General features: G+C 49.4%; 109 protein-coding genes and 1 other RNA gene (2 of these 110 cut by a window edge). 37 read left to right on the forward strand and 73 right to left on the reverse strand.

The window, feature by feature from the left end; genetic code table 11:
- The 4 genes in view from EQP46_RS14925 to EQP46_RS14940 are tightly spaced (at most 26 nt apart) and all read right to left on the reverse strand, a layout consistent with a single transcriptional unit that may run on beyond the window.
- Positions 1 to 43, reverse strand: the 5' portion of a protein-coding gene (locus tag EQP46_RS14925; RefSeq protein ID WP_129494415.1) for a LysR family transcriptional regulator. It extends 839 nt beyond the left edge of the window; 43 of the gene's 882 nt are visible here — the first part of the coding sequence; it begins with the start codon at positions 41 to 43; its stop codon lies off the left edge, out of view.
- 26 nt (positions 44 to 69) lie between these two features.
- Positions 70 to 669: a 3-isopropylmalate dehydratase small subunit gene (gene leuD / locus EQP46_RS14930; protein WP_129494416.1), complete on the reverse strand. Its 600-nt coding sequence runs from the start codon at positions 667 to 669 to the stop codon at positions 70 to 72.
- A gap of 1 nt (position 670) precedes the next feature.
- On the reverse strand, positions 671 to 2062 hold the full coding sequence (gene leuC / locus EQP46_RS14935) for a 3-isopropylmalate dehydratase large subunit (protein ID WP_129494417.1): 1392 nt from the start codon (positions 2060 to 2062) through the stop codon (positions 671 to 673).
- Positions 2059 to 2967 carry an alpha/beta fold hydrolase gene (locus EQP46_RS14940; protein WP_129494418.1) on the reverse strand — a complete coding sequence of 303 codons (909 nt, stop codon included), beginning with the start codon at positions 2965 to 2967 and terminating at the stop codon, positions 2059 to 2061. The genes leuC and EQP46_RS14940 overlap by 4 nt, the downstream gene beginning before the upstream one ends.
- A 197-nt stretch (positions 2968 to 3164) precedes the next feature.
- Between EQP46_RS14940 and EQP46_RS14945 the strand changes: the two genes are divergently transcribed.
- The 3 genes from EQP46_RS14945 to EQP46_RS14955 are packed head-to-tail and all read left to right on the forward strand — an operon-like array spanning position 3165 to position 6255.
- Positions 3165 to 4169, forward strand: coding sequence for a DctP family TRAP transporter solute-binding subunit (locus EQP46_RS14945; protein WP_129494419.1), 1005 nt, complete (start codon positions 3165 to 3167; stop codon positions 4167 to 4169).
- A gap of 56 nt (positions 4170 to 4225) precedes the next feature.
- On the forward strand, positions 4226 to 4891 hold the full coding sequence (locus EQP46_RS14950; protein ID WP_129494420.1) for a TRAP transporter small permease: 666 nt from the start codon (positions 4226 to 4228) through the stop codon (positions 4889 to 4891).
- A complete protein-coding gene (locus EQP46_RS14955; RefSeq protein ID WP_102396143.1) occupies positions 4891 to 6255 on the forward strand; it encodes a TRAP transporter large permease in 1365 nt (454 codons plus the stop codon). The genes EQP46_RS14950 and EQP46_RS14955 overlap by 1 nt, the downstream gene beginning before the upstream one ends.
- Before the next feature lie 127 nt (positions 6256 to 6382).
- On the opposite strand, the gene EQP46_RS14960 is transcribed toward EQP46_RS14955, so the two are convergent.
- The 3 genes from EQP46_RS14960 to EQP46_RS14970 all read right to left on the reverse strand — a co-directional run bounded on the left by EQP46_RS14960 (position 6383) and on the right by EQP46_RS14970 (position 8636).
- Entirely contained in the window at positions 6383 to 7612 is a 1230-nt protein-coding gene (locus EQP46_RS14960) for an ammonium transporter (protein WP_129494421.1), read from the reverse strand.
- A 22-nt stretch (positions 7613 to 7634) separates the two neighbouring features.
- Positions 7635 to 7973 (reverse strand): P-II family nitrogen regulator, encoded by a 339-nt coding sequence (gene glnK / locus EQP46_RS14965; RefSeq protein ID WP_017008077.1) that lies wholly within the window; start codon positions 7971 to 7973, stop codon positions 7635 to 7637.
- Positions 7974 to 8258: 285 nt separating this feature from the next.
- Positions 8259 to 8636: a YacL family protein gene (locus tag EQP46_RS14970; RefSeq protein WP_129494422.1), complete on the reverse strand. Its 378-nt coding sequence runs from the start codon at positions 8634 to 8636 to the stop codon at positions 8259 to 8261.
- Positions 8637 to 8738: 102 nt separating this feature from the next.
- On the opposite strand from EQP46_RS14970, the gene EQP46_RS14975 reads away from it, so the two are divergent.
- The 3 genes from EQP46_RS14975 to EQP46_RS14985 all read left to right on the forward strand — a co-directional run bounded on the left by EQP46_RS14975 (position 8739) and on the right by EQP46_RS14985 (position 12424).
- Positions 8739 to 9890: a sugar diacid recognition domain-containing protein gene (locus EQP46_RS14975; protein ID WP_129494423.1), complete on the forward strand. Its 1152-nt coding sequence runs from the start codon at positions 8739 to 8741 to the stop codon at positions 9888 to 9890.
- Between the two features lie 123 nt (positions 9891 to 10013).
- Positions 10014 to 11279: a GntP family permease gene (locus tag EQP46_RS14980; protein WP_129494424.1), complete on the forward strand. Its 1266-nt coding sequence runs from the start codon at positions 10014 to 10016 to the stop codon at positions 11277 to 11279.
- A gap of 11 nt (positions 11280 to 11290) precedes the next feature.
- Positions 11291 to 12424, forward strand: coding sequence for a glycerate kinase (locus EQP46_RS14985; protein WP_129494425.1), 1134 nt, complete (start codon positions 11291 to 11293; stop codon positions 12422 to 12424).
- A gap of 195 nt (positions 12425 to 12619) precedes the next feature.
- Here the strand turns inward: EQP46_RS14985 and acnB are convergent, their stop codons facing one another.
- Both acnB and EQP46_RS14995 read right to left on the reverse strand, forming a co-directional pair.
- Positions 12620 to 15217 carry a bifunctional aconitate hydratase 2/2-methylisocitrate dehydratase gene (gene acnB / locus EQP46_RS14990; protein WP_129494535.1) on the reverse strand — a complete coding sequence of 866 codons (2598 nt, stop codon included), beginning with the start codon at positions 15215 to 15217 and terminating at the stop codon, positions 12620 to 12622.
- A 227-nt stretch (positions 15218 to 15444) separates the two neighbouring features.
- Positions 15445 to 17724, reverse strand: coding sequence for a patatin-like phospholipase family protein (locus EQP46_RS14995; RefSeq protein ID WP_129494426.1), 2280 nt, complete (start codon positions 17722 to 17724; stop codon positions 15445 to 15447).
- An 85-nt stretch (positions 17725 to 17809) separates the two neighbouring features.
- On the opposite strand from EQP46_RS14995, the gene EQP46_RS15000 reads away from it, so the two are divergent.
- The gene (locus EQP46_RS15000) at positions 17810 to 19714 is read left to right on the forward strand and encodes a methyl-accepting chemotaxis protein (protein ID WP_129494427.1); all 1905 of its coding nucleotides are present in this window, start codon (positions 17810 to 17812) and stop codon (positions 19712 to 19714) included.
- Positions 19715 to 19805: 91 nt separating this feature from the next.
- Here the strand turns inward: EQP46_RS15000 and EQP46_RS15005 are convergent, their stop codons facing one another.
- The 6 genes from EQP46_RS15005 to ampD form a co-directional block, all read right to left on the reverse strand.
- Complete coding sequence (locus EQP46_RS15005) at positions 19806 to 21362, reverse strand: methyl-accepting chemotaxis protein (protein ID WP_240671743.1); 1557 nt, start codon at positions 21360 to 21362, stop codon at positions 19806 to 19808.
- Between the two features lie 417 nt (positions 21363 to 21779).
- On the reverse strand, positions 21780 to 23210 hold the full coding sequence (gene lpdA / locus EQP46_RS15010) for a dihydrolipoyl dehydrogenase (protein WP_129494429.1): 1431 nt from the start codon (positions 23208 to 23210) through the stop codon (positions 21780 to 21782).
- Positions 23211 to 23429: 219 nt separating this feature from the next.
- A complete protein-coding gene (gene aceF / locus EQP46_RS15015) occupies positions 23430 to 25325 on the reverse strand; it encodes a pyruvate dehydrogenase complex dihydrolipoyllysine-residue acetyltransferase (protein WP_129494430.1) in 1896 nt (631 codons plus the stop codon).
- 13 nt (positions 25326 to 25338) lie between these two features.
- Positions 25339 to 28002 carry a pyruvate dehydrogenase (acetyl-transferring), homodimeric type gene (aceE, locus tag EQP46_RS15020; protein ID WP_129494431.1) on the reverse strand — a complete coding sequence of 888 codons (2664 nt, stop codon included), beginning with the start codon at positions 28000 to 28002 and terminating at the stop codon, positions 25339 to 25341.
- Between the two features lie 105 nt (positions 28003 to 28107).
- A complete protein-coding gene (gene pdhR, locus EQP46_RS15025; RefSeq protein WP_017008201.1) occupies positions 28108 to 28881 on the reverse strand; it encodes a pyruvate dehydrogenase complex transcriptional repressor PdhR in 774 nt (257 codons plus the stop codon).
- A gap of 309 nt (positions 28882 to 29190) precedes the next feature.
- Complete coding sequence (ampD, locus tag EQP46_RS15030; RefSeq protein ID WP_129494432.1) at positions 29191 to 29751, reverse strand: 1,6-anhydro-N-acetylmuramyl-L-alanine amidase AmpD; 561 nt, start codon at positions 29749 to 29751, stop codon at positions 29191 to 29193.
- 35 nt (positions 29752 to 29786) lie between these two features.
- Between ampD and EQP46_RS15035 the strand changes: the two genes are divergently transcribed.
- The 9 genes from EQP46_RS15035 (at position 29787) to yacG (ending at position 37141) form a co-directional block, all read left to right on the forward strand.
- On the forward strand, positions 29787 to 29960 hold the full coding sequence (locus EQP46_RS15035) for a hypothetical protein (protein ID WP_240671744.1): 174 nt from the start codon (positions 29787 to 29789) through the stop codon (positions 29958 to 29960).
- A gap of 65 nt (positions 29961 to 30025) precedes the next feature.
- Positions 30026 to 30931, forward strand: a complete 906-nt coding sequence (gene nadC, locus EQP46_RS15040; protein WP_129494433.1) for a carboxylating nicotinate-nucleotide diphosphorylase — start codon at positions 30026 to 30028, stop codon at positions 30929 to 30931.
- A gap of 216 nt (positions 30932 to 31147) precedes the next feature.
- Entirely contained in the window at positions 31148 to 31615 is a 468-nt protein-coding gene (locus EQP46_RS15045) for a prepilin-type N-terminal cleavage/methylation domain-containing protein (protein WP_129494434.1), read from the forward strand.
- Positions 31616 to 31621: 6 nt separating this feature from the next.
- On the forward strand, positions 31622 to 33319 hold the full coding sequence (gene pilB / locus EQP46_RS15050) for a type IV-A pilus assembly ATPase PilB (RefSeq protein WP_192545516.1): 1698 nt from the start codon (positions 31622 to 31624) through the stop codon (positions 33317 to 33319).
- Positions 33320 to 33331: 12 nt separating this feature from the next.
- Positions 33332 to 34555 (forward strand): type II secretion system F family protein, encoded by a 1224-nt coding sequence (locus EQP46_RS15055; RefSeq protein ID WP_129494435.1) that lies wholly within the window; start codon positions 33332 to 33334, stop codon positions 34553 to 34555.
- A gap of 137 nt (positions 34556 to 34692) precedes the next feature.
- On the forward strand, positions 34693 to 35562 hold the full coding sequence (locus EQP46_RS15060; RefSeq protein ID WP_129494436.1) for a prepilin peptidase: 870 nt from the start codon (positions 34693 to 34695) through the stop codon (positions 35560 to 35562).
- Positions 35563 to 36177, forward strand: coding sequence for a dephospho-CoA kinase (coaE, locus tag EQP46_RS15065; RefSeq protein WP_129494437.1), 615 nt, complete (start codon positions 35563 to 35565; stop codon positions 36175 to 36177).
- Positions 36174 to 36914 (forward strand): cell division protein ZapD, encoded by a 741-nt coding sequence (gene zapD, locus EQP46_RS15070; protein WP_129494438.1) that lies wholly within the window; start codon positions 36174 to 36176, stop codon positions 36912 to 36914. Before coaE ends, zapD begins: the two co-directional genes overlap by 4 nt.
- Before the next feature lie 29 nt (positions 36915 to 36943).
- Positions 36944 to 37141 carry a DNA gyrase inhibitor YacG gene (yacG, locus tag EQP46_RS15075; protein WP_017008191.1) on the forward strand — a complete coding sequence of 66 codons (198 nt, stop codon included), beginning with the start codon at positions 36944 to 36946 and terminating at the stop codon, positions 37139 to 37141.
- A 118-nt stretch (positions 37142 to 37259) separates the two neighbouring features.
- Here the strand turns inward: yacG and mutT are convergent, their stop codons facing one another.
- Both mutT and secA read right to left on the reverse strand, forming a co-directional pair.
- Positions 37260 to 37664, reverse strand: coding sequence for an 8-oxo-dGTP diphosphatase MutT (gene mutT, locus EQP46_RS15080; protein ID WP_129494439.1), 405 nt, complete (start codon positions 37662 to 37664; stop codon positions 37260 to 37262).
- Between the two features lie 88 nt (positions 37665 to 37752).
- A complete protein-coding gene (gene secA, locus EQP46_RS15085; RefSeq protein ID WP_129494440.1) occupies positions 37753 to 40473 on the reverse strand; it encodes a preprotein translocase subunit SecA in 2721 nt (906 codons plus the stop codon).
- Positions 40474 to 40942: 469 nt separating this feature from the next.
- Between secA and EQP46_RS15090 the strand changes: the two genes are divergently transcribed.
- Complete coding sequence (locus EQP46_RS15090; RefSeq protein WP_129494441.1) at positions 40943 to 41413, forward strand: DUF721 domain-containing protein; 471 nt, start codon at positions 40943 to 40945, stop codon at positions 41411 to 41413.
- Positions 41414 to 41584: 171 nt separating this feature from the next.
- Here the strand turns inward: EQP46_RS15090 and lpxC are convergent, their stop codons facing one another.
- From lpxC to rsmI, 17 genes are all read right to left on the reverse strand, one after another.
- Positions 41585 to 42502 carry a UDP-3-O-acyl-N-acetylglucosamine deacetylase gene (gene lpxC / locus EQP46_RS15100; RefSeq protein ID WP_129494443.1) on the reverse strand — a complete coding sequence of 306 codons (918 nt, stop codon included), beginning with the start codon at positions 42500 to 42502 and terminating at the stop codon, positions 41585 to 41587.
- A 117-nt stretch (positions 42503 to 42619) separates the two neighbouring features.
- Positions 42620 to 43795 carry a cell division protein FtsZ gene (gene ftsZ, locus EQP46_RS15105; RefSeq protein WP_129494444.1) on the reverse strand — a complete coding sequence of 392 codons (1176 nt, stop codon included), beginning with the start codon at positions 43793 to 43795 and terminating at the stop codon, positions 42620 to 42622.
- Between the two features lie 33 nt (positions 43796 to 43828).
- Positions 43829 to 45085, reverse strand: coding sequence for a cell division protein FtsA (gene ftsA, locus EQP46_RS15110; RefSeq protein WP_017008185.1), 1257 nt, complete (start codon positions 45083 to 45085; stop codon positions 43829 to 43831).
- Between the two features lie 17 nt (positions 45086 to 45102).
- Positions 45103 to 45870 (reverse strand): cell division protein FtsQ/DivIB, encoded by a 768-nt coding sequence (locus EQP46_RS15115; RefSeq protein ID WP_129494445.1) that lies wholly within the window; start codon positions 45868 to 45870, stop codon positions 45103 to 45105.
- A 219-nt stretch (positions 45871 to 46089) separates the two neighbouring features.
- Positions 46090 to 47553, reverse strand: coding sequence for a UDP-N-acetylmuramate--L-alanine ligase (murC, locus tag EQP46_RS15120; protein ID WP_129494446.1), 1464 nt, complete (start codon positions 47551 to 47553; stop codon positions 46090 to 46092).
- Between the two features lie 12 nt (positions 47554 to 47565).
- Positions 47566 to 48642, reverse strand: a complete 1077-nt coding sequence (gene murG / locus EQP46_RS15125; protein WP_129494447.1) for an undecaprenyldiphospho-muramoylpentapeptide beta-N-acetylglucosaminyltransferase — start codon at positions 48640 to 48642, stop codon at positions 47566 to 47568.
- Positions 48614 to 49825: a cell division protein FtsW gene (gene ftsW / locus EQP46_RS15130; RefSeq protein WP_129494448.1), complete on the reverse strand. Its 1212-nt coding sequence runs from the start codon at positions 49823 to 49825 to the stop codon at positions 48614 to 48616. The genes murG and ftsW overlap by 29 nt, the downstream gene beginning before the upstream one ends.
- Positions 49822 to 51150 carry a UDP-N-acetylmuramoyl-L-alanine--D-glutamate ligase gene (gene murD / locus EQP46_RS15135; RefSeq protein WP_129494449.1) on the reverse strand — a complete coding sequence of 443 codons (1329 nt, stop codon included), beginning with the start codon at positions 51148 to 51150 and terminating at the stop codon, positions 49822 to 49824. The genes ftsW and murD overlap by 4 nt, the downstream gene beginning before the upstream one ends.
- A gap of 3 nt (positions 51151 to 51153) precedes the next feature.
- Positions 51154 to 52236, reverse strand: a complete 1083-nt coding sequence (gene mraY / locus EQP46_RS15140; protein WP_129494450.1) for a phospho-N-acetylmuramoyl-pentapeptide-transferase — start codon at positions 52234 to 52236, stop codon at positions 51154 to 51156.
- Positions 52230 to 53600, reverse strand: a complete 1371-nt coding sequence (locus EQP46_RS15145; protein WP_129494451.1) for a UDP-N-acetylmuramoyl-tripeptide--D-alanyl-D-alanine ligase — start codon at positions 53598 to 53600, stop codon at positions 52230 to 52232. Before EQP46_RS15145 ends, mraY begins: the two co-directional genes overlap by 7 nt.
- Positions 53597 to 55084, reverse strand: coding sequence for a UDP-N-acetylmuramoyl-L-alanyl-D-glutamate--2,6-diaminopimelate ligase (gene murE, locus EQP46_RS15150; RefSeq protein ID WP_129494452.1), 1488 nt, complete (start codon positions 55082 to 55084; stop codon positions 53597 to 53599). Before murE ends, EQP46_RS15145 begins: the two co-directional genes overlap by 4 nt.
- Positions 55084 to 56835, reverse strand: a complete 1752-nt coding sequence (locus EQP46_RS15155; RefSeq protein WP_129494453.1) for a penicillin-binding transpeptidase domain-containing protein — start codon at positions 56833 to 56835, stop codon at positions 55084 to 55086. Before EQP46_RS15155 ends, murE begins: the two co-directional genes overlap by 1 nt.
- Positions 56836 to 57147, reverse strand: coding sequence for a cell division protein FtsL (gene ftsL, locus EQP46_RS15160; protein ID WP_129494454.1), 312 nt, complete (start codon positions 57145 to 57147; stop codon positions 56836 to 56838). It lies immediately after the preceding gene.
- Entirely contained in the window at positions 57147 to 58100 is a 954-nt protein-coding gene (gene rsmH / locus EQP46_RS15165; RefSeq protein ID WP_129494455.1) for a 16S rRNA (cytosine(1402)-N(4))-methyltransferase RsmH, read from the reverse strand. Before rsmH ends, ftsL begins: the two co-directional genes overlap by 1 nt.
- Positions 58101 to 58112: 12 nt before the next feature.
- Complete coding sequence (gene mraZ / locus EQP46_RS15170) at positions 58113 to 58571, reverse strand: division/cell wall cluster transcriptional repressor MraZ (RefSeq protein ID WP_102318534.1); 459 nt, start codon at positions 58569 to 58571, stop codon at positions 58113 to 58115.
- 264 nt (positions 58572 to 58835) lie between these two features.
- Positions 58836 to 59211, reverse strand: an RNA gene (gene rnpB, locus EQP46_RS15175) — RNase P RNA component class A.
- A 54-nt stretch (positions 59212 to 59265) separates the two neighbouring features.
- Entirely contained in the window at positions 59266 to 60126 is an 861-nt protein-coding gene (rsmI, locus tag EQP46_RS15180; protein ID WP_129494456.1) for a 16S rRNA (cytidine(1402)-2'-O)-methyltransferase, read from the reverse strand.
- A gap of 55 nt (positions 60127 to 60181) precedes the next feature.
- Here rsmI and EQP46_RS15185 point away from each other — a divergent pair, with 55 nt between their 5' ends.
- Genes EQP46_RS15185 through EQP46_RS15200 form a run of 4 tightly spaced genes read left to right on the forward strand, consistent with a single transcriptional unit; the run spans position 60182 to position 63548 of the window.
- The gene (locus EQP46_RS15185; protein ID WP_129494457.1) at positions 60182 to 62023 is read left to right on the forward strand and encodes a penicillin-binding protein activator; all 1842 of its coding nucleotides are present in this window, start codon (positions 60182 to 60184) and stop codon (positions 62021 to 62023) included.
- On the forward strand, positions 62007 to 62375 hold the full coding sequence (locus EQP46_RS15190; protein ID WP_129494458.1) for a YraN family protein: 369 nt from the start codon (positions 62007 to 62009) through the stop codon (positions 62373 to 62375). Before EQP46_RS15185 ends, EQP46_RS15190 begins: the two co-directional genes overlap by 17 nt.
- A gap of 3 nt (positions 62376 to 62378) precedes the next feature.
- Positions 62379 to 62972 (forward strand): phosphoheptose isomerase, encoded by a 594-nt coding sequence (locus EQP46_RS15195; protein ID WP_017008169.1) that lies wholly within the window; start codon positions 62379 to 62381, stop codon positions 62970 to 62972.
- A 15-nt stretch (positions 62973 to 62987) separates the two neighbouring features.
- Complete coding sequence (locus EQP46_RS15200) at positions 62988 to 63548, forward strand: BON domain-containing protein (RefSeq protein WP_129494459.1); 561 nt, start codon at positions 62988 to 62990, stop codon at positions 63546 to 63548.
- A 59-nt stretch (positions 63549 to 63607) separates the two neighbouring features.
- On the opposite strand, the gene sspB is transcribed toward EQP46_RS15200, so the two are convergent.
- From sspB to zapE, 8 genes are all read right to left on the reverse strand, one after another.
- Entirely contained in the window at positions 63608 to 64087 is a 480-nt protein-coding gene (gene sspB, locus EQP46_RS15205) for a ClpXP protease specificity-enhancing factor (RefSeq protein ID WP_129494460.1), read from the reverse strand.
- Positions 64087 to 64725 carry a stringent starvation protein SspA gene (sspA, locus tag EQP46_RS15210; RefSeq protein ID WP_017008166.1) on the reverse strand — a complete coding sequence of 213 codons (639 nt, stop codon included), beginning with the start codon at positions 64723 to 64725 and terminating at the stop codon, positions 64087 to 64089. Before sspA ends, sspB begins: the two co-directional genes overlap by 1 nt.
- A gap of 86 nt (positions 64726 to 64811) precedes the next feature.
- Positions 64812 to 65549, reverse strand: coding sequence for a cytochrome c1 (locus EQP46_RS15215; protein ID WP_129494461.1), 738 nt, complete (start codon positions 65547 to 65549; stop codon positions 64812 to 64814).
- Positions 65549 to 66811, reverse strand: a complete 1263-nt coding sequence (locus tag EQP46_RS15220) for a cytochrome b (protein ID WP_129494462.1) — start codon at positions 66809 to 66811, stop codon at positions 65549 to 65551. Before EQP46_RS15220 ends, EQP46_RS15215 begins: the two co-directional genes overlap by 1 nt.
- A complete protein-coding gene (petA, locus tag EQP46_RS15225; protein WP_129494463.1) occupies positions 66811 to 67401 on the reverse strand; it encodes a ubiquinol-cytochrome c reductase iron-sulfur subunit in 591 nt (196 codons plus the stop codon). The genes EQP46_RS15220 and petA overlap by 1 nt, the downstream gene beginning before the upstream one ends.
- Before the next feature lie 413 nt (positions 67402 to 67814).
- Complete coding sequence (gene rpsI, locus EQP46_RS15230) at positions 67815 to 68204, reverse strand: 30S ribosomal protein S9 (protein ID WP_017008162.1); 390 nt, start codon at positions 68202 to 68204, stop codon at positions 67815 to 67817.
- Between the two features lie 12 nt (positions 68205 to 68216).
- A complete protein-coding gene (rplM, locus tag EQP46_RS15235; protein WP_129494464.1) occupies positions 68217 to 68645 on the reverse strand; it encodes a 50S ribosomal protein L13 in 429 nt (142 codons plus the stop codon).
- Positions 68646 to 68878: 233 nt separating this feature from the next.
- Entirely contained in the window at positions 68879 to 69982 is a 1104-nt protein-coding gene (gene zapE / locus EQP46_RS15240; protein WP_129494465.1) for a cell division protein ZapE, read from the reverse strand.
- Between the two features lie 194 nt (positions 69983 to 70176).
- On the opposite strand from zapE, the gene zapG reads away from it, so the two are divergent.
- From zapG to degS, 3 genes are all read left to right on the forward strand, one after another.
- On the forward strand, positions 70177 to 70596 hold the full coding sequence (gene zapG / locus EQP46_RS15245) for a Z-ring associated protein ZapG (protein WP_129494466.1): 420 nt from the start codon (positions 70177 to 70179) through the stop codon (positions 70594 to 70596).
- 85 nt (positions 70597 to 70681) lie between these two features.
- Entirely contained in the window at positions 70682 to 72049 is a 1368-nt protein-coding gene (locus EQP46_RS15250; protein ID WP_129494467.1) for a Do family serine endopeptidase, read from the forward strand.
- 119 nt (positions 72050 to 72168) lie between these two features.
- The gene (gene degS / locus EQP46_RS15255; RefSeq protein WP_129494468.1) at positions 72169 to 73233 is read left to right on the forward strand and encodes an outer membrane-stress sensor serine endopeptidase DegS; all 1065 of its coding nucleotides are present in this window, start codon (positions 72169 to 72171) and stop codon (positions 73231 to 73233) included.
- A gap of 128 nt (positions 73234 to 73361) precedes the next feature.
- Here the strand turns inward: degS and murA are convergent, their stop codons facing one another.
- From murA to mlaF, 7 genes are read right to left on the reverse strand one after another with little or no spacing between them, the layout of a single operon-like run.
- Positions 73362 to 74618, reverse strand: a complete 1257-nt coding sequence (gene murA, locus EQP46_RS15260) for a UDP-N-acetylglucosamine 1-carboxyvinyltransferase (RefSeq protein ID WP_129494469.1) — start codon at positions 74616 to 74618, stop codon at positions 73362 to 73364.
- A 16-nt stretch (positions 74619 to 74634) separates the two neighbouring features.
- A complete protein-coding gene (ibaG, locus tag EQP46_RS15265) occupies positions 74635 to 74898 on the reverse strand; it encodes a BolA family iron metabolism protein IbaG (protein WP_194956814.1) in 264 nt (87 codons plus the stop codon).
- Positions 74895 to 75218 (reverse strand): STAS domain-containing protein, encoded by a 324-nt coding sequence (locus EQP46_RS15270; RefSeq protein WP_017008154.1) that lies wholly within the window; start codon positions 75216 to 75218, stop codon positions 74895 to 74897. The genes ibaG and EQP46_RS15270 overlap by 4 nt, the downstream gene beginning before the upstream one ends.
- Positions 75215 to 75859 carry a phospholipid-binding protein MlaC gene (gene mlaC / locus EQP46_RS15275; RefSeq protein WP_129494471.1) on the reverse strand — a complete coding sequence of 215 codons (645 nt, stop codon included), beginning with the start codon at positions 75857 to 75859 and terminating at the stop codon, positions 75215 to 75217. Before mlaC ends, EQP46_RS15270 begins: the two co-directional genes overlap by 4 nt.
- Before the next feature lie 6 nt (positions 75860 to 75865).
- Positions 75866 to 76342 (reverse strand): outer membrane lipid asymmetry maintenance protein MlaD, encoded by a 477-nt coding sequence (mlaD, locus tag EQP46_RS15280; protein ID WP_129494472.1) that lies wholly within the window; start codon positions 76340 to 76342, stop codon positions 75866 to 75868.
- A gap of 4 nt (positions 76343 to 76346) precedes the next feature.
- A complete protein-coding gene (gene mlaE, locus EQP46_RS15285; RefSeq protein WP_129494537.1) occupies positions 76347 to 77117 on the reverse strand; it encodes a lipid asymmetry maintenance ABC transporter permease subunit MlaE in 771 nt (256 codons plus the stop codon).
- An 8-nt stretch (positions 77118 to 77125) separates the two neighbouring features.
- On the reverse strand, positions 77126 to 77923 hold the full coding sequence (gene mlaF, locus EQP46_RS15290; RefSeq protein WP_129494473.1) for a phospholipid ABC transporter ATP-binding protein MlaF: 798 nt from the start codon (positions 77921 to 77923) through the stop codon (positions 77126 to 77128).
- A 386-nt stretch (positions 77924 to 78309) separates the two neighbouring features.
- On the opposite strand from mlaF, the gene EQP46_RS15295 reads away from it, so the two are divergent.
- The 12 genes from EQP46_RS15295 (at position 78310) to mgtE (ending at position 87595) form a co-directional block, all read left to right on the forward strand.
- Entirely contained in the window at positions 78310 to 79272 is a 963-nt protein-coding gene (locus tag EQP46_RS15295; RefSeq protein WP_129494474.1) for a calcium/sodium antiporter, read from the forward strand.
- A 12-nt stretch (positions 79273 to 79284) separates the two neighbouring features.
- Positions 79285 to 80253 carry a KpsF/GutQ family sugar-phosphate isomerase gene (locus tag EQP46_RS15300; protein ID WP_129494475.1) on the forward strand — a complete coding sequence of 323 codons (969 nt, stop codon included), beginning with the start codon at positions 79285 to 79287 and terminating at the stop codon, positions 80251 to 80253.
- Positions 80253 to 80840 carry a 3-deoxy-manno-octulosonate-8-phosphatase KdsC gene (gene kdsC / locus EQP46_RS15305; RefSeq protein WP_129494476.1) on the forward strand — a complete coding sequence of 196 codons (588 nt, stop codon included), beginning with the start codon at positions 80253 to 80255 and terminating at the stop codon, positions 80838 to 80840. Before EQP46_RS15300 ends, kdsC begins: the two co-directional genes overlap by 1 nt.
- The gene (lptC, locus tag EQP46_RS15310) at positions 80837 to 81403 is read left to right on the forward strand and encodes an LPS export ABC transporter periplasmic protein LptC (RefSeq protein ID WP_129494477.1); all 567 of its coding nucleotides are present in this window, start codon (positions 80837 to 80839) and stop codon (positions 81401 to 81403) included. Before kdsC ends, lptC begins: the two co-directional genes overlap by 4 nt.
- A complete protein-coding gene (gene lptA / locus EQP46_RS15315) occupies positions 81384 to 81890 on the forward strand; it encodes a lipopolysaccharide transport periplasmic protein LptA (protein ID WP_129494478.1) in 507 nt (168 codons plus the stop codon). Before lptC ends, lptA begins: the two co-directional genes overlap by 20 nt.
- A 6-nt stretch (positions 81891 to 81896) precedes the next feature.
- The gene (gene lptB / locus EQP46_RS15320; RefSeq protein WP_017008144.1) at positions 81897 to 82622 is read left to right on the forward strand and encodes an LPS export ABC transporter ATP-binding protein; all 726 of its coding nucleotides are present in this window, start codon (positions 81897 to 81899) and stop codon (positions 82620 to 82622) included.
- A gap of 76 nt (positions 82623 to 82698) precedes the next feature.
- Positions 82699 to 84192: an RNA polymerase factor sigma-54 gene (locus tag EQP46_RS15325; RefSeq protein WP_129494479.1), complete on the forward strand. Its 1494-nt coding sequence runs from the start codon at positions 82699 to 82701 to the stop codon at positions 84190 to 84192.
- A gap of 27 nt (positions 84193 to 84219) precedes the next feature.
- Positions 84220 to 84507: a ribosome hibernation promoting factor gene (gene hpf / locus EQP46_RS15330; protein WP_017008142.1), complete on the forward strand. Its 288-nt coding sequence runs from the start codon at positions 84220 to 84222 to the stop codon at positions 84505 to 84507.
- Positions 84508 to 84509: 2 nt separating this feature from the next.
- Positions 84510 to 84956 carry a PTS IIA-like nitrogen regulatory protein PtsN gene (ptsN, locus tag EQP46_RS15335; RefSeq protein ID WP_129494480.1) on the forward strand — a complete coding sequence of 149 codons (447 nt, stop codon included), beginning with the start codon at positions 84510 to 84512 and terminating at the stop codon, positions 84954 to 84956.
- Between the two features lie 21 nt (positions 84957 to 84977).
- Positions 84978 to 85829, forward strand: coding sequence for an RNase adapter RapZ (rapZ, locus tag EQP46_RS15340; protein WP_129494481.1), 852 nt, complete (start codon positions 84978 to 84980; stop codon positions 85827 to 85829).
- Positions 85826 to 86101 (forward strand): HPr family phosphocarrier protein, encoded by a 276-nt coding sequence (locus EQP46_RS15345; RefSeq protein ID WP_129494482.1) that lies wholly within the window; start codon positions 85826 to 85828, stop codon positions 86099 to 86101. The genes rapZ and EQP46_RS15345 overlap by 4 nt, the downstream gene beginning before the upstream one ends.
- 126 nt (positions 86102 to 86227) lie before the next feature.
- Positions 86228 to 87595: a magnesium transporter gene (gene mgtE / locus EQP46_RS15350; protein ID WP_129494483.1), complete on the forward strand. Its 1368-nt coding sequence runs from the start codon at positions 86228 to 86230 to the stop codon at positions 87593 to 87595.
- 167 nt (positions 87596 to 87762) lie between these two features.
- Here the strand turns inward: mgtE and pmbA are convergent, their stop codons facing one another.
- Positions 87763 to 89103: a metalloprotease PmbA gene (gene pmbA / locus EQP46_RS15355; protein ID WP_129494484.1), complete on the reverse strand. Its 1341-nt coding sequence runs from the start codon at positions 89101 to 89103 to the stop codon at positions 87763 to 87765.
- 133 nt (positions 89104 to 89236) lie between these two features.
- On the opposite strand from pmbA, the gene yjgA reads away from it, so the two are divergent.
- Positions 89237 to 89764, forward strand: coding sequence for a ribosome biogenesis factor YjgA (gene yjgA, locus EQP46_RS15360; protein WP_129494485.1), 528 nt, complete (start codon positions 89237 to 89239; stop codon positions 89762 to 89764).
- Positions 89765 to 89927: 163 nt separating this feature from the next.
- Here the strand turns inward: yjgA and tldD are convergent, their stop codons facing one another.
- The 23 genes from tldD to EQP46_RS15475 form a co-directional block, all read right to left on the reverse strand.
- Positions 89928 to 91373, reverse strand: coding sequence for a metalloprotease TldD (gene tldD / locus EQP46_RS15365; protein WP_129494486.1), 1446 nt, complete (start codon positions 91371 to 91373; stop codon positions 89928 to 89930).
- A gap of 89 nt (positions 91374 to 91462) precedes the next feature.
- Complete coding sequence (locus EQP46_RS15370; protein WP_129494487.1) at positions 91463 to 92281, reverse strand: carbon-nitrogen hydrolase family protein; 819 nt, start codon at positions 92279 to 92281, stop codon at positions 91463 to 91465.
- Positions 92281 to 96198, reverse strand: coding sequence for a YhdP family protein (locus EQP46_RS15375; protein WP_129494488.1), 3918 nt, complete (start codon positions 96196 to 96198; stop codon positions 92281 to 92283). The genes EQP46_RS15370 and EQP46_RS15375 overlap by 1 nt, the downstream gene beginning before the upstream one ends.
- Positions 96199 to 96214: 16 nt before the next feature.
- Complete coding sequence (gene rng, locus EQP46_RS15380; RefSeq protein ID WP_129494489.1) at positions 96215 to 97684, reverse strand: ribonuclease G; 1470 nt, start codon at positions 97682 to 97684, stop codon at positions 96215 to 96217.
- Positions 97681 to 98268 (reverse strand): Maf family protein, encoded by a 588-nt coding sequence (locus EQP46_RS15385; RefSeq protein WP_129494490.1) that lies wholly within the window; start codon positions 98266 to 98268, stop codon positions 97681 to 97683. The genes rng and EQP46_RS15385 overlap by 4 nt, the downstream gene beginning before the upstream one ends.
- A gap of 12 nt (positions 98269 to 98280) precedes the next feature.
- A complete protein-coding gene (gene mreD / locus EQP46_RS15390; protein ID WP_129494491.1) occupies positions 98281 to 98769 on the reverse strand; it encodes a rod shape-determining protein MreD in 489 nt (162 codons plus the stop codon).
- Positions 98762 to 99700, reverse strand: coding sequence for a rod shape-determining protein MreC (gene mreC, locus EQP46_RS15395; protein WP_129494492.1), 939 nt, complete (start codon positions 99698 to 99700; stop codon positions 98762 to 98764). The genes mreD and mreC overlap by 8 nt, the downstream gene beginning before the upstream one ends.
- A gap of 41 nt (positions 99701 to 99741) precedes the next feature.
- Positions 99742 to 100785, reverse strand: coding sequence for a rod shape-determining protein MreB (gene mreB / locus EQP46_RS15400; protein WP_002537278.1), 1044 nt, complete (start codon positions 100783 to 100785; stop codon positions 99742 to 99744).
- Positions 100786 to 100901: 116 nt separating this feature from the next.
- Positions 100902 to 103931 carry a DUF6701 domain-containing protein gene (locus EQP46_RS15405; protein WP_240671748.1) on the reverse strand — a complete coding sequence of 1010 codons (3030 nt, stop codon included), beginning with the start codon at positions 103929 to 103931 and terminating at the stop codon, positions 100902 to 100904.
- Positions 103928 to 104374 carry an MSHA biogenesis protein MshP gene (locus tag EQP46_RS15410; RefSeq protein ID WP_129494493.1) on the reverse strand — a complete coding sequence of 149 codons (447 nt, stop codon included), beginning with the start codon at positions 104372 to 104374 and terminating at the stop codon, positions 103928 to 103930. The genes EQP46_RS15405 and EQP46_RS15410 overlap by 4 nt, the downstream gene beginning before the upstream one ends.
- Complete coding sequence (locus EQP46_RS15415; RefSeq protein ID WP_129494494.1) at positions 104364 to 105122, reverse strand: PilW family protein; 759 nt, start codon at positions 105120 to 105122, stop codon at positions 104364 to 104366. Before EQP46_RS15415 ends, EQP46_RS15410 begins: the two co-directional genes overlap by 11 nt.
- Positions 105122 to 105748, reverse strand: a complete 627-nt coding sequence (locus EQP46_RS15420; RefSeq protein ID WP_129494495.1) for a type IV pilus modification PilV family protein — start codon at positions 105746 to 105748, stop codon at positions 105122 to 105124. Before EQP46_RS15420 ends, EQP46_RS15415 begins: the two co-directional genes overlap by 1 nt.
- Complete coding sequence (locus EQP46_RS15425) at positions 105735 to 106214, reverse strand: type II secretion system protein (RefSeq protein ID WP_129494496.1); 480 nt, start codon at positions 106212 to 106214, stop codon at positions 105735 to 105737. Before EQP46_RS15425 ends, EQP46_RS15420 begins: the two co-directional genes overlap by 14 nt.
- A 7-nt stretch (positions 106215 to 106221) precedes the next feature.
- Positions 106222 to 106677, reverse strand: coding sequence for a type II secretion system protein (locus EQP46_RS24545; RefSeq protein ID WP_129494497.1), 456 nt, complete (start codon positions 106675 to 106677; stop codon positions 106222 to 106224).
- A complete protein-coding gene (locus tag EQP46_RS15435; RefSeq protein ID WP_129494498.1) occupies positions 106674 to 107285 on the reverse strand; it encodes a hypothetical protein in 612 nt (203 codons plus the stop codon). Before EQP46_RS15435 ends, EQP46_RS24545 begins: the two co-directional genes overlap by 4 nt.
- Positions 107286 to 108518: a type II secretion system F family protein gene (locus EQP46_RS15440; protein WP_129494499.1), complete on the reverse strand. Its 1233-nt coding sequence runs from the start codon at positions 108516 to 108518 to the stop codon at positions 107286 to 107288.
- Positions 108518 to 110233, reverse strand: coding sequence for a GspE/PulE family protein (locus EQP46_RS15445; protein ID WP_129494500.1), 1716 nt, complete (start codon positions 110231 to 110233; stop codon positions 108518 to 108520). Before EQP46_RS15445 ends, EQP46_RS15440 begins: the two co-directional genes overlap by 1 nt.
- Positions 110223 to 111509, reverse strand: coding sequence for a tetratricopeptide repeat protein (locus EQP46_RS15450; RefSeq protein ID WP_129494501.1), 1287 nt, complete (start codon positions 111507 to 111509; stop codon positions 110223 to 110225). Before EQP46_RS15450 ends, EQP46_RS15445 begins: the two co-directional genes overlap by 11 nt.
- 6 nt (positions 111510 to 111515) lie before the next feature.
- Positions 111516 to 112349 (reverse strand): ExeA family protein, encoded by an 834-nt coding sequence (locus EQP46_RS15455; RefSeq protein WP_129494502.1) that lies wholly within the window; start codon positions 112347 to 112349, stop codon positions 111516 to 111518.
- Positions 112350 to 112363: 14 nt separating this feature from the next.
- Entirely contained in the window at positions 112364 to 113986 is a 1623-nt protein-coding gene (gene mshL, locus EQP46_RS15460; protein ID WP_129494539.1) for a pilus (MSHA type) biogenesis protein MshL, read from the reverse strand.
- A gap of 5 nt (positions 113987 to 113991) precedes the next feature.
- Complete coding sequence (locus tag EQP46_RS15465; RefSeq protein WP_129494503.1) at positions 113992 to 114318, reverse strand: MSHA biogenesis protein MshK; 327 nt, start codon at positions 114316 to 114318, stop codon at positions 113992 to 113994.
- Positions 114302 to 114958 (reverse strand): type II secretion system protein GspM, encoded by a 657-nt coding sequence (locus tag EQP46_RS15470; RefSeq protein WP_129494504.1) that lies wholly within the window; start codon positions 114956 to 114958, stop codon positions 114302 to 114304. The genes EQP46_RS15465 and EQP46_RS15470 overlap by 17 nt, the downstream gene beginning before the upstream one ends.
- Positions 114955 to 115343, reverse strand: partial view of an MSHA biogenesis protein MshI gene (locus EQP46_RS15475; RefSeq protein WP_240671749.1) — the 3' end only. It continues 982 nt past the right edge of the window; 389 of the gene's 1371 nt are visible here — the last part of the coding sequence; its start codon lies beyond the right edge, outside the window; it ends in the stop codon at positions 114955 to 114957. The genes EQP46_RS15470 and EQP46_RS15475 overlap by 4 nt, the downstream gene beginning before the upstream one ends.

The following is a 115343-nucleotide window of genomic DNA, read 5'->3' on the forward strand; positions in this document are numbered from 1 at the left end:
CTTCAGCAACAGCCACAAAACACTCTAATTGCCTAATATCCAATAGTCCCACCTATCCCGTATACCTATTTATTGTTGAACGCTGACATGCTGATTGTCATTCAGCTTTGCTTCATAGGCTTGAATGTCTGACACCAATTTCAGCGTATCCAACGTATCATCACGACCTTCGATCAACCCTCGCTGAGTTGCTGGATCCATGGTGAAATCAATATTCACGTTTTTACCTATGATCTTGAGGGAAGCAATATCAACTTCAATATCGTAACCTTCTGAATTAGAAGCCATTTCAATCAATTTGTCACGTTCCTCAGCCGTTACCATTGGCAAAGCCAAGCCGTTTTTACGCGCATTGTCGTAGAAAATGCCGGCAAACTCGGTGCCGATAATGGCCTTAACCCCCAGTTGCATCATTCCCCACACCGCATGTTCACGACTAGACCCGCAACCAAAGTTATCGCCCACAATCAAGATCGACGCATTCTTCCATTCCGGTTTATTTAAGACAAATTCAGGACGACGGGCACCGTTATCATCAAAACGCAAATCAGCAAATGCTCCGTCTGCGAGTCCTTCACGAGTAATGGTGATCAAAAAACGCTTGGGCATGATGACGTCGGTATCTACATTTGCCATCGGTAGAGGCGCGGTTTGTCCTTTAATATTCATCTCACTCACCCATTTCTTCTAACGTTTTAACATCCACTAAACGCCCTGCAATCGCGGAGGCTGCCACCAAAGCTGGATCCATCAAATGGGTGCGAGCACCGCGCCCTTGCCTGCCTTCAAAGTTTCGGTTGGTGGATGAAGCAATGCGCTCGCCATCTCTGGCGATATCATTGTTCATGGCCAGACACATGGAGCATCCACTTTCTGGTCGCCAGTCAAACCCTGCATCAATGAAAATTTTATCCAAGCCTTCTGTTTCTGCATTAAAACGTGTTAATGCAGAGCCGGGAATAACAATGGCCTCTACCCCCTTCGCAACCTGACGTCCTTTAACAACCGCAGCCGCACTGCGAAGGTCTTCAATTCGGCTATTGGTACATGATCCGATAAAGGCGGTATTGATCTCGATATCACTGACCTTCTGACCCGGCGTTAACCCCATATATTCAAGCGCGCGCTTAAGGCCAGCTTTCGCCTTGGGTGTTGGCATATCATCTTCTGTGGGAACAGTTCCACTGACAGAAACAGATTGGTCTGGGCTTGTTCCCCATGTCACCAACGGGGAAATGTCAGAGGCATCAATGGTGACATGTTTGTCAAATTCAGCACCGCAATCAGAAGACCATTCTTCAGAATCATATTTAAGGTTAGCGCCTTGCGGTTTTCCATTGGCCGCCTCATAAGACTTCTCGTCCGCTGCAATCAATGCTGCACGTGCACCTAGCTCTACGGCCATGTTACACACTGTCATCCGACCGGCCATTTCCAAATCACGGATTGCAGCACCTGAAAATTCAACGGCATAGCCATTTGCACCACCAGCACCAATGACTTTCACCACATGCATGATGATATCTTTGCCAGTAACGCCTGGCTGAGTTTTACCAACGATATCTACCTGCATGGTTTTCAATCGCTTGTATCTAAGCGTTTGCGTGGCAAGCACATGTTCCACTTCCGACGTACCAATGCCGAAACCTAGCGCACCGTACGCACCATATGTCGTGGTATGACTGTCACCACAGGCGATAAGCATTCCTGGCGCAACCAATCCTTGCTCAGGAACAACGATATGCTCAATGCCCTGACGAGGATCACCCAGTCCATAAAACGCGATGTCATGGCCTTTACAGTTCTTTTCTAGATTTTCGATCAGCAGTTTTGACGCTTCATCATGATGTTCCCGGCTCTTCGTCGCATTGACATGATCAACAACAGCGAGGTGCGCTTCGGGTTTACGCACACCAATATGTTTGGTAGTGAGTCCCGAAAAGGCTTGTGGGCTGGTGTATTCATTCATAATGTGAAAATCGACATAGACCAGTAAGTCGCCATCGGGCAGTTCACATACGGTATGGACGTCAACCAGTTTGTCATACAGGGTTTTATTCATTGTGCGATGTCCTTTCGCTCATTTGAAAATTGATTGAAGAAAGAAATGAAACTATCGGCAATCTCTTGGGGCATCTCTTCTGCCATATAATGCGTGGCATCAACGGCGCGACCACTGATGTGAGACGCTCGTTTATCCCAAAGATCCATTGCATCAAAACAACGTTCAATGACGCCATGTTTTGCCCAGAGCACTTCAGTGGGAACACTGAGCTTCCGTCCGTCATCTTCATTGTCATGATCGATATCGATCGTTGCGGCAGCGCGATAATCCTCGCAGCTCGCATGAATTGCTGCAGGGTCATTAAATGCTGCGAGGTATTCAGCCAATGCTTCAGGTGCAAACGGATTATCCCCACCCGCCTGATTGAAACATTTCAGTTTCCAGAAAGTTTCAGGATCATTTCCGATCAATGTTTCAGGGAAGGGATCACTCTGTGTGAGGAAATACCAATGCCAATATGCCTTAGCAAATTGACTGTCCGCATGGGCATACATTTCCCGTGTTGGCGCAATATCAAGAAGAACCATTGCCTTGACTTTATCTGGGTGATCCAGCGCTAAACGGTGCGCAACCCGAGCCCCACGATCATGGGCACCGACATAAAATTCATCATGCCCCAATTCAACCATGAGCTGCACAATGTCATTGGCCATCGCACGCTTGGAATACGTCAGGTGTTGATCATCAGTCTCTGGTTTGTCCGAGCGCCCGTAGCCGCGAAGGTCTGGGCAAATAACCTGATAAAAGTCAGAGAGAAGAGGAGCAACCAAGTGCCACATTGCAGAGGTTTGCGGATAACCATGCAGCAAAACCAATGGGGGGGCAGATTTCAGTCCTCCCCGACGCACAAATAGTCGGACGTCTGCTGTATTTACATATTCTTCCGTGAAGCCATCAAACATATTTTTGCCTTTGTTACTATCTTCGACACTAACAACAATAACAAAACTATAGGTGGTTATTATTCGTAATAACTGAACAGTTTAAACGACTTAACGTTCTCTCTCCCTGTTGCTACTTTTGAGATGTCTCCAAACAGAATCCGGCCTCTGACCTAGAGGCCAACGTTGATTGTTGAGAAATGACCAGGGAGGTCAAAATGAAAAGAACATTTATCTTCGCACTCGTCGCAGGTACGCTTTCTTTAGGTGCAACAGACGCATTTGCAGAATGTGACAGTGGCGAAACTGTCATTAAATTCTCACACGTAACCAACACAGACCGTCACCCAAAAGGCATCACAGCGTCCTTGTTAGAAAAGCGTGTCAATGAAGAAATGAACGGCATAGCCTGCATGAAGGTCTTTCCGAATTCTACCTTGGTCAATGACGACAAAGTATTGGAAGCGCTCTTGCAAGGTGACGTCCAGCTTGCTGCCCCTTCCCTTTCAAAGTTTGAAAAATTCACAAAAAAATTCCGCATCTTTGATCTGCCATTCATGTTTAAGAACATTGAGGCAGTGGATGAGTTTCAATCCTCTGAAACGGGTCAAAAGCTCAAAGACAGCATGCAACGCCGTGGTCTTCAAGGCCTAACATTCTGGCACAACGGCATGAAACAGATGTCAGCGAATAAACCGCTTATCACCCCCACAGATGCTGACGGCCTAAAATTCCGTGTTATGTCATCTGACGTGCTAGTCGCGCAAATGAAAGCTATCGGGGGATCTCCTCAGAAAATGGCGTTCTCTGAAGTGTATGGCGCCCTTCAACAAGGCGTAGTTGATGGTCAGGAGAACTCTTGGTCAAACATCTACGGTAAGAAATTTTTTGAAGTGCAAGACGGCATCACTGAAACCAACCATGGCGTTCTCGATTACCTCGTTGTGGCATCCGTTGACTGGTTAGATAGCCTTGATGAAGGAACGCGCGATCAGTTCTTGCAAATCCTGCAGGAAGTCACCGACCAAAGGAATTCTGAGAGCTTTAAAGTCAACCAAGCTGCCCGCCAGCACGTGTTGAATACCGGAGAAGAAGTCCGTCAACTGACTGAGGCGCAACGCCAAGAATGGGTCGATATCATGAAGCCAGTTTGGACACAATTTGCGAAAGACGTTGGTCAGGACAGTATTGATACCGCCCAACAAATCAACGCCAAATATTAGTCTTCGATTTAAGGGGGAGTCCTAGGACTCCCCCTGTCTTTTTCAGGAGTACTGTGATGAAAACAGAATCCAGTTTTACAGACGTTGTCGAAGAAAAAGTTATCGCTGGCATTTTAGGTCTAATGACAGCGCTGACATTCGCCAATGTTATTGCACGATATGTATTTAATTCGAATATCTTGTGGGCCCTAGAGCTCACAGTCTTTCTCTTCGCCTGGTTAGTTCTGCTTGGCGCATCTTACGCCGTCAAAAAAGGAGCACACCTTGGCGTCGATGTTCTCATCAATTTATTCCCCGAAAAAGTAAGAAGAGCACTGGGTCTGTTTGCTGCATTTACCTGTATTGGTTTTGCCTTTTTGCTCTTGAAGGGTAGTTGGGATTATTGGGCTAACTTTGCCAACTTACCCGCTACTGAGGGGCGCTGGTTCCCCACAGGGTTTGAAGATAAATTCAGAGAAAAAGGGTGGTATGAAGTAAATGACATTCCCATGCCGGAAACCTTTGCATGGTTGGCCGACATTTTCAATGAAGGCGAACCCTATGAAAAAATCCCACGCTTTATTCCTTACTTGATATTACCTCTTTCCATGTTTCTCCTCTTGGTGCGCTTTTGCCAAGCATTTTGGATGATCTGGACGGGTAAAACGGACCGCATTATTGCGAGCCATGAAGTGGAAGATGAACTTGAAGAAATTCGCGAACAAGTGGGGAAAGCAGACTAATGGACGTCGCATTACTATTTATTTTGATAATTGGGCTTCTGCTTGTCGGTGTACCGATCGCCGTCTCACTGGGAATGTCCTCAATTCTGTTCCTGCTCTGGTTTTCAGACAGCTCGCTGGCCTCTGTTGGGCAAACACTGTTTTCGGCCTTTGAAGGCCATTACACCCTTCTAGCAATCCCATTCTTTATTCTCGCCTCGTCCTTTATGACGACAGGGGGCGTTGCCCAACGCATTATCCGCTTCTCTATCGCCTGTGTGGGTCATTTGCCAGGCGGTCTAGCCATTGCGGGTGTTTTTGCCTGTATGTTGTTTGCTGCACTTTCAGGTTCATCGCCTTCTACCGTTGTTGCCATTGGCTCCATTGTGATTGTTGCGATGCGTCAGGTGGGTTATTCAAAAGACTTTGCTGCTGGCGTTATCTGCAACGCGGGGACATTGGGTATTTTGATCCCGCCTTCCATCGTCATGGTTGTTTATGCCGCGTCAGTGGAGGTGTCAGTTGGCCGTATGTTCTTGGCAGGTGTTATTCCTGGATTGTTAGCGGGTTTCATGTTGATGCTCACCATTTACGTGATTGCCAAAGTGAAAGACCTTCCAAAAGGAGAATGGAAGGGTTGGAAAGAAGTTTTTGATTCAGCACGAGAAGCGGGGTGGGGCTTATTCCTGATCGTTATCATTCTCGGTGGTATCTATGGCGGTATTTTCACCCCAACAGAAGCCGCAGCCGTTGCTGCCGTTTATGCCTATTTCATCGCGACGTTCATTTATAAAGATATGGGGCCATTGGCTGAAAGCGGCGACAGTGTCTGGAAGAAACCACAGACCTTAATCACGGCCCTTTTCCACAAAGACACACAAAAAACGCTGTTTGAAGGCGGCAAGCTGGCAGTGACATTGCTTTTCGTCATTGCGAACGCGCTGATCCTGAAGCATGTGCTGACGGATGAGCAAATCCCACAACAGATAGCGGAGTCAATGTTATCTGCAGGGTTTGGTCCGGTTGTCTTTCTCATTGTTGTCAACGTGATCCTGTTGATTGGTGGTCAGTTTATGGAACCGTCAGGCTTACTGGTTATCGTTGCCCCCTTGGTGTTCCCTATCGCGATTCAACTGGGGATTGACCCCATTCACCTTGGCATCATCATGGTCGTGAACATGGAAATCGGAATGATTACGCCCCCGGTCGGGCTCAACATATTTGTGACCTCAGGGGTGGCAGGTATGCCGATGATGCGGGTCGTGAAGGCATCGCTTCCATTCTTGGCAGTCTTGTTCGTTTTCCTCATCATGGTCACCTATATCCCATGGCTTTCAACCTTCCTGCCCAACACATTTATGGGACCAGAAATTGTCACACAGTGATCACGTTTATCGGATCGATTAATGCGTACACCAAAAAATGGTGTAGAACGTTAACCACATAAAACCCAAACAAAAAAGCCCCACATCGCGAGAATGTGGGGCTTTCTTACATTGTTATTTGTCTAGTTTATTTCACGCTCACAAACTCAGGGTAAGCATCAACACCACAGTCGTGGAAATCCATGCCTTCCAGCTCTTCTTCCTCGCCTACGCGGATACCCATAGTGGCTTTCAGTACACCCCATACAAGGAGGCTTGCACCGAATACCCAAGCGAAGATAACTGCCGCACCAAGAAGCTGCGCACCAAACGTTGCATCTGCGTTGCTAAATGGCACTGCCAATAGGCCGAACAAACCACAGGTACCGTGTACAGAAATCGCACCCACTGGATCATCAATCTTCAGTTTATCCAAACCGATGATGCTCATCACAACCAACGCACCTGATAGGCCACCCACCACTAGCGCAGCGACAGGTGATGGTGACAATGGGTCTGCAGTAATAGCAACCAAGCCTGCCAACGCGCCGTTCAATACCATGGTGAGGTCAGCTTTACCCCAGGTTGCTTTACACACAGCCAGCGCAACGATGGCACCCGCAGCTGCTGCCGCATTGGTGTTCAGGAAGATTTGACCAACCGCTGTGGCGTTTTCAAAGTCTGACACCATCAGCTGTGAACCACCGTTGAAACCGAACCAACCGAACCAAAGGATAAACGTACCCAAGGTCGCGAGTGGCAGGTTTGAACCAGGGATTGGGTAGATTTGACCGTTCTTACCGTATTTACCTTTACGTGCACCCAGTAGAAGCACACCCGCCAGCGCCGCTGCTGCACCCGCCATGTGGACGATGCCTGAACCGGCGAAGTCGCTGAAGCCTGCCTCTGATAGGAAACCGCCGCCCCATGTCCAGTAACCTTCAACAGGATAAATAACCGCAGTCAGAACCACAGAGAACACAAGGAAAGACCATAGCTTCATACGCTCAGCAACCGCCCCTGAAACCACTGACATCGCGGTAGCAACAAAGACAACTTGGAAGAAAAAGTCAGATTCTAAAGAGTGATCCGCGCCTTCGCCTTGTGTACCGATGAGGAAACCAAATGATGGCAGCCAGCCAGCTTCTGCGTTATCGACATACATGATGTTGTAGCCAACAAGAAGGTAAGTCGTACAGGCAATCGCGTACAAACAAATGTTTTTAGTCAGGATCTCGGTGGTGTTTTTAGAGCGAACAAGGCCAGCCTCTAGCATGGCAAAACCTGCTGCCATCCACATCACCAATGCGCCTGACATTAAAAAGAAAAATGTATCGAGTGCGTATCGCAACTCTGTCACTGTTGTTGTCAATTCCATCTCTATTACTCCCTTTAATCCCTTAAATTGCTTCTGAATCCATCTCGCCTGTACGAATACGCACGGCTTGCTGGAGGTCATAAACAAAAATCTTTCCGTCGCCAATCTTCCCGGTCTGCGCCGCTTTGCTAATGGCTTCAATAATGTCGTCAACGTTTTCTGAGTGTGCCGCGATTTCTAGTTTTACTTTTGGCAGAAAGTCCACTTGGTATTCTGCGCCGCGATATAGCTCAGTGTGTCCCTTCTGACGACCAAAGCCTTTCACTTCAGATACTGTCATCCCATCCACGCCGACTTCTGCTAGTGCTTCACGCACGTCATCGAGCTTAAATGGCTTGATAATCGCATTGATTAATTTCATTCCCGTCTCCTTGAACCAAAAATAAGATGTTCTTGAACAAAGACATAACAATTCACGTGCCAAGTTTTATTTTTCATTAAATTCAACAACATGAGTCAAATGGACAGGAAATCAAAAAAATAGTTCGCACCAATATGGTGCGCGTTTTCACTATTATTAAGCAGGTTTCATGCAAGGAAAGCGTAGCGCACCACGATGTGGCGTACAGAAAATAAGACAAAGATTTTAGGCAGAATTAGACATGCGGTATTCCTTCACCGCAACAGGATGAAACAAGGAGAGTTTTTAGCGACCGTAACGACGAATAAAGTCTTGCCACGCCTCAAGAAGCGTCATCAAATCTTCAGGCCCACAGAGCGAGACACTCTCTTCTTCGTAGGCATGAAAGTCTTGCTCTGGCATGTCTTCATCCGTGCCCTCTAAAAGCGCATTGGCTTGCACAAGTGCTTCTTCTTGAGTGAGCTGAAGATGAAACACTTTGCCAGGACGATTCCATTCTCCGCCCTGCTGCATCACGTCTTGTAGATTCGTCAAAACGTTGTCTATTTCAGCATGAGCGGTGCCAAGTTCATCCACCAGCCAACGACCTAAAGCCTCGTGCCCCATGGACAATTCAGCATGGAAACTGTCGTCTAAAGTATTGCGTCGAAATTCGTAATCCACGTGGTATCCTCGATATCACATCATTGCCAGATAAAAAGATGCGACGCGCTGCGCCCTGGCAAATAATTTAAAGTCCGCCCATTTTCAGGATCTAAAGACTCAATGCAACTCAATACCATGATCGCCCGTCAAATCGTCGAAAGGACCATGAAGATCATTGGTCACTCCGTCAATGTCATGGATGAGCAGGGCCTTATTATAGGATCTGGCGATCCCAGTCGCCTGCATCAAAAGCACGAAGGCGCATTATTGACACTGGCAGAGAACCGAATTGTTGAAATTGATGAAGCAACATCAAACTCTCTGAAAGGCGTAAAGCCCGGCATTAACTTACCTGTGATGTTCAATAACAAGGCCATTGGTGTGGTGGGAATTTCAGGCCTACCCTCCCACGTGCGACGTTATGGCGAACTGGTAAAGATGACAGCGGAACTGATTGTTGAGCAAGCGGCGCTCATTTCGCAGCTGCAGTGGGACAAACGCCATCGCGAAGAACTTGTGCTTCAGTTGATTGCTGAATCTGAACTCAACGAGCAGCAACTGATGTCCATTGCTCAGCGTTTAGATTTGGATTTAGAGCAGCCAAGGGTTGCGGCTGTCATCAAGCTGATGCCGCTCAAAGCCGATGCGCTTTCTCTTGAGCATTTGCAATCTATGGTGCACTTACTTGAGTACCCAGAACGCGACAATCTTGTGGGTATCACGTCCGTGTCTCGCCATGAAATCGTGGTGCTTAAACCCATTACGATTGAACACGGTGAATGGTCTCGTCAGCTTGAACAAAAGAAGCTGCGCAGCTTGCTAAAACGCGTCTCAGAGCAAAAAGCCTTCACCATCAAAATCGCCTATGGCGGCTATTTCCCTTCACTACATGGCTTAGCTAACTCCTACCAAACAGCGAGCGCGACGTTAGCGGCAGGCCAACATCAAAAAGACGTGATGTTCTTTGAGGATCACACCTTGCCCGTGTTGCTCAGTGCCATGCCTGAAGATGATTGGCGCACCAAGCAGCTACACGAGCCGATGCGGATTCTGGCCAGAGAAGACCGCAGGGGCACACTGCGTAAAACCCTCATCGCCTTTTTTGATCAGAACTGTGATTTGGTTCAAACGTGCGAAAGCCTTCATATTCATAGAAATACACTGCGATACAGACTACAACGCATCAGCGACATTACATCATTAAACATCAACAAGTTAGAAGATAAAACGCAGCTGTATTTATCCTTTCTTAAATGGCAGCAAGAAACCTAAATTTGTGCACATGCACAATATAGATCTGTCCTTCGCCTATCATCTTTGGTCAACCGCCTAAAGCCTCTTTGTCACTTGCGGCGTAAAGTGCCAGCAGTATTCGTTTCCTCCGAGAAGTTTGAAGTGACTGAAGTATCCACGCTGGGCGCGCTTGCGGCGCTGATTGTCTCCATTACACTGATTTTAAGAAAAGTCCCGCCAGCTTACGGCATGATTATTGGCGCTCTCATCGGCGGTATCGTCGGTGGCGTGTCTTTGACAGATACCGTGACCCTGATGATCGGCGGCGCACAAGGTATCGTAACTGCGGTACTTCGTATTCTTGCGGCGGGTATTCTTGCAGGCGTGTTGATTGAGTCTGGCGCAGCAACGACCATTGCTGAAACCATCGTGAAAAAAGTGGGGGAAACACGCGCCCTGCTAGCGTTGGCTGTCGCGACCATGATCTTAACCGCGGTTGGCGTGTTCGTGGATGTTGCCGTTATCACCGTTGCACCGATTGCTCTCGCCATTGCGCGTCGTGCTGACCTGTCCAAAATGGCGATTTTGCTCGCCATGGTAGGCGGTGGTAAGGCAGGTAACGTGATGTCACCTAACCCGAACGCCATTGCGGCAGCAGACGCCTTCAATGTGCCATTAACATCGGTAATGGCTGCAGGTGTTATCCCCGGTTTGTGCGGCATGATGGCGGCATACTTCATCGCCTTGAAACTGAAAAATCGCGGCAGCAAAGTTGAAGCCCACGAAGTGGTGACTGTCGACATGAGCCGTCTGCCTTCTTTTGCTACCGCCATGGTCGCGCCATTAGTCGCAATTTCATTGCTGGCACTTCGCCCTATCGCGGGTATCAATATCGACCCGCTCATTGCCTTGCCTTTGGGTGGCTTACTGGGTGCGCTTGCTATGCGCCGTGGTAAAGATACCAATCACTTCGCAGTTTCCGGCTTGAATCGCATGGCGCCTGTTGCGGTCATGCTCCTCGGTACAGGTACGCTAGCGGGCATCATTGCTAACTCTGGCCTGAAAAACGGCTTGATTGACCTGCTTACCACATCAGGCTTGCCGTCTTACCTATTGGCGCCGTTCTCCGGTGCGTTGATGTCGCTTGCGACCGCTTCCACCACCGCAGGTACGGCTGTTGCAAGTAGCGTGTTCGCCAACACCATTCTTGAACTTGGCGTTCCAGCCCTTGCTGGCGCTGCGATGATCCATGCTGGTGCAACCGTATTTGACCACATGCCACACGGCAGCTTCTTCCATGCAACTGGCGGCGCAGTTCACATGGACATGAAAGAACGCTTGAAGCTTATTCCCTACGAATCCGCGGTTGGTTTCGTTATCGCACTCATCTCTACACTGATCTTTGGTGTGTTTGGCCTGCTTGTATAAGGACGTGACGAATGAAAATTATTATTGCTCCAGATTCTTACAAAGAAAGTTTGTCTGCCATGGACGTTGCGACCGCAATCGAAACAGGCTTTAAACACATCATGCCAGATGCTACCTACGTCAAACTGCCAATGGCTGATGGCGGTGAAGGCACCGTACAATCCATGATTGATGCCACCGGTGGCCGACGGGTTGATGTGACGGTGACAGGTCCATTAGGCACTCCGGTGGAAGGATTCTTTGGCCTACTCGGTGATGGCGAAACCGCTGTGATTGAAATGGCAGCAGCATCCGGTTTGCACCTTGTTCCAACGGCATCGCGCAATCCATTACTCACCACCAGCTTCGGCACCGGTGAGCTTATAAAAGCGGCTCTGAATTTGGGCGTGAAACACCTTATCGTTGGCATTGGCGGCAGCGCAACCAACGACGGCGGAGCAGGCATGGCGCAAGCATTGGGCGTCAAACTGCTGGATGAAGCGGGCAACCCTATCGCATTTGGCGGCGGCGCACTGAGCACATTGCATACCCTTGATACCTCAGACATCGATCCTCGTCTTGCTCACGTTAAACTCGAAGTAGCGTGTGACGTGGATAACCCACTATGTGGTGAGAAAGGCGCATCTGCGGTGTTTGGCCCTCAAAAAGGCGCGACACCAGAGATGGTGAGCACCTTGGACAGCAACCTCGCACATTACGCTGAAATCATGAAGACTCAGCTCAACAGTGATGTGAAAGACCGTGCAGGCGCAGGTGCTGCAGGTGGCATGGGCGCAGCGCTATTGGGTCTGTTTGATGCGGATTTACGTCCGGGTATCGATATCGTCATGGATGCGGTGAATCTCTCTGAACACCTGAAAGATGCTGATTTGGTGATCACCGGTGAAGGCCGTATCGACAGTCAAACCATTCACGGCAAAACCCCTATCGGTGTGGCGCGTTGCGCGAAATCATTTGGTCTTCCGGTTATTGGTATCGCAGGCAGTATTACCCAAGACAGCGTCGTCGTGTATGACCACGGCATTGATGTGTTGTTTAGCGTGGTATCCGGCGCGTGTACCTTGGAAGATGCGCTCGCGAACGCGAAAGAGAACGTTGAACTGACTGCCCAGAACGTAGCGAGAACGATTAAGCTAGGTCTCTAGATACGAGAAAACGAGTGTCGAGTCACTAGAAAAAAGCACTACACTCTAACCTCGCGTCCTCGAAACTCGCACCTTGCTCCAAAAACAAAAAGCCTCCAAATTTGGAGGCTTTCTCATCTTTCAAGCTCTTATCTCGAAACTCAATTCTCGAAACTCAATTCTCGAAACTCAATTCTCGAGACTCGCTTCTAAGGCTTAAACCGCAGCTTGGATGATCACATCGTCCGCTTTCTTGGTGTACTGGTCCATGCGGTGGAAGTTCAGGTAGCGATACGTATCGGCTGCTGTCGCATCGATTTGTTTCGCAAACTCTAAGTACTCTTCAACCGTTGGGATACGACCGAGGATCGCGCCGACAGATGCCAGTTCTGCAGAAGACAGGTAAACGTTCGCACCTGTACCTAGACGGTTCGGGAAGTTACGGGTAGAGGTTGACAGTACGGTCGCTTTATCAGCCACACGCGCTTGGTTACCCATACACAGTGAACACCCTGGCGTTTCGATACGGACACCTGCGCGGCCGAAGATACCGTAGTAGCCTTCTTCCGTTAGCTGATCGCGGTCCATTTTCGTTGGAGGTGCAACCCACAGACGTGTCTCAAGTGTACCGCCGAACTTGTCGAGCAGTTTACCTGCCGCACGGAAGTGACCAATGTTGGTCATACAGCTACCGATGAAGACTTCATCAACCTTGTCGCCAGCAACGTCAGAAAGCAGACGTGCATCATCAGGGTCATTTGGTGCACACAGAATTGGCTCTTTAATGTCGGCCAGATCGATTTCGATCACTTCTGCGTACTCAGCGTCTTTGTCAGCTTCCATCAGTTCTGGGTTTGCCAACCACGCTTCCATCGCTGAAATACGACGCTCGATGGTACGACGATCGCCGTAGCCTTCGCTGATCATCCACTTCAACATCACGATGTTAGAGTTCAAGTACTCAGACACTGACTCTTGAGACAGCTTAACGGTACAACCGGCAGCAGAACGCTCTGCAGAGGCATCTGACAGTTCGAACGCTTGCTCAACCGTCAGGTGTTCAACACCTTCGATTTCAAGAACACGGCCAGAGAATGCGTTGATCTTACCCGCTTTCTCAACGGTCAGAAGACCTTGCTTGATGCCGTAGTAAGGGATGGCATGTACAAGGTCACGTAGCGTGATACCCGGCTGCATTTCACCTTTAAAGCGCACCAAAATAGATTCTGGCATGTCCAACGGCATCACGCCTGTTGCTGCCGCAAACGCAACCAGACCAGAACCTGCAGGGAACGAAATACCCAGTGGGAAACGGGTGTGCGAGTCACCACCAGTACCAACGGTATCAGGCAGTAGCATGCGGTTTAGCCATGAGTGGATAACACCATCACCCGGACGAAGAGCAACACCGCCACGGTTCTGAATGAAATCAGGTAGCGTGTGGTGAGTAACAACATCGACAGGTTTCGGGTACGCAGACGTGTGACAGAAAGACTGCATCGTCAAATCTGCTGAGAAGCCAAGACACGCAAGATCTTTCAGCTCATCACGGGTCATAGGGCCAGTGGTGTCCTGAGAACCAACGGTGGTCATCTTAGGCTCACAGTAGGTGCCCGGACGGATACCTTCAACGCCACATGCTTTACCGACCATTTTCTGAGCCAGCGTAAAGCCTTTGCCTGAATCGGCAACCGCTTGTGGACGACGGAAAACATCTGATGGCTCAAGGCCCAGCGCTTCACGTGCACGATCCGTCAAACCACGACCGATGATCAATGGAATACGGCCACCTGCGCGTACTTCATCGTAAAGCACGTCAGTTTTCAGAGAGAAAGTAGACAGCACTTCGTCTGATGCGTTGCTGCGCACTTCACCTTTGAATGGGTAAACGTCGATAACATCGCCCATACCCAGCTTAGACACGTCCAATTCGATTGGCAGCGCGCCCGCATCTTCCATGGTGTTGAAGAAGATAGGTGCAATTTTTCCACCTAGGCAGTAACCGCCTGCACGCTTGTTCGGTACGTTAGGGATGTCATCGCCCATGAACCAAAGCACGGAGTTAGTTGCAGACTTACGAGAAGAACCTGTACCCACAACGTCGCCGACATAAACAAGCTGATGGCCTTTTTCTTTTAGCGCTTCAAGCTGTTTGATAGAGCCAACCACACCCGGTTGGTCTGGTTCAATACCATCGCGAGCATTCTTCAACATCGCCAAGGCGTGCAGAGGAATATCAGGGCGAGACCATGCATCAGGTGCTGGTGACAAGTCATCAGTATTGGTTTCACCAGTGACTTTAAATACAGTGAGCGTGACTTTTTCTGGCACGTTTGGCTTAGACAGGAACCACTCGGCATCGGCCCAAGACTGCATGATTTGCTTCGCGTGCTTGTTGCCCGCTTTCGCTTTTTCTTCCACATCGTAGAAAGAATCAAACATCAACAGTGTATGAGACAGTGCTTTTGCCGCGATAGGTGCAAGCGCGTCATCTTCCAACAAACCAATCAATGATTCGATGTTGTAGCCACCTTGCATGGTGCCTAGCAATTCGACCGCTTTCTCTTTGCTAACCAGTGGAGAGTTCGCTTCGCCGTTGGCAACCGCGGCCAAAAAACAAGCTTTAACGTATGCAGCTTCATCAACACCTGGTGGGATGCGGTTTTCTAGCAAATCAATCAGGATTTCTTCTTCACCAGCAGGCGGGTTCTTGAGCAGTTCAACAAGACTGGCGGTTTGTTCCGCGTCAAGTGGTTTAGGGACAATCCCCTGAGCAGCACGTTCTTCGACGTGTTTACGATAGGCTTCAAGCACGACGTGTTTCCTCATATTGCGGTCCAACCATTACGGCCAGACATCCTTGGAATAAAGCTCAGCGTGCGGGCACAAGATGACGTGTAGGGATGCGTTATCTTCCAGTGTGCCCTGCATGACGAGGCGGCTATGTTATCACTTTTTAACCAAATTTTAAATTACGGCCATGGAATGAAACATCAACTTCATTAACAAGATGCGGCCTGTGACCGCGTCTGGTTAACATTTTAAAAAGGCGATCCGACAATTAGATACACTGAGTCATGGTCACCTTCCGTTCGACCATACGCAGCGATAATAGGCCCCAACGGGGAGTCGATCCCAGCAAATATACTTCCCGCTGCATAAAACGGCACATTTTTGAGTGAAAAATCTGGGTCATTCCACACTCCGCCGTATTCCAATGATGCGCCGAGATAAACAGGCGATTGGAACAGGCCAAAATCGTTATCAAGCAATCGGTAACGATACACCATAGCACCAAAGGCCAAGTTGTTACCTGACAATGAATTCTTTGGCACACCAGAGAGGTTCAAGAACCCACCTAACTCTTTCGGGGCGATAACGAAACCATCAATTTCATGGTGCAATTCGCCATAGCGTAATTTGCCATACACCGTGTGTTTCCCCCAACTCGACGCATGCAGCGCTTCGATATCAAACTGTGTCGAGTGGGTTTTCTGCTCTTCAGATGTCGCCCCGCCCGTTTCATTCATCGCGGTGTCTCTATTAAAACCAAAAGAGGTTTCAAAGAAGCTACCTGAACTTGGGAAAACATGGTTATCCAAGGTATCTAACGTCACAGAGACATACGGAATACTTCGCGTGTAAGCCGTTTCATTGAATTTACCAAGAAAGTCTTCATGCCCATCTACGTACTGATAGCCAACTTTAAACTCACTCCACAATTGAGGTTGCCATCCAAAAGAGATTTCACCCTGCCATTCACTTCGTCGGACATTGGCGCGGATACCCGAATTTTCAATGGTCGGCTCGCCGCCAAAGCTCACACGATCTCTCACCTCATACGCGCCGCGAATGGTGGTGAAGAATTGTTGGTCGGCGGTATATGGCAGGTACAGTTCCGACTGCACAAGGCGGTCATTACCACCTTCAATGGTTGTTCGAAGTTCTGCACCGTAATCAGAAATGCCCGTGGTATTAATGCTTAGCCCCACCGACATGTCGGTTTGAGAATCGAAGTTATCTTCAATAGCAAAGCGAAAATCGATGAAGTTTGGCCCCCAGCTTTTCTCTTTCACATCCACCACCAGCACGGTTTCTTTACCAATGCTTTCGAGGTGGTAACGGACGGTTTCAAAGCGATCTAATGCATAGAGGTTTTGTACTGACTGCTCAAGCAGTTTGGAATCCATCTGCCCAGGTTCAAGCGCGAGGCGTTTCTCTAACACCTCATCAGCAAAGCTGGTGTCGTTGTTGAGGATAATGCGGTCTACCGCCATCTGGTCACCGTAGCGTAAGGTGCGGCGGCGAAGCTGCTTTTTCTCGATGTAGTCTTGGTATTCGCCTGATGTCAGCATCAAGCTTTCCAGTTGGTCTTTTGACTGGAGCGTAATGGAATAACCTTCATCAAACGCTTCCGGCATGCGATCAAACTCTGTGGTTTCCATGTCACCCACATCCGGGGTCAGCAACACATCATGCTCCGACATATTGGCAATCTGTTGGCGAGTACTGTTACGCACCATGAAATTCACCAACTGGTTCATCACCGAAAGATATGACCCAAGCTCTTCTGCTGGGCTGTAATCGGTACTGATATCAACAGCAATCACCACATCAGCACCCAATGCCTTAGCAACATCAACAGGCATATTGTTAACGGCACCACCATCAACCAAAAATGCACCGTTTAGCTCAACAGGGGGCAGCGCGCCAGGCACAGACATACTGGCAAGCATGGCTTCAGTCAGCTGACCGTCACCAATCACCACAGGCACCAGTTGCTCGATATCCGTTGCGACGGCGCGGAAAGGGATCACAAGGTTATCGAAGGTAGAAAAGGCTGGCATGTTCCCCGTGGAATCACGAAGAATGCGGATCATGTTTTGACCTTGCACGATCCCTTGCGGTGTTTTGAGGCTTTTGAAATCAAATCCGAGGTTGGTGGAAATGTTGTATTTGTCTTCGTGCGCTTTTTCTCTTACACGACGATCACCACGATAAACGCGATCTTGATACCCCGCATTCCAATCAATGGATTCCATCATAGCTTCAATTTCGCCCGCGCTCATCCCTGCGGCATACAGACCACCCACATAAGCGCCCATGCTGGTTCCTGCGATGTAATCAACAGGAATCTTCATGTCTTCCAGCGCCTTAAGCACACCAACATGGGCAGCGCCTTTCGCCCCACCACCGCCAAGCACCAGCCCAACGGTTGGTCGTGAAGACTTTTCTTGTGCTATCACTAAAGAACTAGACACGACTGCCGACACAACCAGTACTGCAGTTACCAACCTGCCTGTAATAAGCCTTTTTAACATTTCTGCTGCCTTGCAAATTTGATGTTTTAAGCGCAAAAGTCACATCCGCAACAATCAGCGGCGCAACGGAAGAAGTACAAAACCCATGCAGTTAACCATTAAACAAAAGCTCATCATGGCGATGATCACCGCCGTTATCGCTTCCACGGCCATCATCAGTTATCAAAGCTTGACCAAAGCACACGCAATGGTTGAACACCGCTTACTCGACAATGAACTTCCTATTCTGCTCTCAAACATCCGAAATGAAGTAGAACAATCTGTTCAACAACTTACCTCAGCAGCAGAACAATTAGCAAACAATCCACTCACGATTGCTGCCGTCACAGAAAATACAGCGGCTCAAAACAAGCAAGAAATCGTCGAAACCCTTGTTGCATTGAAACGACAATACCAACTCACGGACGCTTCATTGGCGAACCGTAAAACGGGCGATTACTGGAACCAAGACGGTTTTCTACGCCAATTAAAGCCTGAAGACAGTTCCTGGTTTTTCAAACTCGTGAATAGCGGAAAAGCCCGCACAACCAGTGTTTATCGAGAAGACAACGGTGACCTGAAGCTTTTCGTGAACTACCAAGATCTTAACGGTGCGACGCTTGCGGGCTTATCACGTTCAATGGACAACATGGTGCAGTTTCTCAACCAGTTTAAAATTGAACAAAGCGGCTTTGTTTACATGGTGTCGCCAGATGGAAAGGTCCAACTCCATCGAAACGCGCAACACATGGGTGGCACTAACCTCTCACAGATGTATCAAGGAAATATCCAATCCCTGTTAAATCAACGTGATTTCAACTTAGTATTCACCAAAACCAAAGAACGTGATGTGTTGCTGGCCTCTAGCTACATTCCGTCTTTGAACTGGTTTGTCATCGCTGAAGTGCCATCAGGTGAGGTGTATGACGAACTCACGAGTACCGCACAGCAGCTCATCATTATCTCCATCATTGTTTGTGCGCTGTTTGCAGTTGGCGCCGTGTTTCTTGCCTCAACCATCACCCGTCCTATTTCTGATCTTGCGAGAGTATTCCACGATCTCGGTGAAGGCGAAGGCGATCTTCGTCAGCGTCTTGATGCATCCAGCCAGGATGAAATCGGTCAACTTGCCAAAGGCTTTAACGGCTTTGTCAGCAAGATCCACAGTGTCGTGACTGACGTTGCGGCCACCAGCGATTCTCTCAATCATTCAGCGAATTCCGTTGCCGAGCATGCGAAAACAACGCAGGACAATAGCCTTTCTCAACGCGACAGAACCCTGCAAGTGGTTGCGGCCATTAATCAAATGGGGGCGACGGTGAACGAGATTGCTGGCAATGCGGCGCACGCAGCAGATTCTGCAAACCATGCAGCCAGCGAAACCGCAGTTGGGCAAGACGTGGTGGCATCCGCCCACCGCACCATTAATCAACTTGCGACAGACATGAACAGTATGGCGGAGATCATCCGCAACCTTGCCGATAATACCCAGCATATTGGCGGTATTTTGGATGTGATCCGCGGTGTGTCAGAGCAGACAAACCTGCTGGCGTTAAACGCAGCCATTGAAGCTGCGCGCGCGGGTGAGCAAGGGAGAGGCTTTGCCGTTGTTGCCGATGAAGTGCGCAGCCTTGCTAGCCGCACTGCGGAGTCGACCAATGAGATCCAAACCATGATCGACAAGCTGCAACAGGAAGCACAGAACGCCGTCGACGCGATGGAAACCAGTCAATCCCTCACCGCTGAAGGCGCAAATGCATCTGAAAATGCCTCTGCCGCTTTGGCGCAGATCAACGATCAGATTGTGCTGATTTCAGACATCAACACGCAAGTCGCGACCGCAACCGAAGAACAATCCACCGTGGTGGCTGACATCAACCGCAACATCGAAGACATTAACGAAACCACCCAAAACACCGCAGACACCGCCGAACACATGGCGCGCGCCAGTGCTGAATTGCGTGAGCTTTCCAATGCGCTTGACACCTTGGTAAAACGTTTCACGCTATAAGCACTGCCACGACGGTTACACGTTTAGCCAAACGAAAAAAACGCCTCTAGCAGAGGCGTTTTTTATGTCGAATAGGTTACCCACTTCCACGCTACACGCGGAAACCACCCACCACTTGATCAAGCTGACGGCTCTTCGCTGCCAATTCCTGACAGGCATTGTCAACGCTGCCAAGGTTTTGGAAAATGCTTGCACCGTTCTCCACAATACCGTGAATATTTCGGTTAATTTCTTCCGAGACCGTATTCTGCTGCGATGAAGCTGCTGCTATCTGGGTGTTCATGTCATTGATGGTAATGATCATATTGGACACCCCATCGAGGTATTCAGAGGTTTGCTGAACACGCACAACGGTTTCATTGCTCGCATCTGTGCTTTCGTTCATCGACGAGACCGCTTTTTGCGTCCCTTCTTCTAAACGCGCAATCATGTCTTGGATTTCTTCTGTGCTTTGCTGCGTCTTATTGGCTAATACACGCACTTCATCCGCAACCACCGCGAAACCTCTGCCTTGTTCACCCGCACGCGCCGCCTCAATGGCCGCATTCAATGCCAACAAGTTGGTTTGCTCTGCAATACCACGAATAACGCCAATGATTGACGCGATACGCTCTACATCTTTGTTCAACGCAGTAATCATGTCTTGAGATTGGTCGATACGCGTACGCAGGCCTGACATCGCCCCCACGGTATCAGCGATGCTGTTTTGTGCCGAGCTCACTTCTTTCGTTGCACTCTTCGTGGCATTGGCGGCATCACCCGCGTTTTGGCTTACCTGCATGCTGCTCGCACTCATTTCCTGAACCGCCGTTGCAATCAAATCACTCTCACGTTGCTGGCCCTCTGAGTCAGACACGCTGCTTTTGATCGCTGATTCAATGTGTTCCGTTTGAAGGCGTAGGTGATTTGCGGCATCAACAACACCTTTAATGCTGGTGTGGATTTTGTCGACGAACAGGTTGAAGGAATGCCCCAACTGGCCAATTTCATCGTCAGAGCGTACCGTTAAACGCTGCGTTAAATCACCGCCACCCGAGGCGATATCATTCAGGGCATCGCCCATTTCTCTGATCGGTTGCAACAGAAGTTTCGCTAACAAAGCGCCACCTGCAAGAGCCAGCAGCAGCGCGGTGAGCGTACCGCCAACAATGATGCGCTCAGCAAGAATAGTTGATGCTGTTAACTCATCAGAAATGACGGTAGCGGCATCGCGAGCAGCGTCCAACGTGGACACGATATCATCGCGAATAAGTGCGAAATCGCGATCTATCTTATCGTGGTTGTTATTGAAGTAAGCTTCAGCATTCGCCGGATCATCAAACATCACGGAAACATCATTAATCCAGCGCTCTGAACGAGATAACAATCCGTTGAGTTTAGATTGCTGACTTAGCGGCAATAAGCCTTCATCAATCAGCGACTGCATTTGTCGCAAACGAGGCAACGCTTTGCTGGAATCATCTTCAAAGATTGCGCTTTGCTTATTGATGTTTTCAGAGGTTACGCCGACGGCAATGAGCCCCTGTACCGAAGACATGACTTGATAGAGATCCCTGTATGCATCATCAAAGTCTGAAATGGCAGGATCAATGACATTGTTAAGAATGTTTGTGGAGGCGACCTGACGTTCAAAGGTTTGATACGACATGGCTAAGACAAGGGTAAAAACTGAACAGACAAAAACAAGCGGCAGGAACAATTTTGTTCGAAAAGAAAGTTGATTAAGCAAGCGCATGACTTCCCTCATATGCGATTGAAAGATGAATTGGGAACAGACAAAAAAAGCGTGGTTGAAAAGGAACGTCTCAAGAAACGTTTTCACCACCAAACAATTCAAGTTGCTGAAATTTCGCGTCTCCGCGCCGTGCCATGCCTTAGCGCAGCAAACGGATTGAAGCAGTGTATTTACGCTTATTTATGGCCTTAAAGTCAAAAAGAACGGTGTACTTTATTGATCTGGATTCCTACTTATTCAAACGTTTCGCCCCTGAACAATTCCTCATATTTCAGGCATAAAAAAACGCCTCTAAAAAGAGGCGTTTTTCAGATTAACCGTTGAGAAGAATTACTTTTTCTTCTTCATCGCTTTTGCGTTTGGTAGGTCAGTAATTGAACCTTCAAACACTTCAGCAGCAAGACCCACTGACTCATGCAGCGTCGGGTGAGCGTGGATAGTCAATGCGATATCTTCCGCATCACAACCCATCTCGATAGCAAGACCGATTTCGCCCAACAGTTCACCACCGTTAGTACCGACAACAGCACCACCGATTACACGGTGCGTGTCTTTGTCGAAAATCATCTTGGTCATACCGTCTGAACAGTCAGACGCGATTGCACGACCAGAAGCAGCCCACGGGAAAGTAGCAACTTCGTAGTTGATGCCTTCTGCTTTCGCTTCTTTCTCAGTCTTACCAACCCAAGCAACTTCTGGCTCAGTGTAGGCAATTGAAGGGATCACTTTAGGATCGAAGTAGTGTTTCTTACCAGAAATCACTTCAGCCGCTACGTGGCCTTCATGCACACCTTTGTGAGCAAGCATTGGTTGACCAACAACGTCACCGATCGCGTGGATGTGAGCAACGTTAGTGCGCAGTTGTTTATCAACGTTGATAAAGCCACGCTCATCAACTTCAACGCCTGCTTTTTCTGCATCCAGAAGCTTACCGTTTGGTACACGACCAATCGCAACCAGCACTGCGTCGTAACGTGTTGGCTCAGCAGGTGCTTTCTTGCCTTCCATCGTTACGTAGATGCCGTCTTCTTTCGCTTCAACTGCCGTCACCTTGGTTTCAAGCATCAAGTTAAACTTCTTGCTGATACGCTTAGTGAAGACTTTTACGATGTCTTTGTCGGCTGCTGGGATAACTTGGTCGAACATTTCAACCACGTCAATTTGTGAACCCAGCGCGTCGTATACGGTACCCATTTCTAGACCGATAATACCGCCGCCCATCACCAACAGCTTCTCTGGTACTTCTTTCAGTTCAAGCGCGTCAGTTGAATCCCAGATGCGTGGATCTTCATGCGGGATAAATGGCAATTCGATTGGACGAGAACCCGCCGCAATGATTGCGTTGTCGAAGTTGATGGTGGTTGCACCATCAGCGCCGTCAACCACGATGGTGTTAGGGCCAGTGAATTTACCGTAGCCGTTCACCACGTTCACTTTACGCATCTTAGCCATACCGCCAAGACCGCCAGTAAGTTGGTTTACAACTTTGTCTTTCCAAAGACGAATCTTGTCGATGTCTGTCGTTGGTTCACCAAAGACAACACCGTGTTCAGCCATCGCTTTGGCTTCTTCAATAACTTTTGCTACGTGCAGCAGGGCTTTAGATGGAATACAACCCACGTTCAGGCAAACACCACCCAAGGTGCTGTACTTTTCTACCAGAACGGTTTCTAGACCCAAGTCCGCGCAACGGAATGCCGCTGAATAACCAGCAGGACCTGAACCCAGTACCACGACTTGGGTTTTGATTTCTTTACTCATTCTGACCTCGTTGTAGTCTTATATCCCTGACAGGCTAAGAGATTCTTTTTATGGTGGAGCCGTTTTGTTTCACGACGAGTACTCTTCGATGAAAAGTACTCGATTGGTCCAACATTTTACAGCCGTGTTAACAAGCTGAAAAATAAAAACCCATAGCCTGTGAGCTATACATCAAATCAGTGCTCGCCATATGCAGGCAAGCACTGACCAGGCGTCGTCTTACAGTACTAGGCGACGAATGTCAGAGAGACACTCGTTCAAGTAAGTGACGAAACGTGCACCTTCAGCACCATCGATCACGCGGTGATCGTATGACAGTGACAGAGGAAGCATCAGGCGAGGAACAAAGTCCTTACCATTCCAAACCGGTTTCATTTCCGATTTAGACACACCCAAGATGCCAACTTCTGGTGCGTTAACAATCGGTGTAAATGCAGTACCACCCAAGCCACCAAGGCTAGAGATAGTGAAACAGCCACCTTGCATGTCAGAAGCGGTTAGCTTACCTGCGCGTGCCTTCTTAGACACTTCCATCAGTTCAGCTGACAACTCGTAGATGCCTTTCTTGTTAACGTCACGGAATACAGGAACAACCAAACCGTTTGGTGTATCCACCGCGATACCAATGTTCACGTACTTCTTCAGAATCAAGCCCTCGCCGTCGTCAGACAGTGAAGAGTTGAATGAAGGGAACGCTTCAAGGGCTTTTGCTGCCGCTTTCATGATGAACACCAATGGGGTGATCTTCATGCCAGTGTCTTTCTTCGCTTCAACGGCATTCTGCTCTTTACGGAATGCTTCTAGCTCAGTGATGTCTGCGTTATCCCACTGTGTAACGTGCGGGATCATTACCCAGTTACGGTGCAGGTTCGCGCCAGAGATCTTCTTGATGCGAGACAGCGGTTTGGTTTCAGTTTCACCAAACTTGCTGAAATCAACTTTCGGCCAAGGTAGCAAACCAAGTGCTGCGCCATCACCTTTGCCTGATGCAGACGCTGCTGCGCCAGACTCAAGACGCTTAAGCGCCTCTTTCACGTAGCTTTGAACGTCTTCTTTCAGGATACGGCTCTTACGACCAGAACCCTTCACTTTCGACAAGTTAACGCCAAACTCACGTGCTAGACGACGCACAACCGGTGAAGCATGTGCGTATTCGTTGTTTTCAACGAATTCAGCAGATGCCGCAGGCGCAGCTTGAGCCGCTGGTACTGGTGCCGCCGCTTGAGCTGGCGCTGCTGCAGGAGCAGGTGCCGCTGCAACAGGTGCTGCTGGTGCCGCACCCGCGACTTCGAAGACCATGATCAACGAGCCGGTTGATACTTTGTCGCCCGCTGCAATTTTGATTTCTTTCAGTACGCCCGCGAATGGTGCAGGGACTTCCATTGAAGCCTTGTCACCTTCAACAGTGATAAGCGATTGCTCTTCTTCAATGCTGTCGCCAACCGCAACCATGATCTCAGTGACTTCAACTTCGTCGCCGCCGATATCAGGCACGTGCACTTCTTTCGCAGCAGATGCTGCTGGTGCTGCCGCAGGTGCTTCAGCTGCTGGAGCCGCCGCTACAGGTGCAGCGCCAGTGCCCGCGATTTCGAAAACCATGATCAATGAACCGGTAGACACTTTGTCGCCCGCGTTCACTTTGATTTCTTTCAATACGCCAGCAAACGGTGCAGGCACTTCCATTGAAGCCTTGTCGCCTTCAACCGTCAGAAGAGATTGCTCTTCTTCAATGCTGTCGCCAACCGCAACCATGATTTCAGTGACTTCAACTTCGTCACCACCGATATCAGGAACGTGAACTTCTTTCAGTTCAGCGGCCGCAGGTGCAGCCGCCGGAGCCGCTGCAGCAGGTGCTTCTGCCACTGGTGCTGGAGCAGCTGCGCCTTCCGCTTCGAAGATCATGATCAAAGAACCGGTAGAAACCGTGTCGCCTTCAGCAACTTTGATTTCTTTCACCACACCCGCTTGAGATGCTGGTACTTCCATAGACGCTTTGTCACCTTCAACGGTGATCAGCGACTGCTCTTCTTCAACTGTGTCACCAACGCTAACGAGGATTTCTGTTACTTCAACCTCATCGGCACCGATGTCTGGAACATTAATTTCGATTGCCATTGATTTATGCCTCTTACGCGTACAGTGGGTTCACTTTCTGAGTATCAATATCGAATTTCTTAATCGCTTCAACCACGACAGATTTCTCGATATCACCACGTTTTGCCAGCTCGCTTAGCGCAGCAACAACAACGTAGCCTGCATTCACTTCGAAGTGACGACGCAGGTTCTCACGGCTGTCTGAACGACCGAAGCCATCCGTACCCAGCACTTTGAAAGACTCAGAAGGCATGAACGCGCGAACTTGTTCTGCGTAGTTCTTCATGTAGTCAGTCGCTGCGATTGCTGGCTCAGAACCCATCACTTGCGTGATGTAAGGCACTTTCTGCTCAGCTTCTGGGTTCAGCATGTTGAAACGCTCAGCATCTTGACCTTCACGCGTTAGCTCATTGAAAGAGGTAACAGAGTAAATGTCAGACGCAACACCGTATTCTTCGCTAAGGATTTGAGCGGCCTTGCGCACTTCGTTCATGATGGTACCAGAGCTCATCAACTGAACTTTGTTAGCACCCGCATAAGACTCAAGCTTGTAGATACCCTTACGAATGCCTTCTTCAGCGCCTTCTGGCATTGCTGGCATTGCGTAGTTCTCGTTCATCAGCGTCAGGTAGTAGAACACGTTTTCTTGTTCTGGACCGTACATGCGACGGATACCGTCTTGCATGATTACCGCCAACTCGTACGCGAACGTTGGGTCGTAAGAAATACAGTTAGGGATAGTGTTCGCCTGAATGTGGCTGTGACCATCTTCGTGCTGTAGACCTTCACCGTTCAGCGTTGTACGACCTGCCGTTGCACCCAATAGGAAGCCACGTGCTTGTTGGTCGCCCGCCATCCACGCCATGTCGCCCACGCGTTGGAAGCCGAACATTGAGTAGTAGATGTAGAACGGGATCATTGGCAAGTTGTTGGTGCTGTAAGAGGTAGCTGCAGCAACCCAAGACGACATTGCGCCCAGTTCGTTGATACCTTCTTGCAGAACCTGACCAGAGGTCGCTTCTTTGTAGTAAGAAACAACGCTGCGGTCTTCAGGGGTGTATTCCTGACCCGATGGGTTGTAAATACCGATTTGACGGAACAGACCTTCCATACCGAAAGTACGTGCTTCGTCCGCAATGATAGGAACGATGTTCTTACCAATGCCTTTGTTCTTAAGCAGGATGTTCAGTGTACGAACAAACGCCATGGTGGTAGAGATGTCACGCTTCTGCTCATCAAGCAGAGGTTTGAACTCTTCCACTTCTGGAATTGCTAGCGCTTCGGTGAACTTAGGCAGACGCTGTGGCGTGTAGCCGTGCAGTGCGTTACGACGCGCATGCATGTATTCGTATTCAGCCGAACCTTCTTCCAATTTCAAATATGGAAGAGCTTTCATGTCTTCGTCAGAAACAAGATCTTGCAGGCCAAGACGATCACGTAGGTGTTGAACATGGGTCATGTCCATTTTCTTCACACCGTGCGCGATGTTTTTACCTTCCGCCGCTTCACCCATGCCGTAACCTTTAACGGTTTTAGCAAGGATAACCGTTGGGCGGTCTTGGTTTTCTTGTGCATTCTTGAATGCCGCAAACAGTTTAGAAGACTCGTGACCACCGCGTTTCAGCGCGAAGATCTCTTCGTCAGTCATGTCTGCAACAAGGGCAGCTGTTTCTGGGTATTTACCAAAGAAGTTCTCACGTACGTAAGCACCATCTTTAGATTTGAATGTTTGGTAGTCACCGTCGATAGTTTCGTTCATTAACTGAAGAAGCTTACCTGTGGTGTCTTTTGCGAGAAGTTTATCCCAGCCGCTACCCCAAACAACCTTAACAACGTTCCAACCAGCACCTTTGAACAGACCTTCCAATTCTTGGATAATCTTGCCGTTACCCATGACTGGGCCATCTAGACGCTGAAGGTTACAGTTGATCAGGAAGCATAGGTTGCCCAGTTTTTCACGTGCAGCGAAAGAGATCGCACCGCGTGATTCTGGCTCATCCATCTCACCATCGCCCAAGAACGCGTAAACGCGTTGCGCACCGGTTTCTTTTAGGCCACGGCCTTCAAGGTATTTCAGGAAGCGTGCTTGATAGATAGCAGAGATAGGACCCAGACCCATAGAAACGGTAGGGAACTGCCAGAATTCAGGCATCAATTTAGGGTGTGGGTATGAAGGAATACCTTTGCCATCGACTTCTTGGCGGAAGTTGTCCAGTTGCTCTTCAGTCAAGCGACCTTCAACAAACGCACGCGAGTAGATACCCGGAGAGATGTGGCCTTGGTAGTAAACCAAATCACCGCCATCCACCTCGTTAGGTGCACGGAAGAAATGGTTAAAACAAACTTCATAGAAAGCAGATGCTGACTGGTATGACGCCATGTGGCCACCCAGATCCAAATCTTTCTTAGATGCGCGTAACACGATCATAATCGCGTTCCAACGAATGATAGAACGAATGCGACGTTCCAGGTTTACATCACCAGGGTATGCAGGTTCTTTATCCGCAGGGATGGTATTTACGTAGTTGGTGGTGATGCCTGTTGGCATATCAACACCATCAAGACGCGCCTTTTCCATCACTTCTTCAAGTAGGAACTGGGCACGCTCTACACCTTCTTCACGAACGACTGATGCAAGAGCTTCTAACCACTCTTGAGTTTCAAGTGCGTCCACGTCATTTTTCATGACTTCAGACATGGCGATCTATCCTTTCGTTGATTGACTCGTACAAAACTAATGTTGTCGCAGCTGAAAAAAACGCATCCTGACAGCTCTAATGCATAATTGAGCTGTCAGGAAGCGTTATTCCAACTCGTCCTTGCGTTGCTGAATTCGGCGAAGCGAGCGCTCTCGGCGACTGGCCTCTCTTCCTAAATCCAGCAAGGTTTCCTCAATAAAAGCTAAATGCGCATGTGATGCCTGACGGGCCTGTTCAGGTTCCCCAGCAGTTATCGCCTGCACGATGTTAGCTCTGTGTTTACTCACCTTCTCAACCACATCTACACGACGATTGAGTAATTCAAAGTTTTGTAAAATGTTTTGCTCAAGCAAGGGGGCCAAGCTGCGCATAATGTGCAGCAGTACCACGTTGTGTGATGCTTCAGTCACGGCAATCAAATACTTCATGACGGCACTGGCTTCAGCTTCTATATCACCCAGTTGCTGAGCTTCTCGAATGTTATCGTGACACTTGCACACTCGAGTTAAATCTTCATCTGTGCCTCGTAGCGCCGCGAAGTAGGAGGAAATGCCTTCCAACGCGTGACGAGACTCTAGTAAATCTAATTGGGATTCAGGGTGCTCTGCGAGCAACTCAATCAAAGGTTCGGAAAAACGTTGCCATAAACGCTCGCTAACAAAGGTGCCACCACCTTGTTTGCGGTTCAGTAACTTTTTGGCTTCTAAACGTTGAATCGCTTCACGAACGGATGGGCGGGAAACATCAAACTGTTTTGCTAGTTCTCTTTCTGGGGGAAGTTTTTGCCCCGGAGATAGCGTCCCTTCCAAAATCAAGCTTTCAAGCTCTTTCTCGATAACATCTGATAGTTTGGGTTGACGGATCCGTTGTATAGCCATTGTTATTCTTTATTTTGTGGCGCCGGGATTCCTGCGCGTCCTGTCCCAAATATTGGTCTTTGTAAATTGGTAAGACCAATAACCAAACACCTAAAAGTTTACCGTTAAGTCGCTTTAGTGTCTACCGTAAACTTGATTTGCGTCATAGAAATTACAGTCAGATGTCAGACGCAGAAACAGCTGGCGGGATTGCAATGGTCAGACCAATCGATTTAATCACATTTTTATCACGAAGGGAAAACCTTCGAGGCACATTCTTCTCGGGAAGAAATCACGAATGTAACTATACAGATCAGTACGTTACAAGAATCACGATCTTTTTAGTGGACTGACCAGTGCGCGATATTTAGACCAATTAAATGCGCGTCCAGGATCCGTTTTTCTCCCCGGCGCTATCTCATCGTGGCCCGCAATTCTCTCCATATTAATGGCGGGATATGCATGAATAATGGCATCCGTTACCGCGCTCAATGTCTGGTATTGCTCCTCGGTATAAGGGAGGTCATCGGTCCCTTCAAGTTCGATACCAATCGAGAAATCATTGCACTGCTCTCGCCCTTCAAAGCAGGATACCCCAGCATGCCATGCCCTCTTATCAAAAGGGACAAACTGAACCACACTGCCATCCCTTCGGATCAGGCAATGCGCAGACACTTGCATACCACGAATTTCATCGAAAAATGGATGCGCTTTTGAGGTTAGTTCACCTTGAAAGAATTGTGTGATGTAAGGGCCACCAAACTCCCCCGGCGGCAAACTAATGTTGTGAATAACCAACAATGAAACATCATTACATTCAGGACGCTCATTAAAGTGAGGGGAAGGCAGAAAAGTGGCACCATCAATACGGTGATCTGAAATCGTCAGCATAGCGTTTATCGTTTTGTAATCACGAGGATGCGATTATGTTAGCTGATTTCTTGCCGTTCCCCCATGACAAAGGCCACGATCTCTTTTCTAACAATCGCGAACTGGCACTCTTTCATCCATGCCGTATTCAGCGGGTTCATCAAACAAGAGAGAAGTGGCAGAACGATCCGCACCTGCCACTCCTCGCATTCTTGATCTCTGCCATGTAAACTTGCAGCCAATTGCGTCAGGCATTGCCTGAACACACTTTGACTCAAACCGTGATGGAACCACCATGTCAGAACACCAGAACACACCGCAAATCCACGACAGCCAAGCACGTCTTTCTCTATTAAAAGAACATTTAAAACATGATGTTGTACGCTGCGTTAGCGATGCACTAAAAGAAGACCTTGGTGGTGTGTTGGATGCAGACCAAGACATTACTGCCAGCTTGATCGCTGCAGATTCAATGGCGACCGCTACCATCATCACGCGTGAGCATGGCGTTTTCTGTGGTCAGTTGTTTGCTGATGAGGTGTTCCGTCAGTTAGGCAATCAGGTGTCTATTTCGTGGAAAGTGAAAGATGGCGACCAAGTTGCACCCAACCAAGTCTTGTGTGAATTAGCGGGCCCTGCTCGCACGCTGCTTACGGGTGAGCGCAACGCAATGAACTTCATTCAGACCCTCTCGGGTTGTGCGACAGAAACCGCAACCTATGTAGAAAAGCTCGTTGGCACAAAGACGCGCCTGTTAGATACACGCAAAACCATTCCAGGCCTGCGCAACGCGCTGAAATATGCCGTGTCATGCGGCGGTGGCTACAACCACCGCATCGGTGTTTATGATGCGTACTTAATAAAAGAGAACCACATCATTGCCTGTGGTGGTATTCAGCAAGCCGTGCAAACCGCAAAGCAGCTGAATCCCGGAAAGCCTGTGGAAGTTGAAACCGAAAGCTTGGACGAATTACAGCAAGCGATTGATGCGGGCGCAGACATTGTGATGCTGGATAACTTCACCACAGACATGATGCGTGACGCCGTGGCACTCAACCAAGGCCGCATTGCATTGGAAGTATCCGGCAACGTCACGCTAGACACGCTGAGAGAATACGCTGAAACGGGTGTCGATTTTATTTCCGTCGGTGCACTCACCAAGCATATCCGTGCGATTGACCTCTCAATGCGCTTAAAGTAATGCCTTAAAATAAAGGCAAAAAGCAATTTTTAGAGCAGGCATTTGCCTGCTTTTTTTAATCCTAAAATCACAAGAATTGCAAGAATTTACAGTACTGTTGCATGTAAATTGAACCTTTACTCGAAACTCGCTCATCTCCCTCTATCCCCCTGTTTTTATTAGTCGTATTTTGACACCACTCAAACGCACCTAGATGCATAACGAAGAGGATTCAAAATGAAAAAGCAAAAAGGCTTTAGCTTGATCGAGCTATTGATTGTTGTAGGGATTATTGGCGCACTGACGGCGATTGCTGTGCCTGCTTACTCACAATACAAGCGACAATCAGATGTCGCTGCAGCCGTTGCTTCCGTAAAAGCTTTACTAACTAAAGCAGAGCAACATCTAGCAGATGGAACAATCACCTCAGGTAACGAAACTGTTAATAGAACATTAATTACTTTCCTGACAAGCGCTGATACCGAGGGTGGCTTGGGCGTAACAACAGCAGCTGACGGATTTCCAGTGGGTGACCTTGGTGTTATAACCGCAACCGAAGACACACTTATATTTACCTTGGGTAGCAAAGTGTCATTTCCAGATCAAACAATCACATACTCTCGTAGCGATGTTGTATGGACTTGTGCGATGAGCGCTGGGATAACAGGTATTGATGTGAAAGGTTGTAATGCTACTGAAGGGTAATTAAGTATGGCGAATAGCCTACTAATTAACGTTTTAGTACGAAATGGACTCCTGACGGATTGTCAGGAGTCCATGCTTTTGACTAAATTGCACGAATCATCTCTTTCTCCAGCATCAATTCTGATCAACGAGAAGATATTTTCCAGTGCCGAGTTATCCGAGCATTTGAGTCGCATTTTTTCTTTGCCTCTTGATTCAATTAATCACTATCAATATGTTGAAGCAAATCATCAAATAAATTGCCAAGAGCTCACTCTTTCGCATGGTGTTCTTCCACTAGAAGTAAATGCAAACTTACTGACTCTAGCAACTAGCGACCCTACCAACCTTGAAGCTCAAGACGACTTCCGCTTCGCCACAGGCTTACAAATAAAACCTGTTCTTGTTGATCACCAGCAACTCACCGGTGCCATTCGCAAGCTTTACGGCAAACACATCTCCAGCAACCAATCCGATTCGCAATCCGTCTCTGATGACGATTTGGCCTCTCTCGCTGTGCTTGATGACAACGAAGAGTCGGACGCAGCGCTCAATGATGACGCCCCCGTCAGCCGCTACATTCAGCAAGTACTGTTAGATGCTGTTCGTAAGCAAGCCTCAGATATTCACTTCGAACCCTTTGAGCACAGCTACCAGATTCGCTTTCGACTCGATGGCATTTTGCAGCTGCACAGTTCACCGCCTGCGGGTATCTCTCGCCGTCTTTCTACGCGTTTAAAGATTCTGGCTAAGCTCAACATCGCAGAGCGTCGTATTCCGCTGGATGGCCGCATGAAACTCACCTTGGGTGATGGGCGCTCGATTGACATGCGGGTTTCAACGTTGCCGACGCTGTTTGGTGAAAAAGTCGTGCTGCGGATTTTGGATGGCGGCAGTGTCGCACTAGACATTGATGCGCTTGGTTATAACGAACAGCAAAAACGCGATTACTTGACGGCGCTGGATAGACCTCAGGGCATGATTTTGATGACGGGGCCAACAGGCAGTGGAAAAACCGTTTCCCTGTATACAGGCTTGAAGTACCTCAATACGCCAGAGCGCAACATCTCTACCGCCGAAGACCCGGTGGAAATTAACCTTCCCGGCATAAACCAAGTCAGCGTGAACAATGACATTAACTTGTCGTTCGCCACCGCCCTGCGCGCATTTCTGCGTCAAGATCCAGATGTGGTCATGGTGGGGGAAATTCGCGATTTAGAAACTGCAGAAATAGGCATCAAAGCCTCGCAAACTGGCCACTTGGTGCTTTCAACCTTGCACACCAACTCTGCAGCAGAAAGTATCACGCGCTTGGCCAACATGGGCGTGGCAACCTACAACCTTGCTTCATCGTTGTCGTTAATCATTGCGCAGCGCTTGGCTCGCCGACTTTGCCAGCATTGCAAAATCCCGCATGACAATGACGATCACCGCCTGCTCAGCCTTGCGCAGCACTACCCCTCACTGAAAGCCAATCAGGTCTTCGATGCACGCCCTGAAGGGTGTGATCATTGCAACCATGGCTATATCGGGCGTGTCGGTATTTATGAAGTCATGCCCATCACACGCCAGATTGCCGAAGCGATTGGCAGAGGGGCAAGCGCTTCCGAATTAGAAAACCTCGCCGTCGAAAACGGCATGTCAACGCTTCAAGTCTCTGGCATTGAAAAGCTCAATATGGGTGTCACGAGCTTACGAGAATTACAACGCGTTATCAGCATATAAGAAGGACAGTTGATGGCCGAGAAAGCCGCGCAGCTTCGCGCCTACCACTGGCGTGGATACACAAGCAAAGGCGCAAAAGTCAAAGGACAGTTATTGGCGTATCGTGAAGACGAAGCGCGAAACATGCTCGCCGCGCAGCAGATTCGCATCGAGAAAATCAAGCAACGTTCACCGTCGTCTTGGGTAAAGCGTCGTAACACCGCCACCCCAAAAGACATCACTTTATTTACTCGCCAAATGGCAACCATGCTGGAAGCGGGCGTGCCACTTACCGAAACCCTGAAACTGCTGAAATCAAGTGCAAAAAAAGCCGAGCTTGGTCTGATCATCAATCAGATCTATCAACACATCGAGGCAGGTTCATCGCTCTCTCAAGCGATGAAAAACAGCTCCCCCTTGTTTGATCAGTTCTATTGCGACCTCGTGGCAACGGGCGAACAAACAGGCCGCTTAGAGCAAATTTTCGCGCGAATCTGTGTTTACCGAGAAAAGAGCGAAGCCACGCGTGCCAAAGTGATCAAGGCCATGATCTACCCCAGTATCGTTTCCTTGATTGCGCTGCTGGTGACCATTGGCATGTTGATTTTCGTTATTCCGCAATTTAAAGATGTGTTCTCATCCTTTAATGCCGAGCTGCCTTGGTTTACGTTGAAAGTCCTTAGCGTGTCTGATGCGCTTCAAAACTATGGACACTATCTCTTTCTTATCACTGTACTGTCAGTGCTGGCATTCAAAGCCAGTTATAACAAGAGCGACGCGTTTAAACTGAAAGTCAGTCAGTTTTCCCTGCATATCCCTATTATTGGCGACGTGTTGACCAAGGCGACCTTGTCGCGGTTTACCCGCACACTCGCAACCACCTTTAGCGCGGGTATTCCGCTGCTAAGCGGGCTGGCAGCCGCAGGAAAAACAACCAATAACGTCTATTTCACTCATGTCATCGAACATGTTCACCAACAAACGGCTGGCGGACGCCCTTTGCATCGCGCCATCAAAGAAACAGACGCCTTTCCCGACATGATGATTCAAATGGTCATGATCGGCGAAGAGTCCGGTGCATTGGATGACATGCTGAATAAAGTGGCAGTGATCTACGAAGCGGATGTCGACAACACCGTCGATAACCTCGGTAAAATCCTGGAACCACTGATCATCGTGACATTGGGGTTATTGATCGGCTCTTTGGTTATCGCCATGTATTTACCCATGTTCGACCTCATGAGTGTCATGGGGTAAACCTTCCCTCCCACTGTCCTCTTATTCATGTGAACACGACAAGCATTCGATAGATGTTTAAATTCAGTGAATAAGAGGATAGAGACAGGCTGCACAACCCGTTATCATATCGTCATAAACTCACATTGGATTTCAAGATGGATTGGCTGTTCGACTCTCCGAGTCTGTATGTTTTTCTCGCGTCTGTATTTGGACTTATCGTTGGCAGCTTTCTCAACGTGGTGATTTACCGTTTTCCGATCATGCTTGAGCGTCAGTGGAAAACCGAATGCCATGAGTGCTTTCCAGACTTGCCCGCACCTGAACCCGAAGAACCGTTTAATCTCAGCATTCCACGTTCACACTGCCCGTCTTGCAAACAGCCGGTTAAGGCGATCGACAACGTGCCTTTGCTGAGCTGGTTGCTGCTCGGCGGAAAATGCCGACACTGTAAAACAAAAATCAGCGCGCGTTACCCGTTCGTTGAATTGCTTACCGCTGTCACAGTAGGTTTAACCGCTTACTTCATCCCAGGGTCGTATTGGTCCCTCGCGGCGATAGGTTTCACCTTTGTGCTTATCGCGCTGTGCTTCATCGACATCGATACCATGTTGCTGCCAGATCAAATGACACTCCCCCTAATGTGGGCAGGCTTACTGGCAGCCCTCGTCGGCATTTCCCCTCTATCGCTTGAAGAGGCTTTGATTGGTGCAATGGCGGGTTACTTGTCGCTGTGGAGCGTGTTTCAGCTCTTTAAGCTTCTCACTGGCAAGGAAGGAATGGGATATGGTGACTTTAAATTACTTGCCGCATTAGGCGCGTGGTTGGGGTGGCAACAATTGCCTTTTGTAATTCTTGTTGCCTCATTTACCGGCGCGATTGCAGGCCTGATTCTGATGCGCGTTAAAGGCACAGGAAAAGAAACACCTTTCTCATTTGGTCCTTACCTTGCCATTGCGGGCTGGATTAGTCTGCTTTGGGGCAATAGTATTGTCGACTGGTATCTGACTTCATATTTAGGGATGTAAATGGCTTTTGTCATCGGGCTTACGGGCGGCATTGGGAGTGGAAAAACCACAGTAGCAAATCTGTTCGCAGATAAAGGCATTGATGTTATCGACGCTGACATCATTGCGCGACAAGTTGTTGAACCGGGTACAGAAGGTTTAGCGGCCATTGTCGACAAATTCGGTGCTGACATTCTTGATGCGCAAGGCATGCTGGATCGCGGCAAGCTCAGAGCCCACATTTTCTCAACGCCAGATGCAAAAGACTGGCTGAATGCATTGCTGCACCCAGCCATCCGCTTAGAGATGCTGCGACAGACGCAACAAGCCACCTCGCCCTATTGCATGCTTGTGGTGCCATTGCTTGTCGAAAATGGGTTACAAAGCCTTTGCGACCGTATTCTGGTAGTTGATGTATCAGAGCAAACACAGATCGAACGCACGACACAAAGAGATAGCGTCGATGAGACTCAGGTAAAAAATATCTTAAAAGCACAAACATCCCGAAAAGAACGTCTTTCTTTTGCTGACGACGTCGTTGAGAATGAATGCAGTAATGAGGAACTCAACGCTCAGGTTGCTGCCTTACACAGTCAATACGTTGCGTTAGCAGGGAAACAACGAGAATCATCATGACCAGCGATACCCTTTACGAGCATCCCTTAAATGAACAGGTTCGCGTCTATTTGCGCCTAGAACAGCTCTTACTGCAAATCTCTCAGTCAGAATCTTTCACCGAAAGCGGCCATTCAACGCTGTTCTTTAAAAGCATCTTCGATTTGATTGAGATCCTCGAACAAGTTCAGGTCAAAGCCGATCTTGCTAAAGATCTTGAGAAGCAACGTGCCAAACTCCAAACCTGGTTAGATGTCCCTGCAGTTGATAAAGAACAACTCATGGCGCTACTTAGCGAAAGCCGCCAATTGCAGCAGACTCTCTTACAAGCACCTCGTTTAGGGCAAAAATTGCGTGAAGATAAGTTCCTCTCTTCCATTCGCCAACGCTTTTCTATTCCGGGTGGCACCTGCAGTTTTGACTTGCCCGCACTTCATCATTGGCTGAATTTGCCTCTGGCACACTGCCAAGCAGATGCCATTGAATGGCAGTCATCGTTAAAGCCTTTGAGTGATGCCCTGTCGTTTTGGCTACGATTGACCCGCGGCGGTGCTGCTATGCAACCCCTGACTGTGAAAAATGGCTTCCTTCAGCAAGACGTGGAAGGGGCGAGTCTTTTGCGTATTAAGATTTCACCAGACTATAATGCGTTCCCATTAATCTCAGGCCATAAATCGCGGTTCGCCATCCGCTTTATGCCGTTTGATGAGAGCCAAAATGTCGCAGATAACATGTCGTTGTCTCTGGCGGTCTGTTAACAACAATCAACCATGCTTTGAGGTAACTTGTGAAGCAAGAAAACCCTACCATCGTAAAATGCCCTCAGTGCAAACTGCCTGTTGTCTGGGGTGATGTGAGCCCTTACCGCCCGTTTTGTAGCAAGCGCTGTCAGCTGATTGATCTCGGCGAATGGGCCGATGAAGAGAAACGTATTGCAGGTGCGCCTGACATGTCTGACAGCGATGGATGGTCAGAGAATCAGTAAAAGCAGGAAAAGCAGGAAAAGCAGGAAAAGCAGAATGAGAGAATCGAGTGGCGAGAAAGAGCAATGTACATCTTCGCTCGCCCCTTGAATGAATTAATAGCTCTTGGAAAGTATCGCGTTACCCTAACACTTCAACAATCTTCGCTAATACCGGTGCGTTCGCTTCTGGGAAGGTAAAGTTCGACAGTTCGCTGATCGTCACCCATTGCCCGGGTTGACCTTCTTTTCCAAAAGGCTCACCGGTGAACCCATTAATCAAAAAGAAATCAAACGTCAGCGCTTTGTCTGGGTAGTCATGCGCTAATGAGCACAGCAGCTCAAGATCTGTTGTTGTGATCCCGACTTCTTCTTCAAGCTCACGCACAACGGCTTGCTCCGCCGTTTCACCCAGCTCAACCTGACCACCCGCAAACTCCCAAAAGCCGCCTTTATGCGCTTTTGCAGGACGTTGAGTGATGAAAATCTTGTTGCGGTCTTGATTCAGAATGATGCCAGCCGCGATGTGAATGCGTTTCTTATCCATGTTAACCCTAATCTTAATCCATGAAAAAGGCCGCACAGCAGCGGCCTTTCCTATTGGGGTGTGCCCCCAACAATACCTCAATCAGTGATTAGCTGATCTTACCGTGGCATTGTTTGAATTTCTTGCCTGAACCACAAGGGCATGGCTCGTTACGACCCACTTTACGTTCACCGCGAACCACAGTATCAGACTCTTGCTCATGGCTGTCATCCAATTGGTTTTCCGCATCAGCATGGCTGACTTGCTGGTGACGTGCAGCTGCTTCAGCTTGCGCACGACGTTGCTCTTCCATGCGATCCACTTCTTCAGGCTGTTGAACACGTACACGGCTAAGTGTGGTCACAACGTCTGATTTCAGTGCATCCAACATGCCCTCAAACAGTTCAAACGACTCGCGCTTGTACTCTTGTTTCGGATTCTTTTGCGCATAGCCACGTAGGTGGATACCTTGACGAAGGTGATCCATCGCCGCCAAGTGTTCTTTCCAAAGCGTATCCAGTGTTTGCAGCATGACGGCTTTTTCAAAGTTACGCAGGGTTTCTTCACCCACAGCCGCTTCTTTGGATTTGTACACGTCAACGATGGTGTTAAGAATACGCTCACGAAGCTGCTCTTCATAAAGCTTGTCGTCGTTGTCTAGCCACTCTTGAAGCGCCATTTCAACGTCGAAGTCAGCTTTCAAGCGTGCTTCAAGGCCTGCAACGTCCCACATTTCGTCGAGCGACTGAGGTGGAATGTATTGATCAATCACATCGTTGATCACGTCTTCACGGTTTTGTTCGATCATATCGCTGATGTCATTGGTGTTCATCAGTTCATCACGTAACTCATACACCACTTTACGCTGGTCGTTGGCAACGTCATCGAATTCAAGAAGCTGTTTACGGATATCGAAGTTACGGCCTTCAACTTTACGTTGTGCGTTTTCGATGGCCTTGTTCACCCATGGGTGTTCAATGGCTTCGCCTTCTTCCATCCCCAGTTTCTTCATCATATTAGACACACGCTCAGACGCGAAAATACGCATCAGTGAATCTTCCATTGAAAGGTAGAAACGGCTTGAGCCAGGGTCACCCTGACGACCTGAACGACCACGAAGCTGGTTATCGATACGGCGAGATTCATGACGCTCAGTACCAATGATGTGAAGACCACCCGCAGCTTTAACGGCATCGTGAGATTCACGCCACTTGGCTTTAATGTCCTCGATTTGCTGCTCTGTTGGGTTTTCCAACTTAGCAACTTCAGTCTGCCAGCTACCACCCAATACGATATCCGTACCACGGCCTGCCATGTTCGTTGCAATGGTGACCGCACCCGGGGAACCCGCTTCAGCAATGATGTCTGCTTCATGTGCGTGGAACTTGGCGTTCAATACGGCGTGTTTTACGCCGGCTTCATTCAGTGCATTCGACAGCAATTCTGATTTTTCAATCGACACGGTACCCACAAGAGAAGGCTGACCTTTCTCACTGCGCGTTTTGATGTCTTCGATAATGGCGTTGAACTTCTCGCGCTCAGTCATGTAAACCTGATCCGCCATGTCATCACGCACCATAGGTTTGTTGGTTGGGATAACAACGGTATCTAGACCATAGATTGACTGGAATTCGAAGGCTTCGGTATCAGCAGTACCTGTCATGCCTGACAGTTTTTCGTAAAGACGGAAGTAGTTCTGGAAGGTGATAGATGCCAGTGTTTGGTTTTCATTCTGAATCTTCACACCTTCTTTCGCTTCAACCGCTTGGTGTAAACCTTCAGACCAACGACGACCAGGCATCGTACGGCCAGTGTGCTCATCAACGATAATGACTTCATCGTCTTTCACGATGTAATCAACGTCTTTTTCGAACAGCACGTGTGCACGAAGTGCAGCATTAATGTGGTGAAGCAGAGAAATGTTGGCAGGAGAGTACAGGGTATCCATCTCTTCCATCAGGCCATTTTTCTTCAAAAGATCTTCAACAAACTCTTGGCCCGTTTCGGTCAAGTGCGCTTGTTTGGATTTTTCATCAACGGTGAAGTGGCCGTCACCACGGTATTCTTCACTGTCTTCTTTGTCTTGGCGAACCAGTTGAGGGATCAGTGCATTGATGCGCGCATACATTTCAGAGCTGTCTTCAGCTGGACCTGAAATGATCAAAGGCGTACGTGCTTCATCGATCAAGATGGAGTCAACTTCATCCACCACTGCGAAGTAACGTTCACGTTGCACACGGTCTTCCGCGCGGAACGCCATGTTGTCACGTAGGTAGTCAAAACCAAATTCGTTGTTTGTTCCGTAAAGGATATCGGCTTGGTACGCTGCTTTTTTCTCTGGCGGAGCCATGTTAGGTACGTTCGTACCAACGGTCATATCAAGGAATTCAAATAGCGGACGGTTTGTTTCAGCATCACGTTTTGCAAGGTAATCATTCACGGTAACAACGTGAACGCCTTTACCGGTTAAGGCATGCAAATAAGCAGGTAGCGTTGCGGTCAGCGTTTTACCTTCACCGGTACGCATCTCTGCAATCTGGCCATTGTTCAAGACCATACCACCGACCATTTGCATGTCGAAGTGGCGCATGCCATAGACACGCTTAGACGCTTCGCGAACCGTTGCAAACGCTTCTGGCAGGATGACATCAAGGTCTTCGCCTTGCGCGATACGTTGACGGAATTCAGCGGTTTTCGCTTTTAGCTCATCGTCGCCATATGCTTCAAATTGTGGCTCAAGCTTGTTGATTTCATTGACGACTTTGCGAAGACGGCGCAGTGTGCGGTCATTGCGGCTTCCGATTACTTTAGTAATTAATTTCGATAACATGGCTTTGCCGTTTCTCTCATATTTTTTACGCTTTAGCGTCAGAGCCAAAGCCGGGATGCTGCGCGGCAGAGAAAGATCAGCAATGTCCTCTGCCAGAATTCTTTGTCGGACATCTTTGTCGAAAAAGAAACCGTATTTATAGCGATGATCTTGTGCCTTCAGGAAAGTATTTCAAGGCCTATTAATAATTTAATCACGCAACGAGATCGTGATGATCAATCTCGGGGGAATAATCATAAGCCATATCGACACGTCATCCCACCTGTAATGCGGGTCGCACCGTTTTTGATACTAAAAATTAGAACCTGTTCATTCCCTGCGTCATTCATCGCGCAGTTTCTATGCAATTCAAACAGAGAAATAGGTGCAGACTTCAAGTAAAGACCCGTGAAACAGGCATTAGACTTCACAAACATGGTGTCTATTTCGTTCGCCTGATACCCTTGAAGAAGAGAAAGCGGATAGCAAGATGGTTATGCGAGATCACAGACCGAAATCCACATTAGATTTACTGGAAGGCAACGCCTCAGGGCAAGTGCGTCAGCGCGCCCTCGCGCTAGCAAAGCTCAATGACCAGATTAAGCAGCTTTTACCCGCACAGTCGGCAAAACATTGCCGCGTTGCAAACTACCGTGATGGCACTTTAATCCTTGAGTGCGGTTCGTCATCGTGGGCAACACGTTTGAATTACGACAGACAAATGCTGCTTTCAGCCTTACGCAGAGAAGCATTGCCGTCCCTCTCAACCATCGAGATAAAGGTAAACCCCGAGCTCGCGAAATCAGATATTCGAATAGAAGCCGAAAAGAAAATGGCTGAACCACGTACACTAAGCCCCATTGCTGCGGAATATTTAAAAGCTGTCGCTGAAATGGTGCCTGATAAGCTGAAAAAGCGCTTAGAGGCGATTGCGGCGTTATCTAACAAAGGTGAGCAGTAAGCGAGAAGCGAGAAGCGAGAAGCGAGAAGCGAGAAGCGAGAAGCGAGAAGCGAGAAGCGAGAAGCGAGAAGCGAGAAGCGAGAAGCGAATCGATTGTCACAGCAGCCCAAAAGAAACACGCATAAAAAAACCGAAGCCAAGGCTTCGGTTTTTTTGTATTCGCTTAGGTTATTACGCCAATACCATTCCTGGTTCAGCAAACCTAACTGGCAATGTCTGTGCGTCTTCGAAGGTCGCCCATTCCCAAGCTTCTTGATCAGCAAGTACTGCGCGAAGAAGTTGGTTGTTCAACGCGTGGCCTGATTTATAAGCACGCATTTCACCGATAATGTTATGACCACACATGTATAGGTCGCCAATGGCATCCAATACTTTGTGTTTAACAAGCTCATCGTTAAAACGCAGGCCGTCTTCGTTAAGGATACGGTAGTCATCCAAAACGATGGCACAATCAAAGCTACCACCCAAACACAGGTTACGTGATTGGAGGTATTCAATGTCACGCATGAACCCGAAGGTACGTGCACGGCTGATATCTTTGATGAACGATTGTGAAGAAAAATCTAACACCAGACTTTGCTGCTCTGCTTCAATCGCTGGGTGATTGAAATCAATGGCGAAATCGAGTCGGAACCCGTCATAAGGCACAAGCTCAGCCCATTTGTCGCCGTCTTCGATGCGAACAGGTTTCTTGATACGCACGAATCGCTTCGGCGCATTCAAGGTTTCAATACCCGCAGATTGCAGCAGATAGATAAATGGACTGGCACTGCCGTCCATAATTGGAATTTCTGGTGCGTCAACTTCAACAATAACGTTATCAATACCCAAACCCGCAAGCGCGGCATTCAAGTGCTCAACCGTAGAAATACGAACGTCGTCGTCATTGACCAGTGCAGTACACAGCATTGTATCGCGTACTGACGCAGGATCTGCCGGAAAATCTACCGGTGGATTAAGGTCAGTACGGCGGTAAATAACGCCAGTGTTAGCTGCAGCTGGGCGCAGGATCAATGTGACCTTACGACCCGAGTGCAAACCCACTCCCGTCGTTTGAACAATAGTCTTTAATGTTCGTTGTCTAATCATCTGCCATTCCCAACTGAATTTAATTTCTGCGCACTAAGTCACTCATTACACTGTCACAACAGCATAAAACGGGCGCAATAATACCACGCAACTGTACACAAACCAAGCGCTACGAGATTAGTCTGCCTGCTTACGTAAAAACGCAGGGATATCCAAGTAGTCTTGTTCCTGTTTAGGCTTCGGTGCCACGTTAGTCGTCTGAGACTGAACCGGAGATTCAGTTGGACGACTTGGTACAGAGGTTGCCGCCTTTGTTGTTTCTTGCAAAGGCTGTGCCTTGTTCTCAACCGGTGCCGGTTTTTGTGTTCCCGGAACCAAAGTGATGTCAGGCTTACGCTCGTTACCAATACCAGTAGCGACTACTGTCACGCGCAATTCGTCACTCATTTCTGGATCCATTGACGAACCGATAACCACAGTGGCGTTATCTGAGGCAAACGCTTTTACAGTGTTACCTACAGTTTCGAATTCATCCAGTCGCATATCAAAACCTGCGGTAATATTTACCAACACGCCTCGTGCGCCTGCTAAATCAATGTCTTCCAGAAGTGGACTTGAAATTGCCATTTCAGCCGCTTCTTCAGCACGATCTTCACCAGTAGCCATGCCGCTACCCATCATCGCATGACCCATTTCAGACATCACTGTACGGACGTCCGCAAAGTCGACGTTGATCAGGCCAGGGCGAGTAATCAGCTCTGCAATACCTTGGACAGCGTTACGCAGCACATCGTTCGCTTTTGCAAACGCGTCTAGCAATGTAATGCCACGACCCAGTACTTTCAGAAGCTTTTCGTTAGGGATAGTGATCAATGAATCGACGTGCTTAGACAGCTCTTCGATACCTTGCTCAGCAAATGCCATGCGTTTTTTGCCTTCAAAGCTAAATGGCTTTGTGACAACCGCGACGGTCAAAATACCTAACTCTTTCGCAACTTCAGCGATAACAGGCGCTGCACCAGTACCGGTACCACCGCCCATGCCAGCTGCGATAAATACCATATCGGCACCTTCGAGCTCAGCTTTAATCGCTTCACGATCTTCCATTGCAGATTCACGACCGACTTGTGGGTTTGCACCCGCACCAAGGCCTTTCGTGATATCGCCACCAATTTGGATGACTGTGCTAACTGCTGTCTTACGCAGCGCTTGAGCATCAGTATTGACGGTGATGAATTCCACCCCTTCAATTGACTCACGCACCATGTGTTCGACTGCGTTACCACCGCCGCCGCCAACACCAACGACTTTAATTACCGCGTCGTTGGACATTTCCATCATCGGTTCAAACATGTGTTCTCTCCGTCATTCCTGTTCGCATCAGGTTTAAAATTCTTTTTTTAACCAGCCACTAAGCTTACTGAACATTCCTGATACAGTTCGTTTAGGCTCTGGCTCGTTCGTTTCGTTCAATAGGTTTTCTTTGCCGTAATGCAGCAATCCAACCGCTGTTGCGTGATAAGGCGCGTCAACATAGTCTGTAAGACCAGTGACCCCTGCTGGAAGCCCCACGCGAACTTGGTTTTGGAAGACACGCTCAGCGCACTCCACCAAACCTTGCATTTGTGCCGCACCACCGGTCAGGACGATACCCGCCGCTAATTGATGTTTTACGCCTTGTGCACGTAGGCGTTCCTGAACTCGTTCCAACTCTTGTTGCACCAACCCCAACAGTTCGCTACAACGAGGTTCAATAACTTCAGCCAACGTTTGTCGTTGTAGGCTGCGCGAAGGGCGACCACCTACACTTGGAACATTGACCTTGGCATCTTTGTTCACTAGCTCGCTGAGTGCGCAGCCGTGTTTCACTTTGATCTTTTCAGCATCGCTCAATGGTGTACCGAAGGCATAAGCAATGTCACTGGTTACGACGTTTCCGGCATAAGGGATAACAGCGGCATGGCGAAGCGCACCGCCCGTCCATACTGAGATATCCATCGTACCGCCACCGATATCGACCACACACACACCCAGCTCTCGCTCGTCGGCAGTGATCACCGCGTGGCTTGCTGCTAGTCCAGAGAAGATCAATTGATCCACTTTAAGACCACAGCGCTCAACTGCTTTTTCAATGTTCTTTGCCGTGTCGCTGTGACACGTGATCAAATGAACACTGGCTTCCATTCGGACGCCTGACAAACCCACAGGGTTCTTGATGCCCTCTTGATAGTCAATTTTGTACTCTTGCGGAATCACGTGCAATACACGCTGTTCGTCGCTGATCTTCACCGATTTTGCCGTGTGAATCACCATGTCGACATCTTCTTGGGTCACTTCTTCATCAGAAATCGTGCCCATTCCGCGCTCTGTCTGGCAATGAATATGCTTGCCTGACAAAGAAAGGAACACTGAACGGATTTTACAATCCGACATCAGTTCAGCATCGTTAACCGCTCGCTCGACAGATTTCACTACCGATTCGAGATCGTTAACGCCACCTTTATCCATGCCCTGAGATGGCGTGGTACCGACACCCAGCACATTCACCGCGCCGTCCGGCAATATCTCACTGACTAACACTGAGACTTTCGAAGTCCCGATGTCTAATCCAACAATCAGTGGTCTGTCAGTTGTTTGTTTCATTCCACCTACTCTCAGGTTTACTCTTCACTGTCTACTTGGGGAGCTTTCCAGCCCACCGCCGCACCAGTGTCGTAGCGCAAATCCACATATTGTATGGCTCGACCTGTTTCATTGATTTCATCAAACAGGCTCACGAAGCGTTGTAACCGCTCTTCTCTGGATTCTCGCCCTAATTCAATGCGCGTACCGTCTCGGGTAACCACTCGCCACGAGCGACGTTCATTTAATGCCAGGGCGGCAATCTCTAATTCTGTAGGTGCTAGAATTCGGCGCATCTCTCGCCATGCATCTAGCACTTCATGCTCACTCCCTTCAGGGCCATGCAAGGAAACCAGCCCTTGTCCTGCCACATCGTCAGGGTTTGCATTAAATGCAGTGCCAGTGACATCCAGAAGTTGAGATCCATTCCAGACTGCCTCAGGGCGGTATTCAGTCACATTTACTTTTAATGTGTCTGGCCATTGTTTTCTTACGGCCACGTTTGCTACCCAAGGTAGCGACGAAATTGCGCCATGAATGGCATCAACATCTTGCAACATAAAGCTGCTAAGCGGGCCTAAATGCAAGACCGCATCACGTACCTCTGACGACGACAAGTGCGTTAACTGGCCTTGCACAACAATCTGCGACAAGGGCAATTGCTTTTCGTCTCCCATCCACGACAACACGCGGAGCAAAGACCAAACAATTCCTAGAATGACAAATACCAAAAACACCAGCCCCCCCCAATGTTCTTTAAACATTGAAGGTTGAGCCGGTACATCATCTGCGGTCACATTTGTCATAGTCAGGCTAATTGCCTCGCATCATTCTAAGGCAACCTGTCGCGCTACATGCGCAGAACCGACCGATTATAACGGTCAGTTTGACAGGTCTCCAACCCTTGTTGGCTCAGAAGTGATTAAGCTGAGATCAAATACATGCAAAACCACCAATATCCGATTAAAAATTAGACATTGCTCATTTAAACATCGGCTGTTTTACACAAAACTTAATTTTTCTCTTCAGCTTTCTTCACTTAACGCCGTTTTATCCAACTTCAATTCGGCCAGTTTTCTAGCCACTTTACCGATATCACCAGCACCTTGGGTCAATACCATATCGCCTGGTTGAATCACCGCAGCTAAGGCTGCAGGCAGAGATTCAACGTCTGGAACGAAGATTGGATCGATTTTCCCACGCCCACGAATTGTACGGCAAAGGCTACGTCCGTCAGCGCCTGAAATCGGCGCTTCGCCGGCAGAATACACATCTAACATCAGCAGAACGTCAACTTGTTCAAGAACATTTGCAAAATCCTCATACAGATCGCGTGTTCGGCTGTAACGGTGTGGCTGGAATACCATCACCAAACGGTTATCCGCCCAACCTGCACGTGCCGCTTGAATGGTCACGTCCACTTCACTTGGGTGGTGTCCATAATCGTCCACCAGCAAAACATGCCCATCATCAACAGGGAACAAACCCAATTGGTCAAAGCGACGGCCTGTGCCTTCAAACCCTGCCAGAGCGCGAAGGATAGCGTCATCTTCAACACCATCTTCTGTTGCAACCGCCACTGCCGCCGTCGCATTCAGTGCATTGTGACGACCGGGGATATTAAGCTCGATGTTAAGATCAGGCTTACCCGCACGACGAATAGTAAATATGCCTTTTTGGCCTTCTTGACGGTAATCTCTTAACTGCACGTCAGCATCGTCAGAGAAACCATAAGTAATCACTTGACGACCGATCGACGGGATCAATTCACGCACAACAGGATCGTCCACACACATAACAGCCTGACCGTAGAAAGGCAGTTGATGCAGGAAGTCGACGAAGGTTTGCTTCAACACTTCAAAATCGCCGCCATAGGTATCCATATGGTCAGCTTCAATGTTGGTAACGATGGAGACCATTGGCTGCAAGTGCAGGAACGACGCATCGCTTTCATCCGCCTCAGCAATCAAGTAACGGCTGCACCCTAATCGTGCATTTGTGCCCGCACTTTTCACCAAACCGCCGTTAACGAACGTAGGATCCAGACCTGCTTCTTGATAGATCAGCGTGGTCAGTGCCGTTGTCGTGGTTTTGCCGTGCGTACCCGCAACAGCAATACCGTGACGGTAGCGCATCAACTCAGCCAACATCTCAGCACGACGAACCACAGGAATACGCGCTGCTTTCGCTGCAACCAATTCAGGGTTGTCTTGTTTGATGGCAGTAGACACCACCACCACGCTCGCGCCGTCTACGTTTGATTCTGCGTGACCGAAAAAGACGTTTGCACCTTTACTTTCCAAACGCTGTGTCACCACATTTTCAGAAAGATCTGAGCCTGTGATTTCATAACCTTCATTGAGCAGAACTTCTGCAATGCCGCACATGCCTGCACCGCCGATACCAACAAAGTGAATACGGTTTACACGGCGCATCTCCGGCACCATGGTTCTGATTTTTTCTAGCTGATGACTATCAAACTTGCCCATCACTTTGTTCTCTTAATTCGCTACGTCTTTGATGACGGTAGCAACACGCGTTGCTGCATCCGTAATGGCCGCGCCTTTTGCCGCTTCAGCCATCGTCATCAAGGTACTAAATTCTAATGTTTCCAGCGTCTCCGCCAGTTTCTCAGCGGTAAGGTCAGGTTGCTCCATCATGATGGCCGCTCCGTTACTCACCAAATGTTCTGCGTTTAATGCCTGTTGGCGATCTTTGTGTAAAAACGGCACAAAAATCGCGGCCACGCCTGCCGCTGCGACTTCTGACACAGTCAGCGCACCAGAGCGGCAAATGATGATGTCTGCCCAGCCATAGGCTTCTGCTACATCATCGATGAATTCGGTCACGTCAGCGTTGCCGACGTTGGCATTCGCGTAACGTTCTGCGGTATCCGCTTGGCTGCCTTTACCCGCTTGGTGGCGAACCAAGACATCTCTTGTCACGCGAGCCAATGCCTCTGGCACTGTGTGATTGAGAATGCGCGCCCCTTGACTGCCTCCCATCACTAACACCTTCAGTGGCGCACCGTCTTCATGGTGCTTTTCAGAAGGTGCTGGCAATGCACACACGTCCTTTCGCACCGGGTTCCCAACCACTTCTTGGTTTGGAAACGCACCAGGGAAAGCCTGCAACACACGCCGAGCGATTTTTGCCAACCATTTATTGGTTAATCCTGCCACGGCATTTTGTTCATGCAGCACCACAGGAATGCCACTCAACCATGCCGCAAGACCACCGGGGCCACTGACATAGCCACCCATGCCTAATACCGCATTCGGTTGCCAGTGTTTGATGTGCTTTTTGGCTTGAAACACTGCATTGAGCACCATCCAGGGGGCGAGAAGTTTACGCGCAAACCCCGCACCACGCAGCCCCTTTACTTCAATAAAGTCGATCTCAATGCCATGTTTTGGCACCAAATCGGCCTCCATTCTGTCTGCCGTACCTAACCAACGGATTTCCCAACCTTCTTGTTGAAGCTCATTGGCAACCGCAAGCCCAGGAAAAACGTGACCGCCAGTACCACCAGCCATCACCAATAATCGTTTATGCTTTTGTTCGTTTTCTTTTTTCATGGGTCACTATTCGTTGGTGTGCCTGAGACGTTTCCAACCGATATTCGTGGTCGATTCTCAACAGCAAGGCCACCGCCGTAGACATAATAAATAAACTGGAACCGCCGTAACTGACCAGCGGTAACGTCAAACCTTTGGTTGGCATGATCCCGGCGGCTGCGCCAACGTTAACCAAGGCTTGGAATGCAAACCAAATGCCAATACCAAACGCAAGGAAGCCACCAAACAGTTGGTTTGCTTCAAGGCATCGCTTTCCGATAAACAACGCACGGAAAACAAGCGCAAACACCATCAATAACACGACGGTGACACCCACCAAACCAAGTTCTTCTGCGAGCACAGCCACCACGAAGTCGGTGTGTGCCTCGGGCAAATATTCCAATTTCTGGATGGAGTTACCCAATCCCTGCCCCCACCAATCTCCGCGGCCAAAGGCCATCAAAGACTGGGTAAGTTGGTAACCACTACCAAACGGGTCTTGCCATGGGTCGAGGAAAGACGTCACACGCCGAACACGATAGGGTTCGGCAACGATCAACAGCCCGACAAGCGCAATCCCTGAGAACAAAAGCACGCCAAACTGCCACAGCTTTGCACCCGCAATGAACAACATGCCTATCGTGGTCACGAACATCACGACCACAGATCCCAGATCAGGCTGGGCCAATAAGAGCACTGCGATGATGATCAGCACCGCAAGAGGCTTCAAGAAGCCATATACGCTTTCGCGTACCTCGCCATGCCGACGAACCAAGTAGCCAGCGATGAACAAAAACAGCGAGAGCTTCGCCACTTCTGCGGGTTGAAGGTTTATCACCCCCAACGGCAGCCAGCGCATGGCTCCGTTAACTGACCGCCCTATACCCAATACCGCTACCAGCAAGAACAAGGAGATGAGCAACATAGGCACACTAAGCTGTTGCCACCTTGCGAGCGGTATTTGCAACGCAACCGCTGCTAGTACCAAGGCACCGATAAGGTAAACGCCTTGGCGAATCGCGAAGTAAAACGGTTGATCAACCAATCGGCTTGAAACAGGGATCGACGCAGAGGTCACCATGATCAAACCGACCAGCATCAGCCCAAATGAGAGCCAGACAATTTGTCTGTCATACAAAGCGGTAGGCGAAGGCTGAGACAGCCACCGCCAGACATTTTTGTCTTCCCACTTCATGCTCATCATCCTGACACCTTGCTCCCAGCAATCTCTTTTGCATAGGCTGCGAAGGTATCACCTCGCACCATAAAGTTTGTAAATTGATCGAAGCTCGCACAGGCTGGCGATAGCAATACCATGTCGCCTGCTCTCGCATCGCGCGCCGCGATGTCCATCGCCGCTTGCATGGTTTCCGTCACTACCGGCGTATCAACAAGTGCCGCAAATGCATGACCGTCTCGGCCATAGCAATACAAAGTCACGTTCAACGTATTCAGCACGGGTTTTAGCGAAGAAAAATCCGCGCCTTTGCCATCGCCACCGACCAACAGATGCAAACGACCCGCCAATTGCAAACCATCCAACGCCGCCAATGTGCTTGCTGGGTTGGTTGCTTTAGAGTCATTGACCCAAAGAACGCCATCTTGTTCCAACACTTGTTGGCAACGGTGAGCTAACCCACGATATTCGCGCATTGCTTGGCATTGCGCTTGACGGTCGATGCCTACGGAGTCAGCAAGCGCCATTGCAGATAAGCAGTTCGCCACATTGTGTCGACCCACGAGGGCAATGTCAGACACAGGCATGACTGCCTCACCTTTCGCCGTGAGCCACTCTTGTCCGTCGCGCAATGTTAGCGTGTACTCACCATCAGAAAATCCAAAGCTGATTGCCTTCTCATGAGAAAGCGGTTTGGTTTGCACATCGTCTTGATTCCAAACCGCTAAGCGCGCTTGGTCATAAATGCGAAGCTTGGCATCACGGTAGTCGTCCATGCCTGTGTATCTGTCCATGTGGTCTTCAGACAAATTCAAGAACACAGCAGACGACAAGTCGAGCGATGACGTGGTTTCAAGCTGGAAGCTCGACAGCTCAAGCACATACAGTGCGTGATCATTCGCCAACATATCCAACGCAGCAAAACCGATGTTGCCACCCACACCGACATTCACGCCGGCCGCTTTTGCCATTTCGCCAACAAGGCTGGTCACGGTGCTTTTGCCGTTCGAGCCAGTAATACCAATCACAGGTGCAGAGACATTACGGGCGAACAGTTCAATGTCACCGACGATTTCAATGCCTTGTGCTGCGGCGTCTTGAAGCTCAGGGGTCGCGAGCGCAATGCCTGGGCTTGCAACAATTTGGTCGGCATTCAATAACCAATCCATGTTCCAGCCACCAGCGTGCAACGCAACACTGGAAGGCAGTTGCTCAGCGCCTGGCGGTGTCGCACGCGTATCAATCACCTTGATATCGACATCGCCGCCTTTGCGCAGCAGATGATTAACGACAGAAAGCCCGGTCATACCGAGCCCTATCACCACAATCTGTTTTTTCGCGGTGTCTGCCATGGATTAACGTACCTTCAACGTCGCCAGTCCAACAAGAACCAGCATCAAAGTAATGATCCAGAAACGCACGATCACGCGCGGCTCAGGCCAGCCTTTCAATTCATAGTGGTGATGGATAGGTGCCATGCGGAAAATGCGCTGACCACGCAGCTTAAATGAACCCACCTGCAAGATAACGGAAAGTGTTTCCATCACGAACACGCCGCCCATGATAACGAGCAAGAACTCTTGGCGAACCAACACTGCGATGGTGCCAAGCGCGCCACCCAATGCGAGTGAGCCCACATCACCCATAAAGACTTGTGCTGGGTAAGTGTTGAACCACAAGAAGCCGAGGCCTGCGCCAACAATCGCGGCACACACCACCACCAACTCACTGGCATCTTTGATGTATGGGATATGCAGGTATTCGGCAAAGTTAACGTTACCCGTTGCCCACGCAATAAAGGCAAAGCCGCTCGCCACCATGACCGTTGGCATGATTGCCAAGCCATCAAGGCCATCGGTTAAGTTAACCGCATTACTGGTGCCCACAATCACGAAATAGGTAAAGACGATGTAGAACAAGCCAAGCTGAGGCATCACATCTTTGAAGAAAGGCACAACGAGCTGCGTAGCGGCGGTATCTTGGCCGTGCACATACAGCGCAAAGGCAACCACTAGCGCAATGGCGGATTGCCAAAAGAACTTCCAACGCGCGACCAGACCATCGGTATTTTTGCGCACCACTTTACGGTAATCATCCATAAAGCCGATGGCACCATACCCCAAGGTCACAACAAGCACGGCCCACACATAGGGGTTGCTCAAATCTGCCCACAACAGCACGGTTACCGCGATGGCGGTCAAAATCATGATACCGCCCATGGTTGGTGTACCACGCTTGCTGAAGTGCGATTCAGGCCCTTCGTTACGCACCACCTGACCGATTTGCAACATCTGCAAACGGGCAATCATGCGAGGCCCCATCCACAACGAAATCACCAATGCGGTAAGCACACTGACGATCGCGCGGAACGTTAGGTAATCGAATAGACGGAAAAACGGCACATAGTTTTCAAGAAGGTCCGATAGCCAAACTAGCATGTTGCGGCCTCCTCAATTGCTGCCACTACTTGAGACATTTTCATTCCATTGGCGCCTTTTACCAGCACAGAAACTTCGTGTTTTGTATTCATGAGTTCTACTACGTGCGCAATCAGCGCGTCTTTGTTTTCAAAATGCTGACCACCACAACGCTCGCTGATCACAGCACTGGCTGGCCCGAATGTAATCACGGTCTGGATACTTGATTGGCTAAGGTGCTCAGCAACCTCAAGGTGCACCGCATCGGAATGCTCCCCCATCTCGCCCATGTCAGCCAATACGATGACCTTGTCGCCATCAAAACTGTCGAGCATATCAACCGCCGCTTTCATCGCAGCCAAGCTCGCGTTGTAGCTGTCGTCGATAAGACGGAGACCTTCACGAGGAAAGCTAATCGCACCGCGGCCTTTAACGGGCGCGACAGACCCCAACCCTTTTGTCACTTCGACCATAGTGACACCATCAATATTCAGCGCAGCCATGGCCGCCAATACCGCGTTGGCCACGTTATGTTCACCCGGCAAGCTCAGCACAATCGGGAAGGTTCCCGCTGGCGTCACTAAATCAAACTGAAAACATCCACCGTCTGCAGGTTGAATGTTCATGGCGCGATAATCGGCCACTTTGTCTGATACCGTCATGGTCAGTAACTGCTTACTTTCTAGCACCGCATCCCAACGCGGCCCACCATTGCTGTCGAGGTTCACTATCGCTAATGCCCCATCGGCAAGGCCTTCAAAAATCTCGCCTTTGGCTTTTGCTACGCCATCCAGTGAGCCAAAACCTTCTAAATGCGCAGCGGCGAGGTTCGTCACCAGTGCGATATCCGGCTTGACCAATTGGGTGGTATAGGCGATTTCACCAATGTGATTCGCCCCCAGTTCAATCACTGCAAAGTCATCTGACGGTTGCAGGCGCAACAACGTAAGCGGGACGCCAATATCGTTGTTGAAGTTGCCCGAGGTATAGAGCGTTTGACCCTTTTGCGACAAAATCGCGGCCAACATCTCTTTCACCGTGGTTTTACCGCAACTGCCTGTCAATGCGATGGTTTTTACATCACATTGTGTTTTCACCCAAGCACCGAGTTGCCCCAGTGCCTGTGTGGTGTCTGCAATAATAAGCTGCGGCAAATCGCAATCCACCGCTTTTGAAACGAGAAGCGCAGACGCGCCGTTGTCTTTCGCGGTTCCCACAAAATCATGCGCGTCAAAACGCTCGCCGACGAGGGCGACAAACAGCGCACCTTCACCGAGTGTTCGTGTATCTGTCGATACTGCATCAATCACCACATCATCGGTGTTGATATTGATAAGTTCTGCGTTTAATACGTCTTTCAATGACGTGAGCGAAACGGGGATCATTGCTCTCCCTCCAACAACATTCGCACTGTGTCTCTGTCTGAATAATCAATGGTGCCCGATGCCAATACTTGGTAATCCTCATGCCCTTTACCTGCCACCAAAATCACGTCGTTTGGCGCTGCGTGCTCAAAGGCATAACGGCAAGCGTCTGCGCGGTCATGCAACACAATCGCGTTATCAGGCGCAGTCATACCCGCGAGCATGTCTGACACGATGATTTCGGGAGATTCAGAGCGGGGATTGTCGTCAGTGAGAATCGCTTTGTCTGCGAGCATTTCAGCGATACTCGCCATCATTGGGCGTTTACCCGTATCACGATCGCCACCACAACCGAAAATGCACCACAACGCGCCTTCGCAATGACGACGCAACGCGGTAAGCGCTTTCTCAAGGGCGTCGGGCGTGTGAGCATAATCAACAACAAACATAGGTTTGTCAGCGCGATGAAAAACTTCCATGCGTCCGATAACGGCTTGAAGTTGCGGTGCAACGGCCAGAAGTTCAGATTTGTCGTAGCCAAGCCCTAACAAGGTTGTCAGGCTCAACAGTAAGTTCATGACGTTAAATTCGCCCACCAGTGGCGCGGTAAATTCACCGTCACCCCAGTCGGATGAAAACGCGATGGTGACGCCGCTGGTCGCGTAGCTCACGGTGGTTAGCCATAACTTACGGCCTTGATGTGCAACCACACCTTCTTCAGAGATAGAAACAGCAATGGCTTCAGGCATAGAGCCTAACCACTGTGCACCGACGTCATCATCCGCATTGATCACCGACACTGGCGAACCGTAGTGGGTAAACAAACGCAATTTTGCTTCTGCGTACGCTTCCATGGTGCCGTGGTAATCAAGGTGGTCGCGACTCAGGTTAGTGAAGATGGCCGCATCAAAATCGACGGCTTTCACGCGATCTTGAATCAAACCGTGTGACGACACTTCCATGGCAACATGGGTTGCCCCAGCAACCTTAAAGGCGGCGAGTTGCTGCTGTATATCAACGGCGCTGCCCGTGGTATTCAGAGCAGGCTCTAATGCATCAAGAAATCCATTCCCCGTCGTTCCCATGACCGCAGCGCGACCCTGCATGAGGTCTATCCACTGCGCGATAAGCTGGCTCACGGTGGTTTTACCATTCGTCCCTGTCACACCAATGGTGGTCATGCCTTTACTTGGCGCTTGATAGAAGCGAGCGGCAATGTCTGAAAGTGTTGATTTAAGATGAGGGAAGGCAACCACAGGTACGTTATCGTGCAGGGTGAGACCAAATTGCCCAGCGGTATCGCCGTCATCCGAAATAACAGCTACCGCACCGGCGCGGATCGCGTCGGCAATAAAACGTCGCGCATCAAGGTTATGACCTTGAACCGCGATAAAAACATCACCTTGCTGGATCTGACGATTGTCCAGCGCAAGGCCAGTGATGTGTTGCTCCGGCGCGCCATCAAACCAAGGCGCTAATAATTCTTTGAAACTCGTGTTCGGCATCAGTTCTGCCTGTCCGTATGTGCAAGTTGTAACGAAGGTTGTTTCGCGTCTGGCGCGATATTTAGAATTTGTAATGCACTTTTCATGACCTCAGAGAACACTGGCGCTGCCACTTGGCCGCCATAATATTTGTCGCCCTGTGGTTCATTGATCACCACCACCAGCGCAATCCGAGGATCGCTGATTGGCGCAATGCCTGCGGTGTATCCGATGTACTCATCGCCGTAACCGCCCGCTACGGCCACTTTCGCTGTACCGGTTTTCGCACCGACACGGTAGCCATCAACAGCAGCACGACGGGCACTGCCGCCTTCTTGCGTGACCGCTTCCAGCATGTCGATGACTTTACGTGTGTTTTCACGCGAGGCCACTTGCTTACCCGGCACGACGGCTTCGGTTTTCAAAATCGACAACGGACGATTCACACCAAGGCCTCCCAGCACCGCGTAAGCACGCGCTAATTGTGCTGGCGTGATCGACAATCCGTAGCCAAATGATAAGGTCGCGCGCTCGAAGTCCGACCAGCGACGGCGAGAAGGATACAGGCCTAGGGATTCCCCGACCAGATTGACACCTGTCGCATCACCGATACCAAAGCTACTGTAAAGACCCAATAAGGCTTCGACAGGCATAGAGAGCGACAATTTACTCACACCGATGTTGCTGGATTTTTGAAGAATTTTGCGAAGGTTGGCCTTGCCTGCTTTCGATACGTCACGCACTTTCGCGCCGCCAATAGACATCACGCCATTGCCTGTATCAATCACCGTGCTTTCGTCTGCGACACCGTTTTCCAATGCCGCTAGCACAACCAAAGGCTTGATGGTTGAACCTGGCTCAAACACGTCGGTAATCGCACGGTTACGCATTTTGAAGCTTTTAAGATCGGCGCGATTGTTCGGGTTATAGGAAGGTGCGTTGACCATGGCCAATACTTCACCCGTGCGCACATCAACCATCACCAACGACCCCGAGGTCGCACGATAGTCCGCCACGGCTTGTTTGATGGCACGATAAGAAATGGCCTGCAAACGCTGATCAATACTCAACTGCAGTGGCTTACCTTCCTCTCTTGCTTCGAGGGAAATGTTTTCCACCACTCGACCGTATCTGTCTTTGCGCACGGTACGGCGGCCCGGCTCACCACTCAACCAGCCATCATACCCGCGCTCAATGCCTTCAAGGCCACGGCCATCAATCCCTGTTACGCCCACTAGATGAGCACTGACTTCCCCCGCTGGATAAAAACGGCGAGATTCGTCTTTCATGCCAATGCCCGCCAGTTTCAACCCTTTGATGTAAGATGACATCGCAGGCCCAACTTGGCGTTGAAGGTAGATAAAGCGTTTGGTTTTGTTTCTTTCGATGCGTTCAAGCATCTCTTGTCGGTCAATACCTAGTACATCCGCCAACGCATACCAGCGCGGCTTGTCTTGCAGTTTATCGTTTTTGAAGATGGTGGCAGGATCGGCGTACACCGCTTGAACAGGCACACTGACCGCTAAAGACTCGTCGTTTCTGTCGGTGATCATGCCACGCGCTGACGGCATGGCTTTGACACGTACAGAACGCAAATCGCCTTCGTAACGAAGGCGGTCTGGTTCGATGACTTGAATATAGGCTGCGCGAGCAATGAGGGCCATCATGGCTAACGAAATACAGAAACAAACCGTCACGAAACGCCACTTAATAAAGGTTGGCGCTTGCTTCTTGGCTCGCTGATTACCGGCTTTCTTTTTTCCCTTAAACACTTATTGGCTCACTATGATTTCGCGCTTGCTGTCAGGACGAATCATGTCCTGATCCTGTCGCGCCATACCTTCGACGCGACTGTGTTCTGATAGAGCATGTTCTTCAAGAAGCTGATTTCGCCATTCGACATCAAGGCGTTCTCGCTCCATGAGCAATTGATCATTGGCTGCGATGACAGAGCGTGTTTGTTGGGTGGTATACACCACACCTAACGCTGACAACAACACCAGGACGAACAAGACCAAAGGGACCTTACCGACAGTGATAAGGTCATGCGCGATTTGCTTTGTTAATCCTGGGTTAGACGACATTAGTCACCAAGCTTTTCGGCGACACGAAGCACGGAGCTGCGTGAACGCGTGTTATCAGATACTTCGGTATCAGAAGGCTTCAAGGCTTTGCCGACTGGCTTCATCGCAGCACGACCCAAGGCGCGGATCTGTACTTCAGTCAATGGCACACCGTGTGGCACATCTGGTCCTTTACTTTGTTTGCGAATGAAACGCTTCACTAAGCGATCTTCCAACGAGTGGAAACTGATCACGGACAAACGCCCTTCCGGTGCAAGCACATTCAGTGCGCCTTGCAGTGCCGTTTCGATCTCATCCAACTCACTGTTGATGTAAATACGAATGGCTTGGAAGCTGCGTGTCGCTGGGTGTTTCTTTCTGTCACGAGACGGCGCTGCATTCGCAATCAAATTTGCCAACTGCAACGTGCGCGTAATCGGCTCTTTTTCTTCATCTTCACGATGGGCAACAATGGCGCGCGCTATGCGTTTTGCAAAACGCTCTTCACCAAAGACTTTCAAAACCCAAGAAATGTCATCCGCATCGGCTTCTTGAAGCCATTGCGCGGCAGAAACACCTGATGTTGGATCCATACGCATATCCAGCGGGCCGTCACGCATGAAGCTAAAACCACGCTCAGGATCATCCAGCTGCGGAGAAGACACGCCCAGATCCAACAATACGCCGTCGATCTGACCGCTGAGGCCGCGCTCTTCAATGTATTGTTGAATGCCAGAAAAAGGCCCATGAATGATGCTAAAACGCGGGTCGTCGATCGTTGCCGCTTCAGCAATGGCTTGAGGATCGCGGTCGATGCCGTAAAGACGGCCGTTTTCGCCTAGGCGAGACAAAATTTGGCGACTATGACCACCACGGCCAAACGTACCATCGACATAAATGCCATCAGGTTTGATCGCCAAACCATCAATGGATTCATGGAGAAGGACGGAAATGTGTGAAAACTGCTCTGACATAATTTTGATTACCTAAAGCGAAAGTGCGTTGAGTCTATCACTCAACGCCTCTGCTGAATCGGCTTGAAGTTGAATATCGTTATCGATTTGCTGCTGCCACTTCTCGTTATTCCACAGCTCAAACTTATTGAGCTGTCCTACGAGCATCGCTTTACTGTCTAACCCCGCGTAATCACGCAACGTTGGCGCGATCAAAATGCGCCCCTGACCATCCATCTCACATTCGAAGGCATGGCCAAGCAACAAACGTTGAAGACGTCGCTCTGCTGGGTTTAAGCTCGATAAGCGCGCAAGCTTCGCTTCAATGCGCTCCCATTCAGGCAAAGGGTATAGCAACAAACAGGGAAGCTGATGGTCTATGGTGCAAACAAACACGCCATCGCACAGCGCATCGAGTTCTTCTCGATAACGTTTTGGCAATGCCACTCGACCTTTCGCGTCAAGTGAAATGGCGGATACGCCCCTTAACATGCAGTTTGAATCCCTTTCACACCAGAATATCCCACTTTATTCCACAATTTCCCACTAGAAGTGTACGTATCAGGCAAAAAGAAAGTCAAGCAGGCGAACTGCGCAATACTGCGAAAAACGCAGCGATCACGTCGCGAATTCAATAGCTTGAGCACCAGAAAAGACTGCTCACTTTTTAACCGCACGTTATTCCAAAAGGTATTTGATGAATAGAGAGGGTCAATAAAACGAAAGAAGGCGAGCTAATGCTCGCCTTCTGGGTATGATGTGAGTTGGCCTATAAGCCGGGTTCTGTACCGTAAACGGTGGTAACCATTCGTCTAGGCCTGCAATCGCTCACAGGCTCCAGCAACCTACCCGTCCTCAACGCGGGCCGCGCCAATGAGGACCTATTTGGTCTTGCTCCGGGTGGAGTTTACCGTGCCACGAACTGTTGCCAGTCGCGCGGTGCGCTCTTACCGCACCCTTTCACCCTTACCTGTGCCCGAAGGCCATCGGCGGTTTGCTCTCTGTTGCACTGGTCGTAGGCTCGCGCCCCCCAGGCGTTACCTGGCACCCTGCCCTTTGGAGCCCGGACTTTCCTCCCCTCTGTCAGTCTCCCAAGGGACATCAACAAAGCAGCGGTTACCCGGCCAACTCAGGCGGCGGATTATATAGAACTCACCACCAGTAATCTAGCGTTTCACGCGACTTATTACTCTAGATTGTCCAATCCCCACTTATAGAGGGCATTTTTCTTTACGTTATACAGCTCAGCGGCAATGGCAGCCGCTTTTTTCAGAGGAAGCTCTTTCGCAATCAATGCAACGGCATTCGTCGCTTCAACTGGCAAATCGTCTTTCTCTGCACGGTGACCCGCAATCAGTAACACCATTTCACCGCGGATGCGGTTGCTGTCTTCGCCAAGCCATTCAATGAGCTCACCCAGCGGCGCACCATGAATGGTTTCGTAGGTTTTCGTCAGCTCACGTGCTAACACCACCATGCGCTCAGCACCCAACACGGCGAGCATGTCATCCAGCGTGTCGGTAATACGGTGCGGAGATTCGTAGAAAATCATGGTGCGTGGGTCTTGTGCGACTTCGGTAAAGCGATCACGACGTCCTTTGCTCTTTGGCGGCAAAAAGCCTTCAAAGCTAAAACGATCAGACGGCAATCCTGATGCGCTCAGCGCAGTGATCACCGCACAAGGCCCTGGCAAGGGCACAACTTTTACACCTGCCTGACGACAACGCGTGACTAAGTGGTAACCTGGATCAGAGATCAACGGCGTGCCCGCATCAGAAACCAGCGCAATAGTTTGTCCAGAGACTAACTTTTCGATCAAGATGTCTGCTTTTTGCTGCTCGTTATGGTCATGCAGCGCAAAAGTTCGGGTCGTGATACCAAAATGCGACAGTAGTCTTCCTGTATGACGGGTATCCTCGGCAGCGATGATGTCAACTTGCTGCAAAATTGATAATGCACGCTGGGTGATATCTCCCAGGTTTCCGATCGGTGTCGGCACGATATATAAAGTTGAGACGTCAACCATGGTTGAAGTTTCATCAGTCATTTGTTTCACAACCCTTCGGCGATTAATATAGAGGGCAACAAGTTACGGACAGAAGATGTTCATGCGTAAAATAACCCATAAGTGCAAAAGTGTATCACGAGTTATCTCTCCAATCGCCCTAGCATTGGCGCTTTCGGCGTGTGTGACCACTCCCCCCGCTCCTCAGGAGCCTCAGTATGACATCACGGCTCCTGCGCTTGAGTCGTCAACGTTCTACTTATTGAAAGCCGAAACCTCTGCTGGTGAAGAGAAAGCAGATTGGTATTTACTGGCATTAAAAGCATTAATTGCAGAAAAACAATTCGCGCAAGCGGATGTTTTGATTGGTCGTTTGGCAAAACTGCCACTCACACCAGTGCAACTGTCAGAATGGCAGCTAAACCGTGCCGTGTTGCTTCAACAAAAAGAGCAACCACAAGCGGCAGTCGACAGTTTGAACTTTTTACCTAATTGGCAATTACCTACGCTTCAATATCAGCGTTATTACCAATTAAAGGGTGAACTGTACGAACAAGTCGGTAATCTTTCCGGTGCAGTGCTCTCGTACACCGAGGCGTCGCCTTACCTGACGGACAGCTTCGACAAGCAGCAGAACTGGGATCGTGTATGGGATTTGCTGGTTCAAATGCCATCGACCCAATTGAATGCACTGTCTGCCAGTGGCAATCAAACGTTGAATGGCTGGGTTGCGCTTGTAACGTTACTGCGTCAACACACTGGCCACCCCGCCCTGCAACAAGAAGCACTGAACAATTGGTTGGCTGCAAACCCAAGCCACCCTGCCAATACCTATTTGCCAGCAAACCTTGAAACACTGCAAGCAATGGAAATCATTCGTCCAGACCGCATTGGTGTGCTTTTGCCACTAAGCGCGAAGTTTGCAGCTCAAGGTGAAGCCATTCGAAATGGGTTCGTGCAAGGCTTGCTCGATGATGAATCTGGCGTGTCTCAGCCTTCTGTGATGTTTTATGACACCAACGGTCAGCCTATGACTGACATCGTTGCGCAAATGCAAGCTGATGGCATTCAGTTCGTTATTGGCCCACTGCAAAAAAACAAAGTGGACGCGTTTTTAAGCGCTAGCCAAAACACACTGCCGACACTCGCACTCAACATCCCGAAAGATGAATCGTCGATAGGCAGCACGTGTTTCTTCACGCTCTCTCCAGAGCAGGAAGCGGAACAAGCAGCCCTGCACATTGCGCAAAATAACCACAAGTTCCCGCTTGTGATTGCACCAAGTAATGGATTCGGCAAACGTGTCAGCGACGCCTTCTCAAAAAAATGGGAAGAAACGACGGGCGAGAAAGCGGAAACCGAGTTCTTCAAGAATCGCGCGGCGATGCAAAAAACAGTACAACGTGTCTTTGGTTTAACAGAAAGCCAAGGCCGTATTCAGCAAATGAACCAAATCCTTGGTTTGGATATGGAAGCAGAGCAACGTAGCCGTCGTGATATTGATGCGGTTTACCTGGTGGCGAATGCCGGTGAGCTGACGCTATTGAAGCCGTTCATTGAAGTGGCGATCAACCCAGATGTACAACCACCAAAGCTTTACGCGAGCTCTCGCAGTAACAACCGTATTAACGGTGTCGGTGAAGTGGGTGAACTACGTGGCATCGAGTTCAGTGATGTCCCTCTACTGGTCGAAAACAACCACCCCGCTGCCGCGCGTTTCCATCAGCTTTGGCCTGGTCTCGATAACGGCATGACGCGCCTTTACGCACTGGGCATGGATGCGTATTCTCTGATTGAAGCACTGCCTCAAATGCAGGCGCTGCCAGAATACCGTTTCGAAGGTCAGTCAGGTGAACTGTCGTTAGGCGAGCAATGCACAGTGAACCGCACCGTCTCTTGGGCTATGTTTGGGGACCAAGGTATTGTTTCTGTTAAATAAGAAACAAACTGGCGATCACTATGAAAAAGAAGCGTGCCGCTACCTACAGCGGCACGGCTTAACCCACTTAGGTAGCAATGCCCGCTTCAAACAAGGCGAGCTCGACCTCATCATGCGAGACGGCGCTTGTCTTGTTTTCGTCGAAGTGAAGTTCCGAAAGCAATCGTCATTCGGCGGTGCCGCTGCGGCCATCTCTCCTCAAAAACAACAACGCTTGTTACGTGCAGCCTACCTTTGGCTCGCAAATAAGGGGTTATCTGCGACCAGCACAGAATTTAGATTTGATGCCGTGACTTTTGACGGCGATGTAAACGCTGTAAACTGGGTGAGAAACATTTTAATCGAAGGGTAATCAATGCTAGAGAGCATTAAAGAAAGCTTCACCGAAAGCATTCAAACACAAATCGCAGCAGCAGAAGCGCTGCCAGAGCAAATATCCAAAGCGGCGATGGTGCTGGTTCAGTGCTTACTGAACGGCAACAAAATCCTGTGTTGTGGTAACGGCGGCTCTGCAGCCAATGCTCAGCATTTTGCCTCGTGCTTATTGAACCGCTTCGAAACGGAACGCCCTAGCCTTCCCGCACTTGCACTTACCGCAGACACAGTAACCCTGACTGCAGTAGCAAATGATTATCACCATGACGAAGTGTTCTCAAAGCAGGTACGCGCTTTCGGTCAAGGCGGTGATGTGTTGCTCGCCATTTCAACCAGCGGTAACAGCAAAGACATTATCAAAGCCATGGAAGCAGCCGTAACCCGCGACATGGCAATTGTGGCTTTTACCGGTAAAGATGGCGGTGAAATGGCAGGACTTCTCGGTGAACAAGACGTTGAAATCCGTATTCCATCGCAGCGCACAGCCCGCATCCAAGAAGTACACCTTGTGACACTTCACACCCTGTGTGACCTTATCGATCAGAATCTTTTCCCGACACACGGTGAATATTGATTTAGGAGAGTTGTGATGCTCAAGAAGGCGCTTTTATTAACAGGTGTATTGGCACTCAACGCCTGTTCACTCGTGTATGAACAAGACACGCGCAGTGCAAAAACAGAATGGACGGATACACAGCTTTCAATGGAAGTAGCAGGCATTGCCAATAAAGCGCCTTACCAAGGAAGTACACGCATCAATGCCGCAAGCTACGACGGCAAGATACTGCTCGTTGGGCAGGCATCGAGTAACGAACTCAAGCAATCTCTCGTCAGTAAAGTTCGCGAGCTTAAAGGGGTGGAAACGGTTTACGATCAAATCCGCATCAAAGAGCCGCTGTCACTGGCCGATGTGAGCAAAGACACATGGCTAACCACGAAAGTGAAATCCGCACTGATTGGCAGCAAGAAGCTGCGAGACGTGAGCGTAAAAGTTATCACAGAAGACGGAGAAGTGTTCCTGCTGGGGTACGTCACACGTGAGCAAGGCAATGAAGCCACCGAAATCACCCGTAACCTTAGCGGTGTAAAGCAGGTTATCAAAGGCTTTCAATATTACGAGCCTAGCGAGGCACCTGCTGTCACGGAGTGATCTTTGCGAGCAATGGAAACATTATGCGCATAAAAAAAGCAGCCAGTTGGCTGCTTTTTTTATTTAACGATTGTCAGCGTCGGTCTTGGCCTTGGCGGTTCTTCGTCTGGGGTCTTATCTTGGCTTTCGCTACGTGTTGATGTGTAGCTTTCAGGCTCAGAAGATTCACGAGACTCAATAATCGCATCCACATTCGCCAACTCTGCTTGGTAAGCAGGCTCTGGGTCAAACATGGTGCCAGCACCGTTTTCACGGGCATAAATTGCCAGTACAGCGTACATAGGTACGTTAACTTGCATTGGTCGGCCACCAAAACGTGCATTAAAGGTCACGTCGTTGTTACCGAGCTCAATGTTGCCCACTGCACGTGGTGCAATATTCAATACAATCTGACCGTCTTGAACATATTCCATCGGAACGTTCACATACGGCAGTGTTGCATCTACCACCAAGTGTGGCGTCAAATCGTTATCAAGAAGCCAGTCGTAAAACGCCCGTAATAAATACGGACGTCTTGGCTTAAGGTTTTCTTCGCTCATTACTGACCAGCTAGACGCATCTCGCGTTCTGCTTCGGTCAATGAAGCTAAAAACGAATCTCGTTCGAAAACACGTGCCATGTACGTTTTCACTTCTTTTGCACCAGGACCGCTTAGCTCAATGCCCATAACAGGCAAACGCCATAGCAGTGGTGCAAGGTAGCAATCTACCAAGCTAAACTCTTCACTCATGAAGAATGGGTATTCCGCGAATACAGGAGCAAGTGCCAGCAGTTCTTCACGTAGTTGACGACGTGCTTTATCTGCTTCTTCAGCGTTCCCTTTTTCGATTTTCTCAACCAAGGTGTACCAGTTACGCTCAATGCGGTACATCATCAGACGGCTGTTACCACGAGCAACCGGGTAAACAGGCATCAACGGTGGATGCGGAAAACGCTCATCCAAGTATTCCATGATGATATTCGCGTTATACAACGCCAATTCACGGTCAACCAGAGTAGGAACCGAATTGTATGGATTCAGGTCTAGTAAATCCTCTGGTAGGTTATTAGGATCAACAAGCTCAATCTCGTAGGTAACACCTTTCTCAGCAAGAACGATGCGCACCTGATGGCTATACATGTCTGATGCGTCAGAATACAACGTCATCACCGAGCGTTTATTGGCAGCAACAGCCATTAACCCCTCCAGAATATTTCATCATTAGAAAAAACAATGGGAGCTCATGCCCCCATTGTGGATCAGCAACTCACTAGATTAACCGATCAGTGTACGTCACGCCAATATTCTTTCTTCAGGAAAATGGTCAATACCAGGAAAATCAACAAGAAGCCAATTACCCAATATCCCATTTGCTGGCGTTCAAGCTTGTTTGGCTCACCGGAATACTCTAGGAAGTTAACCAAATCACGAACCGCTTCATCAAACTCGTCAGGGCTCAGTTCACCGTTGCCCAACGATTCAATGCCAACAAATTCGTCAACCATCTCACCATCAACCATCACTGACTTGTATTGCTTCACAGGCGTGCCCTGAAGCTCTTCAAGTACGTGTGGCATACCCACGCTTGGGAACACAACGTTGTTCACACCAAATGGGCGAGAAGGGTCCGCATAGAACGAACGCAGATAGGTGTATACCCAATCTGTGCCACGTACACGAGCAACAAGCGTCAGGTCTGGTGCTGGCGCACCAAAGAAGGTTGCTGCATCTTCTGTTGAGATGGCGTTTTTGACAAGGTCACCGATTTTGGCGTTTTCATCAAACACCAAGTTTTCCATCATCAAGGTATTCGGAATATCCAAGTCATTCGCAATACGCTCATAGCGCTGGTATTGCGTTGCATGACAGCCAAAACAGTAGTTCATGAACAACTTTGCACCATTTTGCAAAGAGGCTTTGTCCGACAAATCATTGTTAGCTGCGTCCAACGGCACTTTCGCACCTGCGGCTAGCGCAAGAGAAGGCAACAACGCGAACAAGATTACAATCCACTTCTTCATTAGTAGTTCACCCTCTCCGGTAATGGTTTTGTTGCTTCGTTTTTGCTGTAGACAAACAGCAGAACAAAGAACATGAAGTAACCAAAGCTAAAGATTTGAGCCAACAGCGTGTATAGGTCAGTTGCAGGCAATGTACCCAACACACCTAGCGCAATGAAGGAGATAACGAACTGAACAATGTTAGCAAGGTGCAATTTGCTGCGATAACGGTAAGAGCGCACTTTACAGCGGTCCAACCAAGGCAGAACAAACAATACCGCGATAGACAAGCCCATGAGCACAACGCCGGTTAACTTATCGGGAACCGCACGCAAAATGGCGTAAAACGGTGTGAAGTACCAAACTGGCGCAATGTGGTCAGGTGTTTTAATCGGGTTCGCAGCTTCAAAGTTAGGTGGCTCAAGGAAGTAGCCGCCCATCTCTGGATTAAAGAAAATCACATAAGCAAACAAGATACCAAAGCCAGCGACACCAATGAGATCTTTTACGGTTCCGTAAGGGTGGAACGGCACAGAATCGATGATGTCGTATTTCTTGCTGTAGTACTCGTGGAATGGGAACTGCGTGTCGTACCCTTCGCCTTTAGAGCCTTTCGGCAACTTGGTTTCAATACCGTCTGGGTTATTCGAGCCCACTTCGTGCAGCGCAAGAATGTGCAATACAACCAGCAACAAAATAACAATCGGCAATGCAACAACGTGTAGGGCGAAGAAACGGTTTAGTGTTGCGCCCGACAGGACAAAGTCACCACGGATCCATAGCGTTAGGTCGTCACCGATAACAGGGATTGCACCAAATAGCGAGATGATTACCTGTGCGCCCCAGTAAGACATTTGTCCCCAAGGTAGCAAGTAACCCATGAAGGCTTCTGCCATAAGCGCAAGGAAGATAAGCATACCGAACAGCCACAGCAATTCGCGTGGTTTTTGGTAAGAACCGTAGATTAAGCCACGGAACATATGCAGATAGATCACCACAAAGAACGCAGAAGCGCCCGTTGAGTGCATGTAGCGAAGTAACCAACCGTATTCTACATCACGCATGATGTATTCAATTGAGGCAAACGCACCTTCCGCAGAAGGGTTATAGCTCATGGTTAGCCAAATGCCTGTCAGCAACTGATTTACTAGAACCAGCATGGCGAGTGAGCCAAACAAGTACCAGAAGTTGAAGTTCTTTGGCATTGGGTATTCAGACAAATGCTTTTTGTAGGCATTTATCGCTGGAAGGCGTTTTTCAAACCAGTTGAGTAGATTTTCCATTACGCATTCCCCTCATCAGCACCCACCAAGACACGGTTATCATCTAGATATACGTATGGCGGCACAACTAGGTTTAGTGGTGCTGGAACACTCTGGAATACGCGTCCCGCCATATCAAACTTAGAACCATGACATGGGCAGAAGAAACCAGATGTAACGCCTTGAACCTGCTCTCCGAAACTGTCAGGGAGATACGTTGGCGAACAACCAAGGTGTGTACAAAGACCAACAGCGATAAAGATCTCTGGTTTTATCGAACGATACGCACCAGTGATATATTCAGGCTGCTGAGGCTCTTGTGATTCAGGGTCACGAAGCTTGTCACCAATACCATTTAACTCTTCCAGGGTCTGCTCGCCACGACGAACAACCCAGACAGGTTTCCCTTGCCAAATAACCCTGATTAACTGGCCATCTTCTATTTTACTAATGTCGACTTCGACCGGGGCTCCTGCCGCCTTTGCTTTGGCGCTAGGGTTCCAAGACTTTAAAAAAGGTACAGCGACTGCTGCTGCACCTACACCACCGACCACAGCGGTCGATAAAGTCAAGAAACGGCGTCGGCCCGAATTCACTGGCGCATTGCTCATCCAACATACTCCCATGTGCTCCCGCATGGATTTTTATAACTGTCCTTATGCGTCCCTGGAGCTTACGGCTAACTCAAAATAAGAATTCCTACGGCGTATAACTGAGTAAATCGACTCAATATAACCCACTAATACGTCGCCTAAATGATAAGGAAAACCCCACTTTTTGACAAGATAAAGCTACCTTTTTGTAACAAATGTGAGGGGCACACCGTTTTTTAACCTAAGCCCTAAAAACCAATTTTTTCAAGGTGGATGTCAATATTGAGATGTTGTGAGAAATGTTGAGAAAGCAGGTTTTTAGCGAAGACGTTAAGAAAGAGGAAGAAAATACCAAAACAACAGATATAAAAAAGCCCGGCATGAGCCAGGCTTTTTGGTCCAATGTTCTTCGGATAAAATCCGGAAGCGAATTAACGCTTAGAGAACTGTGGACGACGACGTGCTTTACGTAGACCAACTTTCTTACGTTCAACTTTACGAGCATCACGTGTAACAAAGCCAGCAGCGCGTAGCGCAGGACGTAGAGATTCATCGTATTGCATCAGTGCGCGCGTGATACCGTGACGGATCGCGCCAGCTTGACCAGAAATACCACCACCAGAAACAGTGATGTATAGGTCTAGCTTGTCAGTCATTTCAACCAACTCTAGTGCCTGAAGAACAACCATGCGAGCTGTTGGACGACCAAAATAGGTCTCCAGTGAACGCTGGTTGATTACGATGTTACCGCTACCCGGTTTGATAAATACGCGAGCTGCGGAGCTTTTGCGGCGACCAGTGCCGTAGTATTGTTCTGCCATTGTTAAATCCCCTTAGATGTCCAGTACTTGCGGCTGTTGAGCCGCGTGCTTGTGCTCAGTACCCGCGTAAACTTTAAGTTTACGGAACATTGCACGACCTAGAGGACCACGTGGCAACATACCTTTAACGGCAAGTTCGATGATCATTTCTGGTTTCTTCGCGATCAGCTTGTCGAAGCTGATTGACTTGATGCCACCAATGTAGCCAGTGTGGCTGTGGTACATCTTGTCAGTGAATTTCGCACCAGTTACAGCTACTTTGTCCGCGTTGATAACTACGATGTAGTCACCAGTGTCAACGTGCGGAGTGTACTCCGGCTTGTGCTTACCACGTAGACGAGATGCGATCTCAGTTGCGATACGACCCAGAGTTTTACCTTCTGCGTCTACAATATACCAGTCGCGTTTTACAGTTTCTGGTTTAGCAACGAAAGTTTTCATGCTAATAAATACCCGATTATTTAAAAATTTCACTTAAGGAGCGAATGCTCCCACTGTTAAGAGCCCATTCAACACCCCTTCGAGTGGTGTACCCTCGGCCTAAGCCTTTCAACAGTAACGGTGGGTTGCGGGATTATAGAGAAGGGTGTAGAAAAAATCACCTTTTTTTCTAAAAAAGTCCTGACTTTTTCATCGGGTCGCTAATAACAATGTTATCACGCCCCCAAGCCTTGCTACGGAAGGTGTTCCAACGCCAAATAATCATGGCTTTGCATCTCTTTTAAGCGAGAACAACACCTTTTAAACTCAAAATTCAGCCTGCCATCAACATATAATGTCGTGAGTGCCACTTCTGCGGAAATAATGAGTTTTACATGTCGCTCGTAGAACTCGTCGACCATGGCAATAAAGCGTCTTGCCGCATCATCTTTTGACGCGCCCATCTGCGGAACATCAGAGAGCAACACGGTGTGGTATAAGCGGGCAACCTCTATATAGTCAGATTGGCTGCGAGGGCTATCACACAAGGTAGCGAAATCGAAATGCACCACGCCTTCCGCCTCTCTCACCGCCAACAACGCTCGGTTGTTGATTTCAATGGTGTGGTTCGAGTGCATGGGCTCTGTCGCTAGCTGACAAAAGTAGCTTTCGAGGTTGGTATTGGCTTTTTCATCTAAAGGGAAGTGATAAATTTCCGCTTGTTCCAATGTCCGTAAACGATAATCTGTACCCGCATCAACATTTACCACCTCACAGTGTGCATTTATTAGTGCAATTGCAGGGAGGAAACGCGCCCGTTGCAAACCGTTTCGATATAGCTCATCAGGCACAATGTTAGATGTTGCCACGAGACAAATGCCACGCTTAAACAGCGCTTCCATTAAGGTACCGAGGATCATCGCGTCGGTGATGTCAGAAACAAAGAATTCATCAAAACAAAGAATGTGCGCTTCATCAGCGAGTTTGTCGGCGATTTTCTGCAAAGGATCGACTTCACCATCAAGCATTTTCAGTTCGTGATGAACGCGGTGCATAAAACGGTGGAAGTGCATGCGCATTTTTTTGTCGAAAGGCAGACTGTCAAAAAAGGTATCAACCAGATACGTTTTTCCTCGCCCAACACCTCCCCAGAAATACAAGCCTTTCTCTGGCGCAGTGTTCGTCGCTTTTTGGCCAAACAAGCTTTTTAGAAACGATGTTTTCTCTTGCGGCGCATTCACGCGTTTCACAAGACGATGGTACAAATCATCAAGCAGCATCACCGCATTTCGTTGTGAGGCATCCTCAAAAAAATCCGGGCGTTGGAGGTCTTTATTGTATAGATCTAGCGGTGTCATTCCTTGAACCTAACTGTGACTGAAGACATCTTTGTTCTCAAAATCAATAGTACCACGCTCAACTTTTGCCATGTATAGTGAACCGACGCATTTAAGGGATTCGTAACTACCTAAGTGCTCAAATCAGAGTAACAGCGTGGTCCTATTAATCATCTTGCATCCAAAAACTTACTGAAGAATATCAAGGAGCATTCATGGCTGAAATCAACATCATTGCTTTTGGAGCCCTCGGCATTGTCATTGGCTTCTTAATCGGCCGTTTTATGAATCGTGACAATAGTCAGCAAAAGGACTTGAAAAAGGAACTTGAAAAGTCACGTTACGAGGTAGAGCAATACCGCCAAGAGTTGGTGGACCACTTTGCACAAAGCGCAGAGTTGCTCGACAACATCTCACGTGACTACAGCAAACTGTATCAACACATGGCGGCAACGTCTGCCGAATTGATGCCAAACCTGCCTGAACAAGACAACCCATTTGCAAAACGCATCAGCAAGTTGTCTGACGTTACGCCAGAAGCGGAAGGCGAAGCTTCTCAAGAGCAACCGCGTGACTACTCAGGCCAAGCAACCGGTTTGTTAAAAGATGCTGAAAAAACCAGCAAAGCGAGTTAAGTCGGTCACACTTCTTAACTAAGGTAACATTGAACTTTTTCAAATAATCCCCACTCTTACATCGTACCGATACAGGGGAGTGTTTATGAAAAAGACGTCTTTGCTTACTTTGAGTGCCATCGCACTTGCCATTAGTACAAGTATTACCGCCTTGCCTGCAACTGCCGCATTACCCATGGCCGTTGCAGGTGAGAGCCTCCCAAGTCTGGCGCCGATGCTAGAAACTGTCAGCCCTGCGGTTGTCAGCATTTCCGTGGAAGGTAGCCATACCTCAAAGCAACGCGTTCCTGAATCTTTCCGCTTTTTCTTTGGTCCTGACTTTCCGTCAGAACAAGTCCGTGAACGTCCTTTTCGCGGATTAGGCTCTGGTGTCATTGTTGATGCAAGCAAAGGCCATATCGTGACCAACCATCACGTGATTGATGGCGCGACGAAAATCCGCGTGCAGCTTCATGATGGTCGAGAGTATGACGCGGAATTGATCGGTAGCGACAGCATGTCAGACGTTGCCTTGCTTAAACTCGAAAAAGCAGAAAATCTCACTGAGATTAAATTTGCAGACTCCGATGCGCTTCGCGTCGGGGATTTTGCCATTGCCATTGGTAATCCCTTTGGCCTCGGGCAAACCGTGACATCCGGTATCATTTCCGCGCTCGGCCGAAGTGGCCTAAACCTCGAGAACTTCGAGAACTTTATTCAGACGGATGCCGCCATCAACAGCGGTAACTCTGGTGGTGCGTTGGTGAACCTTAATGGTGAGTTGGTCGGCATTAACACAGCGATTCTCGGCCCCAACGGCGGGAACGTAGGTATCGGTTTTGCCATTCCCGTCAACATGACAAAAAACCTCGTCGAACAAATCCTAGAATTTGGTGAAGTTCGCCGCGGTGTGCTGGGCGTTCAAGGTGGGGAACTGACCTCAGAGCTTGCAGAAGCCTTCGGCTATGAAACCAATCATGGGGCCTTTGTAAGCCAAGTTGTTCCTGATTCTGCAGCCGCCAAAGCGGGCATTGAAGCGGGTGACATCATTGTCTCCGTCAATGGCAAAGAGATCCGCACATTTGGTGAATTGCGCGCGAAAGTCGCCACCCTGGGTGCTGGTAAGAAAGTCAAACTGGGTTTGATCCGAGATGGCAAAGACAAAACCGTCACCGCAACGTTGAAAGAAGCTGGCATGGTGAAAGCGAAAGCAGAAACCTTGCATGAAGCATTAACTGGCGCGGAGCTCGAGAACTATAGCGAAGGCAAGGTGAAAGGTGTACGTGTTGCGCGCGTAGAGAAAGACTCGATTGCTGCGCGCTATGGCTTAAAACAAGGGGACATCATTGTTGGCCTTAACCGTAACGACGTGAACAATCTTGGCGATTTCCGCAAGCAGCTAGAGAGTAAGCCAAACGTGCTTGCCTTAAACATTGTACGCGGTGAGTCGACGATGTATTTGGTCATTCGCTAAAACTCTTTTCGGAAATTCAGGGGCCTGAGTTCATCAGGCTCCTTTTCCCTCTCTACTCATGTCCACATTTCAGTGTTATGCTCATCGACTTAATATCAACGAGATAATTGAGGAGTAGCATGCTAGCTTTTATGACGCGTTCCGTCGTTTATGGCGGCCTTATCGCCGCACTTTTATTGCTGGCTATTCCGTCCCTTCGTACGGGCAAATTGGTCTCGGATGCCACCCTTTCACAGTTTGAACCTGATGCCTCTTTGGTGTCTTACAACTATGCCGTTCGACGCGCCTCCCCTGCCGTCGTCAACATCTACACCCGTCGTTATAGCAGTGAAAACCGTCTACAGCTCAACGCCGAAGGGCTAGGCTCTGGCGTGATCATGAGCGACAAAGGGTACATAGTGACCAACTATCACGTTGTCGCACGTGCAGATCAAATCATCGTCGCACTGCAGGATGGACGGATCAGCACAGCGCAATTAGTCGGTAAAGATCAACGTACCGATCTCGCTGTACTCAAAGTGGATCTTGAAAGTCTGCCTGTGATCCCATTTAACGACAGTTACGATCCTGCTGTCGGTGATGTCGTGCTCGCCATTGGTAACCCCTATAACCTTGGGCAAACCACCACTTTTGGCATTATCTCCGCCACTGGCCGTCCTGGCATGAGCTTTAATCGTCAGCAAGATTTCCTACAAACAGATGCCGCCATTAACCGCGGTAACTCTGGCGGCGCATTGGTTAACAGTCGCGGCGAGCTCGTTGGCATCAATACCGCCTCTTTCCAGCAAGCCACGGACATTGAAACCTACGGCATTTCTTTCGCTATTCCCTACTCGCTCACCGTTAAAATCATGCAGAAGCTGATTGCTGATGGACGCGTCATCCGCGGCTACATTGGCGTTGATGGCCGAGAGGTAAACCCTGTGATGGCCCGTTTGCTGGATGCGGAACAGCTAAGTGGCGTGATGGTCGCGGCGGTAGAGCCAAACGGCCCCGCAGATCGTTCCGGGCTGCGCACGAACGACTTGATCATTGATATTAACGATCAACCAATCCATGGTTTTAGAAATGCACTCGATATTGTGGCTGATATTCGCCCAGGGACGGTTGTGCCGTTCAAAGTGATTCGAGAAGGTAACACCATGGAATTGATGGTAACGATTGGTGAAGAGCCTGCGCGATAGCCGATTCGATGAACGTCGGCTTACACAGTGACATCGATGTAAAGATCGCTAAACCAAACCTATAAAAAAAGGTCGCCTCGGCGACCTTTTTGTTTTTCAGCTCATAACCTTGCCGTTAGTAGCAGCGGTTAGTCAGTGAAGCGTTCAATATGAACACCCAACTTTTGTAGCTTGTCTTCGATGTGCTCATAACCGCGATCGATGTGATAGATACGGTCAACAATGGTTTCGCCTGTTGCGATTGCACCAGCAATCACCAAGCTCGCTGATGCACGAAGATCGGTCGCCATAACCTGCGCGCCGCTCAGACCATCGCAATCACCACAAACCACAGTGTTACCTTCGATTTCCGCGTGCGCGCCCATGCGTTGAAGCTCAGGCACGTGCATGAAACGGTTTTCAAAAATGGTTTCGGTAATAATACCAGTGCCTTTTGCCATCAAGTTCAACAGGGTGAATTGCGCTTGCATGTCAGTAGGGAAACCTGGGTGTGGCGCAGTGCGGATGTTCACGGCTTTAAGCTCGCGGTCCGTCATATCAAGCGAGATCCAGTCTTCACCAGTTTCAATCGCGGCACCCGCTTCTTCAAGCTTCGCCAATACCGCTTCTAGCAGTTTTGGAGACGTTTTGTGACACGTGATTTTACCGCCAGAAACCGCAGCACCCACCAAGAAAGTACCTGTTTCAATACGGTCCGCCACGACATCATGGTAACCGCCACCTAGGCGCTCAACACCTTCGATGGTGATGGTGTCAGTACCTGCACCCGTGATTTTCGCACCAAGAACGTTCAAAAACTTCGCACAATCAACGATTTCAGGCTCACGCGCTGCGTTTTCAATGACTGTCGTGCCTTCCGCCAAGGTAGCAGCAGACATAATGGTCACCGTTGCACCCACGCTGACTTTGTCCATGACAATGTGTGCGCCTTTTAGGCGACCATCAACATGTGCTTTTACATAGCCTTCATCAAGGGTAATGGTAGCACCAAGTTGCTCCAAACCATGAATATGAAGATCAACAGGGCGTGCGCCAATCGCGCAACCACCAGGCAGTGACACCTGACCTTTACCGAAACGTGCAACCAAAGGACCTAACGCCCAAATAGACGCACGCATGGTTTTTACGAGATCGTACGGTGCGCAGAATTCATCGATGTTGCTTGCGTCAACATGCACTGAGCCATTGCGCGATACTTTTGCGCCCAAGCGAGAAAGCAGTTCCATTGTCGTGTCAATGTCACGCAATTTAGGAACGTTTCCAACTTCCACTGGCTCTTCAGCCAACAGTGCAGCAAACAGAATAGGAAGTGCTGCGTTTTTAGCACCAGAGATTGTGACGTCACCACGCAGTGGGCCACCACCGTGGACACGGAATTTTTGCATGCTGTTCCTCTTGGACTTATAGCGGTTGCATCAGTTTTTTATCACGCGCCCATTCAGCGGGCGTCAGCGCCTTAATACTCAGCGCGTGAATGGCATTTGTTCTGATGTGCTCCATCAGCGGTCCATAGATAGTCTGTTGTTTTTTGACACGTGACATGCCATCAAACATATCGCCAACAGCGATCACTTCAAAGTGGCTGCCGTCGCCTTTTACAAGGAGTTCTTCCAATGCCAACGTCGATTCAAGAATTGCTTTAATTTCTGATGGTTCCACGATCATTCCTCATCAACCAGTGTGTTATCACCGGTAAATAGACTGTCTACATTACTCAGTTGCAAAAGCACAGTAAGCTGAGCAGGCACGTGACAAAGCGTCAGTGCTTGGCCATTGTCTTTAAACTGCTGATGCAAATGGAGCAACATCGCCATCCCTGCCGAATCCACGCGCTTCACCTCTGAAAGATTGAGAGTGACAGCACTTTCCTTTGGAAACCAATCGGCAAGGCGGCTCCAAAATGGTGGAACTGTGTCACGATCAAGCTCTCCTGACAAGCAGTAATGGCCATTTGTGTCTTTACGCCACGCTAATGGCTCACTCACGATGCACCTTCACTTTTGCTGATCGGTTTTTTCGCACGTTCTTCGAGTTCAGCCGCGACAGCTTCAACGCCATTCTTGCGCAATTGACCACTCCACTCGCTCGCTTTTGTATTCAGCATACTCACGCCTTCAACCTGAACGTCAAACCCTTGCCACTCATCCGTTTTACGGTTTTTGCGCAATTTAAAGTCTAGGCGAATTGGCGGGCGGGCGTTGTCAGTAATATCAACGCGAACCGACACCACTTTGCGCTTAGGATCAATCGCCCTAGCAGGCTCCACGGTCACAAGCTGGTCGGTGTATTCCGTTAAGATTTGCGCGTAAGACGCGACCAGATAGTCATAAAACGCGTCAGTGAACAGGTCGCGCTCTTCTTTCGAGGCTTTTCTGGCTTGAGAACCGAGCACCTTCAATGCCGCATAGCGAACATTGATATAGGGCATCAACTCTTCTTTAACGACAGCGCGCAGTAACTCTGGGTTTTCCTGATACGCGTCTTTGTCTTTCTTCAATCGGCTGAAGGCGTTCTCCGCCACACCATTAATCAAATGGTAAGGGTTGCTAGCATCAACCGCTGCCATGCTGACCGACGACACCATCATCGTGATGGCAGCCATCGCAAGTGTTATCCATTTCTTCATCGTTATTTACTCCTTGTCGCCGCCAACGCTGTAAAGGAACTGACCAATCAGATCCTCTAGCACGAGTGCCGAGCGTGTATCTTCTAGCAAGTCACCGTCTTGCAGAACATCGATGTCTTCATCCAAAAAGCCTGGTCGAATGCCAATGAATTGCTCGCCAAGTAACCCTGAAGTCAAAATGGCGGCAGAGCTGCTTTCTGGGAAGAAACCGTACTTACGTTCAATTTCCAATGTTACGGATGGCACATAATCAGGCGCCGTTAATGAGATATCACTAACACGACCCACCACAACGCCACCCACTTTCACCGGCGAGCGAACTTTTAATCCACCGATATCATCAAAATGCGCTTCCAGCGTGTAATAGTCCGAGCGAGAGAAGCTCTTCACATCTGCAACCTGAAAGATAAGCAACAGCACGGCTGCAATTCCTGCCAACACAAAAGTGCCTACCCAAAATTCTGTTTTACGATTTTGTTGCATGTAATTAGCTCCCAAACATCAGCGCGGTAAGAGTAAAATCTAAACCCAACACTGCCAAAGACGAATGCACGACGGTACGTGTGGTGGCACGGCTGATCCCTTCTGATGTGGGGATAGCATCGTAACCATTAAAAAGCGCGATCCAAGTGACGGTGATAGCAAACACCACACACTTGATAAATGACTGGCCAATGTCATAGCCCAACTCAACAGAGGACTGCATCACTGACCAATAGCTTCCGTAATCGATGCCTTTCCAATCGACACCGACAAGCTGCCCGCCCCAAATGCCAATCATCATGAAAATCATCGCAAGCAGTGGCATTGAAATCACCCCCGCCCAAAAGCGCGGCGCGATAACGCGACGAAGCGGATCGACCGCCATCATTTCTAAACTTGAAAGTTGTTCGGTGGTTTTCATCAAACCAATTTCGGCGGTGAGCGCAGAGCCAGCTCGGCCCGCGAAAAGTAACGCTGTTACCACAGGCCCCAACTCACGCAGCAACGACAACGCGACCATTTGCCCAAGCGAGCTTTCAGCGCCGAAATCCGCCAACACAAGGTAGCCTTGTAGGCTCAATACCATGCCAATAAAGAGGCCAGAGACCATAATGATGGCGAGTGAGCGTACACCCACGGAATACAGCTGAGTAATCAGCAGCGGGAACATTTTCTTAGGCTGCGGTTTACCAATTAATGCGCCAAGCAACACAAAGGTCGCGCGACCCATTGTTCTCGACACCGCCATGGTGCGAGCACCCAGCGCTTGAACCATATTGACGATCACGAGAACAGCTCCTGTGTAATATCACTGGCAGGATAACGGAAAGGCACAGGCCCATCGGCATCGCCTTTGAGAAATTGACTCACGCGAGGATCGGGATTGTCACGCAAAGATTGCGGTGAGCCTGATGCAATGATTTTACCGTTTGCCAGCAGGTAAACATGATCAGCAATGCTCATCACTTCTGGCACATCGTGCGAAACGACAATAGAGGTTAACCCCAATGCTTGGTTGAGGTTACGTATCAAAGAGACCAACACACCCATGGTAATCGGGTCTTGCCCCACAAACGGTTCATCAAACATGATGAGTTCAGGGTCAAGTGCAATGGCGCGAGCAAGCGCAGCTCGGCGCGCCATGCCGCCAGACAAACTGCTCGGCATTAACTGCGCGGCACCGCGAAGTCCAACGGCTTCCAGCTTCAAAAGTACGATGGTTTTGATTAAGGATTCAGGCAGTTCGGTATGCTCTCGAAGCGGGAATGCCACGTTGTCAAACACCGTCATATCGGTGAACAACGCCCCTGACTGAAAAAGCATACTCATGCGTTTTCGCGCTTCGTAAAGCTTGCTGCGAGACAAGGTTGGAATGTCATGGCCTGCAAATTCAATGCGCCCACTGTCTGGCTGAAGTTGACCGCCAATCAATCGCAACAGGGTCGTTTTACCAATACCAGATGGACCCATGATCGCTGTGACCTTACCCACGGGTACCGTCAAACTGACATTGTCAAAAATAACCCTCTCATCCCGAGAAAAGGTTAGGTTGCTGATCTCAACCAAATTTTTAGGGCTCATAGCAGGGCCTTCGATGGTGATTCATTCACGAGTTAAGTGACTGATCATAGAGTGAGTGTGCGTGCAAGACAAGTAATTGCACAGTATTCATTTGCAAATTTCTGGTCAAGTATTCAACAGTGTTTTCTGACGCTTTGTCTTTATATATATGCACTTTTTTAATTTAAAAGGCCTCCGACGGAGCACCTTGATGTGAAAAAGGGATGAAAAGCAATGAAACTCAAGGATTCGAAACAGAAAACCCGTGTGATTGAACAAAACACAATATCGCCGAAATTACATGTCCATATCCGTCATTAGTACGCCGTTTTCCTTCACATTTCTTCAATAAGCGGTCAGAATTGCGGTTCTATACAATTCGACCGATCCATTCAGAAGGTAATTAAATGTTTGAAGCGACCGCCATCCTCGTCGTTGGCCTGTGTTTGTTAGTATGGAGTGCTGACAGATTGGTCTACGGTGCTGCAGCTATTGCCCGCAACGTTGGCATCTCCCCGCTTGTCATCGGTATGACCATTCTTGCCATGGGCAGTTCCGCACCTGAGATGGTTGTTTCCGCCACAGCTGCACTGAGTGGCAAAACTGATACAGCTGTCGGAAATGTGCTCGGTTCAAACATCGCAAACATTGCCCTTATTCTCGGCGTCACCGCACTTATCAAGCCCCTTTCTATCAGCTCTGGCATTATTCGACGTGAACTCCCACTCATGCTGGGTGTCACTATCGTTGCAGGGGCCATTTTGTGGGACAACCATTTAAGCTTCTACGAGGGTGTACTTCTTGCCGTTCTGTTTGCAGGCTTTTTGCTTGCGATGATGAAGATTGGTAAAGAAAGCGGCGAATCCGATCCTATGCTTGCAGAGCAGGAAGCGGAAATCCCAACAGGCGTGAGTAATGTGTCTGCGGGTATCTGGGTTGTTGTCGGTCTTGTTTTGCTTATTTTCAGTGCTGACATGGTGGTTGAATCTGCCGTGACTATCGCAAAAGCGTTTGGTATGAGTGATCTGGTGATCGGTCTGACCATTGTTGCTGTTGGTACAAGCCTGCCAGAGCTTGCAGCCTCTGTCGCCGGCGTGCTGAAAGGCGAAGATGACCTCGCGGTCGGTAACATCATCGGCTCTAACATCTTCAACATTCTCGCTGTCATGGGCATTCCAGGTATTTTAAATCCTTCAATGCTTAACCCACTGGCGATGGATCGTGACTTTTATGTCATGCTCGCCGTGTCTGTCTTGTTGTTTTTGTTTGCTGTTGGTAAGTCCCGTATTATTAATCGCTGGGAAGGGATCGCGCTGCTGATTTGCTTCGTTGGCTACCAAGGCTATTTGCTTACCGATATGGCAGCATAATTCGGATACGCTATGACTGATTTTGATTTTCGCCAAGCTGGCACCACAGTACTGAAAACCGAACTCGATGCGATTACTCAGCTCGAGCAATACATCAATGATGACTTCGTAAAGGCGTGCCAACTGATTCTGTCTGCGTCAGGCAAAGTGGTTGTTATGGGCATGGGGAAATCCGGCCACATCGGCAATAAAATTGCCGCAACCTTTGCCAGTACTGGCACCCCTTCGTTTTTCGTTCACCCAGGAGAAGCCAGCCATGGCGACTTGGGCATGATTGAAAAGGGCGACGTGGTTTTAGCGATTTCGAACTCAGGCGAAGCTTCTGAAATTCTAACCTTGCTGCCGGTGGTGAAACGCCGCGGCATCGCACTGATTTCAATGACAGGAAACCCTGCATCGACCATGGCGCGATTGGCGCAAGTGAATCTGTGCATTAAAGTGCCAAAGGAAGCCTGCCCTATCGGCCTTGCACCTACATCCAGCACCACGGCCACATTGGTGATGGGCGACGCACTTGCTGTCGCACTGATGCAAGCGAAAGGCTTCACCGCTGACGATTTCGCCCTTTCTCACCCAGGCGGCGCACTCGGGCGTAAGCTGTTACTTCGAATCTCTGATGTCATGCATGCGGGCGATAACTTGCCGACAGTTCTGGTGACAGCAACGATTCGCGATGCCCTGCTTGAAGTGTCCGCAAAGGGCCTTGGCATGACCGCTGTCGTTGACGATAAAGGGGCGCTTTGCGGTATCTTTACCGATGGCGATTTACGTCGCCTTCTTGATCAGCGCCTTGACCTCCATGAAACCTGCATAGGCGATGTCATGGGTGAAAACCCAACGTGTGTCGATGAAGACCTCCTTGCCGCCGAAGGCCTAAAGCTAATGGAAGAAAAGAAAATCAATGGTTTGCTCGTGACGCGCCAAGGTATGTTAGTAGGCGCGTTGAATATGCATGATCTTCTTAAAGCGGGAGTCATGTGATGCAAGAGAACTCAAACAATACAATGAATAATGAAGACACCGTCGACACCCTTTACGGGCCTGTCGCGAAACGTGTTTTTGATTCGGCTGCAGGCATTAAGCTATTGATTTGCGATGTTGATGGCGTCTTTTCAGATGGCCGTATTTACATGGGCAACGATGGCGAAGAGCTAAAAACCTTCCACACACGTGACGGCTATGGCATTAAATCGCTGATGAATGCCGGCATCGACATCGCCGTGATCACAGGCAGAAAGTCCGCCATCGTAGAACGCAGAATGTCTGCATTAGGCATCAAGCACATCTATCAAGGCCAAGACGACAAAGCCACGGCATACCAAGATTTGGTCGCACAACTGGGTATCCCAGCAGAAGCGACCGCATATATTGGTGACGACCTTATTGATTGGCCTGTTATGTCATGTGTAGGCTTGTCTGTCTGTGTGAAAGATGGCCATCTCTTACTGGCACAACGTGCTGACTTGGTGACTCGAATCCCAGGTGGTTATGGTGCAGTGCGTGAAGTGTGCGACCTCATTCTCGAAGCCCGTGGCGAGCTCGATGCGCACAAAGGATTAAGTATATGATGCTGCAACGCCTTTGCATTGTGGCATTGCTAGGCATCTGCGGGTATGCGGGTTATTACCTGCTTGGCCAGCACTATCTAGACACAGAAGTACAAGTAACGCCCGATGCAGAAAAACCACTGTTCACGGGTGATGGTATTAAGTCCACCAGCTACAACGAACAGGGAATTCGCAGTTATACCCTCGACTCTAGTCATATTGAACATTATCAAAAGCTAGACGAAACGCATTTTAATGAGCCAGTGTTGTGGACCTTTAGCGACGGTATCGCAGAAGAATGGCGGGTTAGCTCGAATTTTGCCGTCCTAGAAAGCGGTCGCTATCTGGTGATGACAGGACGCGTCCGGATCTTTAACCTATTGCCTAACGCGCAAATTAAAGTCGTGACGACAGACGAATTGACGCTCGACCTTACCAGCCGGGATTTTTGGTCGGACACAGAAACTGAAATTACCGGTGTAGGCTTTCAAACCCACGGACAGCGGGTGAAAGGCAATTTTGGCTCCCATCAAATGGAACTGATCGAACAAGTGAAAAGTAGATATGAACAAAAAACTCAATAATATTTTCGCCTTTCTACTGCTCCTCATTTCAGGTAGTGCATTTGCGCTAACCAGCGATTCTGAACAACCTATTTATATTGATTCAGACACGCAGAATTTGGATCTAAAAACCAATACCGTCATCTTCACAGGTAATGTGTATTTGCGCCAAGGCTCAATTCGCCTGCATGCAAACAAGGTAGTTGTTACTCGCCCTAGCGGCAGTGAAGGCAGCGAAATCATTGATGCCTATGGCAAGCCAGCGACGTTCGAGCAGACCATGGACGACGGCAAAAAAATCAATGGTGAAGCCTTCGACCTTCAATACGAAGTCGCAAAAAGCTTCCTAAAAATGCGCAATCAAGCTGTGCTCACCCAAGAAGGTGGCAACAAGGTAGAAGGTCAATTGATTACCTACCAAATCGACAAACAGCAGTTGGTTGCGGAAAGCGACTCTAACGGTCGTGTTACCACCATTTTGCAACCGCAAACAAAACAAAAGAACTAACACTTCATGGCCATACTTACCGCTAAGAACCTCGCGAAAAGCTATAACGGACGCAAAGTCGTCACCGATGTTAGCCTTGAAGTTAAATCCGGCGAAATCGTTGGATTGCTCGGCCCAAACGGTGCGGGTAAAACTACCTCTTTCTACATGATTGTTGGTTTGGTAGCGCGCGACGAAGGCTCGATTCACATCGATGATACTGACATCAGTATTCAGCCAATGCATAACCGTTCCCGCATGGGTATCGGCTATTTGCCGCAAGAAGCCTCTATCTTCCGTAAGCTGAGTGTTTACGACAATTTGATGGCGGTTTTGCAGACGCGCTCAGAAATGACCAAAGAAGAGCGTCAGGATAAAGCTGAGGATTTACTCGAAGAGTTTAACATTCAGCACATTAGAAACAGCATGGGTATGGCACTCTCTGGTGGTGAACGTCGCCGCGTCGAGATTGCACGCGCACTTGCCGCGAACCCAAAATTCATCTTACTTGATGAACCGTTTGCCGGTGTTGACCCGATTTCCGTTATCGACATTAAAAAGATCATTGAGCATCTTCGCGATCGTGGTTTGGGCGTGTTAATTACCGATCACAACGTACGTGAGACACTGAGTGTCTGTGAACACGCCTATATTGTGAGTCAGGGGCATTTGATTGCTCACGGCACGCCTGATGAAGTCCTTAACGATGAACATGTAAAACGTGTCTATCTTGGCGACCAGTTCAGGCTATAGTTAAAAGTAACGGTTGGCGAATCGTTACAACAACAAGCACTGATAATTCAAAAATAGGAAAGGTGCCAGAATAACTATGAAACCCTCGCTTCAGCTCAAGCTTGGCCAACAACTTGCAATGACGCCGCAACTGCAACAGGCAATTCGTCTGCTGCAGCTTTCGACGTTAGATCTGCAACAAGAGATTCAGGAAGCGCTTGAAGCAAACCCTCTCCTTGAACAAGACGAATCGGGTGATCATTCATCAGACAATGACACATCTGATGATTATGACAATGGCGAGCAGGTCAGCGCTTCTGCAGAACGCGATGACAATTTAAACCGCGAAGACAGCCTTGATAGCTCCGATGCTCTCGGCCAAAAAGAAATGCCTGACGATCTTCCTGTTGATACGACATGGGATGATATGTACAGCGCCAACACTGGCAGCACAGGCATTTCACTCGGTGACGACATTCCTGTTTACCAAGGTGAAACCACCGAAACACTCCAAGACTATCTCAATTGGCAAGTGCAATTAACCCCCTTTACCGAGGTGGATCTTGCGATTGCTACCGCCATCATCGATGCCGTCGATGACAAAGGCTACCTGACCGTCACCTGTGAAGACATCCTTGAAAGCCTTGGTGCGGAAGACGAAGAGGTCGAACTTGATGAAGTTGAAGCCGTTTTAAAGCGCGTTCAACAGTTCGATCCGCTAGGCGTTGCATCACGATCACTTCAAGAATGTTTGTTGATCCAGCTAGCCTCTTTTGCGGAAGACACCCCTTGGTTGGCCGAGGCAAGATCCGTCCTCCAAGCACACATGGATCTTCTGGCGAACCGCGATTACCGTCAAATCATGAAAGAAAGCAAACTTCGCGAGCCTGAGCTCAAAGAAGTGATGCAGTTGATTCACAGCCTTGAGCCACGCCCAGGCAACCTGATCGTCACCAACGAAGCAGAGTACGTTATCCCGGATGTTTCCGTGTTCAAAGATCGCGGAAAGTGGGTGGTACAGATCAACCCAGATAGCGTGCCAAGACTGAAGGTAAACCAACAATATGCTGCGCTAACCAAAAATGGGTGCAGCGCCGCCGACAGCCAATTTATTCGAAGCCATCTACAAGATGCGAAATGGCTGATCAAAAGCTTAGAAAGCCGCAATGAAACCCTGCTGAAAGTTGCACGTTGCATCGTCGAACATCAGCAAGATTTCTTTGAGTACGGCGAAGAGGCGATGAAGCCAATGGTGCTTAACGACATCGCACTCGCAGTGGACATGCATGAATCCACTATCTCTCGGGTCACGACCCAAAAATACATGCATACCCCAAGGGGTATCTTTGAGTTGAAATACTTCTTTTCTAGTCATGTCAGTACTGACAATGGCGGCGAATGTAGCTCTACGGCAATACGTGCGCTGGTCAAAAAGTTGGTTGCCGCCGAAAATCAGGCCAAACCACTCAGCGACAGCAAGATTGCCACACTGCTGGCGGAACAAGGTATCCAAGTAGCACGTCGAACGATTGCAAAATATCGCGAGTCTCTGGGTATCGCACCGTCAAATCAGCGCAAACGCCTTATCTAGGCGTCTCTACAAAGAAGGAAGATGTTTATGCAAATAAATCTCACCGGTCACCACGTCGAGATCACCGAGTCCCTCCGAGAGTATGTGATGCAAAAGTTTGATAAGCTTGAGCGCTTTTTTGAGCATATTAACAACGTCCATGTCGTGCTTAACGTAGAAAAACTCCAACAAATTGCCGAAGCGACGCTTCACGTCAACAACGGCGAAATTCATGCGAAAGCAGACTCAGAAAACATGTATGCGGCCATTGATTCGCTTACGGATAAGCTGGTTAAACAGCTAAACAAACACAAAGAAAAGATGAATCACCATTAACCATGGAACTTAAAGACGTACTTAAGTTGGACTGCACCAAAAGTGCAGTCCTTTGTTCAAGTAAGAAACGTGCACTTGAATTGATCAGCGAGTTGGCCGGCAACCAATTAGACCAAAATCCGCAAAAACTGTTCGAGTGCATCCTAAGCAGGGAAAAGCTAGGGAGTACGGGCATAGGGAATGGAATCGCCATTCCCCATGGCCGTATATTCAATAGTGACCAAGCTGTCGGCGTGTTTATTCAGTGTGCAGAGCCTATCGAGTTCGATGCCATTGATAATCAACCTGTTGATCTCTTGTTCGCACTGCTCGTTCCGGATGCGCAATGTAAAGAGCACCTCAAAACGCTGTCTTTGATTGCACAAAAACTTGGTGACAAGCAACTGTGCAAGCGCATGCGTAATGCCAACTCTGACCAAGAACTCTACGACATCATTACTGGTGAATAGCGAGACAGGGATCCCAGCACCATGCAGTTGAAAATCGTAAGTGGCCGTTCAGGCTCGGGAAAATCTGTCGCACTCCGCGTCCTTGAAGACTTAGGTTATTACTGCGTTGATAACCTTCCCGTGAATCTACTCCCACAGTTCGTGAATGCACAAACGGATGACAGCTCTAACATCGCCGTGAGTATTGATATTCGCAACATGCCTGCTGATCCTGATGAAATCTCCCACACATTGGCAAAGCTTCCTGCTGACTTGGATGTTGATATCTTTTTCTTAGATGCAGACGACAAAGAACTGGTTAAGCGTTTCAGCGAAACACGCCGCCTGCATCCATTAAGCAAAAATAACTTATCGCTCGAACAAGCCATCGAGAAAGAAAAGCAGCTGCTTACGCCGCTGAAAGAACGCGCAGATAAAGTGATCAACACGTCAACGCACTCTGTGCATGACTTGAGTGAAGCGGTGCGATCTTTGGTGCTAGGGAGAACCAGCCGCGATTTGGTGATGGTGTTTGAATCCTTCGGCTTCAAGCACGGTCTTCCCTCTGATGCCGACTACGTTTTCGATGTGCGATTTCTACCCAACCCTCACTGGGAGCCGTCTTTAAGGCCATTAACGGGCCTTGATGAACCGGTGAAGATGTTCCTCGCTGCAGAACAAGACGTGGCAATGCTCATTGCCCAAATCAAAAGTTTCCTCGAATCTTGGTTACCAGCCTTGGAAAAGAACAACCGCAGCTACCTCACCGTGGCCATCGGGTGTACAGGCGGGCAGCACCGCTCTGTGTATATTGCTCAGTTCTTGGCGGACTACTTCAAGTCTAACGGGCAACAAGTGCAAATCAGGCACAGAACACTCGAGGGAAAGATATGACACAGTGCAGTAAAGAAGTCCTGATCCGAAATCGCCTTGGTTTACATGCACGTGCCGCGGTGAAGCTCGTAGAACTGGCACAAAGTTTCGATGCAGAAGTCACTGTATCCAAAGCAGAACAAGCAGTTACCGCTGACAGCGTGATGGCAATTTTGCTGCTTGATTCCAGCCAAGGTGAACAAATCACCGTATCAGCAAACGGCCCAGAGGCACAAAAAGCGCTGGGTGCAGTCACCGCATTGATTGAAGCAGGCTTTGACGAGGAAAACTAACCTCGTCTTATTCCCTGCACGTCAACCCACTCGCTCTCATTTCAACACAGATTTGGCAAAGACAGTCATACGAGATTGCGTTAATATTCATGTCATTGCGCCAGCCGCCGTAAACCGGACAATTCCATGGCAGAGAATTACGAAGTAGAACAGTCTAATCAAACGCATCAAACGTTGCAGGAAGTTAGCCGTGCACTAGACAACGGTATGTTTGTCCATGTCCGACGTATGCTCGAAGACATGGAGCCGGAAGACATTGCACACCTGCTCGAGGCGTCTCCTCCAAAGAGCCGTTTGGTTCTCTGGCAGTTAACCGATCCTGAAGAACAGGGCGAAATCCTCGAAGAGCTTTCGGAAGATGTCAAAGATGGCATCATGGTGCGCATGCAGCCAGAGCAGTTGGCCGCCGCCACCGAAGGTATGGACACCGATGACGTCGCCTACCTGCTTCGAAGCCTTCCTAATCAAGTTTCTCAAGACGTGCTTGCGCAGATGGATGCGCAAGATCGTGATCGCGTAGAACAAGCGCTTGCTTACCCGGAAGACACCGCCGGCGGTATGATGAATACCGACGTGGTGACCATCCGTTCTGACGTGACTGTCGACGTGGTCCTGCGTTATCTGCGCATGAGAGGCGAACTGCCTGAAGCCACCGATGCGTTGTATGTGGTGGATGAAAATAGCCGCCTGATTGGCTCTCTGCCGATCACGACGCTGCTAACGACACAGCCTGATACCGAAGTGCTCGATATCATGGAAGATTCGGATGAGGCGATTCCTGTCGACATGGACGATGGTGAAATCGCGAGCTTGTTTGAACGTCGTAACTGGGTATCCGCACCGGTTGTTGATGACCAACATCAGCTTGTTGGCCGTATCACCATCGATGACGTCGTCGATATCATTCGTGAAGATGCTGAACACTCCATGATGAGTATGGCGGGTCTGGATGACGAAGAAGACACCTTTGCGCCGGTTTTAAAATCCGCACGTAGCCGCAGCATTTGGCTTGGAGCAAACGTCCTTGCCGCATTGGCTGCAGCATCTGTTTCTAACCTGTTTGAAAACACCCTTGAGCAAATGGCCGCCATTGCGGTGCTCATGACCATCGTACCGTCTATGGGTGGCGTTGCCGGTAACCAAACCGTCGCACTGGTGATCCGTGGTTTGGCCGTAGGTCACATCGGTGATTCCAACACCCGCTGGCTACTCACCAAAGAAGCGTTAGTGGGTTTGCTCAATGGCATCATTTGGGCATGTATCATTGGTGGCGTGGTTGTTCTGTGGAAAGGCAATTGGGTACTCGGTGGCATCATCGCCGCCGCGATGATGGCAAACCTCATCATCGCTGGTGTTGCAGGCGTTACTGTGCCTATCTTACTCAAGAAAATGAAAATCGACCCTGCCCTCGCAGGCGGCATGGCACTGACCACCATCACCGACATGGTCGGTCTCTCGGTCTTCCTCGGCCTCGCCACTCTCTTCCTCGTTTAAACGAAAAAAGGCTTTCAAATGAAAGCCTTTTTTACACTGCGATTCTAAATAGCTAAGTCATTCGTTCTCTGACAAGGCTGCAAGCCTTCGAATCTCCGGGAGCTTAGTTCACTAAGTGACTGGAGTGAGAAGGCGAAGCGAACGCGGTCAGAGGGCGAAGGACGACGCTATTCGCCGCCAATTTTCATCGATTCAATTAATATCGACCCCGTCTGAATCTGACTACGCAGCTCAGTGTCCGACCCTACCGCAACAATCTGCTTGTACATGTCAGCCAGATTACCGGCGATGGTAATCTCCGTCACTGGGTATTGGATTTCACCGTTTTCTACCCAGAAGCCTGCGGCGCCGCGAGAGTAATCACCGGTTACGATGTTCACGCCTTGTCCCATGAGCTCTGTCACTAACAAACCTGTGCCTAGCTCTTTCAGCATCTGCTCGAAGTTTTGACCTGTATTGCCCACGAACCAGTTATGGATACCGCCAGCATGACCGGTTGGCTGCATGCCCAGTTTACGGGCGGCATAGCTGGTCGCAAGGTAGGTTTGTAGCTCACCGTTTTTGATGATGTCGAGATCACGGGTAAACATGCCTTCGCTATCAAACGGTGCGCTCGCCATGCCTTTTAGAATATGTGGGCGTTCATACACTTCGAACCATTCAGGCAAGATTTGGTGACCCAGCTTGTCCAATAGGAAAGACGATTTACGGTACAAGCTTGAGCCGCTGATACCCATGACAAGGTGGCCGAGCAAGCCGGTGGCGACATCCGCCGCGAACATCACGGGTGCTTGGCAAGTCGCAACGCGACGCGGTTCCATACGCGAGATGGTTCGCTCTGCCGCTTCGATGCCCACGCGTTCTGGCGTCCAAAGGTCGAGCTTATCGCGCGCAGAGGTATAGCTGTAATCGCGTTCCATCCCTTTACTGTCTTCGGCAATCACACTGCAACTGATGCTGTGACGGCTTGAGGCATAACTGCCTAACATGCCGTGGCTGTTGCCGTAGACACGCACACCGTAGTGGCTGTCGTAGCTTGCTCCATCACTGAATTTGATGCGCTTGTCGTGTTCTAAGGCTGCACGCTCGGCTGCAATGGCTTTCTCTGCCGCATGATCGGGCTCCGGCTCGTCTGGGTAGAACAAGTCCAGATCGGGGTAGTCATACGCCATCAACTCAGCGGGCGCAGGGCCTGAAAAAGGATCTTCAGACGTGTAATTTGCAATATCTAATGCAGCCGCAACAGTTTGCGCGATCGCTTCTTCTGACAGATCAGAGGTTGACGCGCTGCCTTTACGCTGACCGCGATACACAGTAATACCCAACGCACCATCGCTATTGAACTCAACGCTTTCCACTTCACACATGCGTGTTGCCACGCTGATGCCCGTGGTTTTCGTGATCGCCACTTCTGCAGCATCTGCTTTCTTACCTGCCAGCTCCAATGCGCGACTCACTGCAGCTTCAAGTTCTGTGCGTTGCTGAGCAACCTGTTGTTTCACGTCCATAAAGTCTTAGATAAATGTATGTTGTTTGTAAGCATACCACTCGTAGCGAAGACAATGCTTAAAAAACACCAGCAAAATTCGACATTCTTGATAAGATACGCTGATCAAGTAAGTGACAACCTCGGGAAAGATTATGGGCCGTAAAAATAAACGTGAGCCTTGGGAAGAGGAAGAAGAAATCATCTGGGTAAGTCGTTCCGAGATGAAACGCGATATGGAAGCGCTGCAAGCACTCGGCACTAAGCTGATTGAACTTAAACCTTCTGTATTGGAAAAATTCCCTCTTACAGAAGATCTTCGCATTGCGATCGCAGATGCACAGCGTTTTGAAAAAGAAGCGCGTCGCCGTCAACTTCAGTTGATTGGTAAACTCATGCGTCATGTGGATGCAGAAGCGATCCAAGCGGCGTTGGACAAGCTGAACAATAAACACGGTCAGCAATCCATCGAACTGCTGAAGTTGGAAAAACAACGCGATCGTCTGATCGCGGAAGGTGACAAGATGATCAACGAAATCGTTGAAAAGCACCCTTCTGCAGATCGTCAAAAGCTACGCCAACTTGTCCGTCAAGCGAAGAAAGATCTAGAAAGCAGTAAGCCATCAAAAGCGTCTAAAGAACTGTTCCAAATTCTGAAAGCGCTAAAAGCGGAAGAAGAGTAATTCAACGCTTACTGTCAGATATGCAAAAGCCAGACCTCGGTCTGGCTTTTTTGTGCTGAGTACTGGGTACTGGGTACTGCAACGATTCTTTGAAGATAGGAAGCACTGTCAAGCTTTTGCCCTTCCCAGCGCCTAGGACCTTCTCTTCCTAGGCCCTATCTTCTTATTCCGTTCCACCCACCGTCATCGCATCCAGCTTCAACGTTGGCTGACCCACACCGACGGCAACACTTTGGCCGGCTTTACCACACACGCCCACACCGCGGTCTAGGGCGAGGTCATTACCCACCATCGACACTTGCTGCATGGCTTCAATGCCGCTACCGATCAAAGTTGCGCCTTTCACTGGCGTGGTCACTTTACCGTTTTCAATCAAGTACGCTTCGCTGGTGGAGAACACAAACTTACCAGAGGTAATGTCCACCTGACCGCCGCCAAAGTTCGGGGCATACAGGCCATATTCCACGCTGCTAATGATGTCTTCCGGCGTGCTCTCACCTGCCAGCATGTAGGTATTGGTCATACGTGGCATTGGCAGGTGCGCGTAAGATTCACGACGACCATTACCCGTAGGTGCAACGCCCATCAGGTGCGCGTTGTGCTTATCCTGCATGTAGCCTTTCAAGATGCCATTTTCAATCAAGGTATTGTATTGACCAGGTACACCTTCATCATCAATGTTCAGTGAACCACGGCGATCTTGAAGTGTTCCGTCATCCACAATGGTACAAAGTGGTGACGTGACTTGCTGACCGATTTGGCCAGAGAACACCGACGATTCTTTTCGGTTAAAGTCACCTTCCAGACCATGACCCACCGCTTCATGCAGCAAGACGCCCGGCCAGCCTGCCCCCAATACCACTGGCATTGTGCCCGCTGGTGCACCTTTCGCGTGAAGGTTTACCAATGCTTGACGCACCGCTTCATCGGCATAATTGAGGGCAACGGTTTTTCCGTCTTCTTCGGTTAAAAAGTACTGATAGCCAAATCGACCACCACCGCCCGCTGAACCGCGTTCACGACGGCCGTCTTTCTCAACCAGCACACTGACAGACAAACGCACCAATGGGCGCGTATCTGCCGCGTAGGTTCCGTCAGTCGCTGCGATAAGCACTTGCTCATACACGCCACTGATGCTGACAGACACTTCTTGGATGAGCGGCTCTTTCGCGCGAATGTAGACATCCACTTCTTTCAGCAAAGCGATTTTGTCTTCTTTGCTCATGCTTTGCAGTGGGTCAATCGCTTGATAAATCGTTGGATATTGGCGATTAGCAAATGCCGACACTTGAAGCTTGCCGCCTTTGTCTGCAATACCGCGTGCCGCCGTGGCACTTTGCATTAAGGCATCAGCATTGATTTGGTCGGAATACGCGAAACCGGTTTTCTCACCACAAATTGCACGAACACCCACACCGCGGTCGATATTGAATGAGCCGTCTTTAATGATGCTGTCTTCAAGCACCAGTGATTCATGCCAGCATGATTGGAAGTAAACATCGCCGTAGTCGATGTTTCTTGCTGCCAAGTGATCAAGTGTTTGGCTGAGTTGACTCTTGCTCATACCCGAGAGGTGAAGCATCGTTTCTTCGACGTGTTCGAGGCTCATTGTGTAATTGCTCTTTTAGCGCTGGAAATGAGAAACGTCCCGCGGCAACAGGCCTGTCACCGCGGGACTTATAATAAAATGAGACTGCGCTATTTCAACGCGCATTGCAACCGAGCATGCTCTAATACCGGCATTTTGGTGCGGATGGCACTGTTGGTTGCTAAATCAATGTCTGCCCACGCACTCCCCACCTGCTCTTGCAGTTCGCTAGCCACTTGCCCCCATGGATCGACAATCATCGAATGCCCATAGGTTTCGCGACCGCCTTCGTGAGAGCCACATTGTGCCGCCGCCAACACCCAACATTGGGTTTCAATGGCACGCGCACGCAGTAACACTTCCCAATGCGCACGGCCGGTTACTTTGGTGAATGCGGCTGGCACTACAATGATGTCTGCGCCACGTTGACGCAACGCCGCGTATAAATGCGGGAAGCGAATGTCATAACAGATCGACAGCCCCAATGTTCCAAATGGCGTCTCTACCAATGCGAGGTTATCACCCGCACGGAAGGTATCAGATTCTCGGTAGCTGCGGTGGTTATCGGCGATATCCACGTCAAACATGTGCAGCTTTTCGTAAGACGCACGCAAGTTACCTGCGGCATCATAGACGAGTAATGTCGTGCTCAACGTACCGTCGTGATTGCTGATAGGAAATGACCCAACCACGAGCCAAATACCCAGCTCGAAGGCGAGTTGAGAAAGGCGCTTTTGCAGAGGCCCATGCCCTAGCTCTTCCGCGTATTTCTCGTAATCTTCCTTCTTACCGAACACAATCGCGTTTTCTGGTGTCAATACCAGTCGTGCACCTTGCGCGCGCAAATGCCTTAGCTGACCTTCAAGAACGTCCATATTGTCATCAGCATTCGCACCCGAATTCATCTGTACTACGCCAAACTTGCTCATTAGTCTTTGCTCCCTAACTGCTCTGTTCGCAGGCGCTCTGTCGCCTGCTCTGGTAACGTCACTTCAGCTTTGCGGCGTGAAACTTCCCTGACGACGGGCTCATCAATTGGCCCGGTTACCTGATATCTGACTTGAGTAAACGCATCAACAACTGGCGAAATTACCGTGGTGACTGCCAGTACATAGAGCGCGGTTTGCGGCGTTACTGCAAACGCGGTGAAGACAGGAATGCCGGAGGTGAGATCAGGAATAAAACGGACTTCAGCATTTACCTGATTTTTCGCCAGATTCGCTATCCCTTTTATAAACATATCACCTGCGAGCGCTTTCATCTGGATATTATCCGTGACAACAACGCCATTCGTGATTGATGCACTGCCGCTTATTTCATCAAAAGCCAGTCCATCTTCAAATACGCCCGTAAAGTCCAACTGCATTTTTCGCAAAATTGAGTCGAGACTAAACAGGCCCAGCAGCTTACCCGCACCACCCACACCACTGATGTAGCCGTCTTCTAACTGGGTTTCTAGCATGCCATCAAGGCTGGCAACATTCATCTTCCACGGCACACCATTAAACTCTAACTCGCCTTTGGTGCTAAAGCTGGCATCTTGAATGCCGCCTGTGACAGAAAAGCGCCCCATCAAATCACTGCTGTTTTTCCCTTCAACCGTGAATTTGACGTGACTCTGATTCATGCCTTCTGGCGTAAAGCGCCAATCGCCGTTGGCTTTCATGCGTAGCGCATTGCTGCCTAGGGTGAACTTCGACAACGTCACTTCATCTTTGTCTTTTAAAAGCTGCGCTTCGACGCGCCCTAAGCGGTAACCTTGCAGCCAAAGTTCTTCGATCACTAAATCGGTGGCGGGGATCTTCGCAATAATGATGCGATCTTCCTCTGTTACACGACCGCTCACGGCTTTTTGGAGCGAAGCGGCAAAGGATTCTTTTTTATTCTCGAGATCAAGGTTTAGGAACAGATGTTCAATGGACACAGTCAATAGACGATTGCCATCCCACCACGCATCCCCTGCCAACTCTTCACTGCCAATCAGAATATGGTAACCGTCGCGTTTTTCTCGCGCCGCAATCGATGCGTTGTTAAACACCATCTCGCCAGCATGGATCTTGTCGGCTTTCACATTGATGCGCGAAGGCGTTGGAAGATCAACAGGCAGTGAGTTGTCTTTGCCTTTGTTTTTCTCTCCATAGTGCGTCAACACCGAACGCCATGCAGTCACATCGATTGATGGCACATCGACACTAATCGCATTTCCCGCCTGTGGTTTCAACGCAAGCTCGCCTTCCCCAATCACCATTCGGCTTCGGGTGACTTTAGGGATCTCCCCCGAAATATCCACATCCGCTTGGTATTTCAAATTCGGCAATTCAACTTGGCCAACCAATCGCTGGGCATCACCCGACGCTTTTAAATATCCATGACTTTTAATGAATGAGGATTTATTCAATGGTGCGGGTAAATCAATATTCATCGCCATCAAATCAGCATCGAGCAACACATCGTAGGTAAAGCCGATGTCTTTGAGGGCAATACCGACGTTTAAATCCCACTCAGACTGACCTTCAATGAATGACAAGTCCGGCAGATCCAACGCCGCTTTTAGCTTATCCGCTTCCCACTTCCCATCGATGTCGATGTTCACGACATAATTTTCAGATTCTGTTTCCCCTTTGAAACCAAACGTAATCGGCTGTTTGAGCAAATTGGCGCGAAGCCCTGTTGCCGTCACTTTGTCGTTATCAAAGGTGATCTTGCCTTTCACCCTTTCTAGGGTCATTTCAGGGCTAACGATCGACACCATGTTTTTATTGAGTCTGGCGCTTCCCTTGGCGTTAACGTCATCACCATTTAACGGGATCTCAAGCGAAATTGAACCTGCTACTGAGCCGTCCACTTGAACATGGGTTAAAGCGGCACCGACAGAATCCACCAACGGCGTAGCAAGCATGTATTCACGCAAGGTTTCGCCGCTCGCCGCCACATCTGCGGTGATGTAGAGCATGCCAGCATCTTCTTCGCTAAGAGATGGAATCTCCCCTTTCAGGTTGTAGCCGCGCGCATCCATTAATCCCACGTTGGTGGCATTGAGGTACATGGCATCGTTTTCAAACAGCAAATCCAAATCCAGTTCCGTCAATGTTGGCCATTGCGTATCAAAACTAAACTTGGCGTTACGAAGGGGAACATCCGCTTGGAACATGCCTTCATGTTCGAGGTATGGGAAGGTTGAAATGCCGCCGTACCACAGCAGCTTGGCGTGATCTGCTGTACCACCACGGATAGCCGCAGAAAGGAAATCGGTTAACTCATCGCCGAGCGCTAGCGTCGGTAAATAGCGCCACGTTTCGCCAGCGTCATTGACGTTCGCTTCACCATAGAAAGACAGCCACAAGTCACCTTCTTTAGGAATATCAAGCCGGAACTCACCCAGCACATTGATGTGAGGCGCTCGCACTGACACTTCATCAGACCAAAGCACCACGCCTTGCTCATCAAGGTGCCAGTAAAGGTTTACGTCTCCTTGCTGAATATCTAGCGGCGCTTGGAAGAAATCGCCATAGGGCAATTGATCATCCACCATAGAAAGCGACGCCTTACCATTGGCACCGCGTCCCACCACATCAATGGCGAGTTTGTGCACTTCAGGCAAATACGTCCAATGCTGGAAACCAACGTCCGAGAGCGATAACGAATAAGACAGCGGCTGCTCGCTCGCTTGCGCGATTCGAATATCTTTCGCGATGCCTTTCACTGAAAGCGCGGTAATGGCGTTGTCGATATCTTTAGGGATGTCGACGACCTCTCGAAGTGGCAATAACAAAGCCACATCAAGTTCATTGATGTTTGCCGCCCAGCCTTGCGGTGAATATGTCGCGTTTACCGACAACGACGGCCAAGCAGCATTCGCGGTTGAAACGGAGAAATCTTGTGTCGAAGCACGCCATGTCGACGCATCTTGCTTCTCGAGCAGCACTTTACCGCGCTCAATGGTCAGAGATTGGTTTTGTTCTTGCGGGGGCAGATTCCTCGCCGCCAGTTCTGACGGCAACATTACTGGCGTGTTTGCATGCCAAACCAAGCCGCTTTCCGTCAGGTTCAACAAGACGCTTTCTGGCTCGCCTTTTTTCAGGGTAAACCACGCCTCGCCACCCACCTTGGCGCTGGCAATAACAATGTTTGGATTGATAAAGCGCTTAATCCAATCTTTCAGGGATAAGTCATCAGCTTTAAGGTAGAAGTCGCCATCAAGCGAGGCTAAACCGTTGTGTTCTGAAAACGCACCACGTACTTCAATCAGGTTGAGTGACGTGCCTTCAACACTCACCACACCTTGTACATGATGGGTGCCGTTTTTGTTTTCCCACAATAAAGAGCGCACATCGATGGTTTTACGCTGCTCAGAAGGAGACAGCACCGTGATGTCAGCATTTTGAATCGAAAAATGCCCGAGCCCAACAAGAAACAGATTCTCTAACCGTTCCGCTAGCGGCTTTGTCTCTTTGCTTTCGCCTTCTGGAAGCTGCGTGACATCTAAATCCAAGCCGTCGATGCTGACATGGGAAAAGGTAGGTTCTCGACGTTTTATGCTCTCAACCACATCGAACTGCATTTCGATGCTGTCTGCCGTTAGAACAGATTGATCGCCATCTTGGGTTGATAAAGAAAGATCGTGCAGGGAGAGTGAGGGTATAAGGTATCGCCAGTGACCTTTTACAGTACTGAAATCGACGTTAAATCCGGTGGCATCACTCGCCCATCGTTGCAGCGGTGCTTTCGCGGTATCTAGGTTTGGAAGAACAATTCGCATAGAAGCCGTGAGTACAGCTGCACTCACGACTAAAACGATCAAGATCCATTTAACAATCAACGCCAAGCGTCGAGCAAAGCTTACCATTTACAGTGTGTTCTCATTACATCATGACGACGTCAAATTGCTCTTGGGTATACAGCGGCTCAACATGGACTTTCACTTGCTTGCCGATGAAGACTTCAAGCTCAGCAACAGCATGAGACTCTTCGCCCTCAAGCGCTTCCCCCACCGCAGGTGATGCATACACCACAAACTTGTCAGCGTCATACGCACGGTTCACGCGGGTGATTTCACGCAATACTTCGTAGCAAACCGTTTCAATCGTCTTCACTGAGCCACGGCCGATACAAGTAGGACACTGACCACACAACACATGTTCAATACTTTCTCGCGTACGCTTACGCGTCATCTCCACCAAGCCAAGCTGCGTAAAGCCATTGATGTTGGTTTTCACGCGGTCTTTCGACAGAGCTTGCTCGAGGGATTGCAGTACGCGCTGGCGATGCTCATCAGAACTCATATCGATGAAATCGATAATGATGATACCACCCAAGTTGCGCAGACGAAGTTGGCGGGCAATGGCGCCTGTCGCTTCCACATTGGTATTGAAGATGGTTTCTTCGAGGTTACGACGACCAACAAACGCACCGGTATTGATATCAATGGTGGTCATGGCCTCGGTTTGATCGATGATGAGGTAACCGCCAGACTTCAACTCCACTTTACGGTCGAGTGAACGCTGGATTTCATTCTCGGTATCGAACATATCGAAGATAGGCTTATCACCCGTGTAAAGCTCAAGCTTGTCGTTCAGTTCAGGGACAAACTCTTCAGTAAACTCACTGATTGCATCCAGTGTTGCACGGGAATCGACGCGGATCAGCTTCAGTTCCGTACCAACGAAATCGCGCAAAATACGCTGTGCCAACCCTAGCTCACCGTAAAGCATCGATTTTGAAGGGCGCTTACTGCGACGCTCCAATACCTTGGCCCAAAGACGTTTCAGAAACGCCGCATCGTGTGCCATTTCCAGATCGGAAGCGCCTTCCGCAGCAGTACGGATAATGAACCCGCCCAAATCATCGCAGTAATCAGAGACAATACGCTTCAAACGTTCACGCTCTTCTTCGCTTTCAATGCGTTGAGATACACCCACATGGGATGCCCCAGGCATAAAGACCAGATACCGAGAAGGCAAGGTAATGTCAGTGGTTAGGCGCGCGCCTTTGGTGCCCAGTGGGTCTTTCACCACTTGCACAACAATGTCTTGCCCTTGGCGTACCAGCTCAGAAATGTCTCTGACTTGGAATTGCTGCTTCTCGTTTTCAGACACACACTCCGTGTGAGGAACAATGTCTGATGCATGGAGGAATGCTGCTTTGTCTAAACCAATATCAACAAACGCCGCTTGCATACCTGGCAGCACACGGCTGACTTTGCCTTTATAGATATTACCAACAATACCGCGCTTGGCTTCGCGCTCGATATGTACTTCTTGAAGGTTTCCACCTTCAATCATCGCAACGCGCGTTTCTGTCGGCGTTACGTTAATCAACAACTCTGCATTCATAGCTTTTCACCGCGTAATTTTTTGAATTCGGTCAACAGAGCATCTGTCTCAAATAGGGGGAGGCCGACAACAGCATGGTAGCTGCCATCAATGCGCGTGACGAAGCGCCCACCTAAACCTTGAATGCCATAACTGCCCGCTTTATCTGCAGGCTCACCGCTTTGCCAATAGGCCGTAATTTCGTCATCACTCAATGCTTTAAACCATACATCTGTTGTGACAAGTGCGGTGAGGGTTTGGTTCCGGTCAGCAAAGGTTACCGCCGTCATTACCTGATGTTGTCGATCAGACAATTGACGCAGCATGCGCCGTGAATCATCCAGGTTTTGCGGTTTTTCAAGCACAGCACCATCACATACAACAATGGTGTCAGCCCCTAAAACAGGCAAATCCGTTGGCGCAGCTTCTACGCCCGCTTTGGCCTTATCAAGAGACAAACGGCGGACATAGTCCGCCGCTTCTTCGTGAGGTTGACGTTGCTCTTCAACATCAACACGTAAAATAGAAAACGAAACAGAGAGCTGTTCGAGGAGCTCTTTTCTGCGTGGCGAGGCAGAAGCAAGATACACGTGAAGCGCAGACATAAAGGCTCCAGATTACTTAATAGAAAACTGACGACGAACGCGACGCAGCAAAAGGAATAGCCAAGGCCACAACAAGAAGTTAAGCACACCGGACCAAAGAATGTTGGGATCGAACTGCACATCCGACACCAAATATTCCGCCCAAAACTCTAACACTTTTCCAGCCAACGTAAGCAGAGACAAAAGCGCCGCTTGCTGCCAAAGGGACATATTTCTCAACAACTGGAAGTTGAGCGCCACGATATAAATCAGCACCGACATCATGAGGCCGCGTACACCAAGCGTTGAGCCCAGCATTAAATCCCACAGCAAGCCCAGCACCAAGGCGGTGCCGACGTTCACGCGATGCGGCAATGCCAATACCCAGTAAAAAGTCACCAGCAATACCCAAGAAGGACGAAACGGGGCTAATTCACCGGGCCATGGCGCAGCTTGTAAAATCAGCGCGACGATAAACGACAGCCAAATAAGCGCATGCCCGCGCACAGTAGAATTAGCCATTGGTAGTCTCTTGTTGTTCTGTGGCAGCGTCAGGGTTCACCGTCGGTGTTTCATTCCCCTCTTGTGTACCCTCTAGATTTTCGCCGTTGGCCGGCGCTTGGTCTTTGTCGACATTGGTTGGCCACACCAGCAGCAAATAACGCAAGCGATCAAACTGCACTTCGGGCTTCGCATCCACTTGTGCAAACGGACGACGGTTATCAAAGGAAAACGACGTCACCTTCGCCACCGGATACCCTTCAGGGAAAACACCACCGAGACCAGACGTGACTAGCATGTCACCCGGTTCAATGTCGGCGCTGCTTGGAATATTATCGAGCTGAATATTGTCGGTTTGGCCTCGGCCTGCCGCAATCACTCGCACATCGTTACGCACCACTTGCACAGGGATCGCATGCGTCGGATCCGTGATCAGCAATACGCGGCTGTTATGCGCCCCTACGTAAGAGACTTGGCCGACGATACCGCGCTCATTTAGCACGGGCTGGCCTTCATACACGCCGTTTGTTCGCCCTTTGTCGATCATGACCTGATGCTTGTAAGGATCAGAGTCAACCGCCATGACTTCCGCCACCATCTTGCGTTCATCACGCACAAACGGAGAGCCGAGTAGCTCGCGAAGACGTTGGTTTTCCTGCTCCATTTGCGTGAACAACAACTGGCTGCTTCGAAGCATTAGCACTTCTTCTTTCAGCTTGGTGTTATCAATCAGCAATTGCTGGTGAGAGGTAAACTGACGGGATACGTTATCCAACAAATCACGCGGTACGTTAGAGGCATACTGCAACGGCGCGACAACAGAATTCAGGAGATAACGAAAGTTGGTGAAAGCACCAAGACGACTATCAGCCAGCATAAGGCTGGCTGATATCAATAGAGCGAAAAACAGGCGTAGTTGTAGAGATGGCCCACGGCCAAATATCGGTTTCATTCACTTACAACCTGTTAAACCTGTAAATAGGTGGACGCGAATTAATCTTCGCTGAACAGATCGCCACCGTGCATGTCGATCATCTCAAGCGCTTTACCACCGCCACGCGCAACACACGTTAGTGGTTCTTCTGCAACAACCACAGGGATACCGGTTTCTTCAGTCAACAGACGATCAAGATCGCGAAGCAATGCACCACCGCCCGTCAACACCATGCCGCGCTCTGAAATGTCAGACGCCAATTCTGGTGGACACTGTTCCAGTGCAACCATAACTGCAGAAACGATACCTGTTAGCGGCTCTTGCAGCGCTTCAAGGATTTCGTTTGAGTTCAGGGTAAAGCTACGTGGCACACCTTCAGCAAGGTTACGACCGCGCACTTCAATCTCACGGACTTCATCACCTGGGTATGCAGAGCCGATTTCGTGCTTGATACGCTCAGCCGTTGCTTCACCAATCAAGCTACCGTAGTTACGGCGCACATAGTTGATGATTGACTCGTCGAAACGGTCGCCACCAATACGTACAGACGATGAGTAAACCACACCGTTCAGAGAGATAACCGCAACTTCCGTGGTACCACCACCGATATCGACCACCATAGAACCAGTTGCTTCCGACACAGGCAGACCCGCACCGATTGCCGCCGCCATTGGCTCATCAATCAAATACACTTCACGTGCACCTGCACCCAATGCAGATTCACGGATTGCACGACGCTCAACTTGGGTGGAGCCACAAGGAACGGCAACCAATACACGTGGGCTTGGTCGCATAAAGCTATGATCGTGAACCGTTTTGATAAAGTGCTGCAGCATTTTCTCGGTAACATAGAAGTCAGCGATAACGCCGTCTTTCATTGGACGGATAGCTGCGATGTTGCCTGGGGTACGACCCAGCATTTGCTTGGCTTCATGGCCTACAGCAGCAACGCTTTTTGGTGAGCCTGCACGATCTTGGCGAATAGCGACAACGGAAGGTTCATCAAGAACAATGCCCTGTCCTTTAACGTAGATAAGTGTGTTAGCGGTTCCTAGATCGATAGACAGATCATTAGAGAACATGCCACGAAGTTTCTTAAACATAATCTTCGGTTAATCCTGCAAGCGTTAAAATTCTTCAAATTCCGCTAAATGTACCAATGCTGACGGGGCGCGGCAAGGCGATGATCTACAAACCTGAATGAGATCAGTCTTTTTTTTCATTCCCCTGTCAAAGTGATGTTTTTTTCACCTTTAAATATGACGCGATCGCTGCCTCTGTAGAAACCAAATGTTCCTATTGCTGACGGATCTTCATTAAAGCTGTCGCCCTGCCAACGGTATTGCAGCCAAGTTTGACGCAGACCACTTTTTGTTGGTGCACCGAGCTTTTGCCAGAATCGAAACTGCTCACGATTTGGCCCTTTGCTCTGATTTGGCGGAATAACGTGAAAGACAGAAGTACCCTTTTCAACACGTTTCGTTTGAACAACCTCATTCGCGCTGTTTTTTAGCACTATCTTTGCGCGGTCAGCCTCGACGGTTGTATCACTAAAAAGTACATCTTTTTGAGCAACGCCTGCCTCAGTGGAAATATTGGTCGCGTTATCTCGTTCATTGGTCACAAAGTGAGACCCATTGAACACTTCGACAGTCACTGGCAGGGATTGTTCATTCTCTAAATCTTGGGTTTCAGTAAAGCCTTCAATACGCATGCGGCCGAAGAGGAAGTCGCCTCTGCCGAATTCTGCGCCAAAATTTTTCGATTGAGGGTTTTGTACTTTATCAACGCAGTTTGTCCCATCTGGTGAGTGGCAATATTTGAAGTCAGTGTTATCGCGATCTGACTGAGCTACTCCGACAGCAAAATGAAGCGGCTCAAAAGGACCATCAGGAGAAGAAGCTTTTTGAATCTCCATCAATCCACCGATAGAAACTTCACTATATCCCCCTCTACCAGATTTCCACTGAACGTTAGGCAGTTCAGGATGACTCCAACGAGAAGACAAATCTTGCCCAGTATATGGATAGCGTGAATTGGAATGTATTACCCAATCAGTAAAAGATACCTTCTCCCCAGCATCTAAGTAGCGATGATAGTTTTTCACTGGCTTGTTTTGTGTTGTCATCGCGTAAACGGTAAACATTCCCTCAAATGGCTGACCGAGATACGTAAAACCGTTACCCTTTTCGTCATATGCTTTTTCTACGCCCGGTGAAATTTTAGATGTAGATGCGAGAGAGAAATGTGATGGATAGAACCGTCCAATATGCATGTCACCTCTGTTAACCTTCATATCCAAGTATTTTCCATTCACTTTTGAACGAAGTTTAAATATGCCAACATCATTAACCTTCAACGAAGGAAATGCGTAAACGCCATTAACAGCATCGATATTTGATTGAGCAACAGCACCTTCTACATTCGTACTTGAGCCAAGAACAGGAAAAGCAATTTTTGCTTTATTTCGAATAGTTACTGTTGCTTCGGGTGCATTTACATGCCAAAAACTAGGCGTTGAAGGGCGTGAGCAGTAATCCTCCGACCATAAATTTATTTTAGACTCGTCGTCTTTGTCGCCATCAAGCCAAATGACGGGTTTTAGATTGACACTAAATGGCGCTCCCGCATAAGTAAAAGCATCTGATGCTCTAGAGTGTCCCTTATCAGAAGCGTTAATATCACAAACTGCTAGGGTGTATGGGCGAACATCTAAATTTGCCGTCCCTTTAACGATGTTATCTTCGGGAGCATCGCGTTCGCTGGCTCCCTGCTCTCTATCGTCATCGTCATCGTCATCGTCATCGCGATACTTCCAATCTAGATCTGTAACATCAAATGCAACTCTGCCAGCATCTTCGTACCGAACAATAAATGCATTCTCTGCACGTCCAGCTACAAATTTTACAATTTTGGTTCTGTCTTTATTTAAGTCTGAAATGATTATTTTATGAGGTGCTACATTCTCATTTAGATATTGCGGTTCTAAATAATCAGTGGTATCAACATGAAGCTTTTTAAGGCCTTCATAGTCACCGACAACTTCACAGTTACCACCGCCAGAAGCAACAGCCTCGAGACTTAAATGTTCGCTTTTCCCTGCAACCATTTTTGATGGGTTGGGTGCGATGCGAAAACCAACTGGGGTAAACCGATAGGGCCCACCAATTTGATTAATTGCGTTGCCGTCAGGGCCTTTGGTCTCGCCAAAGATTGAAACTCGGTTATTCGAATCACTTTGCAGCCATAGCTGCCCCCGCCCTCCTTCGAGAGTAATCGAGGTTGTATTTCCAGGCTCACAAGGTGCATCTTGGGATTTAGCCCAACAAGATAGTTCTTTAGAGCGCGTGATAGAGACTGTTAATGTGCTTTTCAATTGCTGCTGCAAATTTCCAGATGTATCTTCGACAGAAAAAGAGACTGGCACTCTAGTGCATGAGCTAACGACTGATGACTTAGGAGATATCACTAACTTGAAGTCATGTTTATTTTCTTCATAAGTCACTGATGCTGAGTTATTCATTAAAAAGCGTCCAGCAGTAACGGCTCCTCTCAATTCGCTACTACCTGCAAGTTTTACGCTGCCTTGAGCGTATATATATGCGTGAGTTTTGCTTAGAGACGCCAGAAAAGCATCATACTCCCAAAGGCTCGCTTTCTGGCCATGAACCCAAATAGTCAAATCATCTGGGTCACCATCGATATTCACCGTTGAATTACTGGACGCTTTAAATGAGTTAAGGTGAATTTCTACTCGCCCGTTAACATTGAGCTTCGCAGAATCATTCAGTGTCAAATCTCCGAAATAATAAACGCCGCCGGTCAGATTTAGTGTTTTATATTGACCGATCATGACTTCATTGTAATTAGGGTCATTTGGAGTGAGGTTGTAATCAACATTAACACCTGGAACCGGCAAAGCCTCTTTGGACAAATCTTGTGGTCCACTTCCAATTACTAATGGTTCTAAATATCTATTATCCCCACGGAGGCTGGGATTAGGTATGCATGGAAAAGCATCTAAGCCATCAGAACAATGTGAGGCTTCTTGACCAATGTTAAATCGACTAAAACCCAATTCAATTTTCTTCGAACCAATTGAAACAATCTTCGATGTACCGGCCAGCTCAATTAATGAGTCGGTATTCGAAGGCGATTGCGCAGGTCCAGGAAAATACTGCGTACTGAATGCAAAAACCTTAACGCTAAAAAGCGCGAAGATAACCATCAAAGATAAACGAAGACTCACAGCGTCAACTCCTTTGCCCAGCTCTCTTGCACACGAACTACTTTCAAATGCCCGCTTCCGCACTCGCCTTTACTCTCAATGCGATATTGCGCGAGTTCATTCTCTCCAATCACTTCGCAGGTAACAGACACAGAGCATCCTTTTAGCCCAGAAACAGAAAAGCTGATTGGTTCTTCCGCAGTAATGCCCGCACAGTCAGCTACGCGAACGTCATCAACACTTTCTTGCAGTGGAAATAATTTCGTCATCGCCATTTCTGTTCCGCTATTTGCCGCAAACCAAGCGCGCGCACCGAGCACTTCACGAGTGGTGGTGTCGCTTTGTGACCAGTTAATCTGCATGAGTGCAGCCCCTAAAGCTGCAAGCGCTGTGATCGTAAAAACAGAGACAATCAACATGCTGCCTTTTTGGTGTCTGCGGAATGGAGAGATGCTACGGCGCATTCATCACCTGAATGTTCTGGTTGTACACGGAGGTTTCGCCCGATTGGCTAAAGTGATACGCCACTTTTACTAGGTTTCGTCGTGACAAAGAGGTTGAATCTATTGAGAACCCACTTCCGGGCATGAGGTTCTGAGCGAGGGTAATGTTTCGATTTGAACCATTAACACGGCGGATCAACGTTCCCTCTTCAAAACACAGAGTCACAGAGTTGCTGTAGACATAAAAGCGTTTCGAAGGAGAACCAGAAGGCCAAGGATTATCACTGTTTCGACTGACGGTTATTTGATTGTCTTTAGCCGATAAGATCGTGAAGCTGTTATCCGGATCTAGACCGTTATTCTTCGGCGCAAGGTCATCCGGTTTCATTGGAGAAAACACAAGACGGTAACTGCCGTTACCCACCGTTTTCTCCCAATTAGTATTGGTTGTCGACATGCCCACGTCAAAGGTGTTTTTCCCTTCTGGGCGAGTGTTATACAAACCTGTGAACCTGACAGGCGTAAAGACCAAACATTGGTTATCTCTAAACATTGCAATGCTATTTGGCACAGCATGACGCAATTCGCGCCCTAGACGTTCAACAGCGAAACGGGCTTGGGATTGCAGTGCTTCGCGATTTTTGGATTCCACATACCCACTGGTGCTGCTTTCGATAAAGCCAAAGATACCGACAGACACAATCGCGAGGATCGTCATGGTGACAATAAGCTCAACCAGTGTAAATCCTGATTGGTACGATCGTTTCATCAGAAATTGCTCCGATAGGCGCTGAAGTCAAAACGGCCAAACTGTCCGGTATCAACCGCCATGTCGATGCGTTTATAAAGCTGGGGATTCTTTGTGTTATCCGAGAAGGTCGAATTGTCATAGGTGACATTAATGTTCACCGTAAAGCCCACGTAATCATCGGCGCTCCCGCCAATCAATTCGTGCAAGCTACCTTTATGAAGATCCGTGTCAGAACAAATGCTGCTATCAGCCCCCCAACAGCCAATGTAGTCTTCGGTGGCCACAAAGCCGTCTCCTGCAACTAACGTTGGCGTGCAGGCAGGAATGGTGCCGGGCGCGGGAATACCCAAGGCTTTCACCGCGTCGGCATTTTCATCGCAACGCCATTGGCTGCCGTTAGGGTCGCTATTGCGATCAAATTGTCTCGCCAGCACTTCTGACATCACGGCTTGCCCCAACGCTGCTGCGCGGGCTTCAAAGTGCGGGTTGGCAGATTTGGCGAACATAGGAAACAAGGTTGTGCTGATCAGCACCATCGCCACACCAAAAACGACAATGCCGATAACCAGCTCCACCAGCGTGAATCCGCGCTGATGGTGAGATATAGGGGTTGGATACTTAGAGGTGTTTTCAGTCACAGGCATAGAAATAGCCTTCACTGTTTAGGCAAATACTGGCGGCACTCACGCTTTGAGTGAACGTAATTTTACACCCAGAAGCATTGGTGCAAAGGCGGTTTTTTTCAGAACTAACCGGACGCCCTAAAAGATCAAAATAGAAGGTTTGTACTGGTGAAATACGCACTTGTGAATCAGACAAATCCACAACATCACTGCGATCATCTTGCCACTGACAGTCTGTATCATTACCGCCCCCCATTCGGGAAGCAGTAACAACAAGTGCATTACAGGAGGATAAAAGCTCATTTGTCTTTATTTCCTGCTGCATAGCGCGAAGCTGGACTTGTCTGGCGACAGACAAGCCAGCATCCCGCGCCCCCATCACTGAAAATGCTTCAGATCCGGAAAGGCGCGGTACGGCAAACACACTAACGATACCGAGAATGAGAATAACGGTGACTAGTTCGATTAGGGTGAAGCCTTTGTTCATTCGAGGGCTACGCCGAAGGAGTACAATTAGCGATCGTTACTACAGGAGCTGATCCTGCGGCTGTTGCTGGAGCGTAGACGACACATTTCTCAGTAGCAGCAAAAACGCCACCAGCGTGAGTAAATTGCGCCACTGTGCTTGCTGTGCCCCATTTAGCTTCCCAATCAGCGCTATCAATACCAACTACTGACGCCCCAATTCCATCTTCAGTTCCATCTGGATAGCCGTTTAGAGTAGCTACGCTTTCAACCAAACCGCTACCCGACAACTTCCCTTCTAAAGCAGCTTTTGCATAAACGATGCTGTAAGCACCATCAATTGCTCCCTTCAGCCCACGAAGTGCTGCATCTTCGGCTTCATCTTGAAAACTAATAAACTTAGGCGCAGCCGTTACAGCCAAAATACCCAGAATCACGATTACCACGATCATTTCGATCAGCGTAAAACCACCTTGACGTTTCATTGTGTCTCTCCTGATTTCTTCAATACCTCTACCCTGCCCGAAGCGGGATAGTAGGCAAATACATGGTTAACCGACTCTTCTGGTGAACCATCTCTCATAAAACCGGCGTGTACCGGTCGTTCAAATCGGCAATAAGGGGGAGAAGGTGTCGTCCCGTTCTCCGTGACCGCTACTGCACGAACCCTAGGCAAAGTGCGAGAAAAAGCCCTCGGCCGAGTGTCTTGTTCCAGCCAATACGATTGGCCAGTAAATACTTCAAACAGCGCACCGCAGTCTTGTGCGGTCAACGCTGACAGGGTGTTAGCCCCGTGTTGTAAGGCAAAGGGATACTGCCCATTACCTGTTATTTCATCCGTCAGGCGAAAATGTTCGCCATCCAGCACCACGATGTTTTTGCCCTGCTCACTGGATGCATGGCTCAGACGACTGTGGAAATACACATTCTGTGCCGCACCTTGAAAGGCATTGGCCAAATAACGAAACTCCACCTTGTCGGCATAACGAACAATGCCTTCAAACACGGGGATGGCTGCGACCACAAAACCACCAATGAGTACCGTCAGGATCCCCCATTCAACGGGCGTGCGGTTCCATTTAGCACTGCGCATTTATCCGCCGCGAATAAGGTCGAGCATGTTCCACATCGGCAGGAAAATACCCAGCGCGAGGATCAGCACCATGCCCGCCACCACCAAGAGCAAAATGGGCTCCATGCGTGCAGACAAAGTTTTTAAGTCGTAATCCACTTCGCGGTCGTAAAACTCGCTCGCTTCCAACAACAAGTTGTCGATTTGGCCCGTTTCTTCCCCCACCTGAATCATCTGATGAACCAGCGGCGTAAAGAGTTTGCTGTCGCCCGTGACGGAACTGAGGTTCACGCCCGATTCAATCGCGCTTTTCATGCGATCAACTTCGCCAGCCAGAAAGTGGTTATCCAGCGCTTCGCCGGACATCTGCAACGCCGTATTGAGCGGCACGCCTGCACGAAGCATCAAGGCGAACGTGCGCGAGAAGCGCGACATCAAAGCTTTGTTGACCAACGGGCCGACAAGCGGAATGCGCAGTTTAAATTTGTCCCACGACACGCGGCCTTTCTCCGTGTTCTTCCAAAGGCTCCAGCCTGCAAAAGAACACACACTTGAGATCAGCAACAACCACCAGAAATCGACAAAGAAGCTAGACGTCGCCATCAATATTTTGGTGGGCAGCGGTAAGTCAGAACCGAACTTCGCGAACATGCCCGCGAACTGTGGAATAACTTTCACGTTCAAAAACACCATGGCCGAAATGATGACCATGAGGACAAAACTGGGGTAACGCAGCGCCGATTTGATGCGGCGACGGGTTTCCATTTCTTGCTCGAAATACTCCGCCAACTGGAGCATGGCGTCGTCTAATCGCCCCGTGTTCTCGCCCACTTGGATCAGCGACACAAACAAATCACTGAACACATGAGGGTGGTCTCGCATAGATGCAGACAATGCGCGGCCATTCGACAGCTCATTACAAATTGACACTAAGGCCGCCTGAAGCGGTTTATCGGACGTGCTTTGCGCCAAGCCTTTGATGGCGCGCATCAAAGGCACGCCCGCTTTGGTCAGGCTATACATCTGACGACAAAGGATCACCAAGGATTCCAGCTTCACAGGGCGTTGGAACAAAGATACCGATGATTGACCTGATGACGCTTTTTGCGCGCGCGCCGTTGTTGGCGTTAGCGATAACAGCACCATGCCGCCATCCACGATGGAGGCAATCGCTTCACGCTCTGTTCCCGCCTCTACAACTGCGGAGACGCGCTTACCATTGGCCGCACGAGCGGTATAACGAAAACGGGCCATTAGGCACTCACTAGTGACATGGCTGCGCCTTCAGAGAGCTTCATCGTTTCTTCCAGCGTGGTGCTGCCTTGTTTGGCGTAATCCAGTGCACAGTTCACCAATGGCTTATAGCCCGGTTGCTGCTCGGCCAGTAACGCAAACGTGCGTGTGTCATTGGCGCGCAATGCATCCATCAAATCAGGGGTGATTTCGAGTAGCTCAAAAACACCAATTCGGCCTTTGTAGCCAGTGAAATTGCAATGCTGACAGCCACGGCCTTTGTAAAAACCCAAGCCCGCAGACTCGGGCATGGTGGTCGTCAGCCATAGCGATTCGCTTTCATCCAAGGCATGTGGCACTTTGCAATCAGGGCAGATTCGGCGAATCAAGCGCTGCGCTAACACTGCACGCACCGCACTGGCAACCAGATACCCTGGCGCTTCCATGTCCAGCAAACGCAATGCACTGTCGATGGCATTGTTGGTGTGCAGTGTGGATAACACCAAGTGGCCCGTCAGTGAGGCGCGCAGACCGATTTCGACGGTTTCAAGATCACGCATTTCCCCCACCAGAATGATGTCTGGGTCTTGGCGCAAAAAAGTACGCAGCGCAGAGGAAAACGTCAGGCCAATCTTGTTGGCGATTTGCACTTGGTTGATGCGCGGCAGACGATATTCCACCGGATCTTCCGCCGTCAGGATCTTCTTACCCGGCACATTGAGTTCGTTCAATGCGCCATATAAGGTGGTGGTTTTGCCCGAGCCCGTTGGCCCCGTCACCAAGATCATGCCGTGAGGGCGACGCAACTGATTACGGAAACGCTGCAACATTACCGGATCCATGCCCACTTGAGTCAGGCTTAATACGCCCGCGGATTGGTTAAGCAGACGCATCACCACAGATTCGCCGTGCTGAACAGGCAAGGTTGAAACACGCACATCAATGGCATTACCGCGCACATTGATATTAAAACGCCCGTCTTGTGGCAGACGTTTTTCAGAAATGTCCATGCCACTCATTAGCTTCAAGCGCAGAACAAGGGCTGACGCGATAGCACGTTCTTTCAATAAGGTTTCATGAAGCACGCCATCAATACGCTGGCGAATACGCAAAGCGTCAGCATCAGGCTCGATGTGAATGTCCGAGGCATTGACCTGCACGGCATCTTCAAACAAGGAGTTGATGAGCTTAACGACCGTCACTTCTTCAGATTGATCGTCTTCTGCACCGAAATGCTGTTCCAGCTTTACGCCATGCTCGGCTTGCAAACGCTCTGCAAACGAGGCGATATCACTGGTACGGCGATAATAGCGATCAAAGGCATCCACCAGCGGTTGTTCTGCCACGATCAGCAGTTCAACGCGGTATTGGTGCAGCAAGTTCAACACGCTTTCTTGCGCCGCCAGATCCGCAGGATCGGACATGGCAACCCGCACGGTGTCATCCACACGACCAATCACCAGCGCGCGCAAGCGTCTTGCATGCACTTCTGGCAACAAGGCCACCGCGCTCGGATCCACTTGCGCCAAACTTAGATCGATCAATGGCACATGCAATTGACGTGCAAGGAAGTCGAGCAATTGATGCTCCGACAAGATCCCCATGTCCATCAAGGTATCACCGAGCTTGCGGCCCGTTTGAGATTGGCGTTGCAGGGCGGCACTTAAATCATGATCAGAGATGATTTGCTCTTCAACCAGCAAATCTCCCAGACGTTTTCGCAGCTTAACGGCCATCTGAGTCTCCTTCTTTCTGCGCTTGGTTATTGATGTACACCAAACGCTGACGTGCGAATTGCACGGATTTATCGCTTAAACCACCCGCCTGAATCGCTGATTGATACGCGTCTTTTGCCGTTAAAAGCTCGCCTTCACGTTCGGAAGACACCGCGTAGCCTAACCACCAACGACCATCGTGTGGCTCATTGTGCGTCAACCATTGGTAGCTGTCTTTGGCTAAGCCATGACGCCCCAGTTTCTGCGCCAACGCTGCGCGCATAGACATGTAGCGACCTTGCTCACCATCCAAAGTGTTTACAGGGGTCATCAGCACATTCAATGCTGATTCTTCACGGCTATTTTGCTGGTACATACGCGCCAACGTTAGCTTGAGCGACGCCGCTTGAGGGTTCGCGCTGATGCCTTTTCGTAGCACGCTTTCCGCATCACGCAGCTTGCCACGGCCATAAAGCAAACCTGCCAGTTGATTGGTGGCGCCAACATGTGTTGGCTGGTATTTCACGGCATCACGCAGGTAGACAATCGCTTGTTGGGTATCACCCACTTGCGCGCGTTTTTGTGCTTTTTTGTAGGCAATAGCCGCCAAGTCTTCACCGCTAAGCTCAACGGTTTCAACCGTCAATGAGGACGCTGATGTGTTCTCTACGGCATTATCCGCAGCATCTGAAGATGTCGCTGAGTTCACTGACGGCTCAATGGGAGCGGTTGCGACAACGCGCGGGACTCGCGTCGATGCCACGGAGGGCATAGCGACGGGCGTTTTCACGTCTTCTTTCGTGTCGATGACCGCAAGTTGTTCTGTCGGCTCAACAGGTTTAACCAATGTCGTATTGGGTGCAGAGACCGTTGCAGCATCAACGGTAACGGCTGGCGGTTTTGACGAAGGCACTGACGCTTTTGGCGAGGCATTCATCGCAACAAACGCAATGTCTTGTGTTGCCACTTTTTTCGTCACACTCGGCGTTATCGTTGGCGCTTTACTGGCTGGTTCGTGGATTGTCGCGTCAGGTTCTTTAACCAACACAGGCGCAATCGCTTGAGGCTGGGCGATAACGGATGTTTCTTCACGCGCGGCGGTGTCGCCATCAGCATTATCACCATTGGCAGCAATTGCCCATGCAATGCCGGATGCTCCGACCAAAGTCGCGACGATGGCCAAGACGACGCGTACAGCGCGGAACCCCCACGCGGACGGAATCGCCGCCACAGAAACGGTATTTTCTTTTTGAGCTGGCGCACTCAGGTCGCTCAGCATTCGGTTCAATTCACTCATGTGTTCCTACCCCCACAAAGCACGCAGCGCAGAGTGCTGCTTCGCCAGCGGTGTATCTTTAATGGCTAAACGGACGGCGCGATCAGAAACCTGGCGGTGTCCTTTGCCATAACTCAACAACAAGGATTTATGGCATAGCTGGTGAATCAATCGGGGGATGCCTTGGCTCGCCACCCAAATACGGCGTTTCGCCCACCCGCTAAAGTGTCGCGACAGCGCGCCTTTTTCACTCATTCGGTGGTCGATGTATGCAGACGCTTCGGCATACGTTAGCGGCGATAACGTGGCACTAAAGCTGATGCGTTGCAGCAGTTGACGCATGTTGTGCTGCGACAAACGCTCATCCAACTCAGGCTGCCCAAACAGCACAATTTGAATCAGTTTGCGCTGTTCAGTTTCAAGGTTTCCGAGCAGACGAATGGCTTCAAGTACCTCATCGGGCAAGGCTTGTGCTTCGTCACACAAGATCACCACAGGCTTTTCGGCATGCGCAGCAGCAATGGCGGCTTGCTGGATCGCCCCTAAAACTTTGTCTTCCGACAAGGCTTCCGGCAGGGTGAGTTCATCCGCAATCATACGATACAACACAGACACGGTATTGGCTGGGTTTGGCAAAAACACCAAGGTGCATTCTTCGGCAAGCGTCGACAGAAGAAGGCGGCACACCATGGTTTTACCCGTGCCGACTTCACCCGTGATCTTCACCAAGCCTTCGCCCATTCTCACCGCCATGACGCTGGTATTGATGGCGTCGACGTGCGACTGCGTCCCGAAAAAGCTTCGGGTATCCGGCGTTAAGCTAAAAGGCGCGGCATTGAGGCCAAAGTGGTTAAGATACATTGTGCTAATTTCGCCTACTTCGCGTCGTTCTCAGGGAACCATTCGTTGAGCAGTTCGCGTGAGCGCTGAATCTCTTCTTGCCACGTTTGTTCGCCCACCACGGAAGGTTGAAGCAAAATGACCAATTCGGTTTTCTGCTTCATGCGATTCACGTTACGGAAAAGATGGCCGAAACCAGGAATGTCACCCAATAGTGGCACTTTCGACACTTTCTCGTCGAAGCTTGATTTCATCAACCCGCCGATCACCACCACGTCGCCAGAGCGGGCATGGATAATCGAATCAGACTCGCGGATCGAGGTTTTCGCCAGCGGCAACACATATGGCTGAGACGCACTGCCTAGCTGAATGGTTTTCTCTTCAGTCACCACATCAATAACGGCAGGGTGAACATGCAGCAGCACGCCATTGTCGTCATCAATTTGCGGCGTAACATCTAAAGAAATGCCAGAGAAGAAAGGGGTGAGCTCGATGTTTGGCCCAGATTCAGAGTTATCGCCAGAGCTGTCGCTGGAGGAAATATCCGTCACGAAGTACTCGTCACCACCGACTTTGATCACCGCTTTTTGGTTGTTCGCCGCCGTCACACGAGGGCTCGACAGCACGTTCACATCGCCTTGGGTATCAAGGAAACTCAGCACTGCATCGAAATGCCCATCTGTGATGGTGATATTGGTTTGTCCGCCAATCACGTTGGAAATCAGATCGCCCGCCAAGTCAGAGGCAGGACGGCTCACATCCACACCACCGCTGCCGATGCTTTTGCTGATGTTTGACCAGTTCACGCCTTGTTGATAACCATCACTCAAGGTCACTTCAAGGATTTTGGCTTCTAAAATCACTTGGCGTTTCAGGCGTTTCTCAGAGACTTCAAGAAAGCGTTTCACTTCGCGAAGCTCGTTCGGAAAGGCCTTCACAGTGATCAAACTCGCTTGCGGAGAAACAACAATAGAGCGCCCTTCCCCCGAGCCAATCATGGCACTCACCGCGCGCTCCAATTGTAGCCAGAAGCTGCTTTCTGAGCGGGTTTCAATCACAGTACCGCCCGTCGATTTTGACGCACGTTCGCTGCCTTCGCCGCTATCACCACTTGAACTGCCGCCGTCTGTGGAAATAGCACCGGTGCTGATAGAGGTTAAAGACACGCCTGCGCGCTGCAATTGCAAATAGTCGACAGAAAAGGTTTCAGTGCGCAGTGCAGCTGGGAAAATTTGGATCAGGCGACCTTGTGTTTCAATGCTGTAGCCGTAGATATCAGAGACCACGTCCAAGGCTTCTTTTACCGTGACATCTTTCAACGAGACTGTGATTTTTCCACTGACGTCAGGGTGCATCACAAGGTTGAAATCCGTGCCTTGCACCACGCTGCCGAAAAAGGCTTTAGCGTCGATGTTATTGGCATTAATGCGTAGGCGCTTTTCCGTCACCATCGCACCGCCAGCAGGGTCAGCGAAATCCCCCATCAAATCGTCCGTCACTGCATCAGGCAGCGCAGACAAAGGCTGAGTCGTGCTTTGCGCATACGCTTCATTCAGCGCGGCTTGCACTTCAGTGGGCTTTTGGTGCCCAACACTTTGGCACGCAGTCAAAAAGGTTGCCGCTAAACAAGTCAGTAAGACCTTGCCTAACCTCGTCATATTTTTCACTGTACCACCTGCTCATTGAATACGGTTAAGGACCAACGGCGATCGCCACGGACTAGCGTGACGGCCTCTTCGTTGATGGCGCGAATGACATAGCCATTGATCGATTGGCCTTTCGCGAGCGCACGACCATTCAGCACTGCCGAACAGTCGTTTTCGCTGCCACACAAGATCGCATCCAAACGAGGAAGCCGAACCTTGGTGCGCGTTGTAGGTTGACTTGGTGCTTCAAAACCTAGAGGTGCGGTTGGATCGGTTGCCGCAAAAGACGGTAAGGCCAGTGTTATAACACTCAGACCCATGACGCATTTAGCCGTTACTTTCATGCACACCTCCGATAAAGACCGGGCTCTCACCTAGGGTATAAACCTGAAGCGTGACCTCGGCGAACGGGTACGCTTTGACGCGATAATCAACGCTTCGCCAGTAATATTTCACGGGCAGCGCTTCAAGTGCCGCAAGATAATCAACGATGTCGAAATAGCGCCCTTGCAATGCAATCTCAACGGGGTGCAAATAGAAGCCCGCTTGATCTTTTTCGGTCAATTGCGCCGCAGGCAAGGTTGTCATTGATAACAACGTCAATTTATCGGACTGCTTTAGAACGCTTTCCATCAAGCTCGCCATTTGTGGTGCGCTGACCAAGCCTTCTGTTTTGCGGGCCATTTCAGCATCTAACAATGCGATTTCATGATTCAGCGATGCCAGCGTTATCTCAAGCTCCGCATTCGCAGACGTGTTGAGCTTTTCTTGCTTCATCATGTTTAGCGCCAACAAATCCTTCGTGGTTTGTTGTTGCTGAGAAAATTCGGTTTTGGTTGCACTCAATGTCTTGGCGATGGGTTCAAGGAAAATGAACACACCCAGCCCCATGATAAGCAGCCAACCCGCACTGGCGATCAGCCACTGTTCACGCGCCGTTAAGCCTTCAAACCCTTGCTTTAGCTTTTCCAAAAATGCATTCATTGCTTGCCCTCCGCGTTCTCACGCTTAGATTGCAAACTGAACGTCAGTCGGTTGTTTTCATCACGGGCCAATGCCATGTGCTCAAACACACGCTGCGACAGCGGTGGCTGAGTTTCAAAAGATTTAATCCAAGCAGGCACGGCATCAGGTGAAGCTGCCATCCCTTGAATATTCAATGCGCCTTGGCTGACAAAGATGTCTGATACGGACACATCTCGGCGTGATAATGTCGCGAGCGCACGGAAGGTATCAGCATGGCCCTTTTGCAGCGCTTTATCGTGTTGACGCACAGCGTCGAGCGCGGCTTTTTTCGCACGAACCGATTCTTGGGCGCGGTTGGTATCATTGACCATACTGACCGAAGGTAAATGCAGCTTGAGCTGAC

The sequence above is a fragment of the Enterovibrio baiacu genome (assembly GCF_004120195.1).
Lineage (GTDB): Bacteria > Pseudomonadota > Gammaproteobacteria > Enterobacterales > Vibrionaceae > Enterovibrio > Enterovibrio baiacui.

Bases quoted from the DNA above. Each gene is read 5' to 3' on its own strand.
- leuD (WP_129494416.1), bottom strand. From the start codon at position 669: ATGAATATTAAAGGACAAACCGCGCCTCTACCGATGGCAAATGTAGAT.
- leuC (WP_129494417.1), bottom strand. From the start codon at position 2,062: ATGAATAAAACCCTGTATGACAAACTGGTTGACGTCCATACCGTATGT.
- EQP46_RS14940 (WP_129494418.1), bottom strand. From the start codon at position 2,967: ATGTTTGATGGCTTCACGGAAGAATATGTAAATACAGCAGACGTCCGA.
- EQP46_RS14945 (WP_129494419.1), top strand. From the start codon at position 3,165: ATGAAAAGAACATTTATCTTCGCACTCGTCGCAGGTACGCTTTCTTTA.
- EQP46_RS14950 (WP_129494420.1), top strand. From the start codon at position 4,226: ATGAAAACAGAATCCAGTTTTACAGACGTTGTCGAAGAAAAAGTTATC.
- EQP46_RS14955 (WP_102396143.1), top strand. From the start codon at position 4,891: ATGGACGTCGCATTACTATTTATTTTGATAATTGGGCTTCTGCTTGTC.
- EQP46_RS14960 (WP_129494421.1), bottom strand. From the start codon at position 7,612: ATGGAATTGACAACAACAGTGACAGAGTTGCGATACGCACTCGATACA.
- glnK (WP_017008077.1), bottom strand. From the start codon at position 7,973: ATGAAATTAATCAATGCGATTATCAAGCCATTTAAGCTCGATGACGTG.
- EQP46_RS14975 (WP_129494423.1), top strand. From the start codon at position 8,739: ATGCAACTCAATACCATGATCGCCCGTCAAATCGTCGAAAGGACCATG.
- EQP46_RS14985 (WP_129494425.1), top strand. From the start codon at position 11,291: ATGAAAATTATTATTGCTCCAGATTCTTACAAAGAAAGTTTGTCTGCC.
- EQP46_RS14995 (WP_129494426.1), bottom strand. From the start codon at position 17,724: ATGTTAAAAAGGCTTATTACAGGCAGGTTGGTAACTGCAGTACTGGTT.
- EQP46_RS15000 (WP_129494427.1), top strand. From the start codon at position 17,810: ATGCAGTTAACCATTAAACAAAAGCTCATCATGGCGATGATCACCGCC.
- EQP46_RS15005 (WP_240671743.1), bottom strand. From the start codon at position 21,362: ATGTCGTATCAAACCTTTGAACGTCAGGTCGCCTCCACAAACATTCTT.
- lpdA (WP_129494429.1), bottom strand. From the start codon at position 23,210: ATGAGTAAAGAAATCAAAACCCAAGTCGTGGTACTGGGTTCAGGTCCT.
- aceF (WP_129494430.1), bottom strand. From the start codon at position 25,325: ATGGCAATCGAAATTAATGTTCCAGACATCGGTGCCGATGAGGTTGAA.
- aceE (WP_129494431.1), bottom strand. From the start codon at position 28,002: ATGTCTGAAGTCATGAAAAATGACGTGGACGCACTTGAAACTCAAGAG.
- pdhR (WP_017008201.1), bottom strand. From the start codon at position 28,881: ATGGCTATACAACGGATCCGTCAACCCAAACTATCAGATGTTATCGAG.
- ampD (WP_129494432.1), bottom strand. From the start codon at position 29,751: ATGCTGACGATTTCAGATCACCGTATTGATGGTGCCACTTTTCTGCCT.
- EQP46_RS15035 (WP_240671744.1), top strand. From the start codon at position 29,787: ATGTTAGCTGATTTCTTGCCGTTCCCCCATGACAAAGGCCACGATCTC.
- nadC (WP_129494433.1), top strand. From the start codon at position 30,026: ATGTCAGAACACCAGAACACACCGCAAATCCACGACAGCCAAGCACGT.
- EQP46_RS15045 (WP_129494434.1), top strand. From the start codon at position 31,148: ATGAAAAAGCAAAAAGGCTTTAGCTTGATCGAGCTATTGATTGTTGTA.
- pilB (WP_192545516.1), top strand. From the start codon at position 31,622: ATGGCGAATAGCCTACTAATTAACGTTTTAGTACGAAATGGACTCCTG.
- EQP46_RS15055 (WP_129494435.1), top strand. From the start codon at position 33,332: ATGGCCGAGAAAGCCGCGCAGCTTCGCGCCTACCACTGGCGTGGATAC.
- EQP46_RS15060 (WP_129494436.1), top strand. From the start codon at position 34,693: ATGGATTGGCTGTTCGACTCTCCGAGTCTGTATGTTTTTCTCGCGTCT.
- coaE (WP_129494437.1), top strand. From the start codon at position 35,563: ATGGCTTTTGTCATCGGGCTTACGGGCGGCATTGGGAGTGGAAAAACC.
- zapD (WP_129494438.1), top strand. From the start codon at position 36,174: ATGACCAGCGATACCCTTTACGAGCATCCCTTAAATGAACAGGTTCGC.
- mutT (WP_129494439.1), bottom strand. From the start codon at position 37,664: ATGGATAAGAAACGCATTCACATCGCGGCTGGCATCATTCTGAATCAA.
- secA (WP_129494440.1), bottom strand. From the start codon at position 40,473: ATGTTATCGAAATTAATTACTAAAGTAATCGGAAGCCGCAATGACCGC.
- EQP46_RS15090 (WP_129494441.1), top strand. From the start codon at position 40,943: ATGGTTATGCGAGATCACAGACCGAAATCCACATTAGATTTACTGGAA.
- lpxC (WP_129494443.1), bottom strand. From the start codon at position 42,502: ATGATTAGACAACGAACATTAAAGACTATTGTTCAAACGACGGGAGTG.
- ftsZ (WP_129494444.1), bottom strand. From the start codon at position 43,795: ATGTTTGAACCGATGATGGAAATGTCCAACGACGCGGTAATTAAAGTC.
- ftsA (WP_017008185.1), bottom strand. From the start codon at position 45,085: ATGAAACAAACAACTGACAGACCACTGATTGTTGGATTAGACATCGGG.
- EQP46_RS15115 (WP_129494445.1), bottom strand. From the start codon at position 45,870: ATGACAAATGTGACCGCAGATGATGTACCGGCTCAACCTTCAATGTTT.
- murC (WP_129494446.1), bottom strand. From the start codon at position 47,553: ATGGGCAAGTTTGATAGTCATCAGCTAGAAAAAATCAGAACCATGGTG.
- murG (WP_129494447.1), bottom strand. From the start codon at position 48,642: ATGAAAAAAGAAAACGAACAAAAGCATAAACGATTATTGGTGATGGCT.
- ftsW (WP_129494448.1), bottom strand. From the start codon at position 49,825: ATGATGAGCATGAAGTGGGAAGACAAAAATGTCTGGCGGTGGCTGTCT.
- murD (WP_129494449.1), bottom strand. From the start codon at position 51,150: ATGGCAGACACCGCGAAAAAACAGATTGTGGTGATAGGGCTCGGTATG.
- mraY (WP_129494450.1), bottom strand. From the start codon at position 52,236: ATGCTAGTTTGGCTATCGGACCTTCTTGAAAACTATGTGCCGTTTTTC.
- EQP46_RS15145 (WP_129494451.1), bottom strand. From the start codon at position 53,600: ATGATCCCCGTTTCGCTCACGTCATTGAAAGACGTATTAAACGCAGAA.
- murE (WP_129494452.1), bottom strand. From the start codon at position 55,084: ATGCCGAACACGAGTTTCAAAGAATTATTAGCGCCTTGGTTTGATGGC.
- ftsL (WP_129494454.1), bottom strand. From the start codon at position 57,147: ATGTCGTCTAACCCAGGATTAACAAAGCAAATCGCGCATGACCTTATC.
- rsmH (WP_129494455.1), bottom strand. From the start codon at position 58,100: ATGTCAGAGCAGTTTTCACACATTTCCGTCCTTCTCCATGAATCCATT.
- mraZ (WP_102318534.1), bottom strand. From the start codon at position 58,571: ATGTTAAGGGGCGTATCCGCCATTTCACTTGACGCGAAAGGTCGAGTG.
- rsmI (WP_129494456.1), bottom strand. From the start codon at position 60,126: ATGACTGATGAAACTTCAACCATGGTTGACGTCTCAACTTTATATATC.
- EQP46_RS15185 (WP_129494457.1), top strand. From the start codon at position 60,182: ATGTTCATGCGTAAAATAACCCATAAGTGCAAAAGTGTATCACGAGTT.
- EQP46_RS15195 (WP_017008169.1), top strand. From the start codon at position 62,379: ATGCTAGAGAGCATTAAAGAAAGCTTCACCGAAAGCATTCAAACACAA.
- EQP46_RS15200 (WP_129494459.1), top strand. From the start codon at position 62,988: ATGCTCAAGAAGGCGCTTTTATTAACAGGTGTATTGGCACTCAACGCC.
- sspB (WP_129494460.1), bottom strand. From the start codon at position 64,087: ATGAGCGAAGAAAACCTTAAGCCAAGACGTCCGTATTTATTACGGGCG.
- sspA (WP_017008166.1), bottom strand. From the start codon at position 64,725: ATGGCTGTTGCTGCCAATAAACGCTCGGTGATGACGTTGTATTCTGAC.
- EQP46_RS15215 (WP_129494461.1), bottom strand. From the start codon at position 65,549: ATGAAGAAGTGGATTGTAATCTTGTTCGCGTTGTTGCCTTCTCTTGCG.
- EQP46_RS15220 (WP_129494462.1), bottom strand. From the start codon at position 66,811: ATGGAAAATCTACTCAACTGGTTTGAAAAACGCCTTCCAGCGATAAAT.
- petA (WP_129494463.1), bottom strand. From the start codon at position 67,401: ATGAGCAATGCGCCAGTGAATTCGGGCCGACGCCGTTTCTTGACTTTA.
- rpsI (WP_017008162.1), bottom strand. From the start codon at position 68,204: ATGGCAGAACAATACTACGGCACTGGTCGCCGCAAAAGCTCCGCAGCT.
- rplM (WP_129494464.1), bottom strand. From the start codon at position 68,645: ATGAAAACTTTCGTTGCTAAACCAGAAACTGTAAAACGCGACTGGTAT.
- zapE (WP_129494465.1), bottom strand. From the start codon at position 69,982: ATGACACCGCTAGATCTATACAATAAAGACCTCCAACGCCCGGATTTT.
- zapG (WP_129494466.1), top strand. From the start codon at position 70,177: ATGGCTGAAATCAACATCATTGCTTTTGGAGCCCTCGGCATTGTCATT.
- EQP46_RS15250 (WP_129494467.1), top strand. From the start codon at position 70,682: ATGAAAAAGACGTCTTTGCTTACTTTGAGTGCCATCGCACTTGCCATT.
- degS (WP_129494468.1), top strand. From the start codon at position 72,169: ATGCTAGCTTTTATGACGCGTTCCGTCGTTTATGGCGGCCTTATCGCC.
- murA (WP_129494469.1), bottom strand. From the start codon at position 74,618: ATGCAAAAATTCCGTGTCCACGGTGGTGGCCCACTGCGTGGTGACGTC.
- ibaG (WP_194956814.1), bottom strand. From the start codon at position 74,898: ATGATCGTGGAACCATCAGAAATTAAAGCAATTCTTGAATCGACGTTG.
- mlaC (WP_129494471.1), bottom strand. From the start codon at position 75,859: ATGAAGAAATGGATAACACTTGCGATGGCTGCCATCACGATGATGGTG.
- mlaD (WP_129494472.1), bottom strand. From the start codon at position 76,342: ATGCAACAAAATCGTAAAACAGAATTTTGGGTAGGCACTTTTGTGTTG.
- mlaE (WP_129494537.1), bottom strand. From the start codon at position 77,117: ATGGTTCAAGCGCTGGGTGCTCGCACCATGGCGGTGTCGAGAACAATG.
- mlaF (WP_129494473.1), bottom strand. From the start codon at position 77,923: ATGAGCCCTAAAAATTTGGTTGAGATCAGCAACCTAACCTTTTCTCGG.
- EQP46_RS15295 (WP_129494474.1), top strand. From the start codon at position 78,310: ATGTTTGAAGCGACCGCCATCCTCGTCGTTGGCCTGTGTTTGTTAGTA.
- EQP46_RS15300 (WP_129494475.1), top strand. From the start codon at position 79,285: ATGACTGATTTTGATTTTCGCCAAGCTGGCACCACAGTACTGAAAACC.
- kdsC (WP_129494476.1), top strand. From the start codon at position 80,253: ATGCAAGAGAACTCAAACAATACAATGAATAATGAAGACACCGTCGAC.
- lptC (WP_129494477.1), top strand. From the start codon at position 80,837: ATGATGCTGCAACGCCTTTGCATTGTGGCATTGCTAGGCATCTGCGGG.
- lptA (WP_129494478.1), top strand. From the start codon at position 81,384: ATGAACAAAAAACTCAATAATATTTTCGCCTTTCTACTGCTCCTCATT.
- lptB (WP_017008144.1), top strand. From the start codon at position 81,897: ATGGCCATACTTACCGCTAAGAACCTCGCGAAAAGCTATAACGGACGC.
- EQP46_RS15325 (WP_129494479.1), top strand. From the start codon at position 82,699: ATGAAACCCTCGCTTCAGCTCAAGCTTGGCCAACAACTTGCAATGACG.
- hpf (WP_017008142.1), top strand. From the start codon at position 84,220: ATGCAAATAAATCTCACCGGTCACCACGTCGAGATCACCGAGTCCCTC.
- ptsN (WP_129494480.1), top strand. From the start codon at position 84,510: ATGGAACTTAAAGACGTACTTAAGTTGGACTGCACCAAAAGTGCAGTC.
- rapZ (WP_129494481.1), top strand. From the start codon at position 84,978: ATGCAGTTGAAAATCGTAAGTGGCCGTTCAGGCTCGGGAAAATCTGTC.
- EQP46_RS15345 (WP_129494482.1), top strand. From the start codon at position 85,826: ATGACACAGTGCAGTAAAGAAGTCCTGATCCGAAATCGCCTTGGTTTA.
- mgtE (WP_129494483.1), top strand. From the start codon at position 86,228: ATGGCAGAGAATTACGAAGTAGAACAGTCTAATCAAACGCATCAAACG.
- pmbA (WP_129494484.1), bottom strand. From the start codon at position 89,103: ATGGACGTGAAACAACAGGTTGCTCAGCAACGCACAGAACTTGAAGCT.
- yjgA (WP_129494485.1), top strand. From the start codon at position 89,237: ATGGGCCGTAAAAATAAACGTGAGCCTTGGGAAGAGGAAGAAGAAATC.
- tldD (WP_129494486.1), bottom strand. From the start codon at position 91,373: ATGAGCCTCGAACACGTCGAAGAAACGATGCTTCACCTCTCGGGTATG.
- EQP46_RS15370 (WP_129494487.1), bottom strand. From the start codon at position 92,281: ATGAGCAAGTTTGGCGTAGTACAGATGAATTCGGGTGCGAATGCTGAT.
- EQP46_RS15375 (WP_129494488.1), bottom strand. From the start codon at position 96,198: ATGGTAAGCTTTGCTCGACGCTTGGCGTTGATTGTTAAATGGATCTTG.
- rng (WP_129494489.1), bottom strand. From the start codon at position 97,684: ATGAATGCAGAGTTGTTGATTAACGTAACGCCGACAGAAACGCGCGTT.
- EQP46_RS15385 (WP_129494490.1), bottom strand. From the start codon at position 98,268: ATGTCTGCGCTTCACGTGTATCTTGCTTCTGCCTCGCCACGCAGAAAA.
- mreD (WP_129494491.1), bottom strand. From the start codon at position 98,769: ATGGCTAATTCTACTGTGCGCGGGCATGCGCTTATTTGGCTGTCGTTT.
- mreC (WP_129494492.1), bottom strand. From the start codon at position 99,700: ATGAAACCGATATTTGGCCGTGGGCCATCTCTACAACTACGCCTGTTT.
- mreB (WP_002537278.1), bottom strand. From the start codon at position 100,785: ATGTTTAAGAAACTTCGTGGCATGTTCTCTAATGATCTGTCTATCGAT.
- EQP46_RS15410 (WP_129494493.1), bottom strand. From the start codon at position 104,374: ATGCGCCGTAGCATCTCTCCATTCCGCAGACACCAAAAAGGCAGCATG.
- EQP46_RS15415 (WP_129494494.1), bottom strand. From the start codon at position 105,122: ATGAAACGATCGTACCAATCAGGATTTACACTGGTTGAGCTTATTGTC.
- EQP46_RS15420 (WP_129494495.1), bottom strand. From the start codon at position 105,748: ATGCCTGTGACTGAAAACACCTCTAAGTATCCAACCCCTATATCTCAC.
- EQP46_RS15425 (WP_129494496.1), bottom strand. From the start codon at position 106,214: ATGAACAAAGGCTTCACCCTAATCGAACTAGTCACCGTTATTCTCATT.
- EQP46_RS24545 (WP_129494497.1), bottom strand. From the start codon at position 106,677: ATGAAACGTCAAGGTGGTTTTACGCTGATCGAAATGATCGTGGTAATC.
- EQP46_RS15435 (WP_129494498.1), bottom strand. From the start codon at position 107,285: ATGCGCAGTGCTAAATGGAACCGCACGCCCGTTGAATGGGGGATCCTG.
- EQP46_RS15440 (WP_129494499.1), bottom strand. From the start codon at position 108,518: ATGGCCCGTTTTCGTTATACCGCTCGTGCGGCCAATGGTAAGCGCGTC.
- EQP46_RS15445 (WP_129494500.1), bottom strand. From the start codon at position 110,233: ATGGCCGTTAAGCTGCGAAAACGTCTGGGAGATTTGCTGGTTGAAGAG.
- EQP46_RS15450 (WP_129494501.1), bottom strand. From the start codon at position 111,509: ATGAGTGAATTGAACCGAATGCTGAGCGACCTGAGTGCGCCAGCTCAA.
- EQP46_RS15455 (WP_129494502.1), bottom strand. From the start codon at position 112,349: ATGTATCTTAACCACTTTGGCCTCAATGCCGCGCCTTTTAGCTTAACG.
- mshL (WP_129494539.1), bottom strand. From the start codon at position 113,986: ATGACGAGGTTAGGCAAGGTCTTACTGACTTGTTTAGCGGCAACCTTT.
- EQP46_RS15465 (WP_129494503.1), bottom strand. From the start codon at position 114,318: ATGAAAGTAACGGCTAAATGCGTCATGGGTCTGAGTGTTATAACACTG.
- EQP46_RS15470 (WP_129494504.1), bottom strand. From the start codon at position 114,958: ATGAATGCATTTTTGGAAAAGCTAAAGCAAGGGTTTGAAGGCTTAACG.